Annotated in this window: 102 protein-coding genes, 1 tRNA gene and 11 pseudogenes (2 of these 114 cut by a window edge); 41 read left to right on the top strand and 73 right to left on the bottom strand. The window is 59.4% G+C overall.

Annotation, left to right across the window (positions count from 1 at the left end; all coding sequences use genetic code 11):
- The 3 genes from QM996_RS32270 to QM996_RS32260 form a co-directional block, all read left to right on the top strand.
- On the top strand, nucleotides 1-767 hold the 3' portion of the coding sequence (locus tag QM996_RS32270; protein ID WP_500270572.1) for a hypothetical protein. It extends 469 nt beyond the left edge of the window; 767 of the gene's 1236 nt are visible here — the last part of the coding sequence; the start codon falls outside the window, past its left edge; the stop codon is at nucleotides 765-767.
- A 111-nt stretch (nucleotides 768-878) separates the two neighbouring features.
- On the top strand, nucleotides 879-1454 hold the full coding sequence (locus tag QM996_RS32265; protein ID WP_334141517.1) for a GNAT family N-acetyltransferase: 576 nt from the start codon (nucleotides 879-881) through the stop codon (nucleotides 1452-1454).
- A 268-nt stretch (nucleotides 1455-1722) separates the two neighbouring features.
- Nucleotides 1723-2013: a hypothetical protein gene (locus tag QM996_RS32260; protein ID WP_334141514.1), complete on the top strand. Its 291-nt coding sequence runs from the start codon at nucleotides 1723-1725 to the stop codon at nucleotides 2011-2013.
- 449 nt (nucleotides 2014-2462) lie between these two features.
- Here QM996_RS32260 and QM996_RS32255 read toward each other — a convergent pair whose 3' ends face one another.
- A complete protein-coding gene (locus QM996_RS32255) occupies nucleotides 2463-2702 on the bottom strand; it encodes a helix-turn-helix domain-containing protein (RefSeq protein ID WP_334142278.1) in 240 nt (79 codons plus the stop codon).
- Nucleotides 2703-2826: 124 nt separating this feature from the next.
- Between QM996_RS32255 and QM996_RS32250 the strand changes: the two genes are divergently transcribed.
- The 3 genes and pseudogenes from QM996_RS32250 to pepT all read left to right on the top strand — a co-directional run bounded on the left by QM996_RS32250 (nucleotide 2827) and on the right by pepT (nucleotide 6191).
- Complete coding sequence (locus tag QM996_RS32250; protein ID WP_500270533.1) at nucleotides 2827-3366, top strand: hypothetical protein; 540 nt, start codon at nucleotides 2827-2829, stop codon at nucleotides 3364-3366.
- 136 nt (nucleotides 3367-3502) lie between these two features.
- Nucleotides 3503-4561, top strand: a pseudogene (locus QM996_RS32245) (ABC transporter substrate-binding protein); the annotation flags it as partial.
- 406 nt (nucleotides 4562-4967) lie between these two features.
- Nucleotides 4968-6191, top strand: a complete 1224-nt coding sequence (gene pepT, locus QM996_RS32240; protein WP_334142254.1) for a peptidase T — start codon at nucleotides 4968-4970, stop codon at nucleotides 6189-6191.
- Nucleotides 6192-6268: 77 nt separating this feature from the next.
- On the opposite strand, the gene panD is transcribed toward pepT, so the two are convergent.
- The 4 genes from panD to QM996_RS32220 form a co-directional block, all read right to left on the bottom strand.
- The gene (gene panD, locus QM996_RS32235) at nucleotides 6269-6724 is read right to left on the bottom strand and encodes an aspartate 1-decarboxylase (protein WP_334142252.1); all 456 of its coding nucleotides are present in this window, start codon (nucleotides 6722-6724) and stop codon (nucleotides 6269-6271) included.
- 168 nt (nucleotides 6725-6892) lie between these two features.
- Nucleotides 6893-7438, bottom strand: a complete 546-nt coding sequence (locus QM996_RS32230) for a hypothetical protein (protein ID WP_334142251.1) — start codon at nucleotides 7436-7438, stop codon at nucleotides 6893-6895.
- A gap of 29 nt (nucleotides 7439-7467) precedes the next feature.
- Entirely contained in the window at nucleotides 7468-8022 is a 555-nt protein-coding gene (locus QM996_RS32225; protein WP_334142250.1) for a hypothetical protein, read from the bottom strand.
- Nucleotides 8023-8139: 117 nt separating this feature from the next.
- Entirely contained in the window at nucleotides 8140-8574 is a 435-nt protein-coding gene (locus QM996_RS32220) for a SyrB-like regulator (protein WP_334142248.1), read from the bottom strand.
- Between the two features lie 101 nt (nucleotides 8575-8675).
- Here QM996_RS32220 and QM996_RS32215 point away from each other — a divergent pair.
- A pseudogene (locus tag QM996_RS32215) lies at nucleotides 8676-8984 on the top strand (PGN_0703 family putative restriction endonuclease); the annotation flags it as partial.
- Between the two features lie 819 nt (nucleotides 8985-9803).
- Nucleotides 9804-10226 carry a nuclear transport factor 2 family protein gene (locus tag QM996_RS32210; protein WP_334142246.1) on the top strand — a complete coding sequence of 141 codons (423 nt, stop codon included), beginning with the start codon at nucleotides 9804-9806 and terminating at the stop codon, nucleotides 10224-10226.
- 204 nt (nucleotides 10227-10430) lie between these two features.
- On the opposite strand, the gene QM996_RS32205 is transcribed toward QM996_RS32210, so the two are convergent.
- From QM996_RS32205 to QM996_RS32135, 15 genes are all read right to left on the bottom strand, one after another.
- Complete coding sequence (locus QM996_RS32205) at nucleotides 10431-11864, bottom strand: NAD(P)(+) transhydrogenase (Re/Si-specific) subunit beta (protein ID WP_334142244.1); 1434 nt, start codon at nucleotides 11862-11864, stop codon at nucleotides 10431-10433.
- Nucleotides 11865-11883: 19 nt separating this feature from the next.
- Nucleotides 11884-13458, bottom strand: a complete 1575-nt coding sequence (locus QM996_RS32200) for a Re/Si-specific NAD(P)(+) transhydrogenase subunit alpha (RefSeq protein ID WP_334142242.1) — start codon at nucleotides 13456-13458, stop codon at nucleotides 11884-11886.
- Nucleotides 13459-13501: 43 nt separating this feature from the next.
- A complete protein-coding gene (locus tag QM996_RS32195; protein WP_334142240.1) occupies nucleotides 13502-14131 on the bottom strand; it encodes a 3-oxoacid CoA-transferase subunit B in 630 nt (209 codons plus the stop codon).
- Complete coding sequence (locus tag QM996_RS32190) at nucleotides 14131-14835, bottom strand: CoA transferase subunit A (protein ID WP_334142238.1); 705 nt, start codon at nucleotides 14833-14835, stop codon at nucleotides 14131-14133. The genes QM996_RS32195 and QM996_RS32190 overlap by 1 nt, the downstream gene beginning before the upstream one ends.
- A 198-nt stretch (nucleotides 14836-15033) precedes the next feature.
- Nucleotides 15034-15948, bottom strand: coding sequence for an alpha/beta hydrolase (locus QM996_RS32185; protein WP_334142236.1), 915 nt, complete (start codon nucleotides 15946-15948; stop codon nucleotides 15034-15036).
- A gap of 368 nt (nucleotides 15949-16316) precedes the next feature.
- Nucleotides 16317-17009 (bottom strand): TetR/AcrR family transcriptional regulator, encoded by a 693-nt coding sequence (locus QM996_RS32180; protein WP_334142234.1) that lies wholly within the window; start codon nucleotides 17007-17009, stop codon nucleotides 16317-16319.
- Nucleotides 17010-17099: 90 nt separating this feature from the next.
- Nucleotides 17100-17897: an AraC family transcriptional regulator gene (locus tag QM996_RS32175; RefSeq protein WP_334142232.1), complete on the bottom strand. Its 798-nt coding sequence runs from the start codon at nucleotides 17895-17897 to the stop codon at nucleotides 17100-17102.
- A gap of 145 nt (nucleotides 17898-18042) precedes the next feature.
- Complete coding sequence (locus QM996_RS32170) at nucleotides 18043-19530, bottom strand: APC family permease (protein ID WP_500270568.1); 1488 nt, start codon at nucleotides 19528-19530, stop codon at nucleotides 18043-18045.
- Between the two features lie 8 nt (nucleotides 19531-19538).
- Nucleotides 19539-20741: a cytochrome P450 gene (locus tag QM996_RS32165; protein ID WP_334142228.1), complete on the bottom strand. Its 1203-nt coding sequence runs from the start codon at nucleotides 20739-20741 to the stop codon at nucleotides 19539-19541.
- Nucleotides 20742-21409: 668 nt separating this feature from the next.
- On the bottom strand, nucleotides 21410-22456 hold the full coding sequence (locus QM996_RS32160; protein ID WP_334142226.1) for an ABC transporter permease: 1047 nt from the start codon (nucleotides 22454-22456) through the stop codon (nucleotides 21410-21412).
- Nucleotides 22457-22460: 4 nt separating this feature from the next.
- Complete coding sequence (locus tag QM996_RS32155) at nucleotides 22461-24986, bottom strand: ATP-binding cassette domain-containing protein (RefSeq protein WP_334142224.1); 2526 nt, start codon at nucleotides 24984-24986, stop codon at nucleotides 22461-22463.
- 69 nt (nucleotides 24987-25055) lie between these two features.
- Nucleotides 25056-26174 carry a type 1 periplasmic-binding domain-containing protein gene (locus QM996_RS32150; protein WP_500270567.1) on the bottom strand — a complete coding sequence of 373 codons (1119 nt, stop codon included), beginning with the start codon at nucleotides 26172-26174 and terminating at the stop codon, nucleotides 25056-25058.
- A 110-nt stretch (nucleotides 26175-26284) separates the two neighbouring features.
- Nucleotides 26285-27073: an SDR family NAD(P)-dependent oxidoreductase gene (locus QM996_RS32145; protein WP_334142220.1), complete on the bottom strand. Its 789-nt coding sequence runs from the start codon at nucleotides 27071-27073 to the stop codon at nucleotides 26285-26287.
- A gap of 85 nt (nucleotides 27074-27158) precedes the next feature.
- Complete coding sequence (locus tag QM996_RS32140; RefSeq protein WP_334142218.1) at nucleotides 27159-28859, bottom strand: class I adenylate-forming enzyme family protein; 1701 nt, start codon at nucleotides 28857-28859, stop codon at nucleotides 27159-27161.
- A gap of 11 nt (nucleotides 28860-28870) precedes the next feature.
- Nucleotides 28871-29905: a beta-keto acid cleavage family enzyme gene (locus QM996_RS32135; protein ID WP_334142216.1), complete on the bottom strand. Its 1035-nt coding sequence runs from the start codon at nucleotides 29903-29905 to the stop codon at nucleotides 28871-28873.
- 271 nt (nucleotides 29906-30176) lie between these two features.
- Here QM996_RS32135 and QM996_RS32130 point away from each other — a divergent pair, with 271 nt between their 5' ends.
- Nucleotides 30177-30632 carry a hypothetical protein gene (locus QM996_RS32130; RefSeq protein WP_500270566.1) on the top strand — a complete coding sequence of 152 codons (456 nt, stop codon included), beginning with the start codon at nucleotides 30177-30179 and terminating at the stop codon, nucleotides 30630-30632.
- Nucleotides 30633-30889: 257 nt separating this feature from the next.
- Here the strand turns inward: QM996_RS32130 and QM996_RS32125 are convergent, their stop codons facing one another.
- The 13 genes and pseudogenes from QM996_RS32125 to QM996_RS32065 all read right to left on the bottom strand — a co-directional run bounded on the left by QM996_RS32125 (nucleotide 30890) and on the right by QM996_RS32065 (nucleotide 42674).
- On the bottom strand, nucleotides 30890-32092 hold the full coding sequence (locus QM996_RS32125) for a cytochrome P450 (RefSeq protein WP_334142212.1): 1203 nt from the start codon (nucleotides 32090-32092) through the stop codon (nucleotides 30890-30892).
- A gap of 96 nt (nucleotides 32093-32188) precedes the next feature.
- On the bottom strand, nucleotides 32189-32917 hold the full coding sequence (locus QM996_RS32120; protein ID WP_334142210.1) for an SDR family oxidoreductase: 729 nt from the start codon (nucleotides 32915-32917) through the stop codon (nucleotides 32189-32191).
- 52 nt (nucleotides 32918-32969) lie between these two features.
- Nucleotides 32970-33101 (bottom strand): annotated as a pseudogene (locus QM996_RS32115) (S-(hydroxymethyl)glutathione synthase); the annotation flags it as partial.
- A 23-nt stretch (nucleotides 33102-33124) separates the two neighbouring features.
- Nucleotides 33125-34252: an S-(hydroxymethyl)glutathione dehydrogenase/class III alcohol dehydrogenase gene (locus QM996_RS32110; RefSeq protein WP_334142209.1), complete on the bottom strand. Its 1128-nt coding sequence runs from the start codon at nucleotides 34250-34252 to the stop codon at nucleotides 33125-33127.
- 55 nt (nucleotides 34253-34307) lie between these two features.
- Complete coding sequence (locus tag QM996_RS32105; protein ID WP_500270565.1) at nucleotides 34308-35075, bottom strand: SDR family NAD(P)-dependent oxidoreductase; 768 nt, start codon at nucleotides 35073-35075, stop codon at nucleotides 34308-34310.
- 53 nt (nucleotides 35076-35128) lie between these two features.
- Complete coding sequence (locus QM996_RS32100; protein ID WP_334142205.1) at nucleotides 35129-35914, bottom strand: MOSC domain-containing protein; 786 nt, start codon at nucleotides 35912-35914, stop codon at nucleotides 35129-35131.
- Between the two features lie 83 nt (nucleotides 35915-35997).
- The gene (locus QM996_RS32095) at nucleotides 35998-36384 is read right to left on the bottom strand and encodes a nuclear transport factor 2 family protein (protein WP_500270564.1); all 387 of its coding nucleotides are present in this window, start codon (nucleotides 36382-36384) and stop codon (nucleotides 35998-36000) included.
- A gap of 102 nt (nucleotides 36385-36486) precedes the next feature.
- Complete coding sequence (locus QM996_RS32090) at nucleotides 36487-37332, bottom strand: alpha/beta fold hydrolase (RefSeq protein WP_334142201.1); 846 nt, start codon at nucleotides 37330-37332, stop codon at nucleotides 36487-36489.
- A 76-nt stretch (nucleotides 37333-37408) separates the two neighbouring features.
- Nucleotides 37409-38938: an APC family permease gene (locus tag QM996_RS32085; protein WP_334142199.1), complete on the bottom strand. Its 1530-nt coding sequence runs from the start codon at nucleotides 38936-38938 to the stop codon at nucleotides 37409-37411.
- A 53-nt stretch (nucleotides 38939-38991) separates the two neighbouring features.
- Nucleotides 38992-39405: a Rid family hydrolase gene (locus QM996_RS32080; protein ID WP_334142197.1), complete on the bottom strand. Its 414-nt coding sequence runs from the start codon at nucleotides 39403-39405 to the stop codon at nucleotides 38992-38994.
- The gene (locus QM996_RS32075; protein ID WP_334142195.1) at nucleotides 39389-40771 is read right to left on the bottom strand and encodes a flavin monoamine oxidase family protein; all 1383 of its coding nucleotides are present in this window, start codon (nucleotides 40769-40771) and stop codon (nucleotides 39389-39391) included. The genes QM996_RS32080 and QM996_RS32075 overlap by 17 nt, the downstream gene beginning before the upstream one ends.
- A 102-nt stretch (nucleotides 40772-40873) precedes the next feature.
- Nucleotides 40874-41329, bottom strand: coding sequence for a flavodoxin domain-containing protein (locus QM996_RS32070; RefSeq protein WP_334142193.1), 456 nt, complete (start codon nucleotides 41327-41329; stop codon nucleotides 40874-40876).
- Nucleotides 41330-41363: 34 nt separating this feature from the next.
- The gene (locus QM996_RS32065; RefSeq protein WP_334142191.1) at nucleotides 41364-42674 is read right to left on the bottom strand and encodes an FAD-dependent oxidoreductase; all 1311 of its coding nucleotides are present in this window, start codon (nucleotides 42672-42674) and stop codon (nucleotides 41364-41366) included.
- Between the two features lie 574 nt (nucleotides 42675-43248).
- Between QM996_RS32065 and hemB the strand changes: the two genes are divergently transcribed.
- Nucleotides 43249-44226 (top strand): porphobilinogen synthase, encoded by a 978-nt coding sequence (gene hemB, locus QM996_RS32060; protein ID WP_334142189.1) that lies wholly within the window; start codon nucleotides 43249-43251, stop codon nucleotides 44224-44226.
- Nucleotides 44227-44490: 264 nt separating this feature from the next.
- Here the strand turns inward: hemB and QM996_RS32055 are convergent, their stop codons facing one another.
- Nucleotides 44491-45813: an aminotransferase gene (locus tag QM996_RS32055; protein WP_334142277.1), complete on the bottom strand. Its 1323-nt coding sequence runs from the start codon at nucleotides 45811-45813 to the stop codon at nucleotides 44491-44493.
- 425 nt (nucleotides 45814-46238) lie between these two features.
- Between QM996_RS32055 and otnC the strand changes: the two are divergent.
- Both otnC and QM996_RS32045 read left to right on the top strand, forming a co-directional pair.
- Nucleotides 46239-46899: pseudogene (otnC, locus tag QM996_RS32050) on the top strand (3-oxo-tetronate 4-phosphate decarboxylase).
- Between the two features lie 134 nt (nucleotides 46900-47033).
- A pseudogene (locus QM996_RS32045) lies at nucleotides 47034-47164 on the top strand (MFS transporter); the annotation flags it as partial.
- A 160-nt stretch (nucleotides 47165-47324) separates the two neighbouring features.
- Here the strand turns inward: QM996_RS32045 and QM996_RS32040 are convergent.
- The 9 genes and pseudogenes from QM996_RS32040 to QM996_RS32000 all read right to left on the bottom strand — a co-directional run.
- Nucleotides 47325-47462 (bottom strand): annotated as a pseudogene (locus QM996_RS32040) (tyrosine-type recombinase/integrase); the annotation flags it as partial.
- A pseudogene (locus QM996_RS32035) lies at nucleotides 47459-47621 on the bottom strand (ISNCY family transposase); the annotation flags it as partial. The pseudogenes QM996_RS32035 and QM996_RS32040, both read right to left, overlap by 4 nt.
- 28 nt (nucleotides 47622-47649) lie before the next feature.
- Nucleotides 47650-47849, bottom strand: a pseudogene (locus tag QM996_RS32030) (ISNCY family transposase); the annotation flags it as partial.
- A gap of 136 nt (nucleotides 47850-47985) precedes the next feature.
- A complete protein-coding gene (locus QM996_RS32025; protein ID WP_334142187.1) occupies nucleotides 47986-48429 on the bottom strand; it encodes an acyl-CoA thioesterase in 444 nt (147 codons plus the stop codon).
- Nucleotides 48429-49589: an iron-containing alcohol dehydrogenase gene (locus tag QM996_RS32020; protein ID WP_334142185.1), complete on the bottom strand. Its 1161-nt coding sequence runs from the start codon at nucleotides 49587-49589 to the stop codon at nucleotides 48429-48431. The genes QM996_RS32025 and QM996_RS32020 overlap by 1 nt, the downstream gene beginning before the upstream one ends.
- 25 nt (nucleotides 49590-49614) lie before the next feature.
- A complete protein-coding gene (locus tag QM996_RS32015) occupies nucleotides 49615-51141 on the bottom strand; it encodes a class I adenylate-forming enzyme family protein (protein ID WP_334142183.1) in 1527 nt (508 codons plus the stop codon).
- Between the two features lie 21 nt (nucleotides 51142-51162).
- Nucleotides 51163-51918: an SDR family NAD(P)-dependent oxidoreductase gene (locus QM996_RS32010; RefSeq protein WP_334142181.1), complete on the bottom strand. Its 756-nt coding sequence runs from the start codon at nucleotides 51916-51918 to the stop codon at nucleotides 51163-51165.
- Between the two features lie 79 nt (nucleotides 51919-51997).
- Complete coding sequence (locus QM996_RS32005) at nucleotides 51998-52765, bottom strand: enoyl-CoA hydratase-related protein (RefSeq protein WP_334142179.1); 768 nt, start codon at nucleotides 52763-52765, stop codon at nucleotides 51998-52000.
- A 94-nt stretch (nucleotides 52766-52859) separates the two neighbouring features.
- A complete protein-coding gene (locus tag QM996_RS32000; protein ID WP_334142177.1) occupies nucleotides 52860-54068 on the bottom strand; it encodes an ABC transporter substrate-binding protein in 1209 nt (402 codons plus the stop codon).
- 221 nt (nucleotides 54069-54289) lie between these two features.
- On the opposite strand from QM996_RS32000, the gene QM996_RS31995 reads away from it, so the two are divergent.
- Genes QM996_RS31995 through QM996_RS31980 form a run of 4 tightly spaced genes read left to right on the top strand, consistent with a single transcriptional unit; the run spans nucleotide 54290 to nucleotide 57699 of the window.
- Entirely contained in the window at nucleotides 54290-55090 is an 801-nt protein-coding gene (locus tag QM996_RS31995; RefSeq protein ID WP_334142175.1) for an ABC transporter ATP-binding protein, read from the top strand.
- The gene (locus QM996_RS31990) at nucleotides 55083-55790 is read left to right on the top strand and encodes an ABC transporter ATP-binding protein (RefSeq protein ID WP_334142174.1); all 708 of its coding nucleotides are present in this window, start codon (nucleotides 55083-55085) and stop codon (nucleotides 55788-55790) included. The genes QM996_RS31995 and QM996_RS31990 overlap by 8 nt, the downstream gene beginning before the upstream one ends.
- A 35-nt stretch (nucleotides 55791-55825) precedes the next feature.
- On the top strand, nucleotides 55826-56713 hold the full coding sequence (locus tag QM996_RS31985; RefSeq protein ID WP_012707178.1) for a branched-chain amino acid ABC transporter permease: 888 nt from the start codon (nucleotides 55826-55828) through the stop codon (nucleotides 56711-56713).
- Nucleotides 56714-56715: 2 nt separating this feature from the next.
- Complete coding sequence (locus tag QM996_RS31980; protein WP_500270563.1) at nucleotides 56716-57699, top strand: branched-chain amino acid ABC transporter permease; 984 nt, start codon at nucleotides 56716-56718, stop codon at nucleotides 57697-57699.
- A 56-nt stretch (nucleotides 57700-57755) separates the two neighbouring features.
- Here QM996_RS31980 and QM996_RS31975 read toward each other — a convergent pair whose 3' ends face one another.
- Nucleotides 57756-58562, bottom strand: a complete 807-nt coding sequence (locus QM996_RS31975) for an SRPBCC family protein (RefSeq protein ID WP_012707176.1) — start codon at nucleotides 58560-58562, stop codon at nucleotides 57756-57758.
- A 228-nt stretch (nucleotides 58563-58790) separates the two neighbouring features.
- Here QM996_RS31975 and QM996_RS31970 point away from each other — a divergent pair, with 228 nt between their 5' ends.
- Genes QM996_RS31970 through QM996_RS31955 form a run of 4 tightly spaced genes read left to right on the top strand, consistent with a single transcriptional unit; the run spans nucleotide 58791 to nucleotide 63304 of the window.
- A complete protein-coding gene (locus QM996_RS31970) occupies nucleotides 58791-59678 on the top strand; it encodes an FAD binding domain-containing protein (protein ID WP_334142168.1) in 888 nt (295 codons plus the stop codon).
- Nucleotides 59671-60156 carry a (2Fe-2S)-binding protein gene (locus QM996_RS31965; RefSeq protein ID WP_334142166.1) on the top strand — a complete coding sequence of 162 codons (486 nt, stop codon included), beginning with the start codon at nucleotides 59671-59673 and terminating at the stop codon, nucleotides 60154-60156. The genes QM996_RS31970 and QM996_RS31965 overlap by 8 nt, the downstream gene beginning before the upstream one ends.
- On the top strand, nucleotides 60153-60914 hold the full coding sequence (locus QM996_RS31960; RefSeq protein WP_334142164.1) for an N-acyl homoserine lactonase family protein: 762 nt from the start codon (nucleotides 60153-60155) through the stop codon (nucleotides 60912-60914). The genes QM996_RS31965 and QM996_RS31960 overlap by 4 nt, the downstream gene beginning before the upstream one ends.
- On the top strand, nucleotides 60911-63304 hold the full coding sequence (locus QM996_RS31955; RefSeq protein WP_334142162.1) for a xanthine dehydrogenase family protein molybdopterin-binding subunit: 2394 nt from the start codon (nucleotides 60911-60913) through the stop codon (nucleotides 63302-63304). The genes QM996_RS31960 and QM996_RS31955 overlap by 4 nt, the downstream gene beginning before the upstream one ends.
- On the opposite strand, the gene QM996_RS31950 is transcribed toward QM996_RS31955, so the two are convergent.
- Nucleotides 63294-64184 carry a winged helix-turn-helix transcriptional regulator gene (locus QM996_RS31950; RefSeq protein WP_334142160.1) on the bottom strand — a complete coding sequence of 297 codons (891 nt, stop codon included), beginning with the start codon at nucleotides 64182-64184 and terminating at the stop codon, nucleotides 63294-63296. The genes QM996_RS31955 and QM996_RS31950 overlap by 11 nt on opposite strands.
- Before the next feature lie 927 nt (nucleotides 64185-65111).
- Between QM996_RS31950 and QM996_RS31945 the strand changes: the two genes are divergently transcribed.
- Nucleotides 65112-65187: transfer RNA gene (locus QM996_RS31945), tRNA-Ile, on the top strand.
- A 444-nt stretch (nucleotides 65188-65631) separates the two neighbouring features.
- Here QM996_RS31945 and QM996_RS31940 read toward each other — a convergent pair.
- From QM996_RS31940 to QM996_RS31920, 5 genes are all read right to left on the bottom strand, one after another.
- Entirely contained in the window at nucleotides 65632-66402 is a 771-nt protein-coding gene (locus QM996_RS31940) for an ABC transporter ATP-binding protein (RefSeq protein WP_334142158.1), read from the bottom strand.
- A gap of 1 nt (nucleotide 66403) precedes the next feature.
- Nucleotides 66404-67252 carry an ABC transporter ATP-binding protein gene (locus tag QM996_RS31935; RefSeq protein ID WP_334142156.1) on the bottom strand — a complete coding sequence of 283 codons (849 nt, stop codon included), beginning with the start codon at nucleotides 67250-67252 and terminating at the stop codon, nucleotides 66404-66406.
- A complete protein-coding gene (locus QM996_RS31930; RefSeq protein WP_334142274.1) occupies nucleotides 67245-68096 on the bottom strand; it encodes an ABC transporter permease in 852 nt (283 codons plus the stop codon). The genes QM996_RS31935 and QM996_RS31930 overlap by 8 nt, the downstream gene beginning before the upstream one ends.
- Nucleotides 68097-68160: 64 nt before the next feature.
- The gene (locus QM996_RS31925; protein WP_500270562.1) at nucleotides 68161-69222 is read right to left on the bottom strand and encodes an ABC transporter permease; all 1062 of its coding nucleotides are present in this window, start codon (nucleotides 69220-69222) and stop codon (nucleotides 68161-68163) included.
- Nucleotides 69223-69246: 24 nt separating this feature from the next.
- Entirely contained in the window at nucleotides 69247-70896 is a 1650-nt protein-coding gene (locus QM996_RS31920; protein ID WP_500270561.1) for an ABC transporter substrate-binding protein, read from the bottom strand.
- 74 nt (nucleotides 70897-70970) lie between these two features.
- Between QM996_RS31920 and QM996_RS31915 the strand changes: the two genes are divergently transcribed.
- From QM996_RS31915 to QM996_RS31900, 4 genes are all read left to right on the top strand, one after another.
- Nucleotides 70971-71681 (top strand): GntR family transcriptional regulator, encoded by a 711-nt coding sequence (locus tag QM996_RS31915; RefSeq protein WP_060520115.1) that lies wholly within the window; start codon nucleotides 70971-70973, stop codon nucleotides 71679-71681.
- A gap of 13 nt (nucleotides 71682-71694) precedes the next feature.
- Nucleotides 71695-72603 (top strand): dihydrodipicolinate synthase family protein, encoded by a 909-nt coding sequence (locus QM996_RS31910; RefSeq protein ID WP_334142270.1) that lies wholly within the window; start codon nucleotides 71695-71697, stop codon nucleotides 72601-72603.
- A gap of 11 nt (nucleotides 72604-72614) precedes the next feature.
- Nucleotides 72615-73754 (top strand): mandelate racemase/muconate lactonizing enzyme family protein, encoded by a 1140-nt coding sequence (locus QM996_RS31905; RefSeq protein WP_334142150.1) that lies wholly within the window; start codon nucleotides 72615-72617, stop codon nucleotides 73752-73754.
- Nucleotides 73755-74364: 610 nt separating this feature from the next.
- Nucleotides 74365-75255: a LysR substrate-binding domain-containing protein gene (locus QM996_RS31900; RefSeq protein ID WP_334142149.1), complete on the top strand. Its 891-nt coding sequence runs from the start codon at nucleotides 74365-74367 to the stop codon at nucleotides 75253-75255.
- Nucleotides 75256-75258: 3 nt separating this feature from the next.
- Here QM996_RS31900 and QM996_RS31895 read toward each other — a convergent pair whose 3' ends face one another.
- From QM996_RS31895 to QM996_RS31835, 13 genes are all read right to left on the bottom strand, one after another.
- A complete protein-coding gene (locus QM996_RS31895; RefSeq protein ID WP_334142147.1) occupies nucleotides 75259-75810 on the bottom strand; it encodes a gluconokinase in 552 nt (183 codons plus the stop codon).
- Nucleotides 75811-75812: 2 nt separating this feature from the next.
- Complete coding sequence (locus tag QM996_RS31890; protein ID WP_334142144.1) at nucleotides 75813-77093, bottom strand: TRAP transporter large permease; 1281 nt, start codon at nucleotides 77091-77093, stop codon at nucleotides 75813-75815.
- Nucleotides 77094-77095: 2 nt separating this feature from the next.
- Complete coding sequence (locus QM996_RS31885; RefSeq protein WP_334142142.1) at nucleotides 77096-77647, bottom strand: TRAP transporter small permease; 552 nt, start codon at nucleotides 77645-77647, stop codon at nucleotides 77096-77098.
- A gap of 80 nt (nucleotides 77648-77727) precedes the next feature.
- Nucleotides 77728-78723, bottom strand: a complete 996-nt coding sequence (locus tag QM996_RS31880) for a DctP family TRAP transporter solute-binding subunit (protein WP_334142140.1) — start codon at nucleotides 78721-78723, stop codon at nucleotides 77728-77730.
- A gap of 23 nt (nucleotides 78724-78746) precedes the next feature.
- Nucleotides 78747-79652: an NAD(P)-dependent oxidoreductase gene (locus QM996_RS31875; RefSeq protein ID WP_334142138.1), complete on the bottom strand. Its 906-nt coding sequence runs from the start codon at nucleotides 79650-79652 to the stop codon at nucleotides 78747-78749.
- A 12-nt stretch (nucleotides 79653-79664) separates the two neighbouring features.
- Nucleotides 79665-79964 carry a putative quinol monooxygenase gene (locus tag QM996_RS31870; protein ID WP_334142137.1) on the bottom strand — a complete coding sequence of 100 codons (300 nt, stop codon included), beginning with the start codon at nucleotides 79962-79964 and terminating at the stop codon, nucleotides 79665-79667.
- Between the two features lie 23 nt (nucleotides 79965-79987).
- On the bottom strand, nucleotides 79988-81346 hold the full coding sequence (locus QM996_RS31865) for an NAD(P)H-dependent oxidoreductase (RefSeq protein ID WP_334142135.1): 1359 nt from the start codon (nucleotides 81344-81346) through the stop codon (nucleotides 79988-79990).
- 262 nt (nucleotides 81347-81608) lie between these two features.
- Nucleotides 81609-82490 carry a PfkB family carbohydrate kinase gene (locus QM996_RS31860; RefSeq protein ID WP_334142134.1) on the bottom strand — a complete coding sequence of 294 codons (882 nt, stop codon included), beginning with the start codon at nucleotides 82488-82490 and terminating at the stop codon, nucleotides 81609-81611.
- Complete coding sequence (locus tag QM996_RS31855; protein WP_334142132.1) at nucleotides 82487-83359, bottom strand: MurR/RpiR family transcriptional regulator; 873 nt, start codon at nucleotides 83357-83359, stop codon at nucleotides 82487-82489. The genes QM996_RS31860 and QM996_RS31855 overlap by 4 nt, the downstream gene beginning before the upstream one ends.
- Nucleotides 83356-84330 (bottom strand): ABC transporter permease, encoded by a 975-nt coding sequence (locus QM996_RS31850; RefSeq protein ID WP_334142130.1) that lies wholly within the window; start codon nucleotides 84328-84330, stop codon nucleotides 83356-83358. The genes QM996_RS31855 and QM996_RS31850 overlap by 4 nt, the downstream gene beginning before the upstream one ends.
- A complete protein-coding gene (locus QM996_RS31845) occupies nucleotides 84323-85858 on the bottom strand; it encodes a sugar ABC transporter ATP-binding protein (protein WP_334142128.1) in 1536 nt (511 codons plus the stop codon). The genes QM996_RS31850 and QM996_RS31845 overlap by 8 nt, the downstream gene beginning before the upstream one ends.
- Before the next feature lie 66 nt (nucleotides 85859-85924).
- Nucleotides 85925-86986, bottom strand: coding sequence for a sugar ABC transporter substrate-binding protein (locus QM996_RS31840; protein WP_334142126.1), 1062 nt, complete (start codon nucleotides 86984-86986; stop codon nucleotides 85925-85927).
- Between the two features lie 40 nt (nucleotides 86987-87026).
- Entirely contained in the window at nucleotides 87027-88010 is a 984-nt protein-coding gene (locus QM996_RS31835) for a sugar phosphate isomerase/epimerase family protein (protein ID WP_334142124.1), read from the bottom strand.
- Between the two features lie 308 nt (nucleotides 88011-88318).
- Here QM996_RS31835 and QM996_RS31830 point away from each other — a divergent pair.
- A pseudogene (locus QM996_RS31830) lies at nucleotides 88319-89419 on the top strand (hypothetical protein); the annotation flags it as partial.
- Nucleotides 89420-89550: 131 nt separating this feature from the next.
- Here QM996_RS31830 and QM996_RS31825 read toward each other — a convergent pair.
- The 3 genes from QM996_RS31825 to QM996_RS31815 all read right to left on the bottom strand — a co-directional run bounded on the left by QM996_RS31825 (nucleotide 89551) and on the right by QM996_RS31815 (nucleotide 92903).
- Nucleotides 89551-90735: a thiolase family protein gene (locus QM996_RS31825; protein WP_334142121.1), complete on the bottom strand. Its 1185-nt coding sequence runs from the start codon at nucleotides 90733-90735 to the stop codon at nucleotides 89551-89553.
- 163 nt (nucleotides 90736-90898) lie between these two features.
- Complete coding sequence (locus QM996_RS31820; protein ID WP_334142119.1) at nucleotides 90899-91984, bottom strand: alkene reductase; 1086 nt, start codon at nucleotides 91982-91984, stop codon at nucleotides 90899-90901.
- A 130-nt stretch (nucleotides 91985-92114) separates the two neighbouring features.
- Entirely contained in the window at nucleotides 92115-92903 is a 789-nt protein-coding gene (locus tag QM996_RS31815) for an SDR family NAD(P)-dependent oxidoreductase (RefSeq protein WP_334142117.1), read from the bottom strand.
- 111 nt (nucleotides 92904-93014) lie between these two features.
- Between QM996_RS31815 and QM996_RS31810 the strand changes: the two genes are divergently transcribed.
- A complete protein-coding gene (locus QM996_RS31810; protein ID WP_334142115.1) occupies nucleotides 93015-93593 on the top strand; it encodes a TetR/AcrR family transcriptional regulator in 579 nt (192 codons plus the stop codon).
- A 123-nt stretch (nucleotides 93594-93716) separates the two neighbouring features.
- Here QM996_RS31810 and QM996_RS31805 read toward each other — a convergent pair whose 3' ends face one another.
- The 3 genes and pseudogenes from QM996_RS31805 to QM996_RS31795 all read right to left on the bottom strand — a co-directional run.
- On the bottom strand, nucleotides 93717-94721 hold the full coding sequence (locus tag QM996_RS31805; RefSeq protein ID WP_334142113.1) for an NADP-dependent oxidoreductase: 1005 nt from the start codon (nucleotides 94719-94721) through the stop codon (nucleotides 93717-93719).
- Nucleotides 94718-95617, bottom strand: coding sequence for an alpha/beta fold hydrolase (locus QM996_RS31800; protein ID WP_334142111.1), 900 nt, complete (start codon nucleotides 95615-95617; stop codon nucleotides 94718-94720). The genes QM996_RS31805 and QM996_RS31800 overlap by 4 nt, the downstream gene beginning before the upstream one ends.
- Before the next feature lie 422 nt (nucleotides 95618-96039).
- Nucleotides 96040-96471 (bottom strand): annotated as a pseudogene (locus QM996_RS31795) (Tn3 family transposase); the annotation flags it as partial.
- Between the two features lie 261 nt (nucleotides 96472-96732).
- On the opposite strand from QM996_RS31795, the gene QM996_RS31790 reads away from it, so the two are divergent.
- From QM996_RS31790 to QM996_RS31775, 4 genes and pseudogenes are all read left to right on the top strand, one after another.
- Complete coding sequence (locus tag QM996_RS31790; RefSeq protein WP_334142109.1) at nucleotides 96733-97209, top strand: putative pterin-binding protein; 477 nt, start codon at nucleotides 96733-96735, stop codon at nucleotides 97207-97209.
- Between the two features lie 18 nt (nucleotides 97210-97227).
- Entirely contained in the window at nucleotides 97228-99276 is a 2049-nt protein-coding gene (locus QM996_RS31785; protein WP_334142107.1) for a putative bifunctional diguanylate cyclase/phosphodiesterase, read from the top strand.
- A 113-nt stretch (nucleotides 99277-99389) separates the two neighbouring features.
- A pseudogene (locus QM996_RS31780) lies at nucleotides 99390-99623 on the top strand (hypothetical protein); the annotation flags it as partial.
- A gap of 162 nt (nucleotides 99624-99785) precedes the next feature.
- Nucleotides 99786-100091, top strand: coding sequence for a DUF982 domain-containing protein (locus tag QM996_RS31775; protein ID WP_334142105.1), 306 nt, complete (start codon nucleotides 99786-99788; stop codon nucleotides 100089-100091).
- A gap of 113 nt (nucleotides 100092-100204) precedes the next feature.
- Here the strand turns inward: QM996_RS31775 and QM996_RS31770 are convergent, their stop codons facing one another.
- The 3 genes from QM996_RS31770 to QM996_RS31760 form a co-directional block, all read right to left on the bottom strand.
- Entirely contained in the window at nucleotides 100205-101095 is an 891-nt protein-coding gene (locus QM996_RS31770) for a hypothetical protein (RefSeq protein ID WP_334142103.1), read from the bottom strand.
- 99 nt (nucleotides 101096-101194) lie between these two features.
- Nucleotides 101195-101437, bottom strand: coding sequence for a hypothetical protein (locus tag QM996_RS31765; RefSeq protein WP_500270560.1), 243 nt, complete (start codon nucleotides 101435-101437; stop codon nucleotides 101195-101197).
- 87 nt (nucleotides 101438-101524) lie between these two features.
- A complete protein-coding gene (locus QM996_RS31760; protein ID WP_334142099.1) occupies nucleotides 101525-102490 on the bottom strand; it encodes a 3'-5' exonuclease in 966 nt (321 codons plus the stop codon).
- A 792-nt stretch (nucleotides 102491-103282) separates the two neighbouring features.
- On the opposite strand from QM996_RS31760, the gene QM996_RS31755 reads away from it, so the two are divergent.
- On the top strand, nucleotides 103283-103771 hold the full coding sequence (locus QM996_RS31755; RefSeq protein ID WP_334142097.1) for a GNAT family N-acetyltransferase: 489 nt from the start codon (nucleotides 103283-103285) through the stop codon (nucleotides 103769-103771).
- 50 nt (nucleotides 103772-103821) lie between these two features.
- Here QM996_RS31755 and QM996_RS31750 read toward each other — a convergent pair whose 3' ends face one another.
- Nucleotides 103822-104610 carry a thermonuclease family protein gene (locus tag QM996_RS31750; RefSeq protein ID WP_334142095.1) on the bottom strand — a complete coding sequence of 263 codons (789 nt, stop codon included), beginning with the start codon at nucleotides 104608-104610 and terminating at the stop codon, nucleotides 103822-103824.
- A gap of 116 nt (nucleotides 104611-104726) precedes the next feature.
- On the opposite strand from QM996_RS31750, the gene ligD reads away from it, so the two are divergent.
- From ligD to QM996_RS31705, 9 genes are all read left to right on the top strand, one after another.
- Complete coding sequence (gene ligD / locus QM996_RS31745; RefSeq protein WP_334142093.1) at nucleotides 104727-105797, top strand: non-homologous end-joining DNA ligase; 1071 nt, start codon at nucleotides 104727-104729, stop codon at nucleotides 105795-105797.
- Between the two features lie 88 nt (nucleotides 105798-105885).
- On the top strand, nucleotides 105886-106128 hold the full coding sequence (locus QM996_RS31740; RefSeq protein WP_334142091.1) for a hypothetical protein: 243 nt from the start codon (nucleotides 105886-105888) through the stop codon (nucleotides 106126-106128).
- A 353-nt stretch (nucleotides 106129-106481) separates the two neighbouring features.
- Nucleotides 106482-106913, top strand: a complete 432-nt coding sequence (locus QM996_RS31735; protein WP_334142089.1) for a ParB N-terminal domain-containing protein — start codon at nucleotides 106482-106484, stop codon at nucleotides 106911-106913.
- On the top strand, nucleotides 106910-108283 hold the full coding sequence (locus tag QM996_RS31730; protein WP_334142087.1) for a Y4yA family PLP-dependent enzyme: 1374 nt from the start codon (nucleotides 106910-106912) through the stop codon (nucleotides 108281-108283). Before QM996_RS31735 ends, QM996_RS31730 begins: the two co-directional genes overlap by 4 nt.
- On the top strand, nucleotides 108284-109294 hold the full coding sequence (locus tag QM996_RS31725; RefSeq protein WP_334142085.1) for a PLP-dependent cysteine synthase family protein: 1011 nt from the start codon (nucleotides 108284-108286) through the stop codon (nucleotides 109292-109294). It abuts the gene before it with no gap.
- Entirely contained in the window at nucleotides 109291-110430 is a 1140-nt protein-coding gene (locus QM996_RS31720) for an NAD/NADP octopine/nopaline dehydrogenase family protein (RefSeq protein ID WP_334142083.1), read from the top strand. The genes QM996_RS31725 and QM996_RS31720 overlap by 4 nt, the downstream gene beginning before the upstream one ends.
- A complete protein-coding gene (locus QM996_RS31715) occupies nucleotides 110427-112316 on the top strand; it encodes an IucA/IucC family protein (protein WP_334142081.1) in 1890 nt (629 codons plus the stop codon). Before QM996_RS31720 ends, QM996_RS31715 begins: the two co-directional genes overlap by 4 nt.
- Complete coding sequence (locus tag QM996_RS31710) at nucleotides 112313-113557, top strand: MFS transporter (protein ID WP_334142079.1); 1245 nt, start codon at nucleotides 112313-112315, stop codon at nucleotides 113555-113557. Before QM996_RS31715 ends, QM996_RS31710 begins: the two co-directional genes overlap by 4 nt.
- Before the next feature lie 65 nt (nucleotides 113558-113622).
- Nucleotides 113623-114698, top strand: the 5' portion of a protein-coding gene (locus QM996_RS31705) for an ABC transporter substrate-binding protein (RefSeq protein WP_334142077.1). Its footprint extends 22 nt past the window's final position; 1076 of the gene's 1098 nt are visible here — the first part of the coding sequence; the start codon lies at nucleotides 113623-113625; its stop codon lies off the right edge, out of view.

The following is a 114698-nucleotide window of genomic DNA, read 5'->3' as shown; positions in this document are numbered from 1 at the left end:
CCAATCAGACCCTCTGGCGTGGCCAACTCCCCTCCCCCGTCAAGCTGCTTCAGCTCGATGATTTCGACATCGCGGATCTGGTCGCCGACCATCTCGACGACGCGGGATCCTGGATGTCGGCTCGCTTCATCGGAGATGGCAAAGTTGCCGAGAGCATCCTGGACGCCAAGGATCGCCTGAACATCGGCCCGTGGCAAGGTTGGATCCGCAGAACCACCGACTTCTTCTGGCGCATGGAAAAAGGCAGGATCATTCCGCTCCGCCTCGAGAACAGCGCACTCAGGGCCAGCGGTCCATCGAACTTCGAAGTGCAGTTTCGGCCGGACAGTATCGCGGCGGCGCTCCGGCAGCGCGCGATCGTGCCAAGCCTATACACTGTGTTCCTGATAATTTCCATCTTGCCGGGCGTGAGAGCGCTTGGGGGATGCCGGCAGACCATTTACTACCCGCTCATGCGCTACCTTACCGCGATCGGTCTAAAGCGATCGGGCAATCTCGATCTTTTGACTGAACTGCGTGGAGACGACCGACCTGGACTTTGGGGTCATCGTGTCTTGAAGCCGGCCGGCGGCTACCCATTCCGGGAAATCGAGCTATTCGGAGGAGCCGCGGCTCCTCTTTCAAAATACGCGGAGATGCCCTTGGCACAGTCGTGTGGTGATCTCGCAAGCTTCACCAGGGATCAGATCTGGGCGGAACTGTCGAAACACATCGTCAGCGGGGTCATCACCCCGGAGGCGGCCGAATGGCAGTGGTCGGGTTCGTGATCAATCGATGCAGAGCGGCTTCGATGCCGAAGTGTCACGTGGCATTGGAATAGCTGCCTAGCAGCAGACGACGTTTTTCAGCCCGACCTGGGTACTTTGGTGGAGGTCGATGTGTCGATTGAAGATGGGGCAGCGATCAGGCGCCTGTCGGTCAAGGACGTAGATGTGTTCCGGCGCATACGCCTGGAGGCGCTCTCACACGAGCCGCTTTCGTTTGCGAGTGTGTTTGGAGATTGGGTCAATCTCTCCGATCGCCAATGGCGGCAGCATCTGAGCCAGCCGGTTTTTGTAGCGTTCGTTGGTGACCAACCCGTCGGCATGATGGGGCTCAGGTTCGAGCGTGCCAGGAAAATGGCGCACCGTGCGAGGTTAGTCAGCGTCTACGTCCGGAAGGGCAAACGCGGGACTGGGATTGCCGCGCACCTCTTGCGCGAGGTGGCAGAGCACGCACTCGCTCACGGGGTTGTTCAGCTTGAGCTTGGCGTCAATGCGGAGAATTCGGCAGCAATCCGCTTCTACGAACGCCATGGATTCGTGGAGGTTGGCTGTATTCCAGATGGCTTCCTCGGCCATGATGGGAAGCTCGATGAATTGATCATGGTTCTGCGCTTAGCGCCGCCATTTGGTCCCGGGCAAGTTTTTTTTGCCGAACCGTACCGGAATCACGGAAACAGCCCTTCCCTTTAGGCTCGTCCGTTCGATACCTTCCTCTAATAGTCGATGCAGACTTCCCCGCGTCCAGCGAGCCATCTGGGCGCGATCCTCGCCCCGCCTCAATGGCGGGGCTTCTTTGTAGGCCGTCAAAACTATCCCAACAGGTCCAGTTCAGGCCGGAAATGGCGCGAGCTCAGAAAGCCGCTCCAGATTGTTTGGTGATGCTTTCAAGGGGAAAAGCTACCATGCGAAACAGACGCTGCGTGCTGATGCGATGTAAAATTGCCTTCTCGGGTCGACAATGTCTCAAACGACCGCCTTTATCTCCGAACTGATCAGAGCCGCCAATGAGGTCGAGAAACTAACGCCTTTCGAAGTAAGCCGCCTCCTCGATCGATCGGTCGATACGATCCGTGAAATGCGCGAGCAGGCCGGCGTTGGAGGTAACAGGCGTGCGAAAGACGTGGTAATCGATTTGGGGATCGCATCTGCCCGCGTGAGAGATTTATCGACCGAGGACATCAGGGATACGCTGATCGATGCAGCGGACGTCATTCGGGCATTGCGCATTATCTTGGTTGAAAGGGAATGAGACATCCGCAGTGAGCTTCGGTTTGAATAGCAGCGGCGTTGTGTAGCTCTGTGCGGGCGAAGTCTAAGAGTACCACCACGTCATAGAGAGGTGACCGATGGGATATGACTGGACTGGCGCTCGAGGGCGCCGCATGAAATTTGCGCGCTACACCGCCGCGGTTACAGTCGCGGCGCTCCTGGTGAGTGTTGCTGCACAAGTTGTGAACAAGACGCTCTAGTCTAAATGAAAAGGCCTCCTCTCGCATAAGCAAGAAGAGGCCCGGCGTCTGAGCGTTCGACTTCACAGACCGCATATTGATGACAGAGGCTGTGAAAATTCATAGTCCCCTCACGCGATTGTGCACGGCAAATTGTGGCCTTCCATCAGCGGCCATTTGCCGGCTTCCGCTGCGGCTAACTGCTCTGCGCGCGGCGCTTTTCGCGCTACATGGCGTCTAGACTCGGGGACTACTTTTTGAAGCGGACCCCCACGCCGCCGCCATTTTCCGGGATGAACTCGATACCGGCGGTTTCCAGAGCATTTTGGATTAGCTTCAGATTGGCTGCTGTCGCTGTTGGTGGCCCATCTTCTGCCTCTGCGCGTCGTACTGTCGAGAGACCTACACTGGCTGCATTTGCCAGGTCTTCAGCAGTCCAACGAACTAGCGCCCTTGCCGCGCGAATCTGAGCTCCCGTTATTACACTCATAAATTTCAGTTTCTCGGTTGAACTTTTTTCGTTCATGTGGCACTTAAAGTTTCATTCGGCTGCGCTCGGTGCTCGCAACACCGGGCACAGCCTGACCACAACCAAGCTTTAGGGAGCTCGGATCATGGCTGATTCCGACAATAGCAGAACTTTGTCTACGGTCACCCGAGGAGATTTTCATTCTCTCGTGGCAGCGTCTTTACCCACATATCAAGAGGCTACGACCCATCAGAATACGGGGTTTAGCCGTTGCACCGATGACCCCGCGGTTGGAGCGTGGCACCAGTGGTGCAACGCTTGGCAGCGTTTGAGCGATTCGAGCGCGCACCAGCAGCGGATCGAGACAAGGCTCTTGAAGTCGGCAGACACGCGCCCTGAACGCGATGCAGCCTATAACGAGGCGCTCGAAGCCGAGGATTGTGCGGCGATCGCCGAGGACGAAGCGGCGGCAGCCTTGTGGAGCACGCCTGCGGAATCGGTCGCTGGTGTTGCCGCCAAACTGGATGCGATTCTGAACCGCGGACAGCCCTCCCCCACCAGTCCCGATGAACCGTGGTCGCAACTCCGTATCATCCTGGCGGATCTTCTCAGGATTGAGGCGACTCTTGACCCGCCGCGTGGCTCGACCGCGGGCGAACGCCAGCCAGCGTTGCAAAACGGCTAACCGCCCCGCCATTCGTGAGTCCATCCCCGGCATCTCTACGGAGCGCCGGCTTTTGCTCGATCCATCCATGAACCCCGCGCCGGAGGCCCCTTCGGCGCAGCACTCTGACTCTGTCAAAAATAAGAAGGAACAACACATGAAACTGGGAAACCCATTTCGCCCGCGCCTGCTGTCGGCGTTTCTGCTTTCCGCCTCGCTCTGGAGCGCACCGTCGACGCCTGGCATGGCCCAGGAACGGGGCGAGCTACGGATCGCCACCTCCTACAAGCTGATGACGCTCGATCCGCATTATGCCAACCTCAACGAGAACACCGCGCTGCTCTCGCACATCTATGAGCGGCTCGTTTACCAGGACGAGAAGCTCGAACTGAAGCCCGGTCTTGCCACTTCCTGGCGGGCCCTTTCCGACACCCAATGGGAGTTCAAGCTGCGCGACGGCGTCCGCTTCCACGACGGCGCGGTCTTCGACGCCGACGACGTTGTCTATTCGATCGCGCGCATCCGCGATTTCCTCAAGCCCCCGAGCGGCGGCTTTCGCGCTTCTTTGAGCGGCATCAAGGCGGTCTCTGCCCCCGATCCCCTGACGGTGGTCATCGAGACCAATGGCCCGGTCCCCAACCTGCCGCTTTCCTTCTCGTCGATCTTCATGATGAACAAGCCGCCCGAAGGTTTTGAGACGACCGAGCAGTTGAACGCCGGCTCTCCCCCCATTGGCACCGGTCCCTACCGCTTCGAGAGCTGGAGCTCCGGCGAGAGCCTGCGGCTCACCCGCAACGACGCCTATTGGGGCGGCAAGCCTGCCTGGCCGACGGTCGCTTTTCGGGTGATCGAGAGTCCGGCCGCCCGCGTGGCGGGCTTAAGCACCGGCGAGGTCGATGTCGCCGACGCCATTCCGGCCCGCGATGTCGACGGCTTGAAGCAGCGCGGTGCGCGGATCGCCAGCGTCGGGGCGGCCCGCATCAACTTCGTCCAGTTCGACGTTAGCCGGGACACGCTTCCTGGCGTGACGGATAAATCGGGTGCACCGATCGCCAATCCGTTCAAGAACCCGCTCGTGCGGCGGGCACTGGCGCTCGCAACCGACCGCGGCATTCTCGTCGACAAGATCCTCGCCGGCTATGGCACCGCCGCGTCGCAGGTGTTTCCGACCGGCCTGCCCGGCACGTCCGCGAAGCTGTTGCCCGAGGCTCCTGACGGCCGGCCGATCTTCTACAGCCTCGGCAACTTCATCTTCCATGTGCGCTCGGAGAAGTCGACTTGGACGGCGCCGGAGGTCTGGGAGAGCGTCGTCGCGGTCTCCACCTTCGATGCCGGCAACCGTCTTGTCGAGATCACCCTTCATCCGGTCGTCATCGGCGGCGACGAGGCGTTGCAGGATGGCGTCTTGGAGCGGCGGCTGGCGCCGCATCTGGCGACGGGGGCGAGTGCCGAGCGCATCCTGCGGCGGCTTACCGAACAATCGGCCAGGCTCGGCACCGAGATCCAGGTCTCCGACGGTGTCGGCATCATCCGGATCTAGACCGAGGCGAGATATCCGACCGCCACCACCCACAACAACGGGCCGAGCCAATGCGGCCCGCCTCTTCCATAGGAGGACCATCATGGACGTCCGTCAGGAACTGATCAGCCGCTTCTTCCGCTATGCCGCGATCGAGAGCCAGAGCAATGGCCGCGCACAAACGCTGCCCTCGTCACCGGGGCAGGCAGCACTCGCCGCGCTGCTGGGCGACGAGATGCGGGCTCTGGGCTTGCAGGACGTCCGCGTCGACGCGCAGGCGATCGTCACCGGTGTCAAACGTGGCAACAGGCCGGACGCGCCAGCGATCGGCTTTATTGCTCATCTCGATACCGTCGATGTCGGCCTCTCGCCCTTCATCCGGCCGCAGATCCTCCGTTTTGACGGCAAGGATCTTTGCCTCAACGCCAAGGACGATATTTGGCTGCGCGTCGCAGAACATCCTGCACTTCGTTCCTGGGTTGGCGAGGACATCATCGCCGGCGACGGCACGAGCGTGCTTGGCGCCGACAACAAGGCCGCCATCGCCGTGATCATGACGTTGCTTGGCCGGCTCGACAGCCAAGCGCATGGCGACGTCTACGTCGCCTTCGTGCCCGACGAGGAGATCGGGCTGCGTGGCGCCAAGGCGCTCGATCTTAACCGTTTCCCTTGCGACTTCGCCTATACGATCGACTGCTGTGAACTCGGCGAAGTGGTGCTCGAGACCTTCAATGCCGCTTCCGCAGAAATCGTCTTCACCGGTGTCAGCGCACACCCGATGTCAGCGAAGGGCACGCTCGTCAATCCGCTCACGATGGCAATCGACTTCATCGCCCAGTTCGACCGCAACGACACGCCCGAACACACCGCGGATCGCCAGGGCTTCTTCTGGTTCAAGGATCTCGCCGCCAATGACAGCGAGGCGACACTCACCTGCCTGATCCGCGACTTCGACACCGATGGTTTCCATCAGCGCAAGCGTCGGATCGCCGAAGTCGCCGAACGCATCCGCTCACGCTACCCGACCGGCAACGTCCGCCACCAGGTCACCGACACCTATCGAAACATCGCCGCCAGCCTTGCCCACGACGATCGCGCCGTCGCACTGTTGTTCCAGGCCATGGACGCGCTTGGGATCGACAGGAAACTGATCCCGATGCGCGGCGGCACCGATGGCGCGGTGCTCTCGGCCCGTGGCATCCCGACGCCGAACTTCTTCACCGGCGCCTACAACTTCCATTCGCGCTATGAGTTCTTGCCGATCCCGGCGTTCGAAAGGTCGCTGGACGTTGCATCGGAGATTTGTCGGGGAGCGGCGGCTAACTGAGATCATCGCTAAATACTTGGACCACAGAAGCCCGCCGAAGAATTTCTCCCGGATTCAAACTGGCCCCTGCCGCAACCTCAACCGCCGCCAGACACCAAGAGCGGCACTGGCAAGACGGTGTTCTCCTGATCGAGGATTTCGAACGTGTATTTCCCTTCGGCGTCAACATCCACCGAATAGCTCAGGCGATCGCGTATGTGGTTGTTTTCGTCGAAGGTAAGGACCTTCGGCTTTAACGAGGTGAGCTGACTTTCCTCAAGGTAGACCGAGTTGCAGATGATGATTTGATCACCGGGCTGGCAAGTGCGCGCCGCCGCGCCATTCAGAATGCAGCACCTTGAGCCGCGCTCGCCCAAAATGACGTAGGTAGAGATCCGAGCACCAGAGTTTTTGTTCCAGATCTCGACAAACTCCATGGGCAGGATGCCAGCTTGCTCGCAATGATCAGGATCCAGCGTGATCGAACCATGATAGTTGAGGTTCGCTTCCGTCACGTAGATACCATGCAGTTTGCCTGCGACGAGCTTTCTCATTGTCCCTCACTTATCTTCGGCGACATTTAGCGCTCAGTGCCTTCGATTGTCATTCGGCGTCCGACGGACACTCACACACAGCCTCGCTTCGCTTGGATGCGCGATGGCTCACTGCTTACGGTGCACGGATCAGTTCTCGTGCGGGGCGATAGGACGCTTACGTGTCGTCTAGTTTGTTCCAAACCGCTCGAGCATCCTTCGGAGCTGGATGTTCTCCTGATGAAGCCGATGTAACAGCAGTCCTTTCAGCCAACGGTTCTCTTCCTCCAGCGCCGCAAGGTCGTCGGGAGCGGTTTCGACTTCAGTAGCAGCTATGGGAGTCCTGCGGTCACCGCGATGGATACTGCGCGTTCTGCGACGGCGGTTCGGCCGCTTTCCTGAAGAGGTCTTCGGTTTGTCCGCGTCCGACAACGCAATGGCGGCGTCATCGAGAGCTTCGTCAACGTCGGCGACCACTTCCATCAAGACCGGGGGATCCGCGGGGGGTGGGGTGTGGACCGTACTGGCGCTGTCGTTCGGGCGGAGTTCTACACTTTGCGCCGGAGAGAACTCGCTTCGTCCCTCAACCGGCTCGAACAGGTGTGGGGCCTCGGTCTCAGCCTCGCGCACGAGTGCCTTGAGATCCGTATCGCCCCAAATAGAGGTCGGCCTGATCATCGAACGCCGGCGCGGCGATTTAACTTCGACGATAAACTTTCGCTGCTGTGGTTTCATGGGTATCCAATGGTCAAGAGCACAGCTCGCTATCGGTCGTACCGCTCAAGCATCTTCTTGAGTTGCGTGTTCTGCAGAAGCAACTTTGCCGCCAGTTCGCGTCTCAGCTGCAGGATTTCCCCGTTCAGTCCAGCAACCTCATCCATGAAGGTCATCGGCGGCTGTGCGACAGCGGAGCTTCCGTCGTCATATTCGACAGGATCGGTTCCTGCAACATTCGGGACTTTAGTTTTTCTGCTGCGCCTTACCTTCTTCGTCGGTAATGGTTCGGGTGGAGGTGCGGGTTGTAGCACGTCCGCACTCGACCGATCGACGACCGTGACGAATACCTCCTGGCTTCCGTAAACCGCTACAACGGCTGCGTCCGTGGCGGCGGCATCGAGTTCGCTAGCCACTTCATCCGAGGCCTCTTTTATCGAGTCTGCTATGTCGCTGGCCGGGATGGACGGTGCCAGCGTGTCGGTTGCCAGCGTCCCTTGCGACCCATCCTGTTTCGCGGTCTCAATTTCTCGCGGGCTCCCAGGCTCTTCAACCGTTCGCGCTCGTGACGCCAGTTGGACCAGATATTTCCATGGTGATTTCATAGTGCGCTGTCACCCCGAGCCCGCACCGACATCCATTGCTGCGGCCTCTAGGCAACCGTAGCAACGGCGCGACGACGAGGACCGATCGCACAATTCGATCGGCCCTTCACCGAATGATCAGGCAAGACCCAGTCGCTTGCGCAGATCGGCGTTCTCTGCCCGCAGTTTTTCAGCCAGAGCCTTGCGAAGCCGCGCATTCTCTTCCTCGAGCTGAAGAAGATCCGCAATGTCGTCGAGGATCGGAGCTGAAGCCGGCGTCTCTATCGTCTGTTTTGCCACACGGGGTTTTCGGGTGCCCTTGGCGACATTCTTTGCCTTGCCCTTCGAACCGGCCTGCGTCTTTGCCGAGACCGTCGCATCTGCCGGCTTGTCTGCGCGCTTCCTGCGCCCCCTCACGGGCTGAGCGGCAACTGCCTCCGGTGTTTCAGCCGTTGCTTCCGAGACTATATTCTTCGGCCGCGGCCCCCGGCGCTTCTTGGGCGGCGCTATCTCTGTCGGCGGGGTCGCTTCCAGAGCGCCTGTATTGTCGTTCGTATTGTTCTCGTCTGCCATGAGTTGTTTTTCCTCTCCAACTGTACATCCTTTTCCGATGGGCGGACGGCAGAGTCAATAATCGCGCTCGGCGACGCTGTCGAGACACCGGCAATTGACTGCAAACGTTGCGTAACGCCGCCGTGCTGGCAGCAGCAATAGGCAAGCACCGCAACCTTCAAGCCTCAGCCCTCGCCGCCTTTGCCGATCACCCGAGTTTTCCGATGGCACGGAAGGCGAAACGGAGCCTGGTTGATCCAAGTCTTGGCGGGCATGCCGCAATCACACCCATCTCCTATCAGCGGATCATTGCGATCGCTCGCCACGTCGGCCTCGACCAGAAACTCTGGAGCGATCTCTCAGCATGGGTCGATCAAAAGATTACAAGAGCGGCGTCGCGCTCGTCTGAGGGTTTGGCTGCGAGAGCGTAGAGTTCCGATTGATACACTATGCGATGTTCCGAAACTCCCCCGGGGTTGCTCTGGTGGGACGGCTGCTCTCGGCCCGTTGCGCGATCTGACGAGCGTGAAGGATTGGCCCTAGCTATCGCTCGTCAACGACCGAACTGCCGGTACTGGCCGCTTTACGGTCATTCACCGGGGCGCTGCTGTGAAAGTTAACTCCCTGAGGCTGTGTGGCCCTGAGCTTGTCTTCGACTCCCGCCGACGAGGCCACACCGACGATCGCCTCCCGACCTCACCGCTCCTGACAACTACAAGCTCGAACCAGGCGCACACCCAGGGAACAAAGGGCGAGCGATCGAACAGCATGGCGGCAACTGTTACCCGTCGTGCGAAGGAAGCGTGGATGGCGAACTATCTCGTCCGGCAACAGTTCGCAGTTATAGTCAGGCTGCTGTGGAGAACGTTCAGCCCTCCGAACGAGTACGGCAGCGTTTCGCGTTTGGCAGCATGAACGAGTTCTCATTCCCGTACTAAAAGGGCTGAACCGCTGCATGTCGTGTTCTAGGCCCGACGAGAGTTGTCTCCAGCAAGCCCAAATATGGCCCGTTCGGAACACACTTTGACACGCATGGATGGGCGCCGCTTCCGTCGATTTGATACGTCCTCGAGGCGGACAAAAGGGAAGCGACTGCCCAAGCGCTGGCGTGACATCTCGGCTGCCGGGGATTGTGGAAAGTGCAACCTTTTGTGCGTCCCCCCTGACGAAGACGCCAGATACCGACCTGATTGTCCGCAGCAGTTCATTTCACAGCAAGTCATCGAATGTGAACCGGAGGAGAGAGAGACATGACGCACAATGCCGCCGATCGCCAGCTCATAATGGAGGTCGTTGCACGATATGCTTTCGGCTATGACGAGGCAGAGTTTGATTTGATTGGTGAGGCGTTTACCACGGGCGCAACCAGCAAGGGAGTCTGGTCGACCGGGAGCGTGGCCTGGGGGCCGATGCGAGGGCGCGAAGAAATTGTCTCCGTGTTGAGCGCGATGCGCAAGGGCCAGTTGGATCAGCCCCGGCATATCATCACCAATTTCCATTTCACGAAACAGACAGACTCCTCCGCGTCTGCCCGGTTCTACCTCGCCCTGAACTCGACTGTTGGTGATAAATGCTCGATCGTCAGCGCCGGCAAGTACGACGCGGAATTCGTCAAGGATGCTGGCATCTGGCGGCTTTCACGCCTCGACGCGCTGCTCGACCGTTCCTATTGATGTGACCGAGTCCAGATCGGTCTGTGCAGCACAGGCCGATCCGATGGCGGTGCTAATCGTGCCGCCGTGTTTGCCGACATCAGCCGGATCGCAGGTCCCATGCTTCATTCACGTGGTCATCGGAACCGCCGACCCGATTTCAGATTAGAAACGCTTGATGCACATGGCGACCCTCGCACAGCGGCGTTTCGATGGCGAGGTTCTTTATCCCAAGATGGGGAGCAAATCGGTGACCGACCTCTTCGCGTCGCCATAGAACATCCGCGTGTTCTCCTTGAAGAAAAGCGGGTTCTCGATACCCGAATATCCGGTTCCCTGCCCGCGCTTCGAGACGAACACCTGCTTGGCCTTCCACACTTCAAGCACCGGCATGCCGGCGATCGGCGAGTTCGGATCTTCCTGGGCCGCCGGATTGACGATGTCATTGGAGCCGATGACAATGACGACATCCGTTTCGTGGAAGTCCTCGTTGATCTCGTCCATCTCGAGCACGATGTCGTAGGGCACCTTCGCCTCGGCCAAAAGCACGTTCATGTGGCCCGGCAACCGGCCGGCGACCGGATGAATGGCGAAGCGCACGTTCTTGCCGGCCGCGCGCAGCTTGCGGGTAAGCTCCGAGACCGACGCTTGAGCCTGCGCCACCGCCATGCCGTAGCCAGGCACGATGATGACGCTGTCGGCATCGTTGAGGGCTGCGGCCACGCCTTCGGCATCGATGGCGATCTGCTCACCGGTGATTTCCATTGCCGGACCGGTGGTTGCGCCGAAGCCACCGAGGATGACCGACAGGAACGAACGGTTCATCGCCTTGCACATGATGTAGGAGAGGATCGCGCCCGAGGAGCCGACCAGCGCGCCGGTGACGATCAGAAGGTCGTTGCCGAGCGTGAAGCCGATGGCGGCGGCCGCCCAGCCGGAATAGGAGTTCAGCATCGACACGACCACCGGCATGTCGGCGCCGCCGATGCCCATGATCAGGTGATAGCCGATGAAGAAGGCGGCGAGCGTCATGACAAGCAGTGTCCAGGTGCCGGCACCATTGACGTAGAGCACGAGTAGGGCCAACGAAAGCCCCAGAGCGCCAGCGTTGAGGAGATGCCCGCCCGGCAGCTTCTTTGCCTTGCCGTCGACCTTGCCGGCAAGCTTGCCGAAGGCGATGACGGAGCCGGTGAAGGTGACGGCGCCGATGAAGACGCCGAGGAAGACCTCGACCTTCATGATCGACAGTTCCACCGGTTCCTTGTGGGCGAGGATCGCGGCAAAGCCGGTGAGGGCAGAGCGGGCTGCCGCGTCGAGGCCGGCGACGTCTGCCGCTTCGATATGGGCGTTGAAGCCGATGAACACGGCCGCGAGACCGACGAAGGAATGGAGTGCCGCGACAAGCTGCGGCATCTCGGTCATCTGGACGCGGGAGGCGACGAAGTGGCCGAGCACAGCACCGCCGGCAATCATCAGCAGGATGACAAGCCAGTTGCCGACCTCAGGTCCAAAGACCGTGGCGACAATAGCCAATGCCATGCCGGTCATGCCGTACCAGACGGCGCGCTTGGCGCTTTCCTGACCCGAGAGCCCGCCGAGCGAGAGGATGAAGAGAACGGCTGCCGCGATATAGGCGGCCGATACGATACCGATCATCATAGTGATTACCCCTGCCCGATCAGGATTTCTGGAACATGGCGAGCATGCGCCGTGTGACGAGGAAGCCGCCGACGATGTTGATCGTGGCGATCAGTACCGAGAGCGCCGCAAGCAGCACCACCAGCCAGTTGCCAGACCCGATCTGCAGCAGAGCGCCGAGAATGACGATGCCGGAAACCGCATTGGTGACGGCCATCAGCGGGGTGTGCAGCGAATGGGATACGTTCCAGATGACCTGGAAGCCGACGAAGCAGGCGAGCACGAAGACGACGAAGTGGCTCATGAAGGCCGGCGGCGCAAAGGCGCCGACGAGCAGCAGCAGCGCCGTGCCGACGGCGAGCAGCGCCAACTGGCTCTTCGTCTGGGCCTTGAAGGCTGCGGCCTCGGTGGCGCGTTTTTCCTCCGGCGTCGGCTCCTTCACCTTTTCCTTTGGCTTCTGCGCTGCGATTGCGGCGATCTTCGGTGGCGGCGGCGGATAGGTGATCGCCCCCTCGAAGGTGACGGTCGCGCCACGGATGACGTCGTCTTCCATGTTGTGGACGAGCTTGCCATCCTTGCCCGGCGTCAGGTCGGTCAGCATGTGGCGGATGTTGGTGGCATAGAGCGTCGACGCCTGCGCAGCCATGCGGCTCGGGAAATCGGTGTAGCCGATGATGACGACGCCGTTGTCGGAAACGACGCGCTGATCGGCGACGGTGAGATCGCAGTTGCCGCCGCGTTCGGCGGCAAGGTCGACCACCACCGATCCCGGCTTCATCGCGGCCACCATGTCGGCAAGCCAGAGTTTCGGCGCTTCACGGCCGGGGATCAGCGCCGTCGTGATGACGATATCGATCTGCGGCGCAAGCTCGCGGAACCTGGCGAGTTGCTTCTCGCGGAACTCCGGCGACGACGGCGCCGCATAGCCGCCGGTGGCCGCACCGTCCTGCTGAGCGCCGTCGAAATCGAGGTAGACGAACTCGGCCCCCATGCTCTCGATCTGTTCGGCAACCTCAGGACGCACGTCGAAGGCATAGGTCTGGGCGCCAAGCGAGGTGGCGACGCCGATTGCCGCGAGACCGGCGACGCCTGCACCGATCACCAGCACCTTGGCCGGCGGCACCTTGCCGGCGGCCGTCACCTGGCCGGTGAAGAATCGGCCGAAATTGTTGCCCGCCTCGATCATCGCGCGGTAGCCGGCGATATTGGCCATCGACGACAGCGCATCCATCTTCTGCGCCCGCGAGATGCGCGGCACCATGTCCATTGCGATGACATTGGCGCCGGCACCCTTCGCCTGCTCGAGCAGATCCTTGTTCTCGGCTGGATAGAAAAAGGAGATCAGCGTCTTGCCGGAGGAAAGGCGTTCGACTTCAGCAGCTTCGGGCGGGCGGACCTTGGCGATAACATCAGCCATCTTGTAGAGGGCCGCCGCGCTGTCGACGACCGTCACGCCGGCTGCGCGGTAAGCGTCGTCCGAAAAGCCGGCCAACGATCCAGCACCGGCTTCAACAAGACACTCGTAGCCTAGCTTCCGCAGCTGGCCGGCAGAGTCTGGCGTCAAAGCTGTGCGCTTTTCGCCCGGGTATGTCTCTCGTGGGACCCCTATCTTCATCGGTCTCTTTCCGTTCAAATGCGAATACAGCACCACCGCCCGACTAGTCGACGATTGCTGCCTCCGTGGCGCTGCGGAGTTGCTCGTCGGAAACACCCTCGGCGAGTTCGACGATCTTCAATCCGCTAGGCACAACATCGAGTACGCCAAGGTTCGTTATGACCCTGTCGACCACCGCTTTACCCGTCAAAGGAAGCGTACACCGTTTCAGAACCTTCGGTTCCCCAGCCTTGTTCGTGTGGTCCATCACGACGACCACGCGACCCACGCCTGCAACGAGGTCCATTGCTCCACCCATGCCCTTGACGAGCTTGCCGGGGATCATCCAGTTGGCAAGGTCGCCTTCTTCGCTCACTTCCATGGCGCCAAGAATTGCCATGTTAATTTTGCCCCCGCGGATCATCGCGAAGCTGGTAGCGGAATCGAAATATGCCGAATTAGGGAGCTCTGTGATTGTCTGCTTTCCCGCATTGATAAGGTCAGCGTCCTCTTCACCGGCAAGCGGGAAGGGTCCCATTCCAAGCATTCCGTTCTCAGACTGAAGAGTGACGGAAACGCCAGGCGGAATATGATTTGAAACGAGAGTTGGTATGCCAATCCCGAGATTGACGTACCATCCGTCCTGAAGCTCGCGGGCAGCGATAGCTGCCATCTGGTTCCGATCCCACGACATCAGGCAGACTCCTTGGCTCTTACGGTTCGTTGCTCAATCCGCTTCTGGTGAGTTCCAGTGATCAGCCGGTGAATGTAGATGCCAGGCAGATGGATGCCATCGGGAGGGATTGCGCCAATTGGAACAATCTCCTCGACCTCAGCGACGCAAACCTTTCCACATGTCGCAGCCGGAACGTTGAAGTTGCGCGCGGTCTTCCGAAATATCAGGTTTCCCGATTCATCAGCCTTCCACGCCTTTACTATCGAAAGGTCCGCATTGATTGCTCTTTCAAGGATGTACGTGCGCCCATCAAAATCCTTATGCTCTTTACCGTCGGCTACGATAGTACCTACGCCGGTGGCGGTGAAAAAACCTGGAATTCCGGCCCCGCCAGCTCGCATTCGCTCTGCAAGTGTTCCCTGCGGGTTAAATTCCAGTTCCAACTCTCCGGACAGGTATTGGCGCGTGAACTCGGAGTTTTCACCCACGTAAGACGAGATCATTTTCTTGATTTGGCGCGATTGAAGCAGGAGACCCAAGCCGAAATCATCGACACCGGCGTTGTTTGAAGCGACCGTTAGGTTCTTGACACCGCTCTTACGGAGCGCGTCGATCAGCAATTCCGGGATGCCACACAGTCCGAACCCGCCGGCCGCGATCATCATGCCATCGAAAAGCAGACCATCGAGCGCGGTCGTGGCGGTCGGGTAAACCTTGCTCATCCTATTCCCCTCCATGAATCACGCGACGAGCTCCTCGGCGCCGGAGGGTGGCCGGCCTCCGCCTTAAATCTCGCTTAGCTCGAAGTAGCGAACCCCTCCGGGTCCTTCCATGATAGCGCCCGCTCTGCTGACACACTGATCGGAGCGGGCGCCTTTATCGTCGTATCAGTCGACGTCCAGGATTGCCGAATGTCTCATCTAAAGCTTCGCGAGAGTCTCCTTCAGCCACTGTGCCGACGCTTTACCGATCTTCTCGAGGTGGTCCGGCTTCGTGTAGAGGCTCATGTGATCGACCCCACCTACCGACACGAATGACTTATTCGGGTTGGGAATGGCGTTGAACATCTCGATTTCGAGGTCTGCGGAGGTAATGTTGTCGCCCTTTGCGATGGCGACCAGAACTGGCGTTTCATAGATCCGTTCGGCATAGGGCTTTACCTGATAACGCAGCAGCCATTCCACGGATTCGATCGTGGTCCAGTGCTCATGGAGCGGGGCGGACTTTTCCTTGATCGCCATGAAGCCGGAATAGATATGCGGGAACGGCCAGGCGGTGAGCTCCCTGCTCGGATCCTCTTTCGGCGATTGCGCGATTTTGCCGCTGGGTTCGCCCTCGTAACGGTTCTTGCGATCTTTCGCCACGACCTCGAGCAGCTCTGCAAAGCGCATTTCGCCGTGGCAGCGGCGAAGTGTCAGATAGCCGTCGATGACCGGCACCGCAGAAATGACGAAGGCGAGCCGCGGTTCGATGGCACCGGTGATGATAGCGTGACCACCTGCATAGGATATACCCATCAGACCGATACGCTTGTGATCAATGCCATCAAGCGTCTCAGCGAATGACACCGCGTTCCTGATATCCTCGATCTGCTCCCACGGATTGAGATGCTGGCGAATATCACCTTCGCTTTCGCCAAAGTTGCGATAGTCGAATGCGAGGGTCGCGCATCCGATGTCAACGAATTCCTTCGCATAGTTGGGAAGGACGATTTCCTTCGTATAGCACCAGCCGCCAGCCATAACCACGAGTGGAACATTGCTCTTGCCCTCTGGTCGTGTGAGCACTCCCTTCAGCGTGTAGCCACCACTTTTGAATTCGACTTTCTGTTCCAAGCTAGATCCTCCGCTGGGCCGTATCTCGCCGCGCAGTCCTTGTCGAGTGCGTCGGTAATGACGTGACCATAGCCGCACGGTGTGTCCCCTGCCCTTTCCTTCATGCCAAATTTTACGCGGGAAAGGCCATTTTTTGTCGCCCCTCACCAGAGCGACGGAGAATGACAGCCGGGTACTCCTCGTCTTTCACAAGGATCATCAACCCATTGAATTTGTATTTGTTGTGTGATCCTGGGGCAGCAGGTTCGGCGTCAGGCATTGGGGAGCATTGACGCCAGGGGCGACGCCTATTTCGTCGCGCGAACAACACGTCGATGACAGAAAGAGGCACCCAGCGGACGGCCTTCGATCGTCCGTGGCGGCGCCTGTCAGGCGCCCACCTTTTCCGGGCGGGCCACTCGCGCCCGGTGCGTCGTGTCCGAAGTCAGGACGCCACGAGAGAACGCTACAGCTTTCGCAAGTGCTGCAGTCTGGACCTCGGGATCGGAGGACCATTCGCACCACGTCACCGCGCAATCCATCAGGGACATGACGGCTCGCGCTTTTTCCATGGAATTGGGGAACCCGAGCTCTTCAGCGATCGCCGCATAAAGTCGAATAAAGAGATTGAGTCTCTCATGCATGTCATCTCTAAGGGATGGCGGCAGGAATTTCCCGACGCGATCCGACGCGACAATCATGTCCCATAAGCTGTTGTTGGGATTCGACAATTGTTGCTTGCAGTGATTTCGAACCAGAGCATCCCACAATTCATCATGATTCCGGGCGGTTTGGACCGCCGCGAGGAGCGACTCGGCATAATCTCGGGATTGCCAGCGAAGGCAATATTCCGTGATCTCTTCACGACCGCCGGGAAAATGCGAGTAGATACTCGGGGCCTTGATCTTCAGCTCAGCTCCGATTGACCTCATGGTGATCGCTGCATAGCCGCGAGCTGCTGCGAGCCGCATGAAAACATTCAGAATTGCCAGTTTTTTGCTACCAACATCCGAGAAATCGAAAGTCGAGAGGCTGGCTCTAAGCTCCTCAAGTATCGCTTCGACCTTATCCGAAAATGCCACATTTCGCTCCTTCGATAAGAAGGAACGTTTACACTCGATGGTCTCGGTCCACAACCTCTGTCCCTCCGCGCTAACCAGCAGAAATATTGATCAAATAAACCCGGGAGCCGGCGAATTGGCGACATATCCGCTCGGCGTCAATCCCGTGACGCGTCTGAACATCGCGGAAAACGCGGCGGGCGTCTCGTATCCCAAATCACCTGCAACGATGGTGACCGGTTCGCCTTGGTCGAGGCGGGTTGAAGCGGCCGCAACACGGACCTGCTGCCTCCAGGCGAGAAACGACATGCCGAATTCGGACTGAAAACGCCGAGCCAAAGTCCGTTTCGATGCGCCAACCAGATCCGCCCATTCGTCGAGACTTTTCTGGCAGCCCGGATCCTCCAGAAGCGCTGCGCATACCTTGCTCAGCCTGCGGTCCTGGCATTGGGGCAATGCAAGCTCGAGCGGAATTGCTCGCTGGCTCTCGCTTAGGAGAGCGCCTATTTCATCGAGAATGAGCGATAAGATTTGGTTCTTGAGTCCATAGCTGTCGTGATTGTTCGGTGAGTCAACGCTCCGGAGTACGAGTTCGCGTAGGAGGTTGCTCACGGAGACCAGGATCGGGGCGGGCGGAAATGTGTGGGGGATAACGTCCGGCGATAGATAAACTGTCTTCAGTTCAACGTTCCCACGAGCGCGCATTTGGTGGACAACCCCGGGAGGCATCCACACCGCACGCTGGGGCGGAACCAGCCAGAGTTTGTTACCGACGATCACCTCCATAACGCCCGCAATAGCGTAGATAAGCTGGCCGCGCCGGTGCGAATGAGGATCGACGAACTGCGCGTTTCGGTAGCTCACTTCGCGAGTGACAATATACTTCACGGCATCCTTACTATTCGGCATTTGAGCTCCTCCCTTTTGCCGACCACGATCGCTGTTGCTCACCCGCAGCAGCGATCAAACTCCCCGAGCTCCTCTCCCGCGGAGCTCGGAACCATTGGCGGGTTTGCCGCCAACGGGAGGCCTAACATGGCGGCAATCGCCTGGGCTATTGCCGACCAATTCGAAGATAGACATCGGGCTTAGCGCCGCGGATGAGAACAGCCAGCACTACGCCGATGGCGAACACCACGAAAACCGAGGCCAGCATTATTTTCGAGGCTAAGCCGGCGTCCCCCGTCAGGGCGTCGAAATTCAGAACCGCGATCACGTTTGCGGCCCCAAGCAGAAGGGTGGATGCAACGGGGAATGCGACACTCCGCCAGACCGATTCCCCTTCAGGATTTTTGAAGAAGTAAACCGCGCAAGCAGCACTGGTAAGAAGCATTGCCAGAAGGATGCCGTAGGTTCCCACTCCCCCAAACCATGCATAGCCGGTGGCCGGTGACAGCTGACTGACAACAAGGACAACGAGTGCAGCCAGAATGGCGAGACTCGTCGCGACCGACGATCTGCTCGGCGAGTTGTGTTTGTCGTGTGCAACTCCCAGGAATTTTGGAAATACACCGTCCTTGCTGAGCGAATAGACGTAGCGAACGATGACATTTTGAATTGCGAGATGTGCGGCGAAGGCGCTGGTTAAAAGGAGCACATTCACGATTTCATTGTACGCCGGACCGATGGCACGCAGAGCGGTGTCAAGAAAAACGCCTGCCGGATCTGCCGCAGATAAGCTTTGCGCTTCGCCTAGGCCAATTCCTTGGATGAGCATCCAGGACGTGAAGCTGTAGAACACACCGATGAACAGCACGACGAGGTAGGTTGCGCGGGGAATGACCCGATCAGGATCCTTGATCTCCTCGCGATAAATGGCGGTCGCCTCGAATCCGATGAACAGAATGACGGTAAAGAGGATGCCCAGACCGATGTTAGTTTGTGCGTAAGCTTTGATGCTGAAAGGTGAATAGTCGAGGTTTGCTATACCGACCTGGCCCAGGACGAGCCAATTGAACACCACAACGGCGATGACCTCCAGAATCAGAAGATATCCAAGGATTTTTGCCGAGAGCTCGATCCTGAAATACGCAAAAAAACCGACCGCCGCCCAGAAAAGACCTGCGTAGCACCACCAGGGAAGGTCGATCGATACATATGCCTCAACATAATCCTTGGTGATGGATCCGGCGAAGGCGTAGAAGCCGACCGCGATTGCGCCGTAAGAGAACAGCATCAGGAATGAAGTTCCAAGTCCGGCGGGTCGACCCAATCCGGCCGCGATGTATGCATAAAAGGCGCCGGGGTTCGGTACGCGCCTGCTCATTGCGCAGTAGCCAACCGAAAACACGAGGATGATCACCATCGTTACGAGGAACGAAAGTGGTGTCGCAATCCCGCTGCCGAACCCGACGCTCAACGAGAGATAACCCGCGGTAGCGGCGAGAGGTGCAGCATATGCTAGTGTCGCCAGAATAATGTCGAGAGTGCCGAGATCGCCTTTGATCTCGGTTTCAGCCGCCCCAATCGTGGTTCCTATTGCAGTCATATCCAGTTCCCTGCTTTTATTATTTAGCTTGTCGGGGCTGGCTCCCCAGCCCATCGCATAATCTAATGTTTCGCGTGCGAGATCTTGATCGGCAACTTTACATAAGCTCGGGACCGGTCAGTCACGTCGTAGGTTGGCTCACCTGCAAGCTCGATGTGTTCCACGCGATCGCTGATGACCCGAAAGATTGTATCCGCCTCGACGCGGCTAATGACCTGACCGGCGCATGCGTGCGGGCCAATTCCGAAGCTGAGGTTCTGAGCGGCCTCAGGCGACCTTGAAGGATCGAGTCTGTCGGGGTCAGGGAACACTTCAGGATCCCTGTTCGCGGCATCGATAAGAAAACGCACCCGCTCACCCGCTTTGATGTGCGTGCCGCGAATTTCGACATCCTCCGTGGGATACCGGACAAAGGAAAGTTCCGGAGGATTAAGCCGCAGAATTTCGTTCTGTATTCCTGAACGCAACTCCGGTCGTGTGCGATAGAGTCGGTAAATTTCGGGGTGCCGGGCAAAATGCTCGATCCCAGCGCCAACAAAGAATGAGGGATTATGCCCACCCGAACCCCAGAAAAGCGAAATGGTCTGAATGACCTCGTCTTCTGTCATTTCTCCGTTTCTCTCGGCCTCGAGAAGGGCGTCGGCTAGGCCGTCTCCGGGATTCTGACGCTTGTACGCCACCAACTCAACGGAACGGGACCGCAGATACTTGAACGCTTCGGCCGCCAGCCGATCATCTTCTTTGTCGGCCACAGAGCTGAGAGCGGCCATCGCTTTCAGCATGGAAGCGTGTACCGGCTCAACATTGTCAGTCGGCAGTTGCAGCGCGCTACACATCGCTGCGTGTGTTGGGATAACCCCAAGTTCGAGGTTCGCTTCGAACACAGCACCGGACTGAACGCGATCCAGGGCATCGTTCGCCGCCGTTTCCGCCGCCTTAGCCCACTCCTGAACAAGCTTCGGGGTAAACCAACGATTGGTCCGGCGCCGAAGGGCCGTGTGTACGGGCGGATCGACTCCCAGAACGGTCTTCGAGAGAGCCGTCCATGGGCCTTTCGGAACCCATTCAGGGTCGACAATGCTCATGATTGGCAATTTGCCGTATTTCATGATGTCGTCGTATCGAGAGACGACAAAGGTGCCATCGGCCATTTTGTAGACGGGATACTCAGCGCGAACCCGGGCATACCAAGGGTATGGATTTTTCCGATAGTTCGCATCTCCCCAGGGAAGATATTCATCTTGAGCTGTTGCCACGGCTTCCATCGACTCGATCCTTTATGCGTAATTGGGTATCAATGCGGATACGGTCAGTCGCCGTATCGCTCGGCGAAGTTGGCGCCGGCTTTTGCCAGCGACGATCAGTTCGGAAAATTGAAGGGGCCGCGTTGAGCGTCGCAGCCGTCTCGCCGCACTCGCGCTGCCTCACGGACAATGGTCCACGAAAACCCCGAACGGAGCTAATCGCGTGTTTGCCGTTGGATGCTTTGAAATGCGGATTTGCCAGGTGCTTCGGACAGTGGTCTGGTCCCTGGGCATACGGCATAAGCGCTTGTCGCCCATCGGAGTTAACAGACCAACTAAAGAAGCACGAGCCACTGGGACGACGCTGCGGTCGAGGCCTTGCGTCGATAGGAACTCGATGGCGTAACTCGAACAGCGCGAGCGATTTCTGAGGAATCGCGCGGCGTTGACTGCGGGAGTGTCACTCCCCGACGCCGCGATGCTCGGTTGGATCGCATGCATACTTCGTGTTCCCCTTTGGTTTTTGTACGAAGTAATGGACTGAAGACATACTAACGTTTGTTAGGCTTAAGTCAAGCTATTTTAAGATCTCGTCATAAAGGCCAAACAAAACGTCATTACAATCAGCTGCTTAATTGCTTGGCAGCTCCGCGCCAGCTTGATGCTGGTTGGCGAGCGAGGAGCTAAGACTACCTGCCTTTCCGAGGTGACCTCAGCTCAGATAGGTACATGCCTGTTCCGATGGCGACCCCCTGGATTACCAGTTGCCACGAGGTCGGCAGCCCGATCATTTTGAGCGATTGGTCGAGTTGGATTAAGAAGATCGATGCAGCAGCGACTGACAGCATATTTCCAATTCCCCCACTCATCACCACGCCACCCAGCACCGCTGCAGCGATCGGAGCCATAAAGTAGGGCATGCCAACATCAAGGGTGGGATTTCGGATGAAGCCTGCGAGCAACATTGCGGCAATACCATACACAAACCCCGCGATGACATATGCTCCGGCCTGATAGATCCGGACTCGAATACCAACGACATGGGCAGCTCCTGGATTTGTCCCGACGGCCTCAAACCGGCGACCCGCCACAGTTTTTGTCAGAAAGAGCGCCGCCAGGCACGTGATTAGGACGGCAATTGCCACAGAAGTCGGAATTCCGAGCAGCCGGCCATTTCCGAACTCGGCAAGGCTTGGCGGGACTGGTGACTCTGCCCCCACGCTTTGGCGGTACCATATCGTGACGCCGGTCACGATTGCTCCCACCGCCAAGGTGACGATCAAGGCGTTCAATCTGAGGAAGGCAATCAGGATCCCATTCACCGCGCCGATCAGAACCGCCGCCAAGATTGCTGCACCGACAGCACTGAAAAGGTAGGCGTCGTTCCCAATCGAGAACCCGATCAGAATCGCGCATGAGAGAGACATGATCGCAGGAACGGAGAGATCTATCCCCCGAGCCATGATCACGATCGCTTGTCCGATTGCCGTGATCGCCAGGAAAGCAGCGAACGGCGAAATAGCAAGCAGCGTTGACCTTTGAAGGCTCCTCGGAAGAAAGATGGCATCAATGAGGAGTAAAATCCCCAGCGCGATCCAAATCGCCAGGAAGCGGATCTCCACCTTGGCGACTCGCGAGAAACGCGGCTGCAGAGTTGTGAGGACCTCCTGAGTTCCGGACAGCGTCGATTGAGGTTCTGAAACGAGATTTGGATAGCTTTTTGAACGTTCGATCATGGTGTCACGCCTTCGCTTCTCGTCTTGACCTGGCGAAAATCCGAACCAAGCGATCGAAGCCGGACACGCCTGAGTAAAGTACGATCGCGAAAAGGGTCATTGTCCCCGATGCTATGACTCCAAAGGCAGAGTTCAGTCCGAGCACAGAAATCACGTTCGTCATCAAAGTGAAGAAGAACGCTCCCAGCAGGGCTCCAGAGAATGACCCGCGTCCACCTGTCAAAGCAGCTCCTCCGAGGACGGCGGCCGCTATGCTGGACAGCGCATAGTTCTGGCCAACGGACGGGTGTCCCACGCCGACTTGCGCGCCAAGAAACATGCCTGCGATCGCCGCGCTTACGCCAGCCAGGATATAGGCTCGAAGATGGATCCAGGTGACGGGCGCCCCGTTTCTACGTGCAGCTTCTTCTCTAAACCCGGTCGCCTTGACGAGCAGTCCTGATCGCGTGCGGTGCAGCCAGTAATCGCTGATCAACGCAGCAATGACGACGAATATAGTTGCGACAGGTAGAAAACCGATACAGGTGCGTAACAGCGAAGTGAACTGTCCGTCAATTATGCCGGCTGGTGTCGGTCGGCCAACAAGTGCGAGTCCCTGCAAGATGCTCAACGTAGCGATGGTCGTAATGACCGGGTTGATCCGGCCGAATCGAACAAGGGTGCCGTTTGCAAGTCCGGTCGCGACACCAAGCAGGAGGCAAGCGCCGGTTCCCGCAATCATCAGAGAACTCGTTCCTGATACGATCAAAAATGACATTGCAACCACAACCATGCTCATGAGTGAGCCAACGGAAACATCGATACCTTTGATGAGAAGGGCATGAAGCTGCGCCATTGCGACGATCGCCACCGGTGTAAGGGCAAGCAGCAGATGTCGGAAGTTGATGGGTTTTAGGAAAACGTTGCTGTTCGCCGCTGCATAGACAGACACGATCGCGATGAGTCCAAGCAGAAAGAGAAGTGGAACCCACCAACTCGCGCTCCCACCCGTCAGCTGCTGGAGGAAGATTGGGGTTTCCGTCGCGGCATCAGCGTTCTTCGTTTGCCTGGCGTCGCGAGCCATGAGGAAGCTTCCTACTATGTTCTCTTCCGTAATCGCTTCGCCTACAAGTTCACGGACAATTCGGCCACGCGAAAACACGAGGACCCGATCACATATCCCTGCAAGTTCCTGAGCGTCTGAGGAATTGACGATGCACGTACCATCGCCTTGGATGTTCTCGCGGATGGCCTTGTAGATTTCGAAGCGAGCACCTGCATCGACCCCCTGTGTCGGTTCATCGATCAGAAACGCCTTTGCGTCAGATCTGAAGCTGCGCGCTAGAACGGCTTTTTGCTGATTGCCGCCCGAAAGCTGGATCACCGGGAGGGACAAATCCGCAGCAGCGACCCCGAAGTCCCGTTTCATTGCTGCGGCTGTCGCCTGCTCCTTCTTGCGAGACAGCAGGCCAAAACTGGTCAGCTTGTCGAGAAGGGGGAGGATCATATTCTTACCAATGCTTAGCTCGGGGAAAATAGCTTCTCCCTTGCGGTCGGAGCTCAGAAACAGCAAGCCGCTCTCCAATGCCGATCTTGGCGACGCGGTTGAGACTTGCAGGCCCATGCACTCAACGGTTCCATGCGCCTCTTCAAGACCTGCGAGGGCGCGTAGAACTTCGCGTTGACCGTTCCCCTCGGCACCTGCGAAACCAAGGATTTCTCCTTTTCGGGACGAAAAGGAGATGTCTTGGAAGGCTTTGCCGGCGAGGTTTTTCACAACGAGGACGGGATCCTCGGCGATGTTGGTCGCCTTCGCGGCATATTCTACATCGATATCGCGGCCGACCATCAACGTAATGAGATCGTGTTCGGAAAGGCTCTCGGTAACGGCGAATGTGCCTTGGTGCACGCCATCACGCAAAACGGTTACGCGGTCGGCGAGCTCGAGAATTTCAGGGAGGCGGTGGCTCACATAGATGATGCCGGTCCCACGCGCGGTGAGGTTGCGGATAATTCCGGTGAGTTTGCGCACGCCATCTGCATCGAGTGTGGAGGTTGGCTCATCGAACAGGAGCACCATTGGTTCAGACTGCAAGGCCTTTACAATTTCCACGAACTGCCGCTGAGCAGGCGAGAGATCCGCAATCAGCGCGTCCGGAGCGATACTCACGCCGTAGGCGGAAAGCAGTGTGGCGGCCCACGCGTTCATCTCGGCGAAGCGTACCGTCCCCTGTCTACTCGCCATGAAAAGATTCTGAGCGACAGTTAGCTCTAGAACGAGCGAATCGTCCTGATAAACCGTCGAAAGGCCAAGTCCTGATGCTGTCCGAGGATCCACATTCGCCAGGCGTTGTCCGGCAATCTCGACAACACCACTGTCTGGTCTGACGACGCCGCTCGCGATCTTCATCAGCGTGCTCTTCCCGGAGCCATTCTCTCCGAGGATTGCGTGGACTTCTCCCGGCAAGCAATCAATGCTCACCTGATCCAGCGCGCGCACGCCGGGGTATGTCTTCGACACGCCTTCGAGTTTTAAGACAGGGGTGCTCATGGGGACTCCGATTTTTCAAAGCGGTCGCGCCGGCCAGCGCCGTAGCGCCAGCCGACTCGGGGAGGAGCACTAGTTCGGGAACATCGCCTTCAATGTCTTCGCATTGACGAGCGTTGAGACCGGTGTTTCCATCGGGAGGTTTTTGTCGCAGAGACCCTTCTTCACGGTTTTCATGGAGAACGGCACCTTGATCCAAGGCGAAACCGTTTCGCCAGCCTGCGCCATCATCGCAGCGGACACCGCGAAGCGCGCTGTAACCGTCGTGCCGGACGCTGAATAGTAGATACGGAATTTAGAGCTATTTGCTGCTTCCCAATCACAGAACAGACCCTGCTCGTCTGTGCGCAACGCCGCGACCGTGTCTACGTCCTTGCCCGCTGCTTGATATGCACGCATTGCAGCTCTGAACCCGTCCGCATATTCGTAGATCCAACCATCGAAGTCACCATATTGCGCCAGAGCGGCCGACACGGCGGTAAAAGTGCCTTCTTGCGTCCAGTTCGTATCGAGTTTTGCGAGGATCTTAATGGACGATGCATCGGCCTGCTCTTGCGCGCACTTCTGCCAAGTCGCGCTGAGCGTATTGCCCGGCGTGCCGCCAAGTGCGACCAGAGCTTTGGCGCTCGGCTTGTCAGCGACTACAGCTTTCACCATGTCCTGACCGAGAGCGCACAGATCCTCGTGCACTGTGCTGACGTAGTCCTCTCCCGCGGTGCCAACCTCTTGGCCGTTGTTCAGCACAACAGTGATGCCCGCTTCTTTCGCTTCGCGAACGGTCGGCAGAAGCGCTGGACCAGCATCAGCGTACAGAACGATGATGTTGACGCCTTGAGCGATGTAGGCATTGAGATCAGCGATCGCCTTAGAGACGTCGCCCCGAGCCGACGAGTACTGGATCTTGCCGATTTCCTGATAGGCCAGCGCCTGCTGAATAAACTCCATCTTGGTTACGCGGCGCCAGACATTCTCGCCGAAACCATCGGCGTACGCGATTGTCAGTTCTCCGCCCGTGCCGGTTTCACAAACGTCGTTCTTCCAGCATTCAAGCGCTTTAGCCTCGAGTTCCGGCGTGAGCGGCTTGGCGGCAATCTCAATTGCCTTCGCGATGGCAGGGTCGACCTCGGTTGTGCCAAGACGGCTTTTCATAATTTCCTCTGCCGGTTCGGCAATGGCGAGGTTGGCACTCAAGCAAAAGACCCCAGCAACGACGGCCGCGGCCATTCTGGACCGAAATAGATTCATAGACTCCTCCCGTGAGAGTTTGGCTCACCTCCTCAGATGAGCCAAACGTTGAATTTTCAGATCAGAACCATGCCGCCATCGACCATGATGGTCTGGCCGGTGATGTAGTCAGAAGCATCGGAGGCAAGAAACGTCGTCGTTCCTACAATGTCCTTGGGCACGGATACCCGACCTAGAAGGATGTTTGCCGAGAACTCGTTGATCAGCTGCTCCGGTTTAGAGGTGATCCCGTGCTGAAGAGCGTCATCGTCGAGCTGCTTCCAGAGTTCCGTCGCGACCACGCCGGGGCTGAAGCAGTTGACAGTGATGCCGTGCTTGGCAAAGGAACGGGCAGCAGATTGCGTCAGCGAAACCACCGCAAACTTCGATGCGCAGTAGTGGGCATAGTCCGGCCAACCCTGTTTTCCTGCGATCGATGCGGTGTTGATGATCTTGCCGCCATGACCTTGGCTGATCATATGCCGAACGGCCTCTTGGGTCCCGATGAGCACACCAAGGCCGTTGATTTTCATGATACGGTTGAAGTCATCTTCCGTGACTTCCATGAATGGGCAAGTTTGGCTGATGCCAGCGTTATTGAAGAGCACATCGAGGCGCCCGAACTTTTCCACGACCTTCGCGATCATGGCCTTGACTTGCTGACGGTCGGAAACGTCGACTGCGACCGAGATTGCCTCTCCGCCGGCCTGTTTGATCTGCTCGGCAACGCTTGCGGCGTTGTCGGAATTGACGTCGGCGATAGCCACACGGGCGCCGTTGCGCGCCAGATCGCCAGCGATGGCGGTGCCAAGGCCACGGCCCGCACCCGTAACGATGATGACCTTATCTTTTACTGATCCTGACATGAAAGGGCTCCTCCATTTTTCATGATTGTTGAATTGACGGCGGCGGCTGCCGCGTAGAGTTTGTTTGGTTCGGAAGGGGCGCGATCTATGAAGCATGAAGCTTCTTGGCGAGCTCCCTTACATCGGCTTTCTGCACCTTGCCGTTTTGGTTCCTGGGGACCGGTTCCTCTCCAACCAGCCAGAAATCCGGCACCTTGTAGTCAGCGATCTTGGCGAGAAGGTAAGCGCGCAACGCATCACCATTCAGCTCCGCGGCCCGACGTTTGACAAAGGCAAATGTCTTTTCACCGAGGACCGGATCCGGGACGCCGACCACGGCGCATTCCTCGATATCGGGATGTTCCATCAGCGAGTTTTCGACTTCCGCGCTGAATACCTTGAAGCCGCCGCGATTAATCATGTCCTTGAGGCGATCGTGAACATAAATCAGGCCGCAGACGTCCCGCTTTCCGATGTCACCACTCTTCCAGAACCCGTTGACGAACGACTGGCGGGTTGCCTCCTCATTGTTCCAGTAACCAGGACTAACGTTTGGTCCCCTGATCCAGAGTTCTCCGGATTCCCCATTGGGAAGCGGCTCTCCAGTTGAATCCACAATGAGGATCTCGTCGCACTCCAGGGAAAAGCCGACGCTTGCCGGCGCTGATGACGTCAGCTCGGGAGGCATGATCGTACAAACGGCGCAGGTTTCTGTGGCCCCATATGCGTTGATCATACGGAGCCCAGGCGCGATCTGGCTGAACCGCTCAATCACGGCGGGCGGCATTATCGCACCGCCATAGATCCCATATTTCCAAGCCGACAGATCGTAGTCCTGGATATTCGGTGCCATTGCAAACAACTGGTACATCGAGGGTACCAGAACGGCGTAGGTAACTTGTTCGCGAACCATGAGTTCAAGAACCGGGGCCACTTTGAATTCTCGCGCCATGACGAGCGTGCCACCGGACGCCAACGTTACCGACGCGAGAGGACCAAAGCCCGCAATGTGTGTCGCGGGGACAGCCAACAAACTCCTCTGCGGGCGGTCGATGGCTAGCGCGTAAAGGTAATGAAGGCAGGTATGTACGAAATTCGTGTGCGTGAGGCAGGCGCCCTTTGGCTTACCCGTTGTTCCGGACGTAAAGACGATCATCATGAGATCTTCTTTGTCCAGAACGGGGAGAGCGAACGGCGAGGCCTGAGCCAAAGTGGCGAATGCGTCTGCCGCACCCGGTTCCCCATCAACCAGGAACACTCGCTGGAGGCTGCTTCCCGAAGTCGGAAACTTCTCCAACCATTGCGACGCCGTAACGGCAAGAAGCGGTGTCGCGTCATTGACGATGTAGCTGACATCTGAAGGGCCGAGCCGGGTTCCGAGTGGGATGGCAATCCCCCCGGCCCTCACTGCCGCCAGGACCGAAACGAGGTATTCCAGCCGGTTGTCGAGCATGATCGCGATACGGTCGCCCTTCTTGAGTCCCGCGTTGATCAGACCAAATGCGGTTTTCTCAACCAAGATGTCGAGTTCCCGATAGGAAATTCGACGCTCTCCGCAAACCACAGCCTCCTGGTTTGGAAAACGCAGGGTGCTGGCTCGAAACATCTCGTCGTATGTTTCCGGGCGAGCGGCGTACCGGACATGAAGACGGCCGGGCTCTGCGACCGTCTCGTTAATCTCAGCATTAACCTTCCAGCGACCGCCGTGAAACGCGCCGAATGGCACACCCCAGCTATCTCGGTTCGCGGTTGGGTCGAATGCCCCCTGCCCGGGGACACCGTTGCCTTTGTTGTTCTCCTCCTTCATGGCATTGCGCCCTACTCTGCGGCGGCGGTGGTGTTGGCTCCTGCAGAGATGCCGCACATCTGGCGAAACTCATCGGCGGTCATCAGTTCGCGGCCAAGGTTTTCCACCATTGTGCGTGCGATACGGAACGCATCGACGTTGCGCTCGATCAGGTCGTCACGATGCGGCCACTTCCACACCGTGTCCTCCATACCGACACGAACGTGGAGACCCATCAGCAACGCGAGGTTTGCAAGGTGAAGGCTTGCCCGGCCCCCGGCGCAGACGATGATGTTTGCACCCGGATCAACTTGCCGGATGAGCCCAACCTGGCGCACGAGACCGTCCATCATGCTCTGTGGCGAGTACATTGGCGTGCAACCGGGAAGACCAGCAAGCAGCAACCAGGTCAGAGGCCCTTTCACCAAACCGCTGTCAATGAGCAGCCGGCGTGCATTATCGACGTCGCCGTCTGTGTACACGGCGAGCTGCGGGACCAGCCCGGCATCGACCACCATGCGAGTTTTCTCGATGATGGCGTGCGGCGGCTTTACGAAGAGGTTGTCGCCGAGGATCAGCGCCGTGGTGTTCACGGGCACAGCGTTCACGAGCAACCGGTCGATGACCTCTTGCATGCCCTTGCACTCAGTGTCGTTGACGGCGACGAGGCAGGCGTCGAGCGCGATGTTCGGGTGATCGGACTTGAGCCGTCCAAGGACTTCAGCGAAACGGTCGACATCAAGGACGTTGTGGCCACCGTCATCGCGAACGTGAATGTGGATGATCTGAGCGCCTTCGGCGATGCATTCTTTCGCAGAACGAATGATCTCGTCGGGCGTCTGTGCTTGGTTGGGATTCTCGGCCTTGGTGAAAAACGCCCCGTTGATCGCAACAGAGACGGCAGCTTTCGGCAGCGCATCCCACCGTGGCATTTGCGGAGCGCCTGAGATCAGGCTATCGCCAGCCGACATGATGGTCGGGGCTGCATAAGGTCTCCAATAGGTCCGTATATTCTCCTTGGCGACCCTATTGCGGACCCGTTCCCAGTTAATCGTGTTGGCGCTCATCGATTTGCTCCGATCAGTTTGGCGTGTCAGGCAGACTTTGACTGATCAGTCGAAGTCCCGTTGTATTGGACTTAAGTTATCCAGTCAGATCGAGATCGGCTCGGCGCCAGCTGACAACTGCTACGCCAAACCTGCCAAAGTGGAGCGTGATGCCCAGGTGTTTGCAGCAAATGGGATAGGTGCCCCTGCTTTGACCATGGCTGCTTTGGTGAAAGTGAAGGCCAGCCCAGGTATGAGGTCGATCCCGAGCGTCAGAGACGCGGGTACAAGGATGCAACAACGTTTGTCCAGCCTATCGAAGGCGTTGGTCCAGATCGAATGGGATATGGGGCACAAGCGACAGCGCGGCCACGTTCTTGTCGTCGCCGCTGAGGATCGGCGTGTTAAGGCTGTCGTATCTCAAGGCCCCACGATCAGTGGATCGAAGGTTGCTGTTCGAAGAGCTAAGACCCAAGTAGCACTATTGCGAGAGCAACTCGCTACCGACCGCGTTCTGCGTGTTCTTGGTCAAGGCAGATCTTACGTCGACGTCGTAGCTGAACACTCCGAACAGGCGTGTGCATTGCCAGAACAGGACAGCTCTGAATATTTCAAAACCGCGTCTGTCATCGCTCCAAATTGGAATCCGCAAATCACTGTACGCAGTCTCGAACTTGCCCGCGCCAATGAGCCCGGCGCATTTGTGCGCTTGATAAGTCCGATGCCGTTGTTGATGCTGGTCGCCTAAGACGATCATCTTACGCCGACCGACCTCGCACTGGACGCGTTCGATCGCGCCGGCGAACCTAAGGCGTTGGAGATGCTGCCGGGCGGACATTTCGCGCCAGATACGGATTTGTTCGAGCAATCGAGCGGTGCGGCTGTAAATTGGTTCAAATCACATTATGACCCCGCGCCGCTGCGCAAACCGCATCCTCTATCGGCTGGGCTCTCGACGAAACCCGAGAGCCCTTTTCTTATGCACCAGAGCACCTGCAAACGCACTCAAACCACGAGGCGCAGAGGCAACCTGGCGTAGGCGGCCGATCGATCGTTATGCGCGTATACCGGTTCACCCGCCATCTCGATTCGTTTTACCCGCTTCGTGATGGTGTTGAACACTGCGTTGGCTTCGGCCAATGAGATGATCATTCCGGGGCATGAATGGGCGCCTACACCAAAGGAGAGGTGATTGCCTGCTTCAGCTGAGCGCGTGACGTCGACCTTGTGCGGATCTTTGAAAACTTCTGGGTCCCGGTTAGCCGAGGCAATCATGAAACGCACCAGCACTTTCGGAGGTATCTTTACTCCGCGGATTTCCAGTTCCTCCGTCGTGAAACGGGTGAAAGATATCTCGGGTGTATGAAGGCGCGTGATTTCATTCATGATCGCCTGATGCTTATCAGGATTTGTCTTCCAAAGTTCGAAGACGTCCGGGTGACGGGCAAAAATCTCCAGCCCGCCAGTGATGAGGTAGGCCGCATTGGGCGTTCCCGTTGCCCAGAACAGTAACAAACCCTCAAACAATTGCTGTTCTGTCATCTCGCCGTTCGCAACCTCTTCGATCCACGAGGCGGTCATGCCTGGCTCGGGCGAGGCTCGTCGCATTGCCAGGTAGTACCGGACCCGATCGCTGAGATAATCGAACGCCGCCTGGCATCGTTGCTCCTCTTCTGCGGTTACTGCCGAACCAAGAGCAGTCATGGCGTCATGCATCCACGCCGACGCCGTGTCATAGCCTTCCGTTGGAAGTCCAAGGGCTGCGCACATGGCGTGGTGGGCAGGAATAAGGGCGAGGTTTCGGAATGCCTCGATCATGCCTTGCGGGCCAAGGTCATCAATCGCCGAATTTACTGCCTTGGCCGTGGCTTCCGCCCACTGGTTGGCGAGTTTCGGGGTAAACCACTTGTTCGATCGACGACGGAGGTCGGTATGCTCGGGCGGATCCTTTACAATGATGCTGTCCTTGAAGAGGCTCCAAGGACTCTTCGGCACCCAATCGGGAGCCTTCATCGATAAGGAAGGGTGTTTACCGTATTTGACGATGTCATCGTAGCGAGAGATAACATAGGTGTTTTCGACCAAAGGGTCTTTGTAGACTGGTGCTTTGCTTCGGACCACGTCGTACCAGGGGTACGGATTATCTCGGAACGCCTTGTCCGCCCAAGGCAGAAGCGAGTCTACTTTCGTTGTTGCGTGAGCGTTCATCAGTCTAGTTCCCTTATTTATCTTGCTGGGCTTGAACAAGGACCAAACAAATAATCGTTAGGTCTACAGGTGCTGAAGGAGGGGCGTGGAAACGAACTACTGAGCGGTGAAACCGCCGTCGATGATATGTTCCGCGCCGGTAATGTAAGCTGACTCATCTGACACAAGAAACAGCGCTAGCGAGGCGATCTCCTCAGGGCGGGCGAACCGTTTCAAAGGGACGTAGTCCGCGTTGTAGCCTCTGCCTTCGATCATCGGTGTTTCCGTATCGCCCGGATGAATGCTATTCACCCGAATATTCGAGGATGCCAGATCCAGTGCGGCAGCCTTCGTCATCCCACGAACCGCCCATTTCGTGGCTGTGTAAGCAAAGAAGCCTGGGTAACCCACAATACCCGCCGTCGAGGAGACGGTTATGATCGACCCCCCTCCCGCACGCTTCATCGAGGGGATGACAGCCTTCATACCGAGAAAGGCCCCGACCTGCATGACATCGACCAGGAAGCGGTAGGTCGCCAGGCTCGTCTGCTCGATCCCTTCTTCAACCAAGATGCCGGCATTGTTGACCAATGCGTGGATGGGGCCATCAAAGCGCCTTTCGGCTTGACTGACGACGTTCGCCCACCCCTCTTCGCTGCGCACGTCGAGTTCGACAAACGCAGCCGCTTCGCCGATCTCCTTAACAACCGCCGCACCCTGAACGCCATTTCTGTTGGCGATGAGGACTCGGGCTCCCTCGGCGGTGAATCGTCTGACCTGGGCGAGCCCCATGCCGCTAGTGCCGCCGATGACGATGACATTCTTGTCTTTTAATCTTCCAGTCATGTTGCTGTTCCCTCTATCTTTTATTCGTTAATGGCAACTCGCTCTTCTCGGATTACGACGGAACCACGCCGCCACTCTTTGCGGTCCAGGTCGCGATGTAGTCCATGAGTTTCGGGTCGACGCAGTCATAGGGCTGGAGACCAAGTTCCTTCAGTCTCTCGCGGATACCGGCGACATTCTCTGGAGCTTGGGAGACGGGGTCCATGGCTAGTAGACGACTACACCGCGGATGCTTTCGCCCGCATGCATCAGTTCGAAGCCCTTGTTGATGTCCTCGAGCGGCAGGGTGTGGGTGATCATCGGATCGATCTCGATCTTGCCCTCCATGTACCAGTCGACGATTTTCGGGACGTCGGTGCGGCCGCGGGCGCCGCCGAAGGCGGTGCCCATCCAGCTGCGGCCCGTGACGAGCTGGAACGGCCGGGTGGCAATCTCCTGGCCGGCACCGGCGACGCCGATCACCACCGACTTGCCCCAGCCGCGATGCGAGGCTTCGAGCGCCTGGCGCATCACGCGGGTGTTGCCGGTGCAGTCGAAGGTGTAGTCGGCGCCGCCGATCTGGTCGGCGCCGCGCTTCGTCAGGTTGACGAGATAGGCGACGATGTCGCCCTCGACCTCCGTCGGGTTGACGAAATGGGTCATGCCGAAGCGCTCGCCCCAGGCCTTCTTGCCGTTGTTGAGGTCGACGCCGATAATCATGTCGGCACCGGCGAGCCTTAAGCCCTGGATGACGTTGAGGCCGATGCCGCCGAGGCCGAAGACGATGGCGGTGGCGCCGATCTCCACCTTGGCGGTGTTGATCACCGCGCCGATGCCGGTGGTGACGCCGCAGCCGATGTAGCAGATCTTGTCGAACGGCGCGTCCGGATTGACCTTGGCGACGGCGATCTCCGGCAGCACCGTGTAGTTGGCGAAGGTCGAGCAGCCCATGTAGTGGTGGATCTTGTCCTTGCCGATCGAGAAGCGCGAGGTGCCGTCCGGCATCAGGCCCTGGCCTTGCGTCGCGCGGATCGCGGTGCACAGATTGGTCTTGCGGCTGAGGCAGGAGGGGCAGGAACGGCATTCCGGCGTATAGAGCGGAATGACGTGATCACCCTTCTTCACCGAGGTGACGCCCGGGCCGACATCGACGACGATGCCGGCGCCTTCATGGCCGAGGATCGCCGGGAACAGGCCCTCCGGATCGGCGCCGGACAGGGTGAAGTCGTCGGTGTGGCAGATGCCGGTGGCCTTGACCTCGATCAGCACCTCACCGGCCCTCGGGCCGTCGAGCTGAACCGTCATGACCTCGAGCGGTTTTCCTGCCTGTACGGCAACGGCTGCAAGAACGTCCATTTTAGCCTCTGGTATTCGTCTCATTTCAATTTCGGGAAGTCGCCCACGACCGCGATCAGAAGGCGTCTCGGGCCGCCGTCAGCCAGCCGCCATCAATGACGAAAGAACTGCCGTGCACGAAATCACCCTCGTCGCCCGCTAAAAAAGCAGTCAAGCGAGCGATCTCTTCCGGGCGGCACCAACGCTGCGCCGGTGTCTTCATGATGCCTTCGTCCATATCTGGAAGAGCGTCGGTTCCGCCATGCAGTGCCATGGGGGTTGCCGTGGCTCCAGGGCAGATGGCATTCACACGGATGCCTTTGGCCCCATACTCGAAGCACAATTGCCGCGTGAGACCCAACAACCCGTGTTTGGAGGCCGTATAGGCCGAGCCTCCTCCAGCGGCACTGAACGATGAGACCGAAGCGATGTTGACGATAGAACCCTTCCCCTGCCGCAGCATGTGCGGGATAGCGCACTTCGACATCAGAAAGGGGCCAGTCAAATTGATTGAGAGCACGCTTCCCCAGGCTTCAAGACTGACTGTATGGGCCGGTTCATAGGTATCTAGGACACCGGCATTGTTGACAAGAACATCAATACGGCCCCAGCCTGCAACGATCTCCTCAATCGCTTTGGTGACGTCGCCTTCAACGGAAACGTCTGCACGAAAGGCCTTGGCACGCTCTGGGGCGCTCAACAGCCCGACGCTTTCTTCAACCTTCGACTGTGTGCGGCCGATCGCAGCAACAAAAGCGCCGCGGCTTGCAAATTCTTGCACCATGGCGCGGCCCATCCCGGATCCGGCGCCCGTGATAGCTACCACTTTGTTCTCATATTCCATGTTTTAACCTTTGCGTAAGTGAGCTCTCAGAGCGAGCTAAGCAGTGCCCGCGGTTACACAAATGACACTGGGTCACCCACTGCAATCTCCCCGGGTGAGCGAACCTCGGCGTAGGATGCGAATCCGGGCGTTGCGTAGTGAGGCATCAGCCCGTGGGGCAAGTTCACTCTCTGTCTGAATCCCATCAAAGCAGGGATCGTACGGGCGTTGTTGATCCCTGTGTCGGGATCAAGTTGGGTTATGACGCAACGAGGAACCGATCCGCGAATCTGCAGGACAGCGGAACCGACTTGCATGGTTTTGCCGTTCCAGCCGTCCTCTGCAAAGGGCTCCTCATGCTCGATGACCAAATTCGCCCGAAACCGACGGTGATCGACGACAGAGCCCATTCGCTTGCTGAGGTCATCCAAGGAGCCCGTCGTAACAAGAGTGATCGGAAGTACATCAATGCCGTCGCCTCCCGTGACGACCTTCACCATCGTCACCGTCTTGCCGGAGAACCTCCTGAGGCGATTGTTCCACTCCCCCTCGACTTTGCGAACTGCAACGTTGCGCATTCCCAGAAAATCGAGGCCAAACGTTTCCTCGCCTAACAAACAGTCGTCCTCCACGCGGCTTCCGTCCGGATATGCCAACATCAGGACGTTCAGCTTCTCGTCGAAGTCGAACCGAAGTGGCAGGTAATGCCGGTGATCACCTGGCGATAGCGGGCTTCCGGATTCATCGAGCAAAATGAACTGGCGATCGCCCGCTATGCCTCGGGCTGTGACAGTTGCCCGGTCGACCTCGAGTAGCCTCGTGGCCTTCACGTGAGCCATTCCGATATGTTTGACCTTCATGAATCCGGACCCCATTGGAGCAAACATCTACCTTGATTGGTTCTGGCGTGGCCTCACGCCGCGAAATCTGCGTGCAGACGAGCTCAAAAATGATCTCCCAACGCAAACATCTGCGTCGCGCAGAGCCATTTTGCCTCCACCTTCACCCAGGCGAAGAGAATCTTGTATGGAGTCGGCTCACCGCCTTCGACCGCATGAGTTGTGCCTATGAGAAACTCCAAGGCACCATCGCCGACGGCGATTAGCCGTTCCGTCTTCGTACTCCAGTGGTACTTGCCGACAATGCCGGAATAGAGCTGGTAGATGGCTTCGGATCCTTTCCAGGTCGACTCGCCATCGCCAAAGACCCATGCGTCTTTCGTGTAATAATCATTCACAATGAGCGCGGCATCGCCTGTTGCGAAGGCTCTTTTCATTAATTCGTGTTGAGAAGCGATAGCCTCTCGCGCAGCAGCATCCAATGTGGACATGATGGTTCCAATTCCTCGATCAGTTTATATTGCGCACTGTCCTCGGCGCCCATGGACCGCGCACGAGAGTTCTTGATAATGGATCTTGACGACCGGCCGCCTCTAGGCGCCGCTTTCGAGAAAGCCCATGATATCCTTGGCGGCTGCCTCGGGAATTTCCCAGGTTACGGAGTGACCATAGTCGACATAGGCTTTGTGCTTTGCATGCGGCAGGACTTTTTTTACGTCTTCCTGATCGGCCGCATTGAAGAACTGGTCCTTATCTCCCCACATCACGAAGACCGGAGCCTTGATGTTTTGCGCCGCCATCGACCAATTCGTGACCCGAAAAGCAACAAGGCATCCATGCCAAGTCTCGTAGGGAACCTGTGAAGCTTCCTGCTTGAGGTATTTCATGAATACCGGATCGATCGGGTGCGGATTCCAGGTCCATTCCTCGAGAAATTCGCTATTCACATCGAGCGGATAAGTTTGGTTTTCGATGGTTTCGACAAGCCAATCGGCCACAGTCGGTCCAGGCTGCAACGCGGTGGCAATCAAAACAACCTTGTTGACTCTATGTCCGTACAAGGCGGCAAAGAGCGCCGCGGTCATCGACCCCATCGAATGACCAACAAGATCCGCTCTTTCAATGCTCAGCGTATCCATGAATTCACTGAGGTCCGCGGCGAAGCTCAAAAGATTGATGTCTCTTTTGACCTTTTCACTATCTCCGTGACCGCGAAGCTCGATCGCGATGAAGCGGCGACCTTTTAGGTAAGGGGCAATCAGCGAAAATGCCCGCGAATTATCGGTATATCCGTGAATCAAGATCACAGGCGGGGCACTCAGGTCACCCCATTCCACGTAGGCGAGCTCGATCCCGCTTTCGATCTTTACCTTTTTCTTGGCCCTAACCCAATCGCTCTGGCTTGCAGGAAGCACCTCCCTGCTCTCCACCATTGTCATTGCAATGCTCCAACATTTATAGAGGTGCTGCGCCGCAGCATCGGCTGCATGCGGCGCTCCGGCTTGAAAACAAACGTCAATCTCTGTTCGCCGCTTGTTCCCGCTTATGTGCTAGGAATTCAAACACTCGATCCGCGCGTCCGAGGCTATTGTACACGTCCCGCTTGGCAGTCCGGAAATAGAGTGCGAGCCCACATCCCATTACGAAGGCGGCGATCAGGAAATATAGGACCCACAAGTTTTCGCCCGGCGCGCCTCCAACCACCAAATCCAAATGCGCGACAGCGAATACGACGGTTGCGAACATGATGAACGCGGCGATAGCTGGCGCGATGAAGACCTTGAATGCGTTCTCCCCTGAAGGAACACCGTGGCGGCCAAACCAAGCGATTACTGCACAGCTTACCATCGCCATAAGTGCGATGACACCAACACCACCGATACCCGTCGCTATGGCGTATTCGGTCGAACCGCCGGCCTTCATCAGGATGAAAGGTGCCACGAAGAGTGCGGCGACCGTTGCGATCGCATTCGAGGCAGTATGGGGAGAGCTGTGGCGCTGATGTACTTTGGCGAGATAGGTAGGAAGCGCTTTGTCGACGGCCAGGTTCAGAACGTAGCGTGAGAGCACGTTATGGATCGAGACGAGAGCTGCGAACAGAGACAAGATTACAGAGCAATAGGCTACCTGTTCGAAGACAGGCGAGACAAACTTTCCGATTGCGACTGTAAACATGGATGTGGGATTAGCTTTCGCAACTTCCCAGGCTTGGGAACCAAATGCCTCCGTCAATGTGTAGCAAGATAACGTGTAAAGGACGCCCACGAAGATAACGGCGCCGTAAGTCGCGCGGGGAATCGTTCTGTCGGGATCGCGTACTTCATCCCGGAACAACGCAGTCGCTTCGAAACCGAGGAACACCAGAATAGTGTACAGCAACGTAACGCCTATGTCGCCAGCCGCGAAGGTCGACGGAGACAACGGAGCCGACGATAAGCCTTCAGAGCCGCCGGAATAAAGGACTGCGACATTAAAGATCATCACTATGGCGATTTCGATCAGCATCGCGGTCGACAGGATCTTTGCCGAGAGTTCGATGTGGAAATAGCCGAGTGTACTCACCCCGACCCACGCAATGATCGTCCAAATCCACCAAGTCGTTTCAGGTCCGCCTAGGCTTGAGATCAGCGACGATACGTTGATCCCAATGAAGATGTATGAACCGCCCAGGAGAGCAAGATAGGCGACCACTGCCAAGAATGCGGCACCCAGACCGACCACATTACCGAGGCCCGAACTGATAAACGCATAGAAATCGCCGGGCTTAGGAACGTGTTTGGCCATGGTGACATAGCCGACTGAGAAAAGCAGAAGCACCAACGTCGTTAGGAGAAAGGCAAAAGTGGCGCCAGGCCCCCCAAACAGAATTGTGAAAGGAATGAAGCCCTGGACCACCGCCATCGGAGCCGAGAAGGCAAGAACCGTCAACACAAGGCTTGCCGGTCCCATACGTCCGGCGAGCCTTGGCTTCTCACTTACCCCAACATCGTCATTTAGTAGTGTGAAAACCGGTGAAGCACCGGCGCTATGCGTGGTATCAGTCATGGTTTTGTTCCCCATTTAGTTATTCGAACCGACAATGCCTGTTGGCTTTTTTTCTAGCCGGCTCGCATATTTGGCATCTCGGCAATAGCCGAAATTTCGATCAGAACCCCAGGTATCGCCAGGCTGGTGATCCCCATGGACGTCCATGCCGGATAAGGCGCGGGAAAGATGTCCTTCTTGAGCGGAAGGAACCATTCGTTCACGGTGGTGCAATCGCCCACGTGGAAGGTGTTCAGGACAACAACATCGGCTAAAGTGCAGCCCGCTTCCTTGAGAACCAACTCCAGGTTATTCAGCGCCATCGAAGCCTGCTCTTGGACGGTTTGGCCAAGGTTCCCATTTCGGTCCATGCCAATCTGACCGGCCACGAACAAAAACCCACCGGCCACTCGACCAGGTGCAAATCCGTATGCAGGTCCTGCACCTTCCATTCCGGCTGGCACGATTGCTTTAAGCTGCGAGGTCATTGATCAATACTCCCTTTATCTGTGCTGCGGCGGCTTCGCCTGACTGGACAGCGCCTTCCATGTACCCGGTCCAGGCCGGTGCCGCCTCGGTTCCGGCAAAGTGAATTCTGCCGATGGGTTCTCGCAAAGCCGCGCCGCATGTGCTCATCAAGCCGGGCGGCATGGAGCAAACGGGTCCACCCATGGTGAACTCGACGCCATTCCAGTTCGTCTCGATGTATGCGGTCGGATTACGCGCTTCCTCGCCCAGGCAGCGCGCAAGCGCTGTGAGCATCTCTTCGCGGCGACGCTCTTCCCCCTGTTCAAACCAGCGATCATAGTTGGAGCCCCCGATGAACAGGACCAATGTTGCGACCTTGTCGCCCGGACGAGTGACATCGAGGGAAAAGAAGCCCGGAGCGAGCGAGAAGATTTCGCCCGACAGTCCTTTGTCTAGCCAGAACTGCTTCTCATATCGAATCTGCAGCTTGAGATAGCGGCCAAAGTTGGTGCGGCGGTTGATCTGCCGGCGCGTCGGTGGCAATTCCGGGCAGAACATGATCTGCGCTGCGGCCGATGGCGGAAGCGCCATGATGATGCGCTTGGCGGTATAGGAGCCCCTCTCGGTAAGTACTTCCACGCCGTCTTCGCCATGGTTCACACGGAAGACAGGCTCGGACAAATGGATGCTGCTCGAAGGCAGCTTGTCTGCGATCCTAAGGGAGATTTGCTGGGCGCCACCGATCCACAGCATTACGTTCGCGGTGACCTGCAGGGCGTACATGTCTTCGCATTGCGCAACGTAGAACGCAAAGAAGAGCAGTGAGATCTCCGCAGGGTCGACACCCGTGATGATCGTGACATCGCTTCCCACAATCTTGCGGACCAAGAGATCCGAGACGTTTTCCTCAAGCCATGTCGCCATGGTCTTGGAGTCGAGCTCCGCGGCTTCCGGCGCCTCCCAAGGGTTGTCCTTTCCGACTTTCCTGGCAAGTTCATCGATAGCGGCAAACGCCTTTGCTAAAGCAGCTTTGAGGTCGCTTCCGTCGCCAATGGTCTTCTCGGGATAGCTCCCGTCCTCGGCGATTAATAGCTCGTCACCGAGATCCCAAACCATCTTGCCTGATGGACGAGCCTTGACCATTTCGAGACCCATCTCCTTGCCAAGTCGCTGGGAGCGGATATGGGTCGTACCGATGAACATGCCTCCAAAATCAAGGGCGCCGTTCTCAAACTGGCTATCCGACCACGTACGCCCACCAACCCGATCCTTTCCATCGAATAGAAGAATCTCGAGACCCTCCTCGTGAAGTTCCTTCGCCGCTGCCATTCCAGAAAGGCCTGCGCCGACGATGATTACGTCTGCGTCCAGACTTACTTTGCTCATTTTACTTACTCACGTTTGTTAGGTTGACTAGACCAGAATTCGGGGGCTCCGCTTCCCAAAGCCAGGTCGCGGCACTAACGTCCTTGGTATCGAAATGTTAAGCTACGCCGCCAACCGACCGAGCTCCGGCAGGTATTTTCTGACCCAATCCACGGCAACTTGCGATAAAGCTAAGCCCTTGGCTGCATCGTGACGGCCCGTATCTCCGACCTGCTGTGCTCCAAGCTCGCGAAGCAAACCAGATACGACATCAATGCCGTTGCCATAGGTTTCGTAGGTGCTATCACCCAAGCCGAATGCAGCGAATTTGAGAGCAGACAAATCCGGGCGGATCTCTGCCAAGGAGTCGTAGAAGGGCTGGGTCGTTTCGGGCAATTCACCTTCGCCGTATGTCGAGGTGATCACGATTGCTAAACCTGCCCCGGCCAACTCCGACACATCGCAATCCTCCATCGGCACGAGCTGGGCGCTTTCGCCACTGTCGCGAATGTACTGCGCAATGTCTTCCGCAGCCATTTCAGAGTTGCCGCTTTCGGTCCCAAATAGCACTTTAATCATTCATCAGTTCCCTTTTTTTGTTCATTCAGATTTCTCAGATCATCCGGATTATGTTACACGGCTTCGTCTGCTGGCCGAATTTGCCAGGGGCAGCGATCGACAGCATCTTCGGAATGTCCGTAATTTTTCTGCGGCATCGATCCGGATTTGCAGTCGCCAACTCGTGTGAATCGATGTTCTTCCAACCTCGGAAGTCGACGACGTGGGGTTCAATTGTCTTTTCGATGGCAGCGAAGCCCTTGGCACCTACGGGCAGGTCGCCAGCTTTGAATTGCGTGATGATAGCTTCGGCAACGGCTTTCGCCTCTCGTCGGTTCTCGGCGACGGTCCCTTTGCCGTTCCGACTTAACCAGCCCGTGCGGAAAACATTCTTTCCCCGCCAGTCTTCGACGTTGCCGGTAGCAGCCTCGCAATGTTTATTCGCAAACCCGGTCGCAGTAATGATCGAGTCGACCTCAAACTCCGAGGGAAGGTCTTGTGTACTCCGACGGACCGTCAGCAGACTTCGGTCGCCGGTCTTCGAAACGCAGAGAGGATCGGCTTCAAAGTGGAATGTCACACGGACGCGACTGTCCGAGACGCCATCACTCGCTTGGCTTCCATTGAGGTGCTGCGAAAGGAGCTGATACCGTTGGCAGCCTTCCAGCGCCTCTCTCAGACCGGTCGCGCCAATGGTTACGGACGGCAGGTGCAAGATCTCCTTCAGCATCGATAGGTCGAATTTCGCGTTAGAGACCGGCGAGCGCCCGAATACGTCGATAGAGCGAATACGCTTGCCACGGAGCTCGGAGAGACGTTTGTCATCAACGTCGGAACCTTGGAAATTGTGTATGGGCTTTGACAGTATCCGGATAATGTCCATGGCGACATTTCCATTTCCAACAACTGCTAGCCGTTCGCCAAGCGGCGTCAATGCGCCGTTCGGAAAGAGTGGCAAACCGACTTCTGGGTGGCCGTTCAGCGCCTTGAGAATCGAGCCCGCCCCAAGCACTCGGCTGCTTGGGTCAACCTCTGCAGTCAGTCCTCGATCGCTATTCAAACCGGTCGCAAGAACGACGATATCGAAACTGGAAGCGAGTTCTTCGAAGGCAAGATTTTTCCCGACTGCAACGTTTCCCGCAAAGCGAACGTTTTCGCGTTCGAACAACCGATCAAATTGGGCAGCGACCGCCTTCGTCCCTTGATGGTCGGCGGCAACTCCATAACGAAGCAGACCATACGGCACCGGCAAGGCTTCGAAAACGCAGATCTCGGCGTGGGGCCATTCCTTGCGAAGGAATTGAGCCGTGTAACAACCGGCGGGGCCACTGCCGACGATCGCGATACTGGGCTGGAACTCGACCAATATATCCTCCTTCGACAAAAGCAAACTAACGTGTGTTAGCTTGGGAGAGTAAAAGCAACTTCCGTGCCAAAACCTTCAACGCTTACATTCTGGCGAAAGTCGCGTCTGTTTCAGCGACGCCTGCACATTAATCCGGCAGAATCCGAGGTTGTGCTCATTCATGTTGCTTGGCCGTCACTACCCGCTCGACATGGCATCTGCGGAGCGGTTTTCCGCAGCGCAAGATTAGCTCCGCTAGGCTAGAATGACGTGAAAGTGTCTCAGCACCGGCTCCTCCATCCGCTGCAGATAAACTCGCTTACTCGATGCGGTCGACCCTCAACGACGCATCCGAGCACGCTATATGATCCAAGACCATAGAATTAAATGGTGCCAGATGCATGCCGGATCCTGCCAACAAATACGTCGAAGGGGACAAACTTCCTTTGGTGAGCCACCGACGCAAATCGCCGGAACGTTGCCACACGTAATCTCCTGTCACTTTTCTCGTAGTAGTTGGCACGATCAGCTGAGCTTGCGATCCTTCACCGCAGTAAGATGGGGACTGATCAACCAGGACCAGAAAGACATCCCGATGCAAACTGCAACGTTTCCGACGGCAAGACACCGGCGGCTTCGCAGAAGCGAGGCGCTCCGCAGCATGGTCGCCGAAAACAGCGTGACGATGAACGATTTGATCTATCCAATCTTCGTCGAAGAGGAAATCACGGAAAGAGCTGAAATCGAAACGATGCCGGGCGTTTACCGTGTGCCCGAGGGTTTACTACACGACGAAATTACTGAAATCCATCGGGAGGGTGTAAAAGCCATCATGATGTTTGGCGTCTCCCACCACAAATCCGAGGATGGACATGACACCTGGGCGGGCAACGGTCTGCTTTCAAGAATGGTCCGGACCGCGAAGAACGCAGCGCCGGAGCTCATCGTTATTTCCGACAACTGCTTTTGCGAATACACCACTCATAGCCACTGCGGGGTATTGCGCGACGGCCAGATCGATAACGACTTAACTATTAGAAATCTGGGCCTTCAAGCCGTGGCCGCAGCGCGCGCCGGAGCCGATATGGTCGCACCCTCGTCCATGATGGACGGTCAGGTGGCCTCGATGAGGGCAGCGCTGGATGAGGCTGGGTTCTCAGATATTCCGATTATGGCCTATTCTTCAAAATTCGCGTCCAGCTTTTATGGCCCTTTCAGAGAGGCCGCTGGTTCCAAACTGAACGGAGACCGGAAGAGTTACCAAATGGGTCATCTCAACGGCCGTGAGGCGTTGCGTGAATCACTGCTCGACGAAATTGAGGGCGCGGACTTGCTTATGGTCAAGCCCGGCCTCCCTTATTTGGACGTCCTCAGCCGCCTTCGTCAACACACTCTCCTCCCTCTAGTTGCTTATCAGGTTAGCGGCGAATATTCGATGATCAAGTTCGCTGCGAAAGCAGGGGCGATCGATGAAAAAATGGTCGTTAGAGAGACCCTTGGCGCGTTCAAGAGGGCCGGAGCAGACCTCATTCTGACCTATTTTGCCAGAGATGTCGCGCGGGAAGGCTTTTGACCACGAGTCAACATCCTTGCGAGTAAAATGCGTAAGCAACGGGAACCAAAAAGGGATTCCTGCTATCGGATTAGGCAGAACCGTAGAAGACGCCGAAACGCGTCATGATAGCTGAGGGGATCGCACACCGCTTCACCAAGCCGATCATATCGAATTCAGCCTTTCAGAGAAAGACTGAATGATGACTACCGTTGATGCGCTCCGACCATGAAGGCAATGGAAGCATCTAGCCCAAAACGGCCGCACCAAGCACACGGCAAGAACCTAAATGCCGAGTTGTGCGGCAGCTTCGTCGAGTGATCTGTCCAAAGCGTCAACGATCATGTCAACTTCATCGGGTGTGATGATCATTGGCGGCGAGAACAGCACAGCGTCGTCAGTCGGTCTGGTTATCACGCCGTTAGCCTGCATACGCTGCGCGACCATCGAACCGAGTTGACCGACAGTTTCCAAACCGATCTTTTCGCGCTTATTTATGACAAGCTCAACACCTGCGAGAAGCCCAACTCCACGAACTTCGCCGACAAGCGGGTGATTGAGGAATTCGTTGAAACCTCGCCGAAGTCTTTCACCCATTCTCGCAGCGTTCTCTGGAAGATCCTCCTCCTCAATAATGCGGATCGTTTCAAGTGCAACAGCAGCAGCTACTGGATGGCCACACGTAGTAAAGCCATGCCACATGCCGCCATACTTTACACTTGCCTCATAGATCGGCCCCAGTACTTTCTCATTCATTACGAATGCAGCGAAGGGAATATACGATGATGTCAGTTGCTTCGAGTAGACCATCACATCGGGTCTTAAATCGCAGCTCTGGGTCCCGAACATTTTCCCGGTACGACCAAAACCGCAGATGACTTCGTCAGCAACGAAGAGAATGTCATACTTCTCGAGAACGACCTGAATCTTTTGCCAGTAGGTCTCCGGCGGCACGATGACACCTCCGCCTCCCATGATTGGCTCGCCGATAAAGCAGCAAATCGTTTCCGGTCCTTCAGCCAGAATGGTATCTTCAAGTTCCTTGGCGAGACGCGTGGCAAACTCCTCTTCCGTTTCTCCAGGCAGTCCTTCACGATAGAAATGCGGACAGGTTAGACGTACCACGGGCAGAATCAGATCATGGCCCCAATGGTTGGCATCTAAGCCGGTCAGATTGTTGGACGCGATGGTTGCGCCGTGATAGGCTCGCTTTCGTGCGAGTATCTTCTTGCGGTCGGGCTCGCCCATGGCATTCGAACGTTGCCACAAAAGCTTAATAATAGTGTCGATCGCCTCGGATCCCGACGCGTTAAAGAAGGCCTTGCTCATAGGCACAGGCGACATCTCGACTAGCTTTTCGGCCAGGTCGATAATCGGCGGCGTCGATCGATGGACGAATGTGTGGTAAAAAGGCAAGTTGTCGTATTGTTTTTTTGCGGCAGCGCCGAGGCGTCGCTCGCTAAAGCCAAGGCCGGCAGACCACATACCCGACATGCCTTCGAGATAGCGATTTCCTGCAGTGTCATAGACGAAAACGCCCTCACCTTTCTCGATGATGAACGGGCCAACTTCCCGGTGCTTAACGTGGTTTGTGTGTGGATGGAGCATATATCGAATATCTCGTGCTTCCAAAGAGTTGACGGGAATGTTGGCGCTCACGTTCTCTCGCTCCTGCTCTTGGCTCGTGGGATGAACGGTGGCCGAGAGCGCCGGGGTCAGGCAAGGGCGGCGCCTGCCATTTGATACGGCAAATCGGACATAGTCGACCTAGGTGAAGCGATCAGACGAGAGGCTCCAAACCGAAGACGAGGTCTAGGACAGCCCCTCAACATTCAATCTAGAGAAGCGTAACAGCCGGCGTTGGAGCTTGTATGCCACTCTAGTAAAGAAGCGCAGTCCGCAGTTCGAGCTTATTGTTTGGCCATCCTATTGGTCCCTGACTACCCTTCCAAAGTTGACTTGATGCGACACGAGCAGCGACGGAGTCAGCCGACAACCTGCTGAAAATTCCGACTCTTGATCAGGTTGTCGATATGAAGATCCGGCACGAACATATCCCGCGGCCGAAGCCCTGGCGGCGGCCGGTCGCGGGAATTGACATCGTGCGGGCCGGAAAATCGCTTTTCGACCGCGGCCTGACTTTCGGCTCGACTGGCAACATCAGTGTGAAGATGTCGGGCGGACGGATGCTGATGATACCCACGAATGCTTCGCTCGAGCCTGAACGCCTTTCGCTCTTCTCCGCAGAGGGCGTCCATCTCAGCGGAGATAAACCGACCAAAGAGGCATTCCTTCACCGCTGCATGTACTGCGCGCGGCCGCACGGCAAGGCCGTTGTCCACCTCCACTCAACATACTCGGTGGCGGTCAGTATACTGAAAGACGTCGATGAAAAGGATGTGCTGCCTCCCCTGACCGCCTATTGCGTGATGCGGGTCGGCACCCCTGCCATTGGTGCCCTACTTCCATCCCGGAGACGAGAAGCTGGCCACGACGGTACAGGAGGCCGCCGCGACAAGCAACGCCGTCCTCATGGCGAACCACGGACCCGTCGTGGCTGGGAGGTCGCTTGAGGAGGCGCAGTACGCGACTGAGGAGCTGGAGGAAACCGCGAAACTGTTCCTGATGCTTCATGGCCGGGAACTGAGACCGTTGACTCTGGCTCAGCGCGAAGACATCACCAAGTCCATTTAGATGCTTGGGCGTTGAGGGCGGCTCAACGGCGCGTTGAGGACATTTCCTTTTGGGAAGGCGGCGCACGCCTGTAGGGTCCCGATTTATCGAGACCTGATTTCCTGACTCCCGGAAGTCCCACCTCAAAGCTCGCCATGACCTACAACCCAACTCGGCACCCCAGCCGTGCGGAATTCATCGCACTTATCGCCGCCCTCACAGCTCTCAACGCGCTCGCGGTCGACATCATGCTCCCGGCGTTCCTGCCATGGGCAAAGCCCTCGGAGCATCTGTCGTAACTGTCGCATGGTCAGCCTCTTTGCTGGCATCGAATTCTTCTCGCTTAGCGGGAGGCTTGATGCCAAAGTTGCTGACCCAGGGGTATCCTCCGAGCCGGAAACCGGCCGGATTTTGATTGGAATCATGGCCGGCTTCAAATCGGAAACCGCACGTAGCCCCAGGCGAGCCAGTAGGAGCAGGATTGCACGGTTCCGCAAGCGCCCTCTGGCGAATTGATCCCAGGATGCAATGACGCGTTCGACATCAGCGGCTGCAAGATACCGCGGCAATGACAAAAGGCGCCAGTCTCCACCACCAGATGGAGGATCATACCGCTCCCGCCGGCGGTCAGATCGAGCTTGTGGCCGTATTCGACGTCGCGACTGACTTTGACGATGATATCGGTATGGGGCTCTAACAGGCTACAGATTCTCGCCCGCCGGCACCTTTTCGCCGACCACGACGTGCCACTCGTTCATGACCATTGCAGCCGCGCGCCGAGGCGGAGTCCTCCAGTGGAAGGCCAACTCCTGACAGTTCAGTTGTCGGTATTGCCCCAGCAGCGTGCAGCGCAAGATCGCCTCCGCCGGCAGGCCCTGGCGTCCAGTCGCCTTGACGCTGTGCCGGCGCATCGTGCCACCAAGCCAAAGCAGATTGCGATGATTTGGGCACCGATGCCACCAGGGCATCGCTGGCTGGATTGTTGACGGTGATATCGTCTCCGCTTTCTGCGTCCTACCATTCCCCGGCAACTAGCATTAGGTACGCAGATGCGACGGATCGTTGAGTGTCACCATTGTCATTGGAATGTCCATTATTCGACGGCGATCATGCCTGGGCAATCAATAGCTCAAGCACGCTTCTTGCCGCATGTCCGAACTGCACGGGACGCCGCGCCAGGCGGTCGACGTTCACATGGACGAAAAAGCCCTCGGCCGCGGCGGTCTCGTCGTCGTTGCGAAAGAGCCCGATCTCATACCGGACGGACGAATTTCCGAGCTTGGCAACGCGGATTCCAGCCGTGACCACGTCCGGGAAGGTCATTTCCGCGTAGTAGCGGCACCCTGTTTCGACAACTAGGAAGATCTCCGCTCCACCTTTGATGTCCAGCACGCCTTTTTCGACCAGGAAGGCATTCACCGCCGTATCAAACAGGCTGTAGTGGATGACATTATTCATGTGGCCGTAAGTGTCATTGTCCGACCAGCGGGTTCCGATGGCCCGGAACACCTTGTAGTCGGCCCGCTTACTGGGTCCCGTACGCTCAGTCATCACCAGGCCGCCTTGTAGATAGTGAGGGCGTCCGCTTCGTTCACCTCCCTGGGATTGTTCACGAGGAGCCGGGTCTGCTTCATCGCGTCCCGCGCCATTCCGGCCAGGTGCTCTTCGCCGATGCCCACATCCCGCAACCGGGGTTGCAGTCCGAGTCGCGCCGACAGTTCGGCAAGGCGCTCGACGAAGGCCGCGCAACGCTGCCCGGTATCCTGTTCGCACGTGAGATCCGGAAAGGCATCGGCAGCGATTTCGGCGTAGACGGAGGCGGCCACCGGCGCATTGAAGCGCAAGACATGCGGAAGCACGAGCGCGTTGGAAAGCCCGTGCGGAATATGGAAGGTCCCGCCGATCGGATAGGCGAGCGCATGCACGGCGGCGACCGGTGAATTGGCGAAAGCTTGGCCCGCCAGCATGGAGCCGAGGAGCATCGCGCCCCGCGCCGCCCGATCCTTCCCGTCAAAGACCGCCTTCTCGATATTCGCGCCCAGCAACTGGAGCGCCTGCCGGGCCAGCATCCTGGAGAGCGGATTGTTGTTCGCGTTTCTGGAAGCATAGGCTTCGATGGCATGCACCATCGCATCGATGCCGGTGGCGGCCGTGATCGACGGCGGAAGGCCGAGGGTCAGGTCCGCATCGAGGATCGCGATGTCGGGCAGGATGATCGGCGATGAAACGCCGCGTTTCTCATCACCACTCACCGTGATGATCGAGACTGGCGTCACCTCCGAACCCGTTCCCGCCGTCGTGGGCACGAGCGCCAACGGCAGCCGAGGTCCCTGGGCGTTGCCGACGCCCCATGCGCCATCGATATCTTCGCCCGAACCGCAGAGGAGCGCCACGACCTTCGCCACATCCAGCGACGAACCGCCGCCGAAGCCGATCACGCCTGTCACGCCCGCGGCTTTCGCCACCTCGACCGCGGCCTCGACCGTCGTAAGCGAGGGGTCGGCCTCGACCGCATCGAATACGGTGACCGCAACTCCCGATCCCGAGAGGGAGGCGAGCGCGGGGTCGCATAGGCCAAGCTTTCTGAGACCGCCGTCGGTGACAAACAGGATGCGCTCGCCAAATTTGGGGCCGAGCAGGCCGCCAACCTCGGCGGAGGCGCCGGGGCGGAAGACGATCTGGCTCGTCGTACTGAACACAAAGGGATTCATGGTTTTCTCCTATGCCTTTCCTGCGTCACGCCGCAGGAAGGCTTTCGCGAAGTTTGACCCGCAAGATTTTTCCCGACCCCGTGCGCGGGATCTCTGCCACGACGTAGACGCGGTCGGGAACTTTGTAAGCAGAGAGACGCGCCTTGCAGTGCCGTATCAGATCCTCCTGATCGAAGGCCTGCCCTTCCTTGACGACGACGCAGGCGACGGGGACCTCTCCCAGCATGGTGTGAGGCATCCCGATCACCGCGCAGTCCATGACCGTGTCGTGCAGCAGGAGGATCGTCTCCTCGACCTCGGCCGGCGCGATGTTCTGCCCGCCGCGGATGATCAGTTCCTTGAGTCGGCCGGTGATCGTGAGGAAACCGTTGAGATCGGACTTCGCGAGATCGCCGGTATGATACCATCCGTCAACGACGGCTTTTTCCGTCTCCAGCGGCTTGTTGTGGTAGCCCTGCATCAGGTTCGGACCTTTACAGATCAATTCGCCCTCGACGCCCGCCGGCACATCAAGGCCTGTTTTCGGATCCACCAGACGGACCGTGAGGCCCGGAACCGGTAGCCCGCAGGAACCAGGAACACGCCATTTCCCAGGCCAGTTCATGGTCACCATCGTCGATGTTTCGGTGATGCCGTAACCATCCAGAAGCGGAACGTCGAAAAACGCTTCAAAGTCGCTGTTCAGCGTTCCCGGCATGATCGCCCCCGCCGAGACGCAAAGGCGGACGGACGACAGCAGCCTTTCTCCGCTCGCGTGGCAGGCCGACAGGAAATAGTGGAAGACCGTCGGAACCCCCGGCATGAAGGTGAAGCGGCCTGTCCGAAGAAGCTCCGTCGCCTGAGAGGTCGAGAACTTCTCCATAATGTATTCGCTCGCACCCGTCGCGATGATGGAGAGAACCGCGATATTGAGGGCATAGGAGTGGTAGAGAGGCAGAGTGTTGAGAACGATGTCGTTCTTGTTCAACCCCGCGATCGGCGCCCAGCATGCCGCCGCCACCCAGAGCATGGAGCGCGTCGACAGCAGGACGCCCTTGGGCTGGCCTGTCGTGCCGGATGTATAGACTATGAATGCCGGGCGATCGATGTCCTGGTCATCCTCGAATGCAGCCGCCCGCCCCGCTGCGCCAAAGCCGGTCTCCTCGTCCGCGGCAATCACAACGGGTGGTTTGTCGGAGCGCTGCAGCAACGCGTCCACGATAGGCTGCTTTTCCGGTGGCATGATCAGGAAGACGCATCCCGCATCGCTGATGCGGTAGGCGATTTCGGCCTCGGTCGCCTCGATGCTCACCGGAACGGCGGTCCCTCCTGCCCGCACGACGGCAAGGCAAGCGACGACCCAGTTCACTGAGTTCGGCAGAAAGATCGCGACGGTCTGGCCTTTCCTGAGACCCAGCGCAACCAAGCGCGACGCCAGGTCCTCGGTCTCACGATCGAGGGCGTCATAGGAAACCGACCGCCTCCTGTCCTCGAAGGCCATTTTCCCGGAATACAGGCGCGCATTCCGCCGAAGGATTGCTCCAACCGGCGCGATAAGCTCGAAGTGTATCATGTTATCCTCCCGCTTTTCCGGTTAGACCATGCAGAAACCGCCGTTGACACTGATCACCTGGCCGGTCACCCAGGACGATGCTTCGGAAGCCAGGAAGGTCACCATCGGCGCCACGTCATCGGGCCTGCCGATGCGGCGCAAAGGATAGGCCTTCACGATCTTCTCACGGTTCTTCTCGAGAAACTCCGGATCGGAATGGGACGTCTCGATCAGGCCGAGCGAAACCGTGTTGACCGTGATGTTGTTTCGGCCGAATTCACGGGCCAGCGATTTGCCGAGCGCGATTGTGCCGCCACGCGCGGCCGCGGCCAATGCGAGATTGGCTTCGCCAATGCGGGAGCTGTCACCGACAAGGTTGATGATGCGGCCGAAGTTCTGCCCGATCATCAGCCGCGCAACGGCGTGGCAGCAATTGATCGCGCCGTAGAGGCATACGTCGATTTGCTTCTTCCATTCTTCAGGGGTCGAGTCGACGAACCGCTGATATTTGACGTATCCGGCGTTATTGACCAGCACATCGATGGTTCCAAAATCCCCTTTGACGGCGGCGACCATCGCCTTTACCTGTTCGTTTTCACCGATATCGGCCTTGTAGGCCTTGGCCTTTCCGCCGGCTGCTTCGATCGAAGCAACCACCGAATCCGCCTCGGCCTGCGAACGGCTGTAATTCACTGCAACGATGGCGCCTTCCGCCGCGAGAGACCGGGCGATATCTCCGCCGACATCTCTTCCGCCGCCGGTCACCAGCGCCACCTTGCCATTCAGATTGGTCTGCATTTCACGATCTCCTTGATAAGTCTGACGGCTGCAGCGCAGCGCGATCTATTGCGGCCCCTTCCATGGAGACGAAGTCGGGTCATTTCCCCAGAAACCTGGGCGGACGCTTGTCCTTGAATGCCTGCCGGCCTTCGATGTAGTCCTCGCTCGCGCTCGCCTCGTCGATTAGCCTGCCAGCCGCGGCGTGATCCAGCGCCCCGCGTGCGCAGCCGTTGAGAATGAACTTCGCGCCCGCAATCGTGAGGGGTGCGTTTTCAGCCAGCTCCGCGGCCCGGTCATGCGCGGCAGCAAGAGCATTCTCCGCAACCTGATCGATAAAGCCGATATCGAGAGCCCGTCCGGCATCGAAGCGACTGGCCGAGAAGAGGATGCGCTTCGCTTCCGTCACACCCACGAGCGCGTAAAGTTTGCGGGTCGCGGAGACGCCATAGACGATCGACAACCGGGCCGCAGGAATTCCGAAGACCGCATTGTTCTCAGCGACCCGGAAATCGCAGGACATGGCCAGATGCGCCGCACCGCCGAGGCAATATCCCCGCAGGGCGGCGATCGTCGGCTTGGAAACCTGGTAGATCGCATCCCCCGCGGCATCGACCGCCAACTCATAGGACTTGCTGTCCTCGAGCCCGCCGCGCACCACGTCAAACTCGCTGATGTCGGCGCCAGCCGAGAAGTCATCACCGGCCCCCGTCAGGATGATCGATCGAACCGACGGGTCAAGGTCGAAGGCGCGGAACAGCTCCGCGAGCTGCCGCCACATTGCATAGGTAACGGCATTCCTGTGCCCGGGGCGGCTCAATGTGACCACCGCAACCCCGCCCTTATTTTCAACGAGAATATCGCTCATTCGCCTGCCCTCGGACTGCAGTTCAGATGGTGATACGCGCAGTCCAGTCCCTTGCACGAAGAAGCGCCCGGCTCCGTCGCCGGGCGCCGTTGCGTCAGTTCTTCACGAGCGGGCACTGGCTTTCCGAAAGCGGCCGGAAAGCGTCGTCGCCCGAAATGGTGGTGACGAGCTTTAGGATGTCCCACTCACCCGTGGATTCGGCCGGCGTCTTGACCTGATAGACGTACATGTCGTGCACCATCCGGCCATCCTCGCGGATCTTGCCGTTCTTGGCGAAGAAGTCGTTGATCGGCGTTTCGCGCATCTTTGCCATGACTTTCTGGGCATCGGTCGTGCCGGCGGCCTCAACGGCCTTCAGATAGTGCATGGTCGAAGAGTAATCCCCCGCATCGCCCATATGCGGCGGGCGGCCGACGCGCTCTTCGAAGCGCTTAGAGAACGCCCGCGTCGCATCATCGCGATCCCAGTAGAAGGCGTTCGTCAGGATCATGCCCTGCGCGGTCTCGAGGCCGAGCGAATGAACGTCGGTATCCCAGACGAGCAAGCCCGCAACCGTTTTGCCGGATGCGGCAAGACCGAACTCGGCCGCCGACTTCACCGCATTGATGAAGGTCGTGCCGGATCCCGCCATGGCGACGACCTGCGCCGGCGAAGCCTGCGCCTGCAGCATGAAGGCGCTGTGGTCGGAAGTCTCGATCGGATAGCGCACGGAGCCGGAGACCTCGCCGCCATTGTCCTTGACGATCTCTGTCGCATCGGCCTCCAGCGCATGTCCGAATGCGTAATCGGCTGTCAGGAAGAACCAGTTCTTCATGCCCTGCAAGATCAGCTGGTTGGCGGTCCCGTTCGCAAGCGCGTAGGTGTCGTAGGAATAGTGGATGCTGTTCGGCGTGCAGCCGTCGTTCGTCAGGCGGGACGAGCCGGAGCCGTTGACGATCGCGATCCTGTCCTCGTCCTTGGCGACCTGCGTGACAGCCAGCGCGATGCCGGAATTGATCAGGTTGTTGATCATCGTCACGCCCTGCGATTCATACCACTCGCGCGCCGTGGACACCGCCACCTCCGGCTTGTTTTGGTGGTCGGCCACGATGACCTCGAGCGGCCGGTCGAGAACCTTGCCGCCGAAATCCTCGACCGCCATCTTCACGGCGGTGATCGCCCCCTCGCCCGCCTCATGCGAAAACTGGCCGCTGACGTCGGTCAGCACGCCGATGCGAACAGGCGCGGCATCCTGCGCCCCGGCAGACATGGTCATGGCCCCGACAGCCGCGACGCAGGACAACAGCATAAGCTTATTTTTCATCGCTCTTCCTCCCGAATTCGGCACCTGAGCTCCTCCCAGATACCCGATACTGAACTTGCGTTATCATACTTAAATTAAGTTGATCGCTTCATATTGTGCGCAGAAACAGTCATTGTGTAGCAAGGTAAGCAGGTTTCTGCACAAAGCGCAAGCTTGCATTATTAGACTTTGTGTGTTTTTCTGATCCTGCCGACACTGACAATGGGAGGGAGAGCCGGACCATGCGGCCACCCTGGGAAAACAAAGTCGGCAGAGGAGGAACCGTGCTGGATAGCGCACCCATCATCGAAGCGCGTGCATTGACGCGCACTTTCAGCGGCTTCGTCGCCGTCAAGAATGTCGACCTGAAGATTCGCGCCGGCACGATCCACGCCCTGATCGGGCCGAACGGCGCCGGCAAGAGCACGCTGTTCAATCTCTTGACCAAATTCCTGTCGCCGAGCAGCGGGCAGATCCTGTTCAAGGATCGCGACATAACGCAGATGGCGCCCGCCAACATCGCGTGCCTGGGCCTCGTGCGGTCGTTTCAGATTTCATCCGTGTTCCCGCATCTCAGCGCGCACGAGAATGTCCGGGTCGCTCTGCAGGCCCGCGCGAAAGAAACATTCGCATTCTGGAAATCCAATGCGACGCTCCGCCGCTTCAACGAGGAAGCGGCCAGACTGCTCGACAGCGTCGGCCTTGCGGACCGGGCGCAGACGAAAGCCGCCGAGCTGTCCTACGGGCGAAAGCGCGCCCTTGAACTGGCCACCACATTGGCGCTCGAGCCCGAAGTCCTGCTTCTCGACGAGCCGATGGCGGGAATGGGCACGGAGGATATCGGCCGGACGGCCGCCCTGATCCGCAGCGTCGGAAAGGGGCGAACGGTACTGATGGTCGAACACAATCTCGGCGTCGTCTCCGACCTGTCGGACCGGATCACGGTGCTGCGCCGCGGAGAGGTCATCGCGGAAGGAAGCTATGCCGACGTTTCCGCCGACGGCGAAGTCCGCAAGGCGTATATGGGAGGCAGCCATGGCTGAGGCTCCCCTCCTCGACGTCAAGGGCCTGGAGGCCTGGTATGGCGAAAGCCATGTGCTGCATGGCATCGACTTCGATGTGCGAAAGGGCGAAGTCGTGACGCTCATCGGCCGCAACGGCGCCGGCAAGACGACGACGTTGCGCAGCCTCATCGGCGTCGTTGGAAAGAGACGCGGCGCCTGCATCTATAAGGGCGCCGACCTCCTGAAGGTCGCGCAGCATAAGGTTGCGCGCCTCGGCATCGGCTATGTGCCGGAAGAACGCGGCATCTTCTCCTCGCTCACTGTGCTGGAAAATCTCCTGTTTCCGCCGGCATGGCAGGCGGGCGGCATGGCGGTCGACGAAATATACGGCCTTTTTCCGAACCTGAAAGGGCGGGACAGCACATCGGGAACGCGCCTGTCCGGCGGCGAACAGCAGATGCTGGCCATCGGCCGGATTCTCCGGACGGGCGCCGATTTCATCCTGCTCGACGAGCCGACCGAAGGCATCGCCCCTGTGATCATCGAAGAGATCGGCGCGGCCCTGCGCATCCTCAAGGACCGCGGCATGACGATCATCCTCGTCGAGCAGAACCTTCGTTTTGCGGCATCCATCGCGGATCGCCACTACGTGCTCGACCAAGGAAAGGTCGTCGACGAAATCTCCAACAACGCACTCGACGCCAACATGGACCGGCTGAACAGATATCTCGGAGTCTGATCCATGACGCACTCCTTTCAGATAGGTAGAAACCGATGACTGATATCTTCGGGGTTCCCATTGCCGTTTTACTCGGGCAACTGCTGCTCGGCTTGATCAACGGCTCCTTCTACGCTCTCCTAAGCCTCGGCCTCGCCATCATCTTCGGCATGCTGAACGTGATCAACTTCGCCCATGGCGCCTTCTACATGCTCGGCGGCTTCGCCGCCTGGCTGCTGCTGTCGGCCCTCGGTCTCGGCTATTGGGAAACACTCATCGCCGCTCCCCTGATGGTCGGGGCACTGGGTGCCGTCGTGGAGCGGTTATTTCTCAAGCGCCTCTACAGGGTCGACCACCTCTACAGCCTCCTCCTCACATTCGGCATCGCCTTGATGCTCGAAGGGCTCCTCCGGCATGTCTACGGCGCCGCCGGCAAGCCTTATCCGATACCCCCGTCGCTGACGGGCGGCATCAATCTCGGCTTCATGTTCCTGCCGATGTATCGCGCCTGGGTGATTGTCGCCTCTCTCGCAGTCTGCATCGCCACATGGCTGGCGATTGAGCGGACCAAGCTCGGCGCCTACCTGCGGGCTGCGACGGAAAATCCGGGCCTGGTCCAGGCATTCGGAATCAATGTCCCGTTTATGCTGACTGCGACCTACGCCTTCTGCGTGGGCCTTGCCGGCTTTGCAGGCGCACTGGCCGCGCCGCTCTATCAGGTCAGCCCCGGCATGGGGTCCAGCGTCATCATCGTAGTCTTCGCGGTGGTCGTCATCGGCGGCATGGGATCGATCGGCGGCGCAATCGTCACCGCCTTGGCGCTGGGCATCATCGAGGGGCTGACGAAGACATTCTATCCTGCGGCATCCTCCATAGCGGTTTTCGTGGTGATGGTCCTTGTCATTCTCATCCGGCCATCCGGCCTGTTCTCCCGCGAGGCTTGATCATGAACAGTACAACCATGGTTTCTTCCCTTGAGCCCCCGCGCACGCGCCGGCACCGGACGACCGGAGGCCTTCTTCTCGCCCTTGTGGCCCTGCTGATGATATGCGCGCCGCTGGTGATCTATCCGCTGTTCCTCATCAAGATCCTCTGTTTCGCGCTCTTTGCGGCGGCGTTCAACCTCGTTCTCGGATATGCAGGGCTCCTGTCGTTCGGTCACGCGGCCTTCTTTGGCGGCGCGGCCTACATCACCGCCCACGCCGCCAAGGTCTGGCAGCTTCCCTTTGAACTCGCCGTGCTTGCGGGAACGGCCTTTGCGGCGCTTCTCGGCCTTGCCTTCGGCACGCTGGCCATCCGCCGCCATGGCATCTACTTCGCGATGATTACGCTCGCCCTCGCGCAGATGATCTATTTTATGGCGGTGCAGATGCCCTTCACCGGCGGGGAGGACGGCATTCAGGCCGTGCCGCGGGGCTATCTTCTCGGGATCATCGATCTCCGCGACATCACCGCCATGTATTACACCGTCCTCGGCGGAACGATTCTTGGCCTTGTGATCATCTGGAGGACCGTCAACTCGCCCTTCGGCCATATCCTGTCGGCCATTCGCGAGAATGAAACCCGCGTCACCTCGCTGGGCCTCAAGCCGGAACGCTACAAGCTGATCGCCTTCACCCTCTCCGCCGCCCTTTCAGGCTTCGCCGGCGCGCTGAAGGCGATCGCGTTCCAGCTCGCCTCGCTTGTGGACGTTACCTGGCACATGTCTGGCGAAGTCATTCTCATGACCCTTCTCGGCGGAATGGGCACGCTGATCGGCCCGATCGTCGGCGCCAGCATCGTCGTCGGGCTGGAGCATTTTCTGTCGACCAGCGGCCTGCCGATCACCTTCATCATCGGCCTGTTCTTCGTCGTATGCGTGATGATGTTCAGGCGGGGTGTGTTCGGTGAACTGAAGGCGCTGCTCGAGCGTTCAAAAACCTTGACTTAAGTCTTCTTATGCAAGTGTGCTTCACCGGGGCCGGTTTTCTGCCCCGGTTTTTGATTTCAGCCGGCGCGCCTTCCACGAGACCCGAACAGGTAGCCGATGGCTGCGGCCATGATGAGCTGAACAATGCTCGCCAAATCCGGCGAAATGCGCGCCGGACCGTCCGCCGGCGGCGTAAGGCTCGGCAGCAATCCCCCATGGAGCGCCCACGTCGCCACCACCACGGCGGCGAAGACGACAGCCGCAAGAACCGGCAGGCTGAGCGAAGTGCCGGTGGGCGACGCGGAAACTTGCACGGCGCGCGCACGCGGCAAGGCGGAGGCACTTTCGCTCGACGACGTGACGGCGACCGACTGCCTTACTGGGCCGGGTTGCGCGAAGGCATCACCCTCGGTAGATGTCGCCAATGACTGTCCAGCACCTTGGCGGGCGCGGATCTCTTCGGCAAATCGCTTGAAAAACTGCCCCGACATTTGTTTTGCGGTTGCATCGATAAGCCTCCCGCCAAGCTGTGACAGCTTTCCGCCGATCTGGGCATCGACGGTATAATGCAGGACGGTTCCATCCTCGACCGCTTCCAGACGAACGACCGCCACTCCCTTTGCGAATCCGGCGACGCCGCCCTGCCCTTCGCCGGTGATCCGATAGCCGTTCGGCGGATCGAGGTCCGACAGCGTCACGGCACCCTGGAACCGGGCCTTCACGGGCCCGACCTTGATGACAGCGACAGCCGACATTTCTGTCTCGGAAGACTTCGTTAGCTCCTGGCATCCAGGGATACAGACTTTCAGCACGTCGGCATCGTTCAGGGCACTCCACACCTCCTCTTTGCTCGCGGGAATGTGCTGCTGGCCAGTCATGTCCATGGAATATCCTCCTCGTCCCAATCGAAAAATCTGCCCTTTCCCGGGGCTCTGGTATTGCTTGACAATCCTATTTTAAGTCTAATAATGCAAGTTAATTTTGGAATGCGCCGTGGGATTGGCGAGGCTGGGAGGAGCCGCGATGACAAGGCTTTCCGCGATATATCGGAACACTCTGGCGCGCGCGGCCGTACGATGCCGGAAAGCGCCCTTCCTATCGACGGCGGCGCAATGAAACCGGCACCCTTCGAATACCTCGCCGCGACATCGGCAGCCGAGGCTGCCGAGGCCCTTGCCGCTGCAGGCGGCGACGGTAAGATCATCGCGGGCGGCCAGAGCCTCATGCCGATGATCAACTTCCGCCTGGTGAAGCCCACGATCCTGATCGACATCAACCGCATTGCCGGCCTCGATCGCATCGAAAAGCGCGGTGAACGGCTGCGCATCGGCGCAACGGTGCGGCACCGCATGACCGCGTCGGATGCGCTCGTGCACCGGCACATCCCGATCCTGCACGACGCCATGCATCACGTGGCGCATTTGACGGTGCGCAATCGCGGTACCTTCTGCGGCAGCGTCTGTCATGCGGACCCGGCAGCGGAAATGCCGATGATGACGCTTCTCCTCGACGGGACGATTGCCGCCCTCTCGATCCGGGGAGAACGGCAGATCGCCGCCTCGGAATTCTTCGTCGGCTCGCTGATGACGTCGCTCGAACCGGACGAGTTCGTCACCTCGATCGACATTGACACGATGCCGCCCGAGACGGGCTGGGGTTTCGAGGAATTCTCCAGGCGGCACGGCGATTTTGCCCTCGCCTGCGTGGCGACCACGCTGCGCATCGTCGACGGCGTCGCATGCGACGTCCGTTTCGGCATGATGGGCGTCGGCGAGACGCCGTTGCGCCTGCCGGACATCGAAACGCTCGTCGAGGGCCAGGCGATCTCGGAGACGCTGTTGCAGGACGTGTCGGAGGCCCTGAAGGGGCTCCTCCATCCAAATACCGATATCCACGCGTCCGCCGACTATCGCAGACACCTTGCCGGCGTACTTGCGCGGCGTGCACTGCGCGATGCCTGGAAGCGGGCAACCTTTCGAAAGGACGGCGCAGATGCGTGAAAAGAAGATCACCCTCAGCGTCAGCGTGAACGGCGTGGCCCACACCGCGACCATCGAACCGCGCATGCTGCTCAGCGATTTCCTGCGCCACGAGCTTGGCCTCACGGGAACGCATGTCGGCTGTGAGCACGGTGTCTGCGGTGCATGCACCGTCCTTCTCGACGGCCGGAGCGCAAGGTCCTGTCTGACGCTCGCCGTCCAGGCCGAAGGCGTGGAGATCGAGACGGTCGAGGGACAGGGGAGCGCCGATCAGCTCGGCCGGATACAGGAAGCGTTCCGCCAGCACCACGCCCTGCAATGCGGCTTCTGCACGCCCGGCTTCATCATGGCGATCACCGACATGCTGCGCCACCACCCCCTCGAAAGCGACGAGCAGATCCGCGAGGCGCTGTCCGGCAATATCTGTCGCTGCACGGGCTACGAACACATCGTCAACGCCGTCCGGGAGCTGGCGAGGGAAAGAGGACCTCTGACATGAAGATGCATTTTCTTGCCGGCGGCCGGCTGCGCATGCGCCGATCCGTCTTCGTTCCCGGTGTGGCGAAGGAGGAGACGATCGAACTGCCTGTCCACGCAACCCTGATACGGCACCGCCAAGGCAACGTGCTGTTCGACACCGGCTGCAACCCTGAGGCCGCCACCGATCCGCAAGCCCGCTGGGGCGGGTTGGCCAAGGTGATGACGCCGATATTTGATCCGGAGCAGACGGTTGTCCGGCAACTGGCAGCGCTCGGCCTTGAGGCTGGCGACATCGACGTCGTGATCTGCTCGCACCTGCATCCCGACCATTGCGGGTGTAACCAGTATTTTGGCCGCGCGACGATCCTGTGCCATGAGGCGGAAGTCGCGGCAGCGAAAACCAACGCCGCCGAAAACCAGGGCTATATGAAACCGGAATGGGACCAGCCGCAAGGCTTTCAGACCTTCGGCGCGGAGCACGACGTCTTCGGCGACGGGCACATCGTCCTCCTTCCCATGCCCGGCCATACGCCCGGCATGACCGTCGCGCATGTATCGCTGCGGGACAGCGGCACCTTCGTTCTCGCCTCCGACGCCGCGCCCCTTCAGGCCAATATCGATGCAGGCGTCGCGCCGCGGAACACCTGGAACATGGAGCTCGCCGCGGCGGCGCTCGCGCGCTTGAAGGCCTTCCGGGACAAGGGCGCGACCATCGTCTCCGGACATGACGAGGCGCAGTGGCAGGCCCTGCGCAAGGGCGGGGAGTTTTACGAATGAGCCTGCACGACCATTCCGTCGAACTCCGCCCCAAGCTTGTCGGCAAACGGGTGAAGCGCACCGAAGACCCGCGGCTGCTTGCAGGTGTGGGCCAATATGTCGATGACATGGCGCCGGCCGGAATGCTGCATGTCGCGCTGCGCCGCTCCGATCAGCCGCATGCCCGCATCCTCAACATCGATGTCGGCGAGGCATTCTCCGTTCCCGGGGTCATCGCCATCTACGACGCGACGGATCTGGAAAACGAGGTCAGGCCGGCGATCCCCACCTCCCGCATGCCCGACTATTACGCCACGCCCATCTGGCCACTGGCGCGCAACAAGGTGCGCTATGTCGGCGAACCCGTCGTCGCCGTCGTCGCGGAAAGCCGCTACGCCGCCGAGGACGCGCTGGAGCATATCACCATTGACTACGAACCCTTACCCTTCGCGATCCGGCAGGTCGACGCGGTGAAGGACGACGCCCCGCTGCTGCACGAGGAAGCCGGCACGAACACGATCATCCGGCGGGAATTCAAGCGCGGCGACGTCGATGCCGCATTCGAGAGCGCCGCGGTGACCGTCAAGGGCCGGTTCCGGATGACGCGAAAGACGGCCGTCGCGATGGAAAACCGATCCTACCTTGCCGAATGGGATGGGCGAAAGCAGGCGCTGACGCTTTACACCTCGTCGAACATCCCCGGCGTCATCCGGGATGTCCTGTCTGGATGCCTCGACTTGCCCGGCACGCGCCTGCGGGTCGTCGCGCCGGATGTTGGCGGCAGTTTTGGCGGGAAGGGGTCATTGTATGGAGAGGAAATCCTTGTCTGCGCCCTTGCTCGCAAGCTCAAGCGCCCGGTGAAGTTCATCAGCGATCGCCTGGAAGACCTGTCTGCGACGAGCCAGGCGTTCGATGAATTGATAGAAGCCGAGCTCGCCGTCACGGAGGACGGGATGCTGATCGGGCTCAGGGCCGACGTCATCGGCGATGTCGGCGCCTATTCGATCTATCCCTGGACCGCTGCCCTCGAAACCGTGCAGGTGGTGAGTTTCCTGCCCGGCCCTTACAGGATGGAGCATTACCGGGGCCGTATCCGAGGTGTTCTCACCCCCAAGCCGCCTACCGGACCCTATCGCGGCGTCGGCCGGCCATCCTCGACATTCGCGATGGAACGCTTGATCGAAATGGCGGCGGGCAAGCTGGGCATGGACCCGGTCGCGTTTCGCCGCAGGAACCTCGTCAACGCCGATGAGTTCCCCTATCGGACCGCCTCCGGGATCATCTGGGACAAGTCGGCGTTTCAGGAATGCCTGGCCGGCGCCTGCGCGCATGTCGATTATCCCAACCTCCTGCTCGAAAGGGATGAAGCGCGGCGGAATGGACGCTGGGTCGGTATCGGCCTTGCAAGCTATGCGGAACTGACCGGCATCGGCTCGCGCATCTCCGTCGCTCCCGGCATGCCCATCAACACCGGCACGGAAACCTCGAAAATCGAGATCGATGCGACGGGTGCGATCACCGCCGCCTTCGGCATCGCCTCGCACGGACAGGGTCTTGAGACCACTCTTGCTCAGGTGATCGTCGACGAACTCGGCTGCAAGCTCGAGGATATCGAGGTCAAGCATGGCGACAGCGCGCTGGTGCCGATGTCCAGCGGAACCTATGCCAGCCGCTCGGCCGTACTCGGCGGTGGCGCGGCTACCCTTGCCGCACGCGTCGTCAAGGGCAAGGTGTTGCGCGCGGCCGCCTATCTGATGGAGCAGAGCATCGATGACCTCGACATGCATGACGGCACCGTCACCAGCCGGAACTCGAACCGCACGATGACGCTCAAGGAGATCGCATCGGCCGTCTATTCGCAGATGGGGCGCATTCCGCGCGATCAGCGCGAGGATCTCGCCGCATCGGAGACCTATGATCCCTATCTCGGCACCGCCTGTTCATCCACCCATCTCGCCATGGTCGAGGTCGACCCCGAGACCTACAGCGTCAAGGTCCTGCGTTACGTGGTGGCTGAGGATTGCGGCAAGATCATCAATCCGATGATCGTCGATGGCCAGGTGCAGGGCGCAGTGGCGCAGGGCATCGGCGCGGCTCTTCTGGAGGAGATCGTGCACGACGACCAGGGCCAAGCCGTCGCGGCAAGCCTTGCGGACTACCTCGTTCCGGTGGCGACCAATGTGCCTGATATCGGCATCGTGCATATCGAAGCGGAATTGCCCAACAATGTAGGCGGGTTCCGCGGCATGGGCGAAGGCGGCACGATCGGCGCGCCGGCGACGATCGCAAACGCCGTATCCGACGCGCTTTCCCACCTCAGCGTCTCGGTGGAAACGCTTCCCGTCACGCCGGAGCGGATATTCCGGATGCTGCAGGCGCGTCGCGATCCGGCCGCTGCCGTCACAGATTGAACGGATAACGCAGAATGTAGTCGGTATCCTTCACCGTGATCTGCTTCCTGCATTCGGAGCAAACGACGATCGCTGAAAAGTCCTGCCCGCAGGTCTTGTGCCGCAGGCGCATCGGAGGCTTGCCCTCCGCAAGCCAGCGGTCTCCCCAGGCCATCATCACCAGCATCGGCTTGTAGAGATCGAGCCCCATTTCGGTGAAGCGGTACTCGAAACGTTCGCTTGAACCATAGGGAACCTTGCGAAACACCTCCGCCTGTACGAGGCGCGCAAGACGATCGGCAAGGATGTTCGTGGCGATGCCAAGGTTCTCCCGCATCTCCTCGAAGCGGCGGACACCAAACCAGCCTTCCCGCAGGATCAGAAAGCTCCATCTGTCGCCGATGATCCCGAGCGTCCGTGCGACAGAGCATGGCCGCACCCGCTCCAGAAGCGTGGGATCGGAACTCCGGCGCGACGTCGGCCGCGTATCGACGGGAGCGTAGCCCGCACCCGGCCCATCGCGGGGCGCAACCTCTCGCGCCGTGAACGGCTCCAGGCACTCGCAGCAGACAGTGACCGGGTGGCAGGCGCAGCCGCAGGTCTTGTGGATCAGTTGCAGAGGTGGCTCCTTGCCGCCCGTCAGCCATTTGTCGCCGAATTCCATCAAGGACAGCATGGTCGGAAAGAGATCCTTTCCTCGTTCGGTCAGGAAATACTGCTGCCCGGGTTCGTTGGGCCGCCGTCCCACGCTCATGATCTCGTTTGCGACCAGGGCGGACAAGCGCGACGACAAGGTCTGCCGGGGAATGCCCAGTCTCTGCTGGAACTTGTCGAACCGGCGGACTCCGAAATACGCTTCGCGAAGAATGAGGAAGTTCCACGTATCGAGAACAATCTCCATCGTGCGCCGAACTGATGACTGCCGCTGGAGCGGTATCGGCTTCGAAGTCGCAACGTGGGACGCAGGGTTCAATGTGTCTTTATTCAACATATTCAAAGGTGTACCGGTGACGTGTCATTAGCAGACAAAGCGCTTATTCCACGTTTAAGATAGATCAGAAAGTCTATTAGTGAAAGCCCTTAGTGTCAGGAATGGGGCGCCGGGTGAGCCGTGGACTTGATGCCCTATCTGCTTTCAACGCAATCATAGAGTTGATCAGGAACCGCAGCTCGCGCGGTTTGTGGTTCATGAAGCCAGGGCCAGCTGAGCCAAGTCCACGCAATATATCATCAGCCATCAACTCACAGCTAGAGCGCCCGAGAGGTTCTCTCCCGACCATCCCCATGCGGTCAAGATTGGCCGCCGCTTGGCATCAGGACCCATGTTTGTGGGAAAAAGGTTCAATATCCAAAGCATCTCCGCCAGGAGCTTGCAGGTGGATGGTGAAGCATCGTGAAACTGACGCTCGAGTTTGACATGAAAGCTGTCCTTACTGCCATCCGGACGACCGTTGAAACAGCTATCGGCTTCGGACAGTGTCTCGCTTGTCCAAAGTGGCTCTTCGGTGAAAAGCCATCAACCCTCAGGCAACGGTCGAACCATACGGCGGCGGCCTTAGGCGTCGCCTCGGAGTTCGGAGGAAACGGACTGTATCTCGTCATATGCCCCTCAGCGCGCCCGATGATGGGCGATTTACCCTGGATACCGAGAGGGACGCATGGTGCGCAACTCCAGGTGCGCAACTAGAAATTTTGCGCGACGCGATTGACCACTACTGACCAATCGCGTTGAAGTAGACAAGCGCGTTTTTTCGTTCGTTGGCTCGAACCTGCTCCCTCGACACGAGCTTGATCAATCGGTCTGCTGTCCTTAGAGACATTTCTGGTGGGGCCTGTAGCTCAATGGTTAGAGCCGTCGGCTCATAACCGATTGGTTGCAGGTTCGTGTCCTGCCGGGCCCACCATGCAATCACGAGAAACGCAAGCCCCTGACGGTTCAGTCCTTGGGAACGTCGATCTGCGCAGAACGCGAGCCGAAGCTGATCGCAAGGACTTCATCGCCGGGGCTGCTTACGGCCTGTCATCATACAGATATCACCGCGTAGCGGCCTCCTAACCTCACTGACGCCCGACGCCACCAAGGCTCGTTCTTGCGGCTTCGAATTCGAGCAGTGTGGCGAAAGTTTTAGAGGGACTAGACCGGCGACCGCCTCGGCGCGCATCAGAGGGCCGGCCAGACTGCGGTGCGTCAACCGCTTCAGCAACTTTCCGAAGTGCATGTTTCCCCTGTTGCGCTCACGCCCTCAAACCGCCGGCTGCTTCGGGCCGCAAGTACAGGACATTTGATGCCTGCGCGCAAACGCTCCGCCAAAGAAGCGAGCCTCCAATAGCCAATCGCCCTGGAGCATTTAGGACGCCAACTTGCGTGGCGAAACATATCCCCTGCTGCCGTCTAGCAATGTCCGCGTGTAGGGATGCTGAACATTGCCGTGCAGAAGCTGCTCGCGGCTCGCCACCTCGACAAACTGGCCGTCCAACATCACCGCAACGCGACCACACAGATGTGCTATCACCGCCATGTCGTGACTGACGAGGATATAGGTCAACCTCTCACGCTCCCGTAAGTCTTTCAGCAGGTTGAGGATCTCAGCCTGGATCGAGACATCGAGCGCCGAGGTTGGCTCATCCAGCAGCAGGATGCGCGGTTTTAGGATCAGTGCTCGTGCAATGGCTACGCGCTGTCGCTGACCACCGGATAGTTGGTGCGGAAAGCGATGCCTAAACCCGGGGGGCAAACCGACGTCGCGCAGAACCTGCTCGACACGCTCCTGCCGATTCTCGAGACCGTGGATTTCAAGAGGTTCCAGCAGCGTACGACCGATCGTATGGCGCGGATGCAGGGAGCCGAATGGATCCTGAAACACCATCTGCTGCTTGGCAAGTTGCGAGCGGGACCGTTTCGGGCCCACTTCCTCGCCGTCTATCGAAACGGAACCCCTCCAATCCTTGATGCGACCAGCGAGCGCGCCGAGAACTGTCGACTTGCCACAGCCGCTTTCTCCGACCAGGCCAAAGGTTTCGCCAGGCTCAACATCGAAAGCGGCATGTTTGACCACTTGCTTTGAAACGCCGCCGCTGCCGAAGGACACCACAAGGTCCTTGACCGATATAATGGACATGTCACGCCTCCGCCCAGCTTGCCTGTCGTTTCAAGATTTCCAACCTATCTCGCGGATAATCGAGACTTGGCAACGCCGCCAGAAGTCCACGGGTGTAGGGATGCGTCGCCTGGTCGAGGTTCGAAGCCTCAATAGTTTCGACGATCCTGCCCGCATACATGATGACGACACGGTCGCAGAAGCTCTTCACCAAGTTAAGATCATGCGAAATGAAGATCAGCCCGATGTTTCGCTCGCTAATCAAATCGTCCAGGATTGACAGCACCTGCTGGCGTACCGTCACGTCGAGCGCCGAGGTCGGCTCATCGGCTATGATGAGGGCGGGCGAAGAGATCAGCATCATCGAGATCATGATGCGTTGACCCATTCCGCCGGAGACCTCATGCGGGTAGAGATTGAAGACGCGCTGCGGTTCACGGATGTTCACCCGCTCCAGCATGGCAAGCGTGCGCTCGCGCGCCGCCTTTCTTCCGAGCCGCTCGTGCAGAATGACGGTTTCGGCGATCTGCTCGCCGACGGTCATGACTGGGTTCAGCGAATATTTCGGATCCTGCAGGATCATCGAAATCCGGCTGCCGCGGATTGCCCGCATCTCGGCCTCGCTCGCGGTCAGGAGGTCGATGTCCTCAAACTGCATCTCATCAGCAATGACATGGGCCGTTGCTGGCTGCAGGCGCATGATCGCGCGCCCCGTCGTGCTCTTGCCGGAGCCGGATTCACCGATAATGCCCACTTTTTCACGGCCGACATCGAAGCTGACGTTCTTGACAGCGTTCACTACGCCGGACAGCGTCGGAAATTGCACCGACATGTTCTTGACCGAAAGGATCGGTTTTGACTGTTCAGGCATTGCGGGGATCCATGATGTCGCGCAGTCCGTCCCCGAGCAGGTTGAAGGCGAGACTGACCAGAAGAATAGCGATGCCGGGAACAGTCGTCAGCCACCAGGCATCGAGCAGATATTGCCGGCCGGACGCTGCCATGGCGCCCCATTCGGGCATCGGTGGCTGCGCTCCGAGACCGAGGAAGCCGAGGCCAGCCGCCGTCAGAATGACGCTCGACATATTAAGCGTCAGGCGAATGATGATTGAAGGCGCGCACAGCGGCACGATGTGGCGAAAGAGAATGCGTCCCATCCCTGCCCCCTGCAACTCGGCGGCGACCACGAAGTCGGCACCACGGAAAGTCAGCGTTTCGGCGCGCGCCAGACGCGCGATCGGCGGCCAAACCGTAAGCGCAATGGCGATCACCGCATTTTCGATCCCCGGCCCCAGAGCCGCTGAGAAAGCAAGCGCCAGCACGAGACTTGGAAATGACAAGAAGATATCGGTAATACGCATCAGCACAACATCGACCCAGCCACCGAGATAGCCCGCTGCCGCGCCGATGGCGAAGCCGATCGGCGCGACGATGATGGTCACCAACACGCTGATGTAAAGCGTTGTGCGGGCCCCGTAGATGAGACGCGAATAGACGTCGCGGCCGAACTCGTCCGTCCCGAACCAGTTCATCGTTGAGGGCGGCTTCAACGCCAGGGTGAGATCCTGCAAGATCGGATCATGGTTGGCGAGAAGCGGCGCGAAGATCGCGATCACTACCAGCGCCAGCACCACCAAGAAGCCTGCCAAAGCCAGCGGATTGGCGATCAGGTTCAGCCACAGCACATAAGCCTTGTGAAGGCGTGCCTGACGCATCGAGGAGAACTCCTCATTGATCAACCAATTATGCAGCTCATTGAAATAACGTGTCGCCATGATGTCACCGGGTACGCGGATCAAGGAATCGATAGGTCAGATCCGACAGAAGATTGATGGCAATCGAGATGATGCCGATGAGCAGCACACTGCCGAGCACGGCATTCATGTCGGCGAAGAACAGCGCCGAGGTGAGATACTGCCCAAGGCCCGGCCAGGCGAAAACCGTCTCGATCAACACGGTACCATCGAGCAGTCCGCAGTAGGCAAGCGCAACAATGGTCAGCAGCTGCACCCGGATGTTGCGGAAGGCATGGCGCCACACGATTGCGCGCTGGCCGAGGCCCTTGGCCTTGGCGGTTAGCACATATTCCTGCCGCAACTGCTCCAGCATGAAGCTCCGGCTCATGCGGCTGAGATAGGCCATCGCCGCATAGCCGAGAATCAGCGCCGGGGCCGCGACATGCAGCAAAGCATCCCAGAAAACTCCCCATTCGCCGGCAAGGACCGCATCGATGAGGATGGAATGTGTCGGCCCTTCGACCAGCCCTTCATTGTAAATGTCCAGGCGGCCGCTGCCGGGAATGAGCCCGAACTTCGCATAAAATACGAGGATGACGATCGTACCCAGCCAGAAGATGGGCGTTGAATGGCCAAGCAGACCGACAATTCGCGCGAGATGATCAACCCATGTGCCTTTTCGCACCGCGGATATGATGCCGAGAGGAATGCCAAAACCGGCACCAATGATCGTTGCCAGAGTGGCTAGTTCCAACGTTGCCGGAAAGACGCGAGCGAGATCGCTCGAAACCGCATTCTTGGTCACATGCGATTGGCCGAAATCAAGATGCGCGACATTGCCGAGATAAGTTGCAAACTGCACATAGCGTGGCTGGTCCAGCCCCATCTCCTTGTAGACGCGTTCGTAGGTCTCGTGATCGGCCTGATCGCCGGTCACCGCAATGACCGGGTCGGCCGGCACCATGCGGCCAACAACGAAGGTGATAACGAGCAGGCCGAGCAACGTCGTCAGGATGACGGCAAAGGATGCCGCCACCTTGCGCAGTGCACCGAGCGCCGCTTTGGCGCGTTCCGGGGCGATTGCCGATGTCTGTGAGATACTCACGATTATTCTCCTCGACAGAAGGGCTTAGTCGCCCTTCGAGACTGTGTCCCAACGCGTCAGCCAGGTTGAGTGGCCCACGTAGCCGATGACTTCCTTGCGCACGGCTTTTGCGTCCGTGCGCTGAAAGGAAGTCACGAGCGCTGGAGACGCTTCGAGATACGCCTTGTTGATCTTTGCATAGAGTTCGGCCCGCTTTTGCTGGTCAGTCTCGTGCGCGGCGGCTGTCACCATGTCCTGGATGCTTTTCGGCACTTCCCAGGCGGAGCGCCACGCGATAAGGCCAGCCAGCTTGGCATCGTCGGCATTGTTTGGATTGGTTGCGTAGGATGCCAGCACAGCATGGGGATCTGGCAGGCGTTCGCCTGTTCGCGCCGAGAAGATCTCGAACTCGCGGTTGCGGAACTTACCGATGTGATCGCCACCCTGAAGGTCGAGTTTGATGCCAGCTTTGGCCGCGTTGGCTTGCAACGACTGCGCGACTTCATATTCCGGGGTGACTGGCGTGGCGTAATAAACCTTCGAGAAGCCGTTAGGATAACCAGCTTCGGCAAGCAACTGCTTGGCCTTCTCGATGTCCAGCTTGTAAGGGTTATCGTTCAAAGCACCCGGCAGGCCGCCCGGAACGATCGTCTGCTGCTTGATGCCGTAATATTTCATCACGGTGTTGGCGAGACCGTCATAGTCGATCAGATAGCGGAAGGCTTCGCGGACCTTCGGATTGGAAAGAATCTCGTCTTTCTGATTAAGCGCCAGGTAGTAGAATCCGAAGCCCGGCGTCTTCTGGATCTCTGCCTTGCCGCCCGCTTCAATCGCAGCAAGGTCAGTGGACGAGAGACGGGTTGCGACGTCAACATCGCCGGCTTCAAGCTGCAGTCGCTGACCGGAGGATTCCGGCATGTGACGGAGGATGACGCGGCGCATCTTCGGCGCGCCTTGCCAGTAGTCCTTGAAGGCATCAGAAATCAAGAGGTCGTTAACGCGCCAGGTCTTGAGCGAATAAGGGCCCGAGCCCGCATCGTTCGTCTGCAGGAATTCACGCCCCATGTCCCCGTTCTTCTCGTTTTCGGCGAGAAGCTTGCTGTCGAGGATAGAAGTCGAAAAACTCGCAAGCGAGAACAGGATAAGGTTCGGGTTCCAGACTTCGGGTGTCTGCAGCACAACGGTTGACTCATCCGTTGCCTTGATCAGTTGGTCGACATTTTTGTCGTTGATGCCCCACTGGCGAAGATCGACCGAAGGCGCAAGACCGAGCTTAACCAACCGGCGCAACGACCACTCGACATCTCTTACCGTCAGCGGATTTCCAGAATGGAAGGTGACGCCAGAACGAATCTTGAAGGTGAACGTCTTGCCATCGTCCGACACCGTCCAGTTCTCGGCTATCCCTGGCTGCGGCTTGGTGATGTCGTCAGCGGACAGAACGATCAACCGCTCATAGAGATTGGCGACGATTTCGGCCGCTTCAAGCTGGTTGAGCTCGTTGGGATCCAACCCACGCATCGAGGACATGTTGGTCGCGATAACCAACTGGTCATCGGGCGTTGCCGCCTGGACGGCGACCGGGACGGCAAGAGTCGAGGCCATTATAGCCGACGCCATCAAAAAACTGCGTCTTTTCATAGTCGTATTCTCCTCCCTTGTGCACTGGGCCTCTCCCCAAGCGCGATTTTTCATATCGACACCGATCTGAAATCTGGTATATCAGATCTCACAAATTGATTTTGTGGTCAACGGGGGATTTTCGAGACATGCAAAACGAGGCATCGAAAGCGCCTGGCGAAGACCGCATCGAAAAGATCGACCCGCGGTTTCTGACGACGCTTCGCGATCATGTGCACCGGACGTTGAGAACGGCGATCCTTTCAGGCCGGTTTGCGCCTGACGAGCGGGTGAACGAGCGCCAGCTCGCCGAGCAGCTCGGCGTCAGCACCACACCCATCAAGGAAGCGTTGCGTCAGCTTGAAACGGAAGGACTAGTGGAGACCTTGCCGCGCCGTGGCGTGCTGATCCGTTTCAATGCGAGCTGGGCGGAAGAAATGATCCTGGCACGCGCCGCGCTGGAATCGATGATCGCGCATCTGGCTGCCAAGCGGATCGAGAAGGACGAAATCCAGAAACTCGAGGAGATCGTCACGATGATGGCTAACGCCACCGAACACGGCATCGCCGACGATCTGATTTCGCTGAATGAGACTTTCCACGAGCAAATCCACATTGCCTCGCGATGCCAGTATCTCTCGCGCATGATCGAGCGACAGCAGTTCTACGATGGCAGCATTCGCCGCGTTATCCATTCCGATCCGCTCGAACGGGGCAAGGCGCTGGCCGAGCACACCGCGATTGCAGCCGCCATCATATCGAACGACAGCGACAAAGCGGAACGCGTGATGCGCGACCATGTCGTGCGTTCCGGTGAAACTTACCTCAACATCGTGTTCAAGAAGAAAGAGGATATTTGACGTGACCGAGGCAATGGAGAAGATCCGCAAATCCCTTACGGGTATATCTGGCGTGCCCGTGACCCCCTACAAGAGCGATGGGAGCGTTGATACCGCAAAGCTTTCGGATCTCATCGCCCGCCTCGCCAATGCGCGCGTTCACAATCTGATGGCGGCTGGCAATACCGGCGAGTTCTTTACCCTGACCATGGACGAAGTGCGCGCGGTCCATGCCACAACCATCAAGGCTGCCGCGGGCAAGTCGCTTGTCAGCGCCGCCGTCGGCCGTTCGCTCACAGAAGCGAAGGCCCTGGCCCGCGACGCAATCGCCGAAGGTGCCGACGCCATCATGGGACACCACCCGATGGACCCTTTCGCTGGCCCAAGCTTCCAAGCCAAATATTTCCTTGAGCTCGCAGAAGCCACTACAGTTCCGGTCATCGCTTATGTGCGGAGCGACACTTTTTCGGTTGCCGATTTCCGCAAGCTTGCACTGCATCCTAACATCGCCGGCATCAAGTTCGCCTCCGGAAATTTGATGCTTCTTGCTGAGGTGATTCGCGCGACGAAAGATGCGCCGGCGATATGGGTCTGCGGTCTCGCAGAAGGCTGGGCGCCCGCCTTCTACGCGATGGGAGCCCGCGGCTTCACCTCTGGTCTCGTCAACGTCTTCCCGGAGCGCTCGCATGCTATTCACAAGGCGTTGGAAAATGGCGACTACGCCGCAGCCCGCGCACTCATCAATGACATTGCCGGCTTCGAGGCACTTCGCACCAAGTATCTGAACGGAGCCAACGTTACCGTCGTCAAGGAAGCGCTTGGAATGCTCGGAACCGATGTCGGCCCCGTGCGGGTGCCCGGCGTCGAAAGACTGACCGAAGCAGAGCGAGTTGATCTGCGCGCGATCGTCGACAATGTCGCCGAAAAAGGCCGTGCGGCCTAAGGAAGAGTGTCATGCATATCACAGGCTTCAAGACCTACATGCAGCGTGTAGACGACCGCCCGCGCCTGCTTTTGAAGATCGAGACCAACGAGGGCATTTCCGGTTGGGGCGAGTGCTACAACCACGGCCCGGACTGGGCGCTGCCCCCACTCTTCGACTATCTCTTCCATCAGATCGAAGGCGAAGATCCGCGCCGCGTCGAATTCCTCGCGCTCAAGCTCAACCAGCAATGCCGCTTCCCGCCCGGAGCCCTTGGCCTTGCCGCGATCTCGGCGACTGATCACGCACTCTGGGACATCGCCGGAAAGGCCGCCGGGTTGCCAGTTTACATGCTGCTCGGTGGCAATGTGCGTGATCGCGTGAAGGTCTATTGCGGTGTCTACACGGCACCCGATCCGGAAGCCGCACGGGAGCAATCTCTCGAGCTCAACGAAAAGTACGGCTATACTGCGTTCAAGCTCAGCCCCTATCGACGTGATCTCCATGCCGGACGCTGGGGCGAACTCGTCAAGGAAACCGGCGACTGGTTCGGCAAGATCCGCGAAATCACTCCTTCGCACTTCGAATACGCCTTCGATGCGCATGCAAAGATTTTCGAACCTTACCAGGCCGTGCAGCTTGCTGCCGCCATTGCGCCGAATGATCCCCTCTTCTACGAGGAGCCGATCCGACCTGAGCATATTCCTGCCTGGGCCGAGCTGAAGTCGAAGGTGACAGTGCCGCTGGCAACAGGCGAATCGCTCTATTCGCGGTTCGAATTCCTTTCGCTCCTGTCTGCGCGCGGCGCCGACATTATCCAACCCGATATCTGCGTGGTCGGCGGTGTCACCGAGATGCGACGGATAGCAGCCATCGCCGAGGCCCACTATGTGACGGTGGCGCCGCACAACCCGATGGGGCCGCTTGCAACTGCGGTCAACGTCCACTTCTGTGCAGCTCAGCCGAACTTCAAGGTACTGGAGTTCAAGCCGCATGCTCACGCCCCCTGGGCGGCAGATCCCTATATGCCAGTGGACGGGCATATGGAATTGCGACCTGACAGGCCGGGCTGGGGTCTAGAGATCGATGAGAAGGCGCTGCAGAAAGACGACTACATTCACTGGGAGCGGAAGGTCACCCGAAAACCCGACGGGGCGACCGCATATCCCTGATAAACGTCAATGTACCCATCCACCACAAACGTGGACGCGTCAAAGGGGCAGAGGGCGGCACGTCCGCCCTCTTCGGAGCCGACCCGGCAGGTGCGGTTTCGAGGCGAAGGTACATTCACTTAATGTCCATATCCTGCTCTCGGCGCGGACCCGTACGAGCTAATGTGCGAAGCAGCAGCGGGTTGAACTCTCAGGCCCAGCGCGCTCAGAAGCTCGCAACCAGTTCCAGCTCCCGCCGATATATTATGCGACTTTCGAAGCACAAAAGAGAACTTCATCGCAAACTTGGCGGAAAAGCAGGTTGCCTCCAGGGCCGCTTACGACGCGCGAACGAAGGCAGGAAATTATTTGCTGCGATTCATGAGAAGCTGACGCGCCCGATAGGTGCGGGAAGTGATGAATACTTCCCAGAGACGGCGGGTGATGCTCTGCGAATTACGGGTGCTGCTCAAACGCATCGTCATGTCCTCGTTTTCCTAGCGCGACTTTACAGCTTGGCGCCTCAGCATTCCTGTGCAGATTATGCATTGCTGCGTTGCCGCCTGCTCGGCACTTGGCGGGACGGACGACAGGTGGTTTAAGAATGGGAGCCTTCTGCGGACAGACCCTAATGCACATCCCCATCAAACCGATCTTCGTGTTCCACACCACCGCCCGCGCCGGCAGCATTTCGCGTGCCGCCAAGGAACTCAGTGTCACGCCGTCAGCTGTCAGTCAGCAGATCCAGGCACTCGAACTCCAACTCGGCGTCGCCTTGCTCGCGAAAGCCGGCCGCGGAATCGTGCTGACAGAAGCCGGCGAGCGCTATTTCTCGATGATCGCCGACCAGGTCGAGCACATTGCCGAGGCTACCGCGACCATTAAGGGTTTTCGCTCCGTCACCAGCCTTACCATTCGCGCGACGCCAACGATTTCCAACAAATGGCTGCTTCCAAGGCTCGCCTCCTTTCTCGACCAGCAGCCAGACCTGGAAGTCCGCCTTGACGGCACCAATGAGCCGACCGATTTCAGCCAGGAGATCGTCGATATCGAGCTTCGGCATGGCGACGGACGATGGCCAGGCCTCTTCGTCGAAGGGGTGGTGGAAGAGGAGTTCCTACCAGTCTGCTCGCCGCGGTACGCCGCCGCAGGCAGCCTCACCCCGGAAGACCTCCCATCGTTCCGCCTCATCCATTCCGCCAAGTCCCAGGCGCAATGGACGACATGGTTTCCGCTGGCAGGTGTTACGCCTGCCGTTCGCTGGCAGCGCGTGCTGTTCGACCGCAGTCACATGGCGATCGACGCCGCGGCCCGTGGAATGGGGATTGCACTCGAAAGCACGCTGATGATGGAGGAGGAGCTCGCCTCCGGTCGCCTCGTCTGCCCCGTCGCGACCTACCCGGCGCTGCGACTGGTGACCCAATGGATCGTCTGCCCATTCGACCACCTGCGACGAAAGAAGGTCCGGACCTTCCTCGACTGGCTGCGCGACGAACGGGACAGCTGGGCCGCAAAGGGCTGAGGATCAGCCGCGTGCCATGCATCGACCAACGAGGCGGGCAAGCGCGTCCGCAAGAATGTCATCTGGCGGCAAGCGGATATCGAGATGCACAACATCCTCGTCTTCTGCCGGCGGCTCCAAGGTTTGCAATTGGCTTTCCAGAAGAGAGCCGCTGGCAAAGTGGCTCTGGCGATGGGCGAGACGTTCGCCGATCAGCACTGGAGTGCCCGTGAGATAGAGGATCGGGAACGTCCCGATCCTCTCGCGGAGGTAATCGCGATAGCTGCGCTTGAGGGCGGAACAGGCAATGATCACCGGCTGACCTTTCGCACCGAGCGCAGCTTCCGCAACGGCCGCCAGCCATGGCCAGCGATCGCTATCTGTGAGGCCAATCCCCCGACGCATGCGCTCGACATTCTCGCGGCTGTGATGGTCGTCCGCTTCGATGAAGATACCGCCGCGCGCGGCGGCGAGCCTGCTTGCAATCACACTCTTTCCCGTGCCAGCAACGCCCATGACGAGGATATGAGCTGCCTGAGGCCTTTCTGCGCGCAGGCTTTCTGCTGCACCGACCATTATCAATACATTCCCAGCAAGCGGATGGGCCCGAGTGTGAGGATCGGGAAAAGCACCAGCGCGAAGATGGCGAGTGTCAAGACCGCCATTGGTGCTAGCGAGCCCCGGATGACATCCTCGACCCGCATGTTGGCGACCTGCGCCGCCGCGAAAAGACAGACGCCGACGGGTGGGGTCACCAGACCCAGCGTTAGGGTCATCACGGTGACGATCAGGAAATGGATCGGATCGATACCGAGCGCCTGCACCGGCGGCATCAGCACGGGGATGAGGATGAACATCGCCGGGATCGCTTCCATGAAGATGCCGATGATCAAGAGGAACACGAAGATCACCAGCATGCCGGTCATCGGGCCGAGGCTCATAGCCTCCATCAGGTCGGCTACTTTCTCGGGCAGGCCGTCAAAGGTGAATATCCACGCGGCGAGCTGCGAGGTAGCGGCAATGAACAGGATGGTGCCGGAAATGCGCGCCGTCGAGATTAAGATCTCCGGGATCTCGCTGAGAGGCAAGGTCCGGTAGACTAGGATCCCAAGGACCGCGACGTAAACGACGGCGATGGCGGCTGCCTCGGTCGGCGTGAACAAGCCGCTGGCGATGCCGATGATGAGGATGAGCGGCGTCAGCATCGGCAGGATGGCGCGCAGACCGGTCACTACCACGAGGCGGATGTTGAACGGCGTTGGCGGATTGTAACCGTAGTGGACCGAGTAGAAGTGGTTGAAGACGAGGAAAGCGAAGGCGATGAAGAGACCTGGCACCAGGCCGGCCACCAGCAGGGTTCCGATGGACACGTTGGCGATAGAGCCGGCGATGACCACGAGGATCGACGGCGGAATGATCGAGGACAACGTTGCGGTACAGAGGGTCATGCCGACCGCGTAGCCCTTCGGGAAACCGTGGCGCTCCATTGCCTTGATCTCGATCGCTCCGACCGAGGCGATATCAGCAACCGATGAGCCGGAGACGCCCGAAAAGATGACGGACGAAATCACATTGACATGGCCAAGCCCACCAGGAAGCCAGCCGACGATAGCCTCGGCAAAGTCGAAGATGCGCTCGGCGACCCGGCCGCGCTCCATCACGGCGCCAACCAGAATGAATAGAGGCACCGCCACAAGTAGGAACGAGTTCATCGACGAGAACATCGTCTGAGACAGCAAATCCATAGGCATGGACGTGTAGAGCCAGAGCGTCGCAACGCCGGCAAGCGCCAATGCGACAGCGAGCGGAATTCCGAGCATGCTCAACGCAAAGAAGGAGATAAGAAGAAAGAGCGACATGATTAGTGTCCCGCTGAGATCGAGATGTCGGCATGGGCACTTTCGTTCGCCGGCAGGCCGAGTTCTGGGAGCGCGATGAGGTCACGGCGGCTGCGTAGCGATTCCAGGATCGCAAGGATCGCAATCGCGGCGGAGACCGGCATCACCATGCCGATGATCCACATCGGAATGGGAAGCGTGGCAGCGGTCTCGCTCATCATGACCTGCTGGCGCACCAGCGTCAGCCCCGTCCATCCCATCAATCCAAAGAAGAAGACAGAGGACGCGACGTAGATCGGCACCGCCAGATGATGGAAGAGACGGCGCGCCAATACTAGGAAGACGACGACGCGTGCGCTCTCGACAGTTCTGAACCCAGCCGCAAGGCCAAGAAACACCATCCAGATAAAGAGGAAGCGCGTCGCCTCCTCCGTCCAGGGAAACGGGTGCCCGGCAAGCCGGCCGATGACCTGGAGAAGGACTACGATCAGAATGCCGGCGCAGGCGGCGCCGGCCGCCACATCGGCCACAATCTTCACGAAGGTGCCGAGCGAGGAGCCGAAAGAAGGACGCATGAGAATGCCTTTCCGCAGAAATGAGACCGAAGCCGGATTTGACGGTACCTCGCGCCTACGCAAGGTACCGTCCCGGCGCATCAGTTCGTTTTGGCAAAGGACTTGGTGCGATCGAAGAAGGCCTGATCCTTCACGAGAGCGGAGAACTTATCCGAGAGGCCGGCGGCAACTGCGACGAAGGCCTGGCGCTGTTCGTCGGTCAGTTCATTGATCTCCATGCCGTTCGACTTGAGGGTTTCAAGCGACTTCGCGATGTCCGCGGCATCGTTTTCGGCCTTCCACGCTTCAGCTTCCTTTGCCGCCTCCTGCAACGCAGCCTTGAAGCTATCGCTCAAGCCCTCATAGCGCGCCGGGTTCATGCCGAGCACCCAGGCGTCGGCAATGTGGTTGCTGATCGTGGCGTATTTCTGCACTTCGAAAAGCCGAGCACTGACGGGGACATTGATCGGGTTTTCCTGGCCGTCGACGACTTTCAACTGGAGCGCATTGTAGACTTCCGCAAAGGCCATCGGTGTCGGAGCAGCACCCATGGCCCCGAAGAATTCCACCCAGAGCGGATTGTTCGGCACACGCAGCTTCATGCCCTTCAAATCGGCCGGCGAGGTGATCGGTAGCTTCGAATTGGTGATCTGGCGCAAGGGGCGAGACCAAAGATCGAGCCCGAGAATGCCGATCTTGCTCAAGTCACCCTGAAGTTCTTGGCCGAGGTCGCTATCGAGGTAGGCGCGCAGCTGATCGATGTCGCGGAACTGATAGGGGATGGCGATTGCCGTGAACTTCGGATTGAAGGTCGCATAGAGCGATGTCGAGTTCAGCAGCATATCCAACGAGCCGCCGGCGAGTTGCTTGACCCCCGCCGACGGATCGCCGCCGTAGAGCGTGCCGTTCGGAAACACCTTGATCGTCAACTCGCCGTTCGTCTTGGCTGATACGAGTTCGGCAAATTTGTTGGCTGCAAGGGTGATCTCCGACGTATCGGCATCCGGGGTCGAGAGCGTCAGGGTTTCGGCCTGAGCGAGCGAGGCGGAGAAGAGGGTAGCGGCTGCGAGCAGACCGCGGATAATTGCCAGTTTCATGTCTTTCCTCCCAAAGTTTGATGTTAGGCACAAGCCGTCGGTTTCGCGGTCTCGTTCATGCGCCGAAGCTCAAGAATGATTCCGCTATGATCCAGATCGCCATCGCCGTTGTCGACCATGGCCTGGTAGAGCCGGTCGACCTCCTCGCCAACCGGTAGTCTCAATCCGCGGCTATGTGCAAATGCCAGAGCCGTGGATGTGTCTTTCACCTGGTACTTTGCCGGCCCCCCTGGCCGAAAATCGCCTGTTACCATTCTTAAGCCGTGCTGGCGGAAAACGGTGGAGTCGGCAAATCCACCGAGCAGCGCTTCGCGGACGCGGGCGGGATCCGCACCACCTTGCTCGGCGAGTGTCAGCGCCTCGGCCACGGCACAGATCGTCGAGGCGACGATGAGTTGATTGGCGAGCTTCGTTAGCGCTCCGCAGCCGGCGGGACCGACATGCGTCACTCGGCCGAGACAGGCGAACACATCGTAAAGCGCATCAACATCTGTCGCATCACCGCCCGCCATGATAGCGAGCGTGCCTTCGCGCGCGCCTTTCTCTCCGCCCGAGACCGGCGCATCGCTATAGACCAGTCCACGGGCAGCAGCCTTTTCCCCAATGAGAACGGCCGTTTCCACCGGAATCGAGCTCATGACGACGAGTGCCGCTCCTGGCTTCATCGCAGCCACAACGCCGCCGCTGTCGAGAAGCACGTCCTCGCAGACTGGGCCGGAGCTCAGCATGACGATCACCACGTCGGCCCCGGCAGCGGCTTCCGCCGCCGTGGTTGCGGTCTCGATGCCGCGGCACGAAAGCGCATCCGCCTTGTCCCGCGTGCGGTTCCACACGGTAACGGGATAGCCGGCATCCGCGAGCCGCCCGGCCATGGGGCCACCCATGATGCCGGTTCCGATGACGGCGATCCGCCTTGCTCCGTTGGCCATAGTGCTACCCTTTCACGGATAATGGCGAAGAAAGAAGCGAACGGGCCGCTCCTCCAGGATGAGCGGCGGGAACGCCGCACGGAACCGCGCGAGATGCGGCGTTTCAAGGTGCGCGTCGAAAGCCGCACGGCTGTCATAGACCTCGTAAAAGACGACGGTACTGCCCTCTCCTTCGGGCTGAACGACATCGAACCGATGGCATCCCGGTTCATCCGCGACCGAGTGCGCCGCATCGTCGCTTGCGGCGTTTAGAAACTCCACCAAGCGTTCCGGTCGGACACGGAATTCGGCAATCACGACGAAGGCTTCCATCTTTCCCTCCCCTCCCCGCACAATCAAGCTGCCGCGTCCTGGCCTGGGCGGAAGCGCTCTTCCATGTCCCGGCGCAGCGTCACGACATCGAGGTCGTTGGCGATCTCAACATCGTCGAAGCTGACGATTTGGTCCTTTTTGATCGGCCGCTTCAGTCTGACATTGTGCGCAAGGCCGATCGGCAGTGCCTTGAGATCAAGGCTGCGGGTGGCCGGAATGGCGTTCGCCCAGACAGCGTAGCCGCCCTCGCCATCCAGCATCTCGCCCGGCTGCATGTCCTTCTTGGCGGTCGCGACGGCATCGCCCCGGAATTCCTTGGAGGAGCCGGTCGGCTCGTTGCGGAGCACGGCCGAAAGCACGCTGACCGAAGTCTCGAGGCCGATGATGTGGAAGGGACGCCACATGGAAGCGTACCAGCCCGAAGGATCGGTTAGCAGGCCATACTGTTTAAAGCAGGCACGAGCATATTCGTTGTGCGCCTTGAACGTGACGAACACGCCGTAGCGGATGTTGTTGAAGACCTCACGGCCATCGGGCTCCTGGCTGGCTGCGATATCGACCAGACCGGATTTGGCCATCCGGCCGCCCTCGCGTGCCGGGCGGAAGACGCGGGCGAGGTCGTGAAGACCAGCCGGCGGGAAGGCGAGACCATCATCGGGGCAGTCGAGACCAGTTCCGTTGGCGACGGCCGCCATTTCGATCGCCGCTTTGGTGCCGTCCGTGAAGGAGTTGTACATTTTCGGATTGAAATCGCCCTTCGCCACTTCCTCTTCGGTCCAGCCGAAGTAGCCCCAGACGGTATCCGGCGTCGAATAGCGGTAGCGCGGCTCGAAGTTCATGCCCTTGCCGGCGGCCGTGACCTCGAAGCCGGTAGCGCGCGCCCAGTCGACGAGTTCGCAGATCAGCGCCGGCTGGTCGCCATAGGCCATGGAATAGATGACGCCGGCAGCGCGGGCCTTCTCCGCCAGGATCGGACCGACCATCACATCGGCCTCGACATTGACCATCACGACATGCTTGCGGCTCTCGATGGCACCGAGCGCATGCCGCGTGCCGGCGATCGGATGGCCGGTCGCCTCGATGACGCATTCGATCTCTTCGCAGCCGAAGATCGCATTGACGTCGTCGGTCACGAAGGTCCGGCCGGTCTTCAGCGCATCGCCGCAGCTCTGCGCCTGATAGCGCTCCTTCGCCCAGCCGACACGCTCTATGGATTCGCGCGCCTTGGCGACATTGAGGTCGGCGACAGCCACCATGTGCAGGCCGTCGATACGCTGGGCCTGCGCCAGGACCATCGAACCGAACTTGCCGGCGCCGATCAGCGCCACACGAACGGGACGGCCGTTGGCCGCGCGGAGGGAAAGAAGGGAGTAAAGGTTCATAGACAGGTCCTCAGCTAGGGGATGATTGTGAGGAGTGACCCCGCTGAGGTGGACGCATCGACGAGCACGCGGCCGCGCTATGCGCGCCACCGGTCGCAGTCATCAGGATGAGCCTTTTTTCCTCCGGGGAAGGCGATCTAGCCGCCACTCCCAGCTGCCTCCCGAGCAGCTTCGAAAGGAAGGTAGGTCCATTAAGAACTTAGCTCAATTTAGAAAGTCGAGCATAAACGTTAGATTTTCTAAATAGTCATCTCACGGCCGATTACGCGTGAGGTGAGCTGACCAGGCGGGCAGCGGCTTCGTTGCCGCTCCTCACCGCGCGCTCCAGCGTCGCGCCCCGCGCCAGTTCCGCTGCGAGCGCGCCGATGAACTCGTCGCCGGCGCCGTGGGTGCTGACGAGCTTGACCTTAATTGCAGGAATCTTTGCCTCATAGCCGTCATCCTGGACGAAAGCCACACCATCACCGCCCGCGGTGACGACGGCGGTGGGATAATGGCCGGCCAGAATGCGGGCGGCCGCCAAGGCCGTATCGAGGGAATTCACCTCTTGTACCTCGGCTAGCGCTTCCGCCTCGACCGCATTGACCACGACAACATCGACGAGAGCGGTCAGGTCTGCTGACGGTAAGCGGGCTGGCGCGGCGTTGTGTACCACACGGCCCCCGGCCTTCTTCATCGCTTGTGCAGCAAGCACATTCGCCGCATCCGGCACCTCATTCTGCAGCACCAGGATGGAATCGCTCCGGAACAATCCGGCGGCTGCGGAAACGTCTTCTTCGGTAAGGGCGAGATTGCTGCCGGAAACGATGACTGCGCCATAGTCGCCCTCCGCGTCGAAGATCGCAACACTCATGCCGGACCCTTCGCCTGCAACCGTCCGTACCGAGCGAACGTCGACCCCATGTGCATCAAGGTTCGCCTTCAGGGCATGGCCGAAGGAATCGTCAGCGACCGCTCCGATCATGGCCGACTTTACGCCGTGTCTTGCCGCGGAAACCGCCTGATTGCCGCCCTTGCCCCCGCATTTCGGATACCAGGCGGAGCCCGTAACGGTTTCACCCTTCCTTGGGCGGTGCGGGCCTTTCACAATGATATCGTAATGAAGGCTACCGAACACGACAACGGAAGGGGCTGAGATCGTCATAGGAATTTGTCCTTGCGCTTGGAGGCGACCGCCGACATCGTCTTGGCAAGTCCGCGCTCGGCGGCCTTGTAGTCGCGCTGGGCGACGGCGACGAAGATGGCGTCGAGAATGTTGAGCTGCGCAATGCGGGCGGCGGCGTTTTCTCCCATCAGGGGCGAGCCCTGAGCGGTTGAACAAAGAACGACATCCGCATGCTGCGCGAGCGGCGACGCATTATAATTGGTGATTGCAATGGTGCGGGCACCATTGCGGCGAGCAAGCTGGATCGCTTCGATGACCGCGACCGTATTGCCTGAATGGGAGAATCCGATGGCGACGTCTTCGGAGCCGAGCAGCGCCGCCGACATCAGCATCATGTGGGAATCGTCATAGACGCTGGAGCGCACACCAATCCGAAGAAACTTGTGGGCCACGTCACGAGCGATTTGCGCCGAGCCGCCGACACCGTAGAAATCCCGCTGGCGTGCGCCATAAATTAGATCCGCCGCCCGGTCGAAGGCCTCGACGTCCATAATGGCCAAAGTTTCCTCCAGCGCCTGGATCGACGTGCGAAACACCTTCTGGACGATCTCCCGAGAGGTATCCTCGAGCGAGAGTTCCTGATGCATTTCCGCCGTCGGCAACCGATTGTATTGGGCGACCGCACTACGAAATTCACGGTAGCCGGCGAAGCCGAGCTTCTTGGTGATCTTCACGACCATGGCCTCGGAAACGCCCGCCTCACTGGCGATCTCCTTCAGTGACGTGTCGTCGTCGAAGGTTCGGAGCGCGAAGACGGTCTCCACGACGCGCGCCTCCAGTGGAGTGAGATGCGGCATCATCATCCTGATGCGGGGTCCAACGGCTTTCAGGTCGCTTTCCAGATTCATCCACGTCCCCTTGTCATGCGATCGATCATCATCGCGACAAGGATTATAAGACCGGTTGCGAGCAGTTGGTAGAAAGCCTGCACGTTCATCAACGTCAAACCGTTGCGCATCGCGCCAAGGATGATCGCGCCCAAGATGGTGCCGATGATGGAGCCCTTCCCGCCCATCAGAGACGCACCGCCGATGGCCGCCGCTGCAATGGCGTCGAGTTCCCAGAGATTGCCGAGGATCGGTTCGGCGGCGCCGAGGCGGCCGATCAGGATCAGAGAGGCGAGCGCGGCGAGCGCACCGGAAATCACATACGCCGTGACCTTGGTAAGAGCAATCGGTACGCCCGAGACATAGGCCGCCTCCTCATTGCCGCCGACGGCGAGCAGATACTCGCCGATCGGCGTCTTCTTGAGGAGCAACCAGGCGGCAACGGCCACAGCCGCGACGATGATCACCGAGCTCGGAATGCCGGCGACCGAACCGTTGAAAATCGCCCGAAACTCCGCGGGGATGCCGAGCACCGGATTGCCACCCGTATAGATGAGGGCGATTGCCCGGTACGTGCTGAGCGTACCGAGCGTGACGATGAAGGGCTGGAGCCCGACATACGCGACGAGTACGCCGTTGACGAGACCACACAGCACACCGATGCCCAGCCCGGCAAGAATCGCGAGGGACACCGGATAACCTGCCACCAGCAACGTGGCGCTGATAACGGCGGCGATCGCCGCCGTCGGGCCGACTGACAGATCGATGCCGCCGGAAATGATGACGAGTGTCATGCCAAGCGCCAGGCACGCATTGATGCTCGACTGCTGCAGTATGTTGATCAGGTTGCGCTCCGACAAGAAGCCCGGCACCAGCAGCGCGAATACCGCCATGATGAGGACGAGACCAATCAGCGTTCCCGCATCGCGAAGAGAAAAGGAGGAAAACAGCCGGGAAGAACGCACTGGTGCGTTCGAGGCGATATCAGACATGACGATGCTCCTGCTTGATCTCTTTCTTCTCGCCAGCATCGCCGACGGCGTGCATGACGATATTCTGCTCGGAAAGGTCGGCGCGGCCGAGAGTGGCGGCGATCTGGCCATTGCGCATCACCACCACCCGGTCGGAGACGCGCATGACTTCCGGCAACTCTGAAGACACGACGATGATGGTGCGTCCCTCCGCCGCCAACTCCTCGATGAGGTGATAAATCTCGGATTTCGCGCCCACATCGATGCCGCGCGTCGGCTCGTCGAAGAGGAGTACCTGCGAACCGGCGGCAAGCCACCGCGCGATGATCGCCTTTTGTTGATTGCCGCCACTGAACAGCTTGATCGGCCGGTCGATCTGGAACGGTCGCAGGTTCACGCGCTTCAATAGTTCCTCTGCGCGCTTTCGCACGGCCGAATGGCGCACGATGCCATCCTTTGCGAAGCGGCCAAGCGACGGCAGCGCCATGTTGATCGAGACAGGGCGGATAGGAATGATCCCCTCACGCTTCCGCTCCTCCGGCAGGAGGCCGATGCCGGCAGCGATGGCAGCCCGGGGATTGTCGAGCTTCAGCACCTTTCCGTCGAGCCGAACGGTGCCTTTGGCGATCTGATCGACCCCGGCGAGCAGCCGCAGAAGCTCGGTGCGGCCCGACCCGACGAGACCGGCAATGCCCAGGACCTCTCCTCTGCGCACGTCGAACGAAACGTCGCGGACGTGGGTCCGGCTGGCAGAAAGGTCGCGAATTTCCAGCCGCACCTCGTCCTTTGCGTGGGAGTGATGCTCTTCCTGCATCAGTTCGCGGCCGACCATCATGGCGATGACATCTTCCTGCCGAGCGGTTCTGAGACCGGCGACACCGACCACCTGGCCGTCGCGCATGACCGTGCCGCGGTGGCAGATGCGGAAAACTTCGTCCATCTTGTGCGAGACATAGATGATCGACACGCCCGAGGCGGCGAGCTTCTCAACGATGGCGGCCAGGCTTTCGAATTCCGAGGGAGTCAGGCTGGAGGTCGGCTCGTCCATTGCGATAATCTTCGCATTGTCGAGAAGCGCACGGGCGATCTCGACAATCTGCCGCTGCGCCACCTTCAACTCGCGGATCGGTCGGGCCGGATCGATCGAGGGGTCGATCATCGCCAGGGCCTCGGCTGCACGGCGTTCCTGTTCCCGCCGATCGACCAGAAGCCCCCCTGCCCGCTTGAGCGGATGGCCGAGGAACATATTCTGCGCCACCGTCAGGTTCGGCACCTGCTGGAGTTCCTGATGGATCATGGCAATGCCGGCGGCGCGGGCGTTTTCCGGACGACGGAAATGAGCGATCTCACCGTCCACGAAGACCTCGCCATTCGTCGCGCGCTGGACGCCGGAGAGAATTTTCAGAAGGGTCGATTTCCCAGCACCGTTCTCACCGAGAAGCGCATGGATCTCGCCCGGCATGACATCGAAGGACACATCCGTCAGCGCCTTCACGCCTGGAAAGGTTTTCGTGATGCCCGCGAATGTGAGTCTTGCGGTCGTTGCCATGTCGGTTCCTCCTCCCGCGTCCCAATGGAACGGGACCGGCTCGACGCGCGAGCCAGCCCCTAAGGCTTACTTGGCGGCAGCGGCGTCGTGCATCAACACGGTGCGTACGTCGACGCCTTCACCCTGGTACTTGGCGAGGTTGTCCTTGGTGATCAGCGCCTGTGGCGTGGAGACCACGCGCGGCAACGTCTGGCCGGCAACGAGACGCAACGCCACTTCCATCGCGACTTCGCCGGTCAGGATCGGGAAGCTGTCGACCGTACCGGTGAGTTCACCAGCCCTGATCGAGGCGTAGGCATCGGAAATGCCGTCCGTGCCAAACACGGCAACCTTGTCCTGAAGACCAGCCGCCTTGACCGCCTCGACCACGCCGAGCGCCATGCCGTCATTGTTGCAATAGAAGCCGATCAGGTCGGGATGCTGTTGCAGGATGTTCGTCGCCGCATCGTAGGACTGCTGGCGGTCCCAGTTGCCCGGAACACTCGCCACGACCTCGAACTTGCCGCCCTCCGAAATGGCTGCCTTGAAGCCGTCCGTGCGCTGCACGGCGGCGTAGACGCCGGCCTGGCCCTCGATGATGGCCACCTTGCCGCCGTCCGGGCGGTTTTCGACGAACCACTTGGCGACGCGCACGCCGTTGTCGCGCTGGACATTGCCGACATAGTGCTCTGCCTGCGGGATGACGGCGTCGTTGACGTTCAGCACGGGCACGTTGGCCTCCTTCGCCTGTTCCAGTACTGGCTGGAGGTTGGCGTCGGTCTGCGGCGAGACGAGAAGCACGTTGAAGCCCTGCGTGACCATGCCTTCGGCGATGGTGAGCTGGCCAAGCTGGTCGCCTTCGCTCTGCGCCGCTTGATAGGCGACGGTCACGCCCACCTTGTCGGCGAACTTCTGATAGCCTTCACCCAGCGAGCGCCAGTATTCGTTGGTCAGCGTCTTGGAAACACCGCCGGCCTTCGTGCCCTCCGGCAGCTTGGGGAATGCGCCGAGCTTCGTTTCCAGCTCGGACCAGTCTATGCGGTCCTTTTCCGTGTCGGAATTCAGCGGTGCAAGATCCTGGCCGTGCGCCAGACCTGCGACGAGCGCGAAAGCGCAGCCCGCGACGAGAGACTTCATACGAATGCCCATTCCATTTCCTCCTTTGGTGGGTTCCGATGGGTTCTGCAAATCAAGCCCCGATCAGGGCTTCGTTCACGATGCGCATGCTTGTGACGGCGTCCTGACGAGCAAGAGCGTCACCAAGTCTGTTGTCTGCATCGAGCTGATCGGCCACCGAGAGCAGGCGCTTTACGGTGGCAATATTGGCTTCGCATTCAGCGACGGGATCGAGTCCGCTCGCATCTGGGAAGGTGTCGAAGTAGAGCGCGCCGCCATAGCCATCGCGGCGGATCTGACGGAGCAGTTCAAGCGTGGAGCGCATATGGACAGCGCCTACCATCAGGCCATCGTCGCGCTTGGCATAGCCGTCATTGAGATGCACACCGAGGAGACGGCTGCGGCGATGAATCAAATGGGCGGCGTAGGCCGGCTGCTCACCGCAATATAGCGAATGAGCGAAATCCACCGTGACGCCGAGATTGGGCGCGCCGGCGTCCTGGATCGCCAGGAGCGTCGTGGCCGCGTCGCGAAGAAGTGCCTGGGCGCGCGGCTCGTCGGGTTTGTATTCGATGCTGATCAGGCATTCCGGATCATGCTCGGCAACTTCACGTATGCCTTCGATCTCCCAATTCCAAGCCTGCGCGTAATCAAGCTGAAAATTGTAGTCGAAACCGTCCTGGCCGAGCCAAAGGGTCATGAGGTTGGCGCCCATCGCACGGGCTGCGTCGACTCCGCGCTTGGTGAGATCGATGGCTTCCCGCCTCACGGATTCATCCGGATTTGTAAAGGCGCCCATCTTGAAGCCAGGATTGGTGTAGTAGCGCATCGCAAGGCCGTTGACGTTCAGCCCAAGATCGCCGATGCGGCGGCCAAGAGCTGCGGGATCACCGGAAACATGATCGGGATAGTTCAGATCAACGTCTGTAAGACCTTTAGCCTTGGAAGCGCGCTCTGCCATCTGCATGAAAGTTGGTTTGCCGCTCTGGTCGGGCCATGCCAAATGCGGGGCCGAGCCGAAGGAATTGAGTCGCGTAGCAAAACGAGTGAGGGCCATATCGATCTCCGGTATTCATTACTTCACTACATGTTGTTTTTTTGTGAAGTTGTCAATGCAGAAAACGGCCCCCAATCTTTCGTTCTCACACGATGCTCGAGATACGGAGTTCACACATATGGACACGACGCGTGCCGAAAGGTCAGCGTCATCGGGAAAGCTTTGTTGAAAGCCGCGTACGCCCCCCGGGATTTGTCGTTTTGCATTTAACCGCAAGACTCCGACGATAACAGTTTCAATGAGGGGAGCGGGAAAAGGTGGGGGTAAGAACTTTCGGGTAATCGAGGGCTTTTTGGTAGGGGCACTCGTTGACTACGCAATTAAGGATGAACGTCTGGGTCGAGCTTGTCGGGGTCGACGGCGTTCCGCAACGTCGGGAAATCGCAATCGTCGAACGGATTGTCGATGGAGCGCGTCTCGATGACCTCGGCCTTTCTTGGGGGGGGAGCAAGGCGATACAGCGCCGTCTGCAGGAGGAGCTGACACAGTTTCAGACGGATCAGACCGGCCAGCAGGATCGGAAATGTCACGACTGCAACCGCCTGCGCGGGGTTCATGATTACAGATTTCGTACGGTCCATTCGCTCTTCGGCCTTTGTCGTGTGCGCGTGCCCCGGTTGCGCAACTGCGCGTGCGGGAAGACGGCAAGGTCGGGCACCGGAAGCATCGAGACCCTGTTGAGCGGCAGAGCAACGCCGGAATTGGAGCGAATCCAGGCCGAACTCGGCTCCCGGCTGTCGTTTCGAGAAGCCGCCCGTGTGCTTGATCTCTTTGTGCCGGCCGCGCGACCACATAATCATCGGACCGTCAGCAACCGGCTCGCCAAGGTCGCCGATCGGATCGGAAAGTGGGACGTCGCAAGCCCCTATCGCATCAGCCGAGCCAGCGAATCCGCCGTTTCCGTTTTCATTGATGGCGCTTACATTCGCGCAGTTCCCGGATATCAAAGCCGGCATTTCGAGATCGCGATGGGACGCGTTGTTTCACAGGGTCGGCCACCGCGTCAGTTCGCGGCTGCGCCGAATGTGGCCACCGGCAAGCACGATGTCGTTCGTGCGGCAATGCGAGCGCAAGGATGGCTGCCTGGCCGCGATGTTACTGTCTTCAGCGACGGAGAAATCGGGCTGCAAAGTATCGTGCTAAGCGCAACACGCCAGCCCGTAACGCATATTCTTGACTGGTTCCATCTGTCGATGCGGCTCCGACACATCGAACAGGCCTGGGAAGGAACCAAGCATGTCCACGATCTGAACATCTACCTTTGGGACGTCGCGGTTCATGTGCCGAGGCTTCGGCATCTCCTTTGGAGCGGATACATCAGGGAGGCAACCAGAGCCGTGAAGCACATGCTCTCCCAGTTGGACCAGCACGCTTGGCTGCGACACACCAACAACAGGCTCCAGCGCCTGTAGAGGGCATAGCGTTGGTTTCCCGCTAACCAACGCTAAGGGCGATCAAATCACGAACACGAAACGGAGCGTGCGCTGAACTTCTCATTTGGGTGGAACGGCGGACGTTCGTTGGCGTAGTGCGAAGGCGGCTATAGCGTCTCCAGCGCCAGTGCAATGCCCTGTCCTCCGCCGATGCAGAGTGTCACGATGCCGCGGCGCAGGCCCTCACGCTTCAACGCATGCAGGAGCCGGGTAGTCAGGATGGCGCCGGTCGCGCCGATCGGGTGGCCATGCGCGATCGCGCCGCCTTCGACATTCACGATGTCTTCCGGCAGGCCGAGCTCATGGGCGACCGCGATTGGCACCGCGGCGAAGGCCTCGTTGATCTCGATGCGCTCGATGTCGGATAGACTCCAGCCCGCCCTTGTCAGCGCCTTGCGCACGGCGGGAACAGGGCCGAGCCCGAACATGCCCGGTTCCACTCCGGCGACACCATAACCCGCAAGCCGAGCCATCGGCACGATGCCCCTTGCCTCGGCAAAGCCGCGCTCGGCGACGATCATCGCCGCTGCCGCGCTGTTCAGCCCCGGCGCGTTGCCGGCCGTGATCGTACCTTCGGACCGAAAGGCTGGGCGTAAACGGGCGAGCGACTCGACCGTCGTATCGGAGCGCGGTGCTTCGTCGGTCGTAAAACTTTCCGTTCCCTTGCGGCCCTTTACCTCGACCGCGACGATTTCAGCGTCAAAATGACCGGCATCTCGCGCGGCCGTAAAGCTCTGTTGTGAACGCGCCGCGAAGGCGTCCTGATCGGCACGCGTGATCTGCATCTTTTCAACGAGATCTTCGGTGTGCCATCCCGAATGCTGGCCCGAGAAAGCGTCGTTAAGCCCGTCGCTCAGCATGCTGTCAAGGATCTGGGCTGGTCCCATCCGATAGCCCCAGCGCCCGCCATCCATGAGATAGGGCGCGCGGTCCATGTTCTCCATACCGCCGGCGATGGCCATATTACTTTCACCCGCCGCGATCTCCTGCGCGGCGCTCAGTATCGCCTGCGCGCCCGAGCCGCAGACCCGATTGACGGTCATCGCGGGTACCTCGACCGGAAGCCCGCCACCAATAGCAGCCTGCCGCGCCGGGTTCATCCGGTTTCCCGCCTGGATGACATTGCCCATGACCACAGTGCCGACCATGTCTGCCTCGATACCGGCTCGGCGGAGGGTCTCTCGCACTGCAATTGATCCAAGTTCGGTTGCCGGAATGCCTTTCAGCGTGCCGTTAAAGGCGCCGATCGCAGTACGGACGGGATGGGCGAGGATGATGTCACGTGCGTTCATAATGATCTCCCTTTTCGGCAAGGCGCTGCTGACACAGTGTTCAGGCGACGACCCACGGGCTTTCCTCCATCGGAAACCTGATGCAAGGACGTTCTCAGCCCCGCCGCCTCCCTTCCATTCAACATGTTGAAAAGGCGCCGCGCAGCAGCGCGGCGCCGGTGCGTTAGGCGCAGCTCACGGCGGCGATGGAGGGATAGTCGGTATATCCTTCGGCGCCGCCGCCGTAGATGGTCGCCGGGTTCACCTCTGCCAACGGAACAGCAGTCTTCAGCCTCTCCACGAGATCCGGATTGGCGATAAATGGCCGGCCAAACGAAAAGAGATCAGCCGCGCCCTGCGTCAGTCGCGATACTGCGCGTTCGACGTCGTAGCCGTTGTTCGCGATGTATGTATTTCCGAATTTCGCTCTGAGGTCTGCGTAGCTGAATGGAACGACCTCCTGCGATCCGCCTGTCGCACTTTCGACGACGTGAAGATATGCAATCCCCATCTGCCCCAATTTCTCGGCGATGTAATTAAATTGAGCCTGCGGGTCGGTCGAAGTGACCCCATTGACCGGCGAGATCCGGACGCCCGTCCGCTCGGCCCCAACCTCTGCAGCAACAGCGGCAGTCACCTCCAGTATCATCCGTGCGCGATGTTCGACTGAGCCACCATAGGCGTCGGTGCGCGTGTTGGAGCCATCCTTGGCAAACTGTTCCAGTAGATAGCCGTTGGCGCCATGGACTTCGACACCATCAAAGCCAGCGGCAATTGCATTGGCGGCGGCGCGACGAAAATCTGCGACGATGCCAGGGATCTCATCAAATTCAAGCGCGCGAGGTTCAGACACATCGGCGAACGAATTGTTCACAAAGACCTTGGTCTCGGGCTTGATAGCGGAGGGTGCGACCGGCGCTTGACCATTCGGCTGCAGATCGACATGCGAAACACGTCCCACATGCCAGAGCTGCAGAAAGATGTGTCCGCCTTTGGAATGCACCGCGTCGGTCACTTTTCGCCACCCGTCGATTTGAGCTTGCGTATAAATGCCCGGGGTATCCTGATAACCCTGTCCCTGCTGCGAAATCTGCGCACCTTCCGATATGATTAAGCCTGCTGTTGCGCGCTGAGAATAGTATTTCGCGGCAATATCACCCGGCACGAAGCCTGCACCGGCTCTGTTGCGCGTCAAAGGCGCCATGACGATACGGTTCGACAGAGTCAGGGCACCGAGTGTGTAGGGTTCAAAGAGTGCGTTGCCAGTCATTGTATTTCTTTCGTCTGGAGTTCTTGAATTTCAGTCACGCCTCGAGTTTCGCGCCGAGTGTTGGACACCGACCGCCGACGTGTTTGCGGCACGGCCAGATGTTGGTGCCCAACGACGCTCCTGCACGAGGTCAAACGGCGATGCGATAGCGTTCGGCCGCACGGACCTGCGCAAACCCAGGGATCATCGTCTGCCGCGCAGCGTGATAGGCTTCCCACTGGGCAGCATCGTGCAGCGGCGGGATGGTAACGGACTCGCGGCTGTCGAAGCCTGCCAATGCTGCGTCCACAAGTTCGTCCACTTCCATCACGGCCGGGAGCGTGTTGACGTCGATACCGGCAAGCTCCCAGAGTTCGGTCCGCGTCGCCGCAGGCAAAACTGCTTGCACATAGATCCCCTTGGGACCGAGTTCGAGGCTGAGCCCTTGGGAGAGAAACGTCACAAACGCCTTTGTCGCGCCGTAGACGGACATTCCGAATTCCGGTGCAAGCCCTACCACCGAGGAGACGTTGATGATCGCGCCCGAGCCCGCCTCGATGAACCGTGGAGCCACGGCACTGGCGAGGCGAGCAACCGCAGTCGCATTGAGCGCAATAAGTTGGGCGACATCATTGGTAGCTTGATCCGCGAATGTCCCTCCCAGGCTCGCACCGGCATTGTTGACAAGAATCCCGATCCGATGATCGTCGCGCAGACGCGTTTCCACCACCGCAAGTTCATCGGAATTTGTGACATCGGCCTGCAGAATATCGACGGTCACGCCGGTTTCTTCGCGAAGTCGTACCGAGAGAGCCTCCAGTCTCGCCTTGTTGCGGGCGACCAGTACGAGATCATGCCCACGCCGGGCGAAACGTTCTGCATATGCCGCTCCAATACCTGAGGAAGCGCCGGTGATGAGGACGGTGGGAGTTTCAGCCATTGTCTTGTTCTCTTTCGAATGAGTGCTATATTCATGATGACGATAATGATTGCCATTTTAAAATGATGGCTAACATGTAAAAGTCAATGGCAGAGATGGAGAAATCTAAAAATGAAAGTTAGCCGCGAACAGATGGCCGAAAACCGCCAAAGGATCCTGGAGGTCGCGAGCCGATTGTTTCGGGAGAAAGGGTTTGAGGCAGTCGGCGTCGCAGAGGTCATGAAGGCCGCGGGACTAACGCATGGCGGCTTCTACGGTCATTTTAGCTCGAAGGATGACCTCATCGTCCAGGCGCTCGCTCACGCGCTTGGCGAACGTAATGGCGCGACACTTCCGCTTCGCGCATATATGGACGAGTATCTGTCGCCGCGCCATCGCGACAACAGGGCTGGCGGCTGTCCAATTTCCGGGCTTGCCGCCGACACGCTGCGCCAGACACCGGAGGCCCGTTCGGCAGTGACGGATGGCGTGCGTGCCCAGATAGACTGGATGTTCGAGAAGCTGACTGGGTTGGACGAGACCGATCGGCGCCGCGAGGCCATCGGAAGCTGTGCTGCAATGGTCGGAGCGATGATTCTCGCTCGAACGACCACAGATCCCGCCTTTTCGGACGAAATTCTGAAGGAGACCCGAGCATGGATCGATGACGGGCTGAACCGATCCACTGCCGCGATCCCGGAAACAGCATAGGGGCGTTCCTCTGAACCCCTATGCTCCGTCGATTCCTGCCCCGCCGCTCCCAGCGTTTCTGGTCGCATCCGTAGGCTGCGATGCCGCGATATGGCATCGCGCGTCGGTTAAGGTTTATGGGATCTATTTCCCCACCGTGATGACGACCTTGCCCTTCGCACGCCCGGTCTCCACATAGGCCAAGGCGTCCCCGGTCTTCTCAAACGGGAAAATCCTGTCGACCACTGGACGGATTACGCCAGATTCGATCAGGGAGGTGATCTCGCTCAAGTGTTCACCCTGCGCACGCATGAACAGGAACGAGTAACGGATGCCAAGGCTCTTTGCTCTTTTTCGGACCCCTCGGCTCAGCAGGCGCATCACAAGCTTCAGGAACAGATTCAATCTCAGGTCCTTGCCGAACTCCGGGTCTGGCGGACCTGATATCGAAATGAGGTGGCCACCCGGCTTCAAGACACGAAGGGATTTTTCGAGCGTCTTGGTGTCCTGGCTGTTCAGGACGAGGTCATAGCCCGAGAGAACCTTCTCGAAGTCCTGCGTCTTGTAGTCGATAACCACGTCCGCCCCGAGGTTCTTGACCAGATCAACATTCTTCGCACTCGTCGTCGTCGCAACCGTCGCGCCGAGATGCTTGGCGAGTTGTATCGCAAAAGTCCCCACTCCACCGGAGCCGGCCTGAATGAAGACCTTCTGGCCGGGCTTCACCTTGCCCATCTCGACCAGCGCCTGCCATGCGGTCAGACCTACCAGCGGAATGGAGGCGGCCTCTTCCATGCTGAGGTTTTTAGGCTTCAGCGCCACGTCGGCTTCATTCATCGCAATGAACTCTGCGAATGTCCCAACCCGGTGGTCGCGCGGCCGCGCATAGACCTCGTCGCCCGGCTTGTATCGCCGGACCTTCGAACCGACCCGGACAACGCTTCCGGCCACGTCGTGACCCAGGACGAAGGGCGGGCGATAGGGCAGAATGAGTTTGAATTCTCCATCTCTGACCTTGGAGTCCAGCAGATTCACGCCGGTCGCATGAACGCGAACCAGAACGTCATTGTCCCGCAACTCCGGCTCCGGCACGTCGGCCAGGCGCAAGGCACCTTTCTTTTTGTATTTATCGACAACGAATGCCTTCATCGGTTCTCTCCAATGTGCAGTTCTGTGGTGACGTCAGTGCCGAGGAACGACAGAACCTTCCGCACGAAATCGGCGTGGTTCTGGAAAATCCCGCCATGCCCGGCGTCTTCGAAGATCACCAACTGCGAGCCCGGGATACGCCTGGCGAGGTCGTAGGTATTGCTGCTCGAAACCATCTTGTCCTGATCACCATTCGCAATCAGCACCGGGATCCGAATGCTTCCGAGATCTTGAGGCGCCTGCCGTCCCCATGCAGTGATCGCCTTGAGCTGTCGCAGGAAAGCACGGGGAGTCGGCCCCTTGTCTCTGCCCGTTTTGCGTTCCTTCAGCCGACTGAGGAAGGCTTCCGCGGCGCGGCGACCATTGGCCGTGGAGGTGAAAAACAGATAGGTTTTCGGGTCGCGCAGTGTGAGCAGACCTTTGATAATAAGGGGCCAGGACACCGCCCCCACCTTGTCGATGCCTTTGCCGCCCGCCGGACCAGTGCCGGTAAGGATGAGTTTTCGCACGAGGTCCGGCGCTTTGAGCGCAATATCCTGCGCCACAAAGCCCCCGAGGGAAAAGCCGAGCAGATCGACCTTCTCGAATCCCATCGCCCGGATCAGAGCAATCGCGTCGCGCGCCATTTCGTCGATGGTCACAGGCGCTGTTCCGCCCGACGCACCAATACCGCGGTAATTGGTCGCGATCACACGATGCTTGCTCGCGAGGCCATCAACAATCCGGGGATCGAAATTGTCCAGCACTGCCCCCCAGTGGTTGAGGAGAATGAGCGGCACGCCCCCCAGGGGGCCAAGGTCTCGATAGGCGAAAGCCGTTCCCCCCACCTTGATGGAGAAATTGGGCGCATCGATATAGCGCGCAGCCGATCCGACGTTGCGCAGAGGACTTGTCATTAGTTGCTCCATCGTCCGGCTCCGGCCGGATATTGAGACAGAGAAGTGGACTTCAGCCGCTTCAGAGTTTTGATGATGATTATCATGTAAATTGATACATGATTGCCATCATAAAAAATGTCAAGCGGAATTTTGCTGGATCGAACAGGGCGCGATCACAAGATCAGGAGCCACGACGTAGGTCGTTTCAGTAGCGAACGGAGGGGAAAACATGAGAGTGTCGCGAGAGAGAACGAAGGAGGGAGATCGAAGGCCGGGGACGGTAACCGAAGACCATTCTTCGCGAGCTCCAGCACATGCTCCCGTCGTTATGAGCGGAGCGATCTAATCAGACTGAACATGTCTCCGATGGACCGGCTTGTCATCAGCTGCGCTGCCCGCGGGATCGTCAAGGGCGGCGCAGTGGCGGACACAGGAGGCTTTGTCGTGCCATCACCCCAGATCCGTGCGATCGGCAGGCGATGTTGAGCGTTGATTATGGTAGCGAGCGCTGCCCGATAGGTATCCTCGCGGACATAGGCATCCTGCGTCCAGATGAGCTGGTCGCGGGTCACGCCCTGGCTGGCAGCCGCCATCCGGGAGAGCCCAAGATTGGTGGCATCAGCCAGAATAGCGGCGAGAAGGGCACTCTCGTTGGGACAGCGTTCGCCGGTGCGCAGGTTTGTGAAGGCCGCCATGAAGCCGGTTTCGCGAGCGACTTCGTGCAGGAGTTCGGTGATGCGAATACGCGGCATCATCGCATCGAGCCGATCGGCGAGCGCTTTCGCTTCGGAGGGGATCGCCGTTTTGACCGACGAGATCTGCAGCCGATCCTCGACAAAGCGCACGCCTTCGAGCTGGTTCCGTTTGAGGCGATGATTTGCAGCGTCGCCTTGGCATCGTTATTTCAATGGACCCAGTGCTCGCGCCCACTCACGCGAAACAGGGCCCGCCACAGAACGGCATGCCGTCCGCGCTCAGCAGAGCTTCTATATGACCTGACAGATTTGGAGCCGCAGCCGGTGGAACCGATTAAACACCTAGAGACGACCTCGAAAAGAGTCTGTGAAACAATTCATGGCATATTAATGTTCCCAGACAACTATAAGTACTAGCGCGTCAGGAGGATCGCCATCATGAGAGTATTGCTTGCGGTCATCGCGCTGGCGTTTTCGCTGGTCAGCGGACAGGGGGTGGCCGAAGATAACGTCATTCTGACGATCAACGGCAAAATCACCGGCGGTACGCCTGTCAACTTCAGCCGCGCTGATCTCGAAGCGATCGGCAGTGCCACGATTGCCACCACGACACCGTGGCATGACGGCGTCATTACATTCGAGGGCGTCCCTCTATCGAAATTGATGGAAAAGGTCGGAGCCAGCGGTAAGATAGCCTTTGTTGTCGCACTCAACGACTACGCGACCGAAATCCCCCTCTCCGACTTTTCCGACTACGACGTCATTCTGGCAATCAAGCAGAACGGAAATTATATGGAGGTCGCCGACAAGGGGCCTCTCTTCGTTATCTACCCCTATGACGACAAGCCGGAGCTCAAGAGCGAGACCTATTTCTCGCGTTCCGCCTGGCAGGTTCGAACGATCACCATCGAGTAACGCCACCCGATGCTCCGGTTGCCCAAACCCGTCACCGCCATCGACTGGGTTCGATGGTTCGGCATTGTCGTCGTCCTGTTTCTGGGTATCGCCGCTGCGGCCTTCACTTATGTCATCGACTCCTCCGACAACGCGCTTGACCAGGTGTTGCGCTACGACGTGGCCTGGTCAGGCGCCGGCGGGCGACTGGAGATGGCAAGGCTTCAAAAGGATGTCGCGCGCTTTGCCCTGACCGGCGATCCTGCCGATGCCAAGCAAGCCCGGCTGTCCTACCAAATTCTCGTTGGGCGGATGCGGACGTGGGGCGCCGGCGCTTTCCGGGAGTTTCTTGACACATCACCACGATTGCGTGTCCTTTTCGACGAACTGTTCGTGAAGATAGAGAGTCTTGAACACGACCTGAACACGCTTGAGAAGCTCGGGCCGCAAGCTCTCGAGGTCGTTCTGACCGGTCTCGGCTCGGCGAGCGAGTCTCTGACCCGCATCGGCACGAACGCCTACTCGACCAGCCTGGCACAGGCTGAAGGCATCCGCGAGACGCTGCAAGAACGGCAAATCATCCAACGCGTTCTTATTGCCGGCCTCTTTCTCACAGGGCTCGCTTTGCTTGTCCTGACCGGCGTGCAGAACCGATCGCTTGGCCGCGCCAACCAGCGATTGCGCGACAATGGCAAACGGTTGGCTTTTCTGGCGAACCACGACGCGCTGACCACTCTCCCCAACCGAACCGCCTTCGACCAGGCAATGAACGCTGCGGTGGAGAGATTGCCTGTGGAAAGCACCCACCTCGCTGTCCTCGCGATCGATCTGGACGGCTTCAAGGCGATCAACGACACGCTCAGCCATGCAGCTGGTGATGGGCTGCTCATCTCGGTGGCGAACCGCCTCTCGGCGGAAGTATCCGCGTGGAATCCGAGCAATGTCGTCTCCCGGTTCGGCGGTGACGAATTCATGGTGTTGCTGCATGAGCCGGGTGAAAAGCAGCAGCTTGTCGACCGGGCAAACCATATACGCCAAACGCTGCGCGCCCCTCACATGGTGTCAGCCGGTACGGTCACCATCGACGCGTCAGTCGGTTGGGCAATGTCATGCGATGACGATCACGAGAACGCCCGCCTGCAACTCAATGCCGACCTTGCCCTCAACCATGCGAAGGTGAGCGGCCGGGGCAGTATTGTTGCCTACGCACCCCAGATGCGAGCTATCCTCGCGCACCGCAACCGAATGGAAGTCGACCTGGACGAGGCCATCAAAGCCGGCGACATTATTCCTTTCTATCAATTGCAGGTCGACCTTGGTACGGGCCGTGTAATCGGCGTCGAAGCGCTTGCGCGCTGGCGCCGCGCCACGGGTGACTGGGTGTCGCCCGGAGAGTTCATCCCTATTGCCGAAAGCACAGGCCAGATCGTTGAGGTCGGTCGCCTCATGCTCGAGGCGGCCTGCCGCGACGCACATTCATTCCCGCTTGACGTACCGGTTTCGGTAAACCTGTCCGTCGTCCAACTGATGCGCGATGACGTCGTTTCGACCGTTTCCGACCTGCTCACGGCTACCAGGCTGCCACCGCACCGTCTCAGGCTGGAGGTCACCGAATCCGTCGTCATGGCAGACGTCGAGCGGTCGCTGGCAATGCTCTCGCGTCTCAAGGCACTTGGAGTCTCAATCTCGCTCGATGATTTCGGCACGGGCTATTCGGCCTTGGCCTATCTGCGATCCTTCGCCTGGGACGAGCTGAAGATCGACCGAAGCTTCGTCCAGGGCATTGGCGATGATCCGCAAAGCCTCGCCATCGTCAAAACCGTCGTGGCGCTCGCGAGCGAACTCGAAATCTCCGTAGTGGCCGAAGGTATCGAGTCCCATCCCCAGCATCATTTGTTGCGTCAGGCCGGCTGCATGATCGGCCAAGGTTACCTCTATAGCAAGCCCGTTCCCCTGCCGGACCTCGAGGCTGCTTTCCGCAAAATCGACCAACTTGATGACGGCACAACCAACAACGGACAAGCAGCGACCGTCATCGAGACACGAGCGCCGGCGTGCACCGCGGCAATAACGGGATTCTCTGCCTGACTTTTAGATGGCATACGGAATTTGTCCGGTTTCAAACGGATATTCGGATCGATGTTGCCAAATTTGCCCAAAGTCGGACAGCTTCGCCACTTTCAAGTCGCGAGACCATTCTTCCCAGTTTCCCGACGGCCAGAAAGGTAAAGCGAGGCCTGGTGGATCCCAGTCTCGCTGGCCAAGCGGCGATCACGCCGATCTCCTACCAGCAGATCATTGCAATCGCTTGTCATGTCGGCCTGCTTACCTGCTGTTTGGAAGTGCTTTGCGCGGCAGCGTTCAGACAAGCTCCATCGTCCTTCCGAAGTCCGCCGCGGACACATCGCGATAGCCCATGGCCGGAGGCCGGCTAAGGTTCCTCACCGCGTTCTCGCAATCCGTACGGCGAATGTACTAGCCCTGCCCCCCGAGATGACTACTGTATCAACGTTGAAGGACGGGGCCTATCGCTGTATAGTTTCATTTATAGTTTATTTTAATTTTTTCAAACCGTTAGCCTGCGGAAGGAGGACATCATGCGCCTTCCCGAGATACCTTGGACAGTTCCGTTATCTGTTCGTTTACAGTCAGGGACGAACCGCATTTTCGCATCCGTCTACGACGCCCTGGATTTTCTAGAACATGAATGGCCGATACGGCACGGACAAGGCTATGAACGAGCCGTCATGACGTGCCGAGGTGCTTTGAACCACTCGGTTCCATCTGCGGTCGCGCGCGAGGCCTTCATCGGCGCGTGCTTGGAGGCTGGCATGGCAACGTCAGCGATTGCTGCCCACTATCATGCGCGCTCGGGACCTCACGGCAACAAGCCAATGGCCTGACAACGCCAATTTGCGCACGAAAACCGCAGCGCACCGACGAGCAGGAAAGCCGCGCTCCAAGTCAGAAACCCTGACATTGGAGTTCGTTGCACCATATACCCGCCCTGCCCCGGTTACGGCGTGCCAATTTTTCCGACCTCGTGCACGTGTTCATGCTCTATGCGGTAGGCTTGTTCCAGGCGATCGATCTTCGTTGATCGCAGGCGGCCGCTGGAACGGAGGAAGTTCAGCATCGCCTCAATGTCATCGCTGCCACCGGGAGGCTCGCCATAGGGCACAGGGCGTCGAGCCAGCTTCTGCGCCCAGTAGCGGAGCTCGCGCTCGGCCGGAGGGTAATAGATGCCGAGGCGGTAAAGCCGCCTCTCTGTCCGAACCCATCGTGGAGGCACCGTATCGTCCATCCGGACGATGGGAGACGTGTGCCCATGCTCCCCGTCGCTGGTATCAGGCTCGCCGAAGAACCAGCCGTATAGCCACGGTTGGGGGCCGCCCTCGCTCTGCTCCTCGATAAGCCATCCTTCAATGATCGGAGCAGCATCGAACTCCGCAACGGTTGGTCGAACTGCTACGAACGGATCCGCGTCAGGGAAATAGGGATCGTGAACATTCAGAGGGCCTTCGAAAGGAACGCCCTTGCCGAGTTCGCCGTCAGCGTGCTCGCTGCAGACGACCTTCCATCGACCACGGAAGTTGTTCAGCTGGCCACGGCGTCCGCAGACCTCGCAGATGTGAAAGGATCGCGCGGAGGCCAGCCGGCAGGCATCATCGATCGCGCGGCGAGCATCCGGTGCGACGCCTGCGGTGGCATATTGCATCCGTAGACCACCCATCTTCTGCTGCACCTGTTGGAGCGTGAACGTCCCTCCTGAGGCCATGGACTTGTCGGCCTCGGTGAAGAATGCGTGCAGGATGCCCTGCCAGCCATCGCCGCACGCGATCGCCAACGGACGGTCGTCGAATCCGAGATGCGCGTATCGATCGTTTAGGCGAGTGATCGGGCTCATTGCTTGGTTCCCTTGTTTTCCTCTTCGAGCAGGATTTCCGCGGAACAGTTGCCCGAGTTCACGCTTGCGGGCTTGACTGACGATGATGCGGCCGCCCGTTCAAGATTTGAAGCCGATAGCATCGAGAGCCTCCCCGACGGTCTTTCTCCTGCCTTGAAGCGGGCAACAACCTTCAGGAAGACCACCGCTGTCATGTCTTCGGTCTTCTTCAGATTTGCCGACGAGCCGAGGTATGCCGTTGCGAGTCTTCCCGAGCACCGCGTCCAGTTCGTTCTTCGCCTTTCTGACAGTTAGGGGATCGCCACCGATCTGAGCGATCGTCTCCGCGATGGCAAGTTTCACATCTGTCTTTTTCCAAGCGATGATGGCGTGAACTGCTTCTTCGCGCCGCCCGACGGAGCTTGAATGCGATCGAATATCAGTCGACCGTCAGGCCCTGAAGCGGTCGAAGGCGGTGAGATACCTGGTCGGCGGGTCTGCATCCCAACGATAGATTTCGGAGCGCAGGTAGCGCAGTTCATCGTCCAGCGCATCCTCCTGAAGCTCGATCCACCAGGACTTCGGCCGGCCATCACTTCCGTCCGACCACCGGTAGCCGCGGGCTTTTAGTTGATCCTTCATGTCGAACGGGCTGTTTTCGGCAAAGATGCGCACACGCGATTGCTGGCTCGCTTCGTAGAGTTCGGCAAACGGCGTACGCTCGTCCTCGGTGCGCCCTTGCGCAAGCACCTCGAGGAGGGCGAAGCAATCGTCGACCGCCCGATGCCCTTCATGAAAATATCCCGCCTGGCCGATCAGGTAGCCGAGCTTTGTGCCTTCAAAGCCGCGTCGCGACCAATCGATCTCGGAAACCGAACAGGCCCATGCCTTCCCGGCGAAGACGGGCGAAAAGGCCTCGCAGAACGGTCGATCGAAACCGGCGTTGTGCGCGATGACGAGATCGGCACGCTCGATAATGGACCGAAGCTGCGCCAGATCGATCATCTGTCCAGCCACCATCTCATCGGTGATACCGGTCAGGCGCGTGACCTCTGCCGGGATCGGGATGCTCGGTTGCTGCAGACCGCCGTAGACGCCCGTGACATCGCCGATGGCGCCGGCATCATCGAAGGTGAATGCAACGGCGCCGATTTCGATGATCTCATCCTTGCGATGATTGAGGCCGGTCGTCTCGGTATCGACAATTACGCCGTTCAAGGGAAACCCTGGGCGTGCAGTAGGCGCCACGGGACGCGGTTCAAGCTTTTGCAGGATGCGGTAACGCCCGGTTGCACGAAGCATTCGCACCATATCTTCTTCGCTGAGCGCGGCTGTAGGATGTCGCTTCGCCGGCGAACCAAGCGCCTTCTGATTTGTCGCATTCTCAGCGACGAACAGATCGAACTGCTGCGTCATTCGTTCAACTCGGAACCACCATCGATCGACTCACCGGCTGCAACACCGTTGCATTCCGCTATAAGCTATCCCTCCGAACAATTCAGGAGGAATCATCGAAGCGACTTTGCCCTGGTTCTCCACCGATTTAGCAAACGATCGACGCGCCAGCGTGGCCGATGAGCAGCATTGTTTCGCCACCCACCTCCGGCCGAAGCAAAGCATGTGCCAGTGTGCCGACCCAAATGTCCGGTTGTGCGCTAAGGCAAAAGCGCGCGGAACGTTGTGGCCTTATATTCGAAGTTGGAAATATACTGAGCACCCAAGTCCAATCGCAAGGGACGAGAACGTGGACAAACATGGCGTAAAGGGCACCCGCGCGGGCACAAACTCACCGTCCGAGCTGCAGGACATTGCTCAGAAGCTTTCGGCTCTCGCTCAACAAATTAAAGCAATCGCGGCCGCCCCGCCCAGCAACGCTGTCGATCTCGACGAAAGCGGAGAAGCGTCTCAGAGAGTGGCAATCGAATAACCTGGAAGCATTGGCATTATGGCAGAGCGAGCGGATCGGTGACCCCGCCAACTCTCCCAGCCTGACGTGACCAATCCCCCGACAGCCCGAAGCCACCCGCGCGGCGTGTCAGCGACCGCATCGTTGAATTCAGAGAACAGGCTTGGCGGGAAAGACAGAGCTGTTGCTGCCCGCCTGCGGGCCGTTGAGCCACGACGCAGTTCATTTACGATAGAACGTTGTTCGGCCGGGCTGATCGGGGATGATGGCTCGAAAACACCATCGATGGATCATGCCGCGAAATGCCATCAACGATCACGATCAGAGCCGCCCGCGATGAAGATGTGCCTGTGCTCGGCAGGTACGGGACTCAGCTGATGGCGCTTCATCATCAATGGGATCCCAAGCGCTTCATCGCGACGGGAACCGGTACGAAGGCTTCCTATGCCCGATGGCTGCGAAGTCAGCTTGAAAAACCCGATGTCGTGGTCCTCGCCGCCGAGCAGGAAAAAACGATCGTTGGTTACGCGTATGCCTCTCTCGAGGGATATGACTACATGGCGCTTCGAGGACCAGCAGGGGTCATCCACGATCTTTTCGTGGATCCGGAAAGGCGCAATCAAGGCATCGGCCGGATGCTACTCGATGCGGCGATCGCAGAACTGAGAAAGCGAGGCGCAGACCTAATCGTGCTCTCCACGGCACACAGGAACGAGGCTGCTCAGCGACTGTTTGCTGCAGCCGGTTTTCGCCCGACGGTGGTCGAGATGACGCTCAATGCCAAAGCCTAATTCTGCGACATCCCGGGCGGTCGGGTCTTCCTAGTTTCAAGCAACCCCTCTCACCTGCACCACGGGCGCGGCGTCGGCGGACAACTTGTGTCGCCGCAGACAAACGAAACCGCCAGGCCTTCGGAGATCAGTATCTCTCCAACATCATGACCATCGACCGCAAGCCTTCCACAACTCCGGCCGTGATTGCATTTGTTCGTACCTTCCGTTCCAGGTTTGCAGGAACAGGCAACCCTGGTCACTATCGGGGTTCCAGACGCAACGAGCTCTCTCAGGCGCTCGCTTGCCCGATTTCCAAGTGCAGCTTCACGCGAACATCTGGGCTCGAACTTTTCCGGCGTGTTGAAGCCGACAAGTCGAACGCGCGTGCCATCGCTCATGCGAACCGTGTCGCCGTCGGTGACCGTGAAGGATTGAGCTTGAAAATCGGCAGATGACGCTACTGGCTGAAAAGAGCTGAGACCGCTCTTCGGCAGCCATTCCGTTAGCATCTGGCCGCCGCCGATCGTGATCACCATCAGCAGCAACGCAAGGAATTTGATCTCGCGATAACTCCAGCGTCGACGGCCGGTTCTTCGCCAATGGCGGCGCCCGTAGGTTCGCGTTCCTTGGTTCGCTGCCATTGGTTTGATGAACGAAAGATCGGCATGGCCCGGCAGCCTTGTCAGCTTCCTGAGTGTCGCCATCTGCTTTTCGGTGAGCCGCGTGCGCGGACCGTAACGCTCGATCTTCTGGCGCATGTCCATGAGGAACTGGCGCTGCCAGGCGGTCGGCCGCCCTTCACGCAGGACATCGTCGATACGACTGCGATAATAGGTGACCTCGACTTCGCTCAGCAAAAACCAGCCCCCCAGCCGAGAAGATCATAGCTCAACGCGGGCCAAAGGCGAGCACCTTGGCCGTGGCAATTCGCTGATGCGGAAGGAATTTTAAGTTTTGCTGATACACTAGCGGCATGACCAAGCCCCCGCGCCCACCTCGATCAAGGCCGCTGCTGCGTGACGAAGCGATTGCCGTACAGAGCGGCCGCATCCGTAAGCGCGATCCTGCGCAGCCAAAACTACCCTTCGATCCAATGCCCGATCGCGTCGAGCCGGCGCTTGCTCTTTTAACCGAGAAACCACCTGTAACCGGCGATTGGAGATGGGAGATAAAGTGGGATGGATACCGTTTACACGTTCATATCGAAGGCGACCGCGTGAAGGTTCTTACCAGGAATGGCTTCGATTGGACCAGCAGGTTCCCGGCGATTGCTGAGGCTGCCCGTGTCCTGGCACCGGCGTCTATGATCCTGGATGGCGAAGCTGTCGTCCTCGACGAGCAAGGCAGGTCAGATTTCAGCCTGCTCCAGAGATCGCTCGGGGCGTCCGGACGAAAGATTGGAAACCGGGCCTCGCCCGCCCTCTTCTATGCGTTCGACCTGCTCTATCTCGACGGTCACGATATACGCCACCTCGAGTGTCGCGCCCGGCGACATCTGCTGGAGGAAGCGTTGCGCGGTCACGACGGCGCAATCCTGATTTCCGAAGAGGCGGACGCCGACCCGGCGGAATTGCTTGCTCACGCCTGCCATATGGGACTGGAAGGCATCGTCGGGAAGCGTCAGGACCGTGCCTATCGATCCGGGCGCACCGGCGAATGGATCAAGATCAAGTGCGTCAAGAGCGAAGCGTTCATGGTCGTCGGCTATGAACCGTCCACGGTATTGCGGGCTGGATTTGGCTCCTTGCTGCTTGCAGCCTATAGGGACAACGACCTGGTATATGTTGGGGGCGTCGGAACTGGCTTTAAGGAGCGCGACGCGATGCAACTGCGGAAGAAGATGGACAAGCTGCCGTGGAAACAGAAGCAGCCGCCAGTGCCCTATTCAGGGAAACGCAACGTCGTATGGCTTCAACCGACGCTCATAGTGGAGATCGAGTTCCGGGCCTGGACGACAGACGAAAAGCTCCGCCATCCCTCCTACAAGGGCCTGCGGGAGTTCCAAGATAATGCAGCCGTCTACCGTCTCGATAGCCAAGGGTAGCAGCAACCCGCTGCGTCGGGCATGGTGTCTTCCTTGCCTTGAAGAGCTGAGCGGCAGCCGAGCTGTTAGATTTGGGAGCCAGAGGAAAATGAGCGTACCAGGCGGCGGCCGCGTAAGCGGCCAGAGCCAGTTCGCGCGCGGCTTGACCGGTAAAAAGGGGTCGCCGCAGGAGGTTCAGCATAGCGCCGGCGATAGCCGGGAACCGGGACCGACTACCCCCGGCAAGCCGCTCTCTGAACGAGGGATGCGCACCATCGCGAAATCGCTGAGGAAGTCCCTCACCTGCCCGGTGCCGGCATCGACAGCACGCTCGCTTGCCGACGTCGTCTGAAGCAACGGTATCGCAGCGTTCGCGAGATGCCAGCAATCGCTCTCCGACGCACCCGAAACGCTTCTTCGGGGCGACATTTACGAATGTTCTGGGAGAATCCCGGAGAGTAAATCGCAGCATTCGCCGGCTCTATGGAGTCCGCTGAGGACGGCTGGCCAATCGGCTGTCGTCTCGCACCTGCGACAGGCCCATCCCGCTTCGCCGTAACCTTGTCGCGCGCTGTGAACCCCGGGGAGCCCGTGATCCGTGCAAGGGCTATTGACGGTACAATCACAGATGAGTATAGCACCAATTATCTTGAGTCTTATACTCAAGATATGTGCAATGCAAAACCGAGCGTGAGGCCAGACCGCATGGAATATTGCCTTCTCTCACCAATACGTTTGATCCCAACAGAAGAGGTGAACCACGACAGGGTGGATGCGCTTGAGGCCCAGATCCTGCGCGCGGGCAGATGGACCGCACCGATAACAATCGAGAAGGACGCGCTGTTCGTCATGGATGGTCATCACCGTTTGACGGTCGCACTTCGTCTCCGCCTCGCCGCCGTACCGGTGGTTCTTCTCGACTACGATTCCGTTCAGGTCGAGGGCTGGCGTCCGGGACAGACGATCACGCCGGCGGCGATCTTCGCCATGGCGCGGAGCGATCGGAAGTTTCCCTACAAAACGACACGGCACATTTTTGAGCGGGGACTGCCGCGATGCGACGTTCCGCTCGCGCTCCTGCACAATCCCGCTCCCGTGCCGGTAACGTCGGCCTGTGTTGCGGAGGTGTTCCGATGACGCTGCATGGCCACAAAATCAACGCCGGCCTGCCGCCGGTCCTGCGACCCGCAACGGCAGAGCTTCTCGCCCAAAGGGGCTCACTTCTTGTCGAGTGGGTCGCCCGCCACGGCTCGCCGCTCAATCTCGTCTGGCCGGATGCGTTGCGGGAGAACCTTGCCGCGCTGAATGCCGTGCTGGCGGAACATCACGTCGCTCACGCGATCTATTATGGAGCGAAAGTCAACAAATCACCCGGGCTCATGCGGGCAGCGCTTGACACAGGCGCCGGGCTCGACGTCTCCAGCCTTTACGAACTGCGCGATGCACGGCGGCTTGGGGCCGACGGTGGGACGATCGTGTCAACTGGGCCGGCAAAGTCGCGCGCCTTTCATCGCGAACTCCTCGATTGCCAGGCCCTGATATCGGTGGACTCGCCGGAAGAGCTGGAAGACCTCATCGCCACGTTGCCAGCACGTGGCGGCCCGCAGCCGATCCTGTTGCGTCTGCTGCCACAGGACCAGAAGGCGAACCGTTTCGGCATGCCGGCCGACGCCATCATCCATTGCCTCGCGCGCCTGGCCGGCGAAAACCGGCTGCGCTTCGACGGGCTCCACTTTCATCTCAGCGGCTATCGCTGGGAGACCCGTTTGGCGGCGCTGAACGAGGCGACCGATCTCATCGCCGAATCCAGGCGCATGGGATTTTCGCCGACGATGATCGACATCGGCGGCGGCCTGCCCATCCAATATGTCGATCAGGTCCAATATCAGGCGCATCTGGCGTTACAGACGCCGGAGGACTATCGCACCGGAAGACTCCCCGCCTCCTTCTACCCCTATGGTGGCGCGCTTTCGGCGGCCGACTGGCTGCGTGCGTTTCTGCAAGCCGGGATGAGCGACGGCCGCAGCGTCGCGTCCTATCTCGCGGATGAAGACCTGACCCTGGCCATGGAGCCCGGTCGCGCGCTCGCGGATCAGGCGGCGATAAGCGTCTTCCGGATCTTGCGGGTCAAGGCACTCGGTCCGGACGCGCACGTCATTTTCATCGAAGGCAGCAGTTTCAGTGCTTGCGAGACCTGGTTCGCCTCCGAATTCCTGGTCGACCCAATTCTCGTGCCGGCCACGCGCGTGGCCGCTCCGTCGCCGCCGGTCCGCGCCTATCTGGCGGGTCATAGTTGCCTCGACGAAGACGTTCTCAGCAACAGGTGGCTGACCTTCCCGACCGCACCGCGGGCCGGTGACCTGCTCGTGTTCGCCAATACCGGCGGCTATCAGATGGACCTCCTCGAAAACGAGTTCCATCGCCACCCCATGCCCGCCCGCCTCTGCGTCCTGGAGGATGCAGAAGGGCGGCCCACGCTCGTTCCCGACACAATTGGAGAGGTTTAGATGCTGCATACGACCGTAACGCAACTGATCGGCCAGACGCCGGTCATGTCGATCGACGTACCGGACCGCAACGCCACCCTGGTCCTGAAGATCGAGAAGAACAATCCGGGCGGTTCGATGAAGGATCGCATGGCGCGCAGCATGGTGGTGGCCGCACTTGAAGACGGGCGCCTCGCCCCGGGCGGGACCATCGTCGAATCTTCTTCCGGAAACACGGGCACCGGCTTGGCGCTTGCGGCGCTGGAGTTCGGGCTCAGTTTCATCGCCGTGGTCGATCACCATGCCGCGCCCGACAAGATCCGCATGATGCGGGCGCTCGGGGCCGAAATCCGATACGTCGAGGGCGATTTTCGCGAGGACGAAGTCGCCGTCGTCGAGCGGCAGCGCCTCGCCGCGCAACTCGGGGCGCAACTCCCAGGCGCCTTGTTCATGAACCAGTCCGACAACCCGGCCAATCCGGAAGGCTACGCCGCGCTGGTCGACGAACTGCTTGCCCAGCTTCCGGATGGCATCGACGCCTTTGTCGGTTGCGTCGGGACCGGCGGCTCGATGACCGGCATTGCGCAGCGATTGAAGCGCCACAATCCGGCAGTGCGCACGATCGCTGTCGAGCCGGCCGGCTCGATCGTCTTCGGCAAACCGGGACACCCTTATTTCCAATCGGGCACGGGCACGCCCGCCGGTGACGAGGTCGGCAAGGTGCTGGATTATGGCTGCATTGATGAAGGGGTGCAGGTGACCGATGCGCAAGCCTTCGAGACGGCGCGCTATATCGCCCGGCGCAAGGGACTGCTCGTCGGCGGCTCGACCGGTGGCGCCATCTTCAAGTCCCTGGAATTCATCGCCGCAGGCAAGCTGACAGGCACGGTCGTGACCACCGTTGCGGACGGCGGCGAGAAATATCTGGGCACGATCTTCGACGACGAATGGATGGCCAAGCGCCGCCTGCTCGATCCGGCGATCGCGGCGCAGCTGGATGGTTGGCTCTTCGGAAAGGTGCGCGCAGCATGAAGGTGACCATTTGCGGCGCGGGCCGCACCGGCCATCTGAACGCGGTGCTGTTCAAGCAGAACCCGGGTATCGAGGTTTCAGTCCTGACGTCCTCCGCACCTGTGGCGGAGCGGTGGGCACGTGGCAACGACCTCTGGCAGGCGGAGACACGAGACGATCGCGTCCTGAACGCCAGGCCCGACTATGTCGGAACAAGCCCAAGCGAGGCGCTCGCAAACGCCGACATCGTGGTCATAACGCAGCCGGCCCAGGCAAGGCCGGCGCTCATGCGCGACATCGCGCGGCATTTGCCGAAAGACAGAAACGTCTATGTCGGAGCCATTCCCGGCTTTTGCGGCTTCGACTGGCTGGCGGCAAAGGCCCTCGCGGGGCAGGACAATGTGGTGATTTGGGGGATGAAGGACGTGCCCCATATCGCCTTCGATCTCATTGCCGGCAAGCGCGTGCGCATGGGCGGAGCCAAGGCAGAGCTCTTTGTCGCGCTTCATCGCCGCGAAAGTGCTGCAAGCGGCGCTGCACTCGTGGCGATGCTCAATCGCCTCTACGAGGCGCCGGTCACCCTGCTCAAGGATTATCTCGAAATCACACTGACGCCGGGCAACGCACTGATGCACCCTGCCGTGCTCTACGCGCTCATCGGCCCCGGCGCACCATTCGAGAATGCGCCGTTCAACGAGCCGCTGTGCTGGTGGAGCGATTGCCCGCAGGCGGGCGCCGAGCTCCTGGAGGCTTGCGACGCGGAAAACCAGGCGATCCGCCGGGCGAGCGAGGCGCGTCTTGGCATCGATCTCTCCTCCGTTAAGCCGCTTCAGCAGGAACTGATCGAGGCCTATGGGGACCAGATCGCCGACGATCGGACCATGTATACGCTGCTGCGCACAAATCGCGCCTATGCGGGCATTCGTGCGCCTCTCGTCGCCAACCCACATGGGCGCGGGCTCGTCATCGACCGCGAAAGCCGCGCCTTTCACGAGGATATCGCTTTCGGGCAGGCGCTACTTGTCTCGATGGCAGGACGGCTCGACGTGCCGGTTCCGGCCATCGCCAAGACCTACCGCTGGGCCCGCGACTATCACGGCGGGTTGGCCGGGGGCGCCCCTGACTATGTGCCAACCGACTGGCCGGAGGCGGCATGATGGACAAGAGAATTTCCCCCGCGGAGGATCACGCCTCTGCCAATGTTAAAGAACTTCGGGCGAATGCAGCTTCCAACGCCATCAACCGCCTCGTCCGTTGCCTCTTCGCAGAACGCCTGATCGATCCGAATGGATTGCTGTGGGCATCCGATGGCTGCCAGGCCTGGTTGCCACTTTGGCCGTCACGCCGCGTGCTGCATTTTGCCGACCTCTGCCGGGCGCCTGCCGGAACCCTGCAGAACCGCGGACCGATCGAGGTGCTGGACGGCGACGGCGCACGGCAGCGGATCGACGGTCCGGCTCGGTTGATGAGCGAAATTGCTCCGTCTCTCGCGATCGATCCTGCCTCCGACGGACTCGAGCTCTTGCAGCGCGACGTAGAGAACAGCATGGACAACGACATCCTGGTCCGCCACCACCGCGAGACCTGGAGCGCCGAGCTGCGTCGCAACATTGCCGAAGCGCATGCGCCCGGCTTCTTTGCCTATCTCGAAAGGACCCTGCCGCCGCATCTGGCCGCCATGAGCCTCGACCAATGGGGCGCGCTCGAAGGTCATCCCTTCTACCCGACCTGGAAGGCGAAGCCGGGCCTCGCGCCGGAAGACGTCGCGGCACTATCGCCCGAGTTCGGCGCGCGAGTGCCCCTGCGCATAGCGGCGCTGCGCAGCGACTGGGCCTATGTCGAGAAAATGCCGCATGTCGGCAGCTATTCGGAATGGTTCTGCGAAAACTTCCCGGAGTTCTGGCATGCGTGGGCACAGAGCCTGAAGGCGCGGGGTAAGTCACCAGAAGATTGGCTGCCGCTGCCGATTCATCTCTGGCATCTCGAGAACTTCGTACGGCGCGAATTCGCGTCCGAGATCAAGTCCAGCGTTCTCGACCCCGAAGGTCCCGAGATCGTCACCCTGCCGTCCATGTCGTTCCGCACGATGTTGCCGGAGACCGAGACGCCACGTCCCTTCATCAAGCTGCCGGTCGCGATCTGGATGACCAGCGAGCAGCGTACGCTGCAGGCAAAATCGATCCATATGGGTCCGCGCCTCAGCACGCTGGTTTCCGACATCCTGTCGAAAGAGGATGAGATCCGCAGTGGGCTGGAGATCTTCACCGAAGAACTCGGCGCGATACTGCATCATCCGGAAACGGGCGATGAACACCCCGGTCGTTTCCTATCGGTCGTCTACCGCAATTGCGATGCGCTCGCGCGCAAGGACGGCCTGCTGCCCGTCACCGTGGCCGCGCTGCTGGCGGCAAGTCCGGCGGATGGCCGCCCGCTCATCTGCGAGCTCATCGCCCGAACTGCGAAGGAGGACGACGCGAGCGTCGAAGACTTCTTCCGCCTTTATGCCCGGACCGTGGTGCGCCCCGTGCTTGCCATGTATCTCTTCTATGGGATCGCTTTCGAAGCGCATCAGCAAAACAGCACGGTCCTCTTCGATGATCGTGGGCAGGCACGTAAGCTGCTGATCCGCGACTTCGGCGACGGCCGCAGTTTTGCACCGCTCTTCCGGGAGCGCGGCTATGAGCTGAAGCCATTTAGCCGCAAGGGCATTCTGCCGACGACCTTCGACGACGACATCAGCCTCGTGCGCTCCTTCGTTATCGACGCCTGCTTCGTTTGCCATCTGCACGAGATCGCGCTTTGCCTGACGGAGCAGTACTCGCTTCCGGACGACCACCTGTGGCGGATCCTGCGGGAAGAGACGGAAGCGGCATTCGAGGCGCTCCGACCGCGCATGCTGTCGGACACGTTCTGGATCGAGGAGCGCGAGGCTTTCCTCGAACGGCCCTGGCCGACGCGGTCGGTTCTCCGGATGCATTTGGAACGCTACCGCGACTACCGCCTCGAGCATCTGTTGCCCAATCCGCTGGCGAGCGCGAAATGACCGGTGCGGTCGCCGCCCTGCGCGGCTTCGGACCTGTCTTCGCGCTGCTTTTTGCCCTGCAGTTCATTTCCATGGGCGCGATGGAAATGAGCGGCCCGTTCTGGCCGATCCACATCAAGGCGCTCAGCCCGTCCGAGAACGTCTTTAGCCTGGCGGCAATTGGCGTCTACATCTGCCCCATGCTCGGCGTGTCGCTGACGAGTGCCTTCTGGGGGCGCATGGGCGATCGCTTTGGCAACCGAATGATGATGGTCAGGGCCCTGGCCGGTCTCGCCATCACGCAAGTGCTCATTGCCTTAGCCCCTGATGTCTGGACCATCCTGGCACTGCGCTTCCTGCAGGGCGCATGCGCCGGCTACATCGCCCCGGCCCAGGCCTATGGCGTGCAAGTTACCGGCGGCCGAGACCGGGCCAGCCTCTTTGCCTGGCTCCAGGTGGCAACGAATGTCGGCTCGCTGGGCGGCGCTTTCCTCGGGGGCCTGATCCTCGATGCCCTGCCTTTCGCGGCCGTCAATCTCACCGCCGGCGTGATCTGCGCGCTCTGTGCGGCCATCGCCTGGGCAAGCCTGCCGGCGCCACTGCACGGGTCAGCACAAGGAGCAGGCGGCGCCGGACCCGCCCGGGCGGCCGCCTTATCCGAAGCGCCGAGGCTCCGCTTGTCCGTTCCCGGACTGCTGTCGTTGATTGGATTGCTGCTTGCCAGCCGGATGGTCCTGCAGGTGCCGTTTTCCCTCTACATGGCAGAGGTCTATGGCACCCAGCATTGGATCACGGGCTTGAGTTACGGCCTGCTGGCCTTCGGCTTTGTCGTCGCAGCTCCCGTTTGGGCCAGATTCTTCGCTGGGCGCCCCCCGTCCTTTGTGTTGGGCTGGAGCGTGCTGATCGCGGCCGGTTGTTTGGCCGTAACCGGCCTTGCTGGCTCGACCCGTGTCATCGGTCTCTTCGCGGCGCTCTATTTTGCCTGGGGCCTGCTCCTCGGAGGAACGACGCCGGCTCTCCTGGCGCTCATCTCGGCAGCCACGCGCGGCGATCGTCAGGGGTCGGTGCTGGGGCTCGCACAAAGTTGCCAACAGGGGGCGTCGATTGTCGGGATCATCGCCGGCGTCGTCGCCACGCAACGCTTCGGTCTCGAGGTCGCCTTCCCCCTCGTTGCAGGCCTTTACGGCCTTTCAAGTCTCGTGGCGCTCGGCCTCTGGCTCAAATCGCGCACCCCCACAATGAACAAAGGAGAACTGTTTTGAGGAGAAAACCTTCGGTGCTGCGTGCCGTGATCGCGGCCCTGGCCTTGATAGCGCTGAGCCCATCGATGGCATCTGCCAGCGAGCCGGCGGCCGCACCGCAAACACCAACCACCGTCACCGACATCACCGGCCGCGAGGTGACCGTGAACCTGCCGGTCAGGCGCATTCTTCTGGGAGAAGGACGACAACTCTATCTCCTCGCGTCGCTCGAGCCACAAAACCCGCTCGCCAGCATCGTCGCGTGGCGCAACGATCTGATAGAGGCCGACCCGGCCACCTACGCCCAGTATCTGGAAGCCTATCCGGAATTGGCGAAGCTGCCGGCTTTCCCGGGGCAGGAGAATGGACTGATCGATATCGAGTCGACCATCGTGCAGAAGCCCGATGTGGTGCTGCTCAATCTTGAGGCGATGCGGGCGAACGAGGATGCGAAATACATCGAGAAGCTTGCGGAGCTTAAGATCCCGGTACTCTACATCGACTTCCGGCACTACCCGCTGAAGAACACCGAGCCGACCATTCGCCTGCTCGGCAAGATCCTTGGACGCGAAGCACGGGCCGAAGAGATCATCAAGTTCCGCCATCAGGCCATGGCCCGAGTGACCGACGTAATCGCCCGTGCGAAGCCGGAGCGCCCCAAGGTCTTCATCGAACGGATCGGCGGCTACACTGACGATTGTTGCCTTTCGTTCGGCGCGGAAAATTTCGGCAAATACGTCGAACTCGCCGGCGGCCACAATCTCGGTAGTGACTTTCTGCCCAGCACCTTCGGGCAAGTGAACCCCGAGCAGGTTGTTGCGTCCAATCCCGACCATGTAATCGTCACCAGCGCAAACTGGCAGGCCTATGTGCCCGGCGGGCACTGGATACCGCTCGGCCCCGGCGCCGATCCCGACGAGTTGCAAAAGAAGCTCGAATGGTTCACCACCCGTGGGGCCTATACCGGCATTGCCGCGCTGAAAACGCGGAACTTCCATGGCATTTGGCATCAGTTCTACAACAGCCCTTACGGGTTCTTCGCCGTCCAGCAAATGGCGAAATGGTTCCATCCGGACCTCTTCGCCGATCTCGATCCGGACGCGACGTTCGCCGAGTATCACCGCCGCTTCCTGCCCATTCCCTATAAGCCGGGCTATGCCGT

Origin of the sequence: Sinorhizobium chiapasense (assembly GCF_045277575.1) — a bacterium.
Classification (GTDB): domain Bacteria; phylum Pseudomonadota; class Alphaproteobacteria; order Rhizobiales; family Rhizobiaceae; genus Ensifer; species Ensifer chiapasense_A.
This window is presented reverse-complemented; position numbering and strand designations above follow the sequence as displayed.

What these genes read in the sequence shown, in the direction of transcription:
- QM996_RS31935 (WP_334142156.1), bottom strand. Translation starts at nt 67,252, where the DNA reads ATGCCTGAACAGTCAAAACCGATCCTTTCGGTCAAGAACATGTCGGTG.
- QM996_RS32110 (WP_334142209.1), bottom strand. Translation starts at nt 34,252, where the DNA reads ATGGACGTTCTTGCAGCCGTTGCCGTACAGGCAGGAAAACCGCTCGAG.
- QM996_RS31930 (WP_334142274.1), bottom strand. Translation starts at nt 68,096, where the DNA reads ATGCGTCAGGCACGCCTTCACAAGGCTTATGTGCTGTGGCTGAACCTG.
- QM996_RS31975 (WP_012707176.1), bottom strand. Translation starts at nt 58,562, where the DNA reads ATGGACATGACTGGCCAGCAGCACATTCCCGCGAGCAAAGAGGAGGTG.
- panD (WP_334142252.1), bottom strand. Translation starts at nt 6,724, where the DNA reads ATGAGAAAGCTCGTCGCAGGCAAACTGCATGGTATCTACGTGACGGAA.
- QM996_RS32105 (WP_500270565.1), bottom strand. Translation starts at nt 35,075, where the DNA reads ATGGAATATGAGAACAAAGTGGTAGCTATCACGGGCGCCGGATCCGGG.
- QM996_RS31720 (WP_334142083.1), top strand. Translation starts at nt 109,291, where the DNA reads ATGAAGGTGACCATTTGCGGCGCGGGCCGCACCGGCCATCTGAACGCG.
- QM996_RS31970 (WP_334142168.1), top strand. Translation starts at nt 58,791, where the DNA reads ATGAAACCGGCACCCTTCGAATACCTCGCCGCGACATCGGCAGCCGAG.
- QM996_RS31770 (WP_334142103.1), bottom strand. Translation starts at nt 101,095, where the DNA reads ATGAGCCCGATCACTCGCCTAAACGATCGATACGCGCATCTCGGATTC.
- QM996_RS32205 (WP_334142244.1), bottom strand. Translation starts at nt 11,864, where the DNA reads ATGATGATCGGTATCGTATCGGCCGCCTATATCGCGGCAGCCGTTCTC.
- QM996_RS32230 (WP_334142251.1), bottom strand. Translation starts at nt 7,438, where the DNA reads ATGAAACCACAGCAGCGAAAGTTTATCGTCGAAGTTAAATCGCCGCGC.
- QM996_RS31915 (WP_060520115.1), top strand. Translation starts at nt 70,971, where the DNA reads ATGCAAAACGAGGCATCGAAAGCGCCTGGCGAAGACCGCATCGAAAAG.
- ligD (WP_334142093.1), top strand. Translation starts at nt 104,727, where the DNA reads ATGACCAAGCCCCCGCGCCCACCTCGATCAAGGCCGCTGCTGCGTGAC.
- QM996_RS32075 (WP_334142195.1), bottom strand. Translation starts at nt 40,771, where the DNA reads ATGAGCAAAGTAAGTCTGGACGCAGACGTAATCATCGTCGGCGCAGGC.
- QM996_RS32175 (WP_334142232.1), bottom strand. Translation starts at nt 17,897, where the DNA reads ATGCCGAATAGTAAGGATGCCGTGAAGTATATTGTCACTCGCGAAGTG.
- QM996_RS31715 (WP_334142081.1), top strand. Translation starts at nt 110,427, where the DNA reads ATGATGGACAAGAGAATTTCCCCCGCGGAGGATCACGCCTCTGCCAAT.
- QM996_RS31760 (WP_334142099.1), bottom strand. Translation starts at nt 102,490, where the DNA reads ATGACGCAGCAGTTCGATCTGTTCGTCGCTGAGAATGCGACAAATCAG.
- QM996_RS31920 (WP_500270561.1), bottom strand. Translation starts at nt 70,896, where the DNA reads ATGAAAAATCGCGCTTGGGGAGAGGCCCAGTGCACAAGGGAGGAGAAT.
- QM996_RS32220 (WP_334142248.1), bottom strand. Translation starts at nt 8,574, where the DNA reads ATGGCAGACGAGAACAATACGAACGACAATACAGGCGCTCTGGAAGCG.
- QM996_RS32005 (WP_334142179.1), bottom strand. Translation starts at nt 52,765, where the DNA reads ATGAGCGATATTCTCGTTGAAAATAAGGGCGGGGTTGCGGTGGTCACA.
- QM996_RS31805 (WP_334142113.1), bottom strand. Translation starts at nt 94,721, where the DNA reads ATGAAGGCATTCGTTGTCGATAAATACAAAAAGAAAGGTGCCTTGCGC.
- QM996_RS31880 (WP_334142140.1), bottom strand. Translation starts at nt 78,723, where the DNA reads ATGAAACTGGCAATTATCCGCGGTCTGCTCGCAGCCGCTACCCTCTTC.
- QM996_RS31900 (WP_334142149.1), top strand. Translation starts at nt 74,365, where the DNA reads ATGCACATCCCCATCAAACCGATCTTCGTGTTCCACACCACCGCCCGC.
- QM996_RS31845 (WP_334142128.1), bottom strand. Translation starts at nt 85,858, where the DNA reads ATGGCAACGACCGCAAGACTCACATTCGCGGGCATCACGAAAACCTTT.
- QM996_RS31895 (WP_334142147.1), bottom strand. Translation starts at nt 75,810, where the DNA reads ATGGTCGGTGCAGCAGAAAGCCTGCGCGCAGAAAGGCCTCAGGCAGCT.
- QM996_RS31980 (WP_500270563.1), top strand. Translation starts at nt 56,716, where the DNA reads ATGAACAGTACAACCATGGTTTCTTCCCTTGAGCCCCCGCGCACGCGC.
- QM996_RS32165 (WP_334142228.1), bottom strand. Translation starts at nt 20,741, where the DNA reads ATGGAAGCCGTGGCAACAGCTCAAGATGAATATCTTCCCTGGGGAGAT.
- QM996_RS31735 (WP_334142089.1), top strand. Translation starts at nt 106,482, where the DNA reads ATGGAATATTGCCTTCTCTCACCAATACGTTTGATCCCAACAGAAGAG.
- QM996_RS32120 (WP_334142210.1), bottom strand. Translation starts at nt 32,917, where the DNA reads ATGACTGGAAGATTAAAAGACAAGAATGTCATCGTCATCGGCGGCACT.
- QM996_RS31825 (WP_334142121.1), bottom strand. Translation starts at nt 90,735, where the DNA reads ATGAACGCACGTGACATCATCCTCGCCCATCCCGTCCGTACTGCGATC.
- QM996_RS31910 (WP_334142270.1), top strand. Translation starts at nt 71,695, where the DNA reads ATGGAGAAGATCCGCAAATCCCTTACGGGTATATCTGGCGTGCCCGTG.
- QM996_RS32190 (WP_334142238.1), bottom strand. Translation starts at nt 14,835, where the DNA reads ATGAGCAAGGTTTACCCGACCGCCACGACCGCGCTCGATGGTCTGCTT.
- QM996_RS31815 (WP_334142117.1), bottom strand. Translation starts at nt 92,903, where the DNA reads ATGGCTGAAACTCCCACCGTCCTCATCACCGGCGCTTCCTCAGGTATT.
- QM996_RS32255 (WP_334142278.1), bottom strand. Translation starts at nt 2,702, where the DNA reads ATGAGTGTAATAACGGGAGCTCAGATTCGCGCGGCAAGGGCGCTAGTT.
- QM996_RS32020 (WP_334142185.1), bottom strand. Translation starts at nt 49,589, where the DNA reads ATGAATCCCTTTGTGTTCAGTACGACGAGCCAGATCGTCTTCCGCCCC.
- QM996_RS32225 (WP_334142250.1), bottom strand. Translation starts at nt 8,022, where the DNA reads ATGAAATCACCATGGAAATATCTGGTCCAACTGGCGTCACGAGCGCGA.
- QM996_RS32145 (WP_334142220.1), bottom strand. Translation starts at nt 27,073, where the DNA reads ATGTCAGGATCAGTAAAAGATAAGGTCATCATCGTTACGGGTGCGGGC.
- QM996_RS31870 (WP_334142137.1), bottom strand. Translation starts at nt 79,964, where the DNA reads ATGGAAGCCTTCGTCGTGATTGCCGAATTCCGTGTCCGACCGGAACGC.
- QM996_RS31850 (WP_334142130.1), bottom strand. Translation starts at nt 84,330, where the DNA reads ATGTCTGATATCGCCTCGAACGCACCAGTGCGTTCTTCCCGGCTGTTT.
- QM996_RS32125 (WP_334142212.1), bottom strand. Translation starts at nt 32,092, where the DNA reads ATGAACGCTCACGCAACAACGAAAGTAGACTCGCTTCTGCCTTGGGCG.
- QM996_RS32085 (WP_334142199.1), bottom strand. Translation starts at nt 38,938, where the DNA reads ATGACTGATACCACGCATAGCGCCGGTGCTTCACCGGTTTTCACACTA.
- pepT (WP_334142254.1), top strand. Translation starts at nt 4,968, where the DNA reads ATGGACGTCCGTCAGGAACTGATCAGCCGCTTCTTCCGCTATGCCGCG.
- QM996_RS32010 (WP_334142181.1), bottom strand. Translation starts at nt 51,918, where the DNA reads ATGCAGACCAATCTGAATGGCAAGGTGGCGCTGGTGACCGGCGGCGGA.
- QM996_RS31775 (WP_334142105.1), top strand. Translation starts at nt 99,786, where the DNA reads ATGCGCCTTCCCGAGATACCTTGGACAGTTCCGTTATCTGTTCGTTTA.
- QM996_RS31800 (WP_334142111.1), bottom strand. Translation starts at nt 95,617, where the DNA reads ATGACAAGTCCTCTGCGCAACGTCGGATCGGCTGCGCGCTATATCGAT.
- QM996_RS31755 (WP_334142097.1), top strand. Translation starts at nt 103,283, where the DNA reads ATGCCATCAACGATCACGATCAGAGCCGCCCGCGATGAAGATGTGCCT.
- QM996_RS32025 (WP_334142187.1), bottom strand. Translation starts at nt 48,429, where the DNA reads ATGACTGAGCGTACGGGACCCAGTAAGCGGGCCGACTACAAGGTGTTC.
- QM996_RS31865 (WP_334142135.1), bottom strand. Translation starts at nt 81,346, where the DNA reads ATGAACCTTTACTCCCTTCTTTCCCTCCGCGCGGCCAACGGCCGTCCC.
- QM996_RS32195 (WP_334142240.1), bottom strand. Translation starts at nt 14,131, where the DNA reads ATGTCGTGGGATCGGAACCAGATGGCAGCTATCGCTGCCCGCGAGCTT.
- QM996_RS31855 (WP_334142132.1), bottom strand. Translation starts at nt 83,359, where the DNA reads ATGAATCTGGAAAGCGACCTGAAAGCCGTTGGACCCCGCATCAGGATG.
- QM996_RS31810 (WP_334142115.1), top strand. Translation starts at nt 93,015, where the DNA reads ATGAAAGTTAGCCGCGAACAGATGGCCGAAAACCGCCAAAGGATCCTG.
- QM996_RS32100 (WP_334142205.1), bottom strand. Translation starts at nt 35,914, where the DNA reads ATGAAGGTCAAACATATCGGAATGGCTCACGTGAAGGCCACGAGGCTA.
- QM996_RS31860 (WP_334142134.1), bottom strand. Translation starts at nt 82,490, where the DNA reads ATGACGATCTCAGCCCCTTCCGTTGTCGTGTTCGGTAGCCTTCATTAC.
- QM996_RS32210 (WP_334142246.1), top strand. Translation starts at nt 9,804, where the DNA reads ATGACGCACAATGCCGCCGATCGCCAGCTCATAATGGAGGTCGTTGCA.
- QM996_RS32095 (WP_500270564.1), bottom strand. Translation starts at nt 36,384, where the DNA reads ATGTCCACATTGGATGCTGCTGCGCGAGAGGCTATCGCTTCTCAACAC.
- QM996_RS32130 (WP_500270566.1), top strand. Translation starts at nt 30,177, where the DNA reads ATGCAACAACGTTTGTCCAGCCTATCGAAGGCGTTGGTCCAGATCGAA.
- QM996_RS32140 (WP_334142218.1), bottom strand. Translation starts at nt 28,859, where the DNA reads ATGAAGGAGGAGAACAACAAAGGCAACGGTGTCCCCGGGCAGGGGGCA.
- QM996_RS31955 (WP_334142162.1), top strand. Translation starts at nt 60,911, where the DNA reads ATGAGCCTGCACGACCATTCCGTCGAACTCCGCCCCAAGCTTGTCGGC.
- QM996_RS31985 (WP_012707178.1), top strand. Translation starts at nt 55,826, where the DNA reads ATGACTGATATCTTCGGGGTTCCCATTGCCGTTTTACTCGGGCAACTG.
- QM996_RS32090 (WP_334142201.1), bottom strand. Translation starts at nt 37,332, where the DNA reads ATGACAATGGTGGAGAGCAGGGAGGTGCTTCCTGCAAGCCAGAGCGAT.
- QM996_RS31890 (WP_334142144.1), bottom strand. Translation starts at nt 77,093, where the DNA reads ATGTCGCTCTTTCTTCTTATCTCCTTCTTTGCGTTGAGCATGCTCGGA.
- QM996_RS31820 (WP_334142119.1), bottom strand. Translation starts at nt 91,984, where the DNA reads ATGACTGGCAACGCACTCTTTGAACCCTACACACTCGGTGCCCTGACT.
- QM996_RS31905 (WP_334142150.1), top strand. Translation starts at nt 72,615, where the DNA reads ATGCATATCACAGGCTTCAAGACCTACATGCAGCGTGTAGACGACCGC.
- QM996_RS31835 (WP_334142124.1), bottom strand. Translation starts at nt 88,010, where the DNA reads ATGGCCCTCACTCGTTTTGCTACGCGACTCAATTCCTTCGGCTCGGCC.
- QM996_RS32250 (WP_500270533.1), top strand. Translation starts at nt 2,827, where the DNA reads ATGGCTGATTCCGACAATAGCAGAACTTTGTCTACGGTCACCCGAGGA.
- QM996_RS31710 (WP_334142079.1), top strand. Translation starts at nt 112,313, where the DNA reads ATGACCGGTGCGGTCGCCGCCCTGCGCGGCTTCGGACCTGTCTTCGCG.
- QM996_RS31840 (WP_334142126.1), bottom strand. Translation starts at nt 86,986, where the DNA reads ATGGGCATTCGTATGAAGTCTCTCGTCGCGGGCTGCGCTTTCGCGCTC.
- QM996_RS31940 (WP_334142158.1), bottom strand. Translation starts at nt 66,402, where the DNA reads ATGTCCATTATATCGGTCAAGGACCTTGTGGTGTCCTTCGGCAGCGGC.
- QM996_RS31740 (WP_334142091.1), top strand. Translation starts at nt 105,886, where the DNA reads ATGAGCGTACCAGGCGGCGGCCGCGTAAGCGGCCAGAGCCAGTTCGCG.
- QM996_RS32015 (WP_334142183.1), bottom strand. Translation starts at nt 51,141, where the DNA reads ATGATACACTTCGAGCTTATCGCGCCGGTTGGAGCAATCCTTCGGCGG.
- QM996_RS31990 (WP_334142174.1), top strand. Translation starts at nt 55,083, where the DNA reads ATGGCTGAGGCTCCCCTCCTCGACGTCAAGGGCCTGGAGGCCTGGTAT.
- QM996_RS32170 (WP_500270568.1), bottom strand. Translation starts at nt 19,530, where the DNA reads ATGGGCTGGGGAGCCAGCCCCGACAAGCTAAATAATAAAAGCAGGGAA.
- QM996_RS32000 (WP_334142177.1), bottom strand. Translation starts at nt 54,068, where the DNA reads ATGAAAAATAAGCTTATGCTGTTGTCCTGCGTCGCGGCTGTCGGGGCC.
- QM996_RS31960 (WP_334142164.1), top strand. Translation starts at nt 60,153, where the DNA reads ATGAAGATGCATTTTCTTGCCGGCGGCCGGCTGCGCATGCGCCGATCC.
- QM996_RS31995 (WP_334142175.1), top strand. Translation starts at nt 54,290, where the DNA reads ATGCGGCCACCCTGGGAAAACAAAGTCGGCAGAGGAGGAACCGTGCTG.
- QM996_RS32160 (WP_334142226.1), bottom strand. Translation starts at nt 22,456, where the DNA reads ATGATCGAACGTTCAAAAAGCTATCCAAATCTCGTTTCAGAACCTCAA.
- hemB (WP_334142189.1), top strand. Translation starts at nt 43,249, where the DNA reads ATGCAAACTGCAACGTTTCCGACGGCAAGACACCGGCGGCTTCGCAGA.
- QM996_RS32070 (WP_334142193.1), bottom strand. Translation starts at nt 41,329, where the DNA reads ATGATTAAAGTGCTATTTGGGACCGAAAGCGGCAACTCTGAAATGGCT.
- QM996_RS32260 (WP_334141514.1), top strand. Translation starts at nt 1,723, where the DNA reads ATGTCTCAAACGACCGCCTTTATCTCCGAACTGATCAGAGCCGCCAAT.
- QM996_RS31965 (WP_334142166.1), top strand. Translation starts at nt 59,671, where the DNA reads ATGCGTGAAAAGAAGATCACCCTCAGCGTCAGCGTGAACGGCGTGGCC.
- QM996_RS31730 (WP_334142087.1), top strand. Translation starts at nt 106,910, where the DNA reads ATGACGCTGCATGGCCACAAAATCAACGCCGGCCTGCCGCCGGTCCTG.
- QM996_RS31725 (WP_334142085.1), top strand. Translation starts at nt 108,284, where the DNA reads ATGCTGCATACGACCGTAACGCAACTGATCGGCCAGACGCCGGTCATG.
- QM996_RS31885 (WP_334142142.1), bottom strand. Translation starts at nt 77,647, where the DNA reads ATGCGTCCTTCTTTCGGCTCCTCGCTCGGCACCTTCGTGAAGATTGTG.
- QM996_RS31790 (WP_334142109.1), top strand. Translation starts at nt 96,733, where the DNA reads ATGAGAGTATTGCTTGCGGTCATCGCGCTGGCGTTTTCGCTGGTCAGC.
- QM996_RS32055 (WP_334142277.1), bottom strand. Translation starts at nt 45,813, where the DNA reads ATGCTCCATCCACACACAAACCACGTTAAGCACCGGGAAGTTGGCCCG.
- QM996_RS31875 (WP_334142138.1), bottom strand. Translation starts at nt 79,652, where the DNA reads ATGGCCAACGGAGCAAGGCGGATCGCCGTCATCGGAACCGGCATCATG.
- QM996_RS32155 (WP_334142224.1), bottom strand. Translation starts at nt 24,986, where the DNA reads ATGAGCACCCCTGTCTTAAAACTCGAAGGCGTGTCGAAGACATACCCC.
- QM996_RS32080 (WP_334142197.1), bottom strand. Translation starts at nt 39,405, where the DNA reads ATGACCTCGCAGCTTAAAGCAATCGTGCCAGCCGGAATGGAAGGTGCA.
- QM996_RS31950 (WP_334142160.1), bottom strand. Translation starts at nt 64,184, where the DNA reads ATGGAGATTGTTCTCGATACGTGGAACTTCCTCATTCTTCGCGAAGCG.
- QM996_RS32200 (WP_334142242.1), bottom strand. Translation starts at nt 13,458, where the DNA reads ATGAAGATAGGGGTCCCACGAGAGACATACCCGGGCGAAAAGCGCACA.
- QM996_RS32135 (WP_334142216.1), bottom strand. Translation starts at nt 29,905, where the DNA reads ATGAGCGCCAACACGATTAACTGGGAACGGGTCCGCAATAGGGTCGCC.